This is a genomic window from Thioclava sp. F34-6 (assembly GCF_002213235.1).
GTDB classification, from domain to species: Bacteria; Pseudomonadota; Alphaproteobacteria; order Rhodobacterales; family Rhodobacteraceae; genus Thioclava; species Thioclava nitratireducens.
Genome location: NZ_NBOA01000003.1, coordinates 1 through 112,753, shown reverse-complemented (window position 1 = coordinate 112,753; position 112,753 = coordinate 1). Strand labels below are relative to the sequence as shown.

Here is a 112,753-nt window from a genome sequence, read left to right as displayed (position 1 = left end):
TCACCCGGCCCGAGGTGTGGCAATGGCGCGGGCCGACGTGAGAGCCGGTGACGCAAGCAGGCAGGAACAGCGCGGCATCATGCTGGATCCGCAGCCGCTCCAGCGCATCGTTGCTGTCCGAGAGCCACACGCGGCCGGTGCGTTCGAGAATGCCGAAATCGATCCGCCCGCCGCCCGAGGCGCAGCTTTCGAACTCCACATCTGGATGGGCCGCGCGCAGCCGGTCGAGCAGATTGTAGAGGCCCCGCGCCTGCGCTGCGTCGGGATACGGCAGCACGCGGTTATGGTCCCATTTGACGTAAGCGATTTCATAGGCCGAGAGCACCGCGTCGATCGCGGCAAAGAGGTGGTCGCGCACCGCCGGGTTCGCCATGTCGAGTACGCGCTGCTGACGACCCTCGATCTGATCGTCCGGGCCCAGCAGCCAGTCGGGATGGGCCCGCGCCAGATCGCTGTCGCGATTGACCATCTCGGGCTCGAACCAGAGGCCGAATTCCATCCCGAGGCTTTGGACATGATCGACCAGCGGCGTCAGCCCGTCGGGATATTTGCGCGGATCGACCGCCCAGTCGCCCAGTGAACTGGTGTCGTCGTCGCGCTTGCCGAACCAGCCGTCATCCAGCACGAAGCGTTCCGCACCAAGTGCGGCGGCGCGCGCTGCGATAGATTTCAGCTCGGCCAGATCGTGCTTGAAATAGACCGCTTCCCAGCAGTTGTAATGCACCGGGCGCGCCTTGGCCCAAGGGGCGTGTTTGCGCAGATGGCGCTGGAAGGCCACCGCGCAGCCATTCGAGCCCGCCTCCGAGAAAGCGGCATAAAGCGTCGCGGTCTCGAACCGCGTCGCCGGTTCCGGCTCGGAGCCGCTCGCATGACCGAACTGGATTTGCCTGCGTCCGTCAGGAAGCTCTTCGGCCACCGTCCGATGCCCGCCCGACCAGCCGTAATGGAAGCCGCGGGTTTCGCCTTGCGTCTTGGTGGCGCCGCGCGCAGGCAGGATCAACCCGGGGAAATGCTCGTGCCCGGTACGGCCCGTATGGTTGTCGCGCACGCGCTGGCCGGGGCGCCACGGGGTCGGCTCGATCTGGAATTCACCGATCCAGCGCCCCGAGACTTCAAGCATCTCGTCGGCCAGCTGCGGGCCGGGAAACACCGGGGCGGCGAGCCAATGAAGCGTAATCGGCTCATCGCTCTCCAGCTCTGCGCGCGCCGCGATCAGACCGGTGTCGGGGTCGAGCGTGAATTGCGCGCTATAGCGCAGCCCAAGCGCCGCATCGCGATAGGTAAGCCTCAGTTCGCGGCCGGTCTGCGTCTCGCTCTCGAACCGGAAGGCGGGGCGCAACGGCTGCCCCGCCCCGTCGCGCGCGATCAGGCCGGGCTCTCCGGGGAAGCTCTCGCTGGCCTCGGGGCAGATCGAGACCTCTGGTGCGCGATCGAGCATCCCGCCGGTGACATCCGGCACGCTCGCGACGGCCAAGCCCGCGAGGTCTTCCCCCTCGGGCAGCACCGCGCCCCAATAGACGATCTCGGGAAGCCTCTCGTTGTGACCCGCCAGAACGAGGCTTTGGCGGGTGTCCTGCAAATGCCATGTGCGGATCATTTCACCGCCCCGAGCGTCAGCCCTGCGATGAAGTGTTTCTGCATCAGGAAGAACATCGCCACGGGGGGCAGAGCGGCGAGGATCGAGCCTGCCGACACCAGTTGCCACGCCGCGACCCATTGGCCGTTGAGCGATTGCAGCCCCGCGGTGATCGGCTGGGTATCCGCCCCCGTGGTAAGCACCGTCGCCCAGAAATAATCGTTCCAGATGAAGGTGAAGATCAGCACCGACAGCGCCGCGATCGCGGGTCGCACCAGTGGCAGCACGATATGCCAGAAGATCTGCCATTCGCCCACGCCCTCTACCCGGGCAGCTTCGATCAGCTCTTTCGGGAGCGCCTTGATGAAGTTGCGCATGAAGAGCGTGCAGAACCCGGTCTGGAAGGCGACATGGAACAGTGCGAGCCCGGTGATCGTGTCATAGAGCCCCATCTTCACTGTCAGGTCGCGCACCGGCACCATCAGGATCTGGAAGGGCACGAAGTTCCCTGCCACGAAGATGAAGAAGATCAGCAGGTTGCCCTTGAACTTGTAGACGGCGAGCGCAAAGCCCGTCAGGCAGGACAGCGCCACCGCCCCGATCACCGTCGGGATCGTCACCTTGAAAGAGTTCAGCATGTAGCTGGCGAAGGGCGAATTCTTGAACACGTCGAGATAGTTCGAGAAGGCCAGATAGGACGGCACCCCGAAGTAGTTGCCCTGGGCGAGATCGCTCGACGGACGGATCGAGGTGACGGCGACGCCCAGAAGCGGCAGCAGCCAGAGCACCAGCATCACCGGCAGCAAGACCTGATAGGTCAGTCGGGCGGCGGGGCTCATGGATTGAATGGGTTTGGGAAACATCTCACAGCCCCCTTTCGTCGCGCCACATCTTCCAGATGAAGCCCGAAATGAAGATCATCATGATCGCGAACAGCACCACCGCGATCGCCGCGCCATAGCCCATGCGATAGCCGTATTCCGACAGCGCCTGCTCGTACATGTAGTAAGACAGCACCCGCGAGGATCCGAAGGGTCCGCCATCGGTCATGATCGACACGAGATCGAAGCTGCGCAGCGCCCCGATCACGGTGACGACCACTGCGATGAAAGTGGCCGGGCGCAATTGCGGCAGCACGACATACCAGAGCATTTTGATGCCCTTAGCCCCGTCGAGACGCGCCGCTTCGATCTGGTCGGGCGCGACCGCGTTCAAACCGGTCAGGTAGAGGATCATGCAGTAGGCGATCTGTGGCCACAGACCGGCGGCGATGATCCCGTAGGTCACCGTGTTGGGATTGGCGAGGATCGCGATCCCGGTCCCGTCGAGCCATTTCGTCAGCTCGAAGAACAGTCCGAAGCCCGGTGCGTAGAACCAAGAGAAGATCAGGCCGACCACGACCTGAGAGATCACGAAGGGAAAGAAGAACAGCGATTTGTAGATCCGGATGCCGCGCACGGTCTGGTTCAGGAAAAGCGCGATGAACAGCCCGAACGGGATCGCCAGCATATAGAGCACCAGCCAGATCACGTTGTTCTTGAGGCTGGTATAGAACGCGTCGTCATCGAGCAGTTCGAGATAGTTCGACAGACCGACCCACGTCTTCGCGCTCAGCCCGTCCCATTGAAAGAAAGAAATCCACATCGATTCCACGATCGGGATCAACACGTAGATCAGGAACATCAGCGCGCCGGGGGCGAGAAACAGCCAGGGCGCGAGCTTGCGGTTCAACCGGCGGCGGCGCGGTGCGGGCGTACCCGTCTCCGCGTGCGGCTCGGACATTGCGGGTGAGACGGTCATCGTCGCACTCCTCGGATCTGGAAAAACAGGAAGGGGCGGCGCCCTGTTACAGACGCCGCCCTCGGGGAGGATCAGTTCTTGTAGACGCGCTGACGCACCTTCTCGAGCCGGTCGAGGATCGCGTCGAGATGATCGGGATAGGCCATGAATTCCTGGAAGCCTTCCATGCCCGCCTTCGCCATCTGTGCCGGTGCGTCACGATCGAAGAACTGCGCGATACCGCCGTCGGCCGTGGACAGGATCTTGAAGCCCGCTTGCAGGAAGGGATCGTCGCCAACCGAGGAGTTCTTGTTGATCGGCAACTGACCGAGGGTCTCGTTCATCTTGGTCTGCACGTCGGCCTTCGCGACATAGGCGAGGAACTTCTTGGCGTCTTCCTTGTTCTTCGCGCCTGCCGGGATATGGATCGTATCGGTCGGCGCTTCTTCGGCACGCGGAATATCCGGGTTGATCGTCGGGAAGTCCATGAAGCCAAGCGTGTCATTGGTCATCCCGCCATCCTTGAAGGTGGCGACGGCGAAGTTGCCCATGACGTAATTCGCAGCCTTGCCCTGAACGATGTTCGACACAGCATCCTGCCAATCGATCGCGGCGACGTTCTTGGTGGTGTAGGGCAGAACCTTCTTCCACTCTGCGAAGACAGCTCTCACGCGGTCGTCCGTCCACGGGATTTCGCCGCTGGTGAGCTTCATGTGGAAGTCGTAGCCATTGGTGCGCAGGTCGAGATAGTCGAAGATCCCGGCCGCCGGCCACAGCGCCTTGGTGCCCGTGGTCAGGCAGTCGACGCCCATCTCCTTGAACTTCTTGCAGTTCGAGATGAACTCGTCCCAGGTCTTGGGCACGTCCACCCCGGCCTTCTTGTACAGGTCTTTGTTATAGTAGATGCCCCACTGGTAGTAGGTGTAGGGCACGCCCCATTGCTTGCCGTCGATGGTCATCGACTTGAGCGCCGAGCCGAGGCTGTCCTTGAGCCCGTTCTCCTCCCAGACATCGGACACATCGGTGAATTGGCCGGCATTGACGAAGGGCGCCATGCGGTTGCCCGCATACCAGTTCGCCAGATCGGGGCTGTCGGCGGTCAGGAAGTTGCGGATCGCGGTCTTGTAGCCCTCGTGATCGAAGGTGTTCACCTCGACTTTCACATCCGGGTTTTCGGCCTCGAAGCCTTTCACGAGCTGCTCGAAGGCGGCCTTCGGCGCCGGATCGGACGCATCGGTGAAAAGCTTGAGCACGCGCTGTTCGGCCATTGCCGGAATGGCGATCGACCCCATCAGCGCCACGAGCGCGGTGGTTTTCAGGATATTCATTCGGTTCTCCTCCCGTTTCAGTAGCCCACGGCCCAACGATTTTAGTTTCAAATAATGGAACCGTGTTTTACATATTGAAATGCTGCCGCGAATCTCTCATCCTGTCAACAGTCCTGAGGAGGAGCCCATGAACGACGCCACGCCAAAGCCGGAGAAATCGGACGGCACGGTCGGACGCACGCTGGCCGTGCTCGACCGCGTCGCGGAATTCGGCCGTCCCGTGCGCTTCGCCGAGCTGCTACCGGTCTGCGATCTGCCCAAGGCGACGCTGTATCGCTTCCTGCAAACGCTCACGAACCAGGGGATGCTGTCGCTCGACGAGGACCGTCAGACCTATACGCCGGGCTTGCGTCTCGTGCGCCTCGCCCATGCCGCCTGGGCGCAAAGCTCGCTCGCGCCGATCGCGGCACCCTATCTCGACCAACTGTCGAAGGAGACCGGCCAGACGCTGCACCTCGCTCAGCTCGATCAGGGCATGGTACTCTATGTCGACAAGCGAAACGCCTCGCGCCCGGTCGAGATGTTCTCGCAATCGGGCAAGGTCGGCCCCGCCTATTGCACCGGCGTGGGCAAGGCGATGCTCGCCTATCTCCCCGAGGACGCGCTGCAGAATGCGCTGACGCGGCAGAGCTTCCATCGCTTCACGGAACATACCCTGACCGACGTGACGAGCCTGCGCGCGGAGCTGGAGAACATCCGCAAACGCGGTTTTGCCTGGGATGACGAGGAGCATGAACCCGGCATCCGCTGCATCGCCGCCCCGATCCTGTCGCCTCAGGGCCGCGTCCTGGGCGCGCTCTCGATCACCTCGGCCCAGCCCGACGGTCAAAGACAACTCGAAACCTACGCCCCGCTGATCCTCGAGACGGCGGAGAAGATCGCGAAAGCGGCCAGCCACTGGCGCTTTCCGGAACAGAAACGCGCCGACTGAACCCCGGTGCGCAAAAACAGGGAGGAGACCCCGTGAGCGGAGTCGCATTGGAGAAGATCGTCAAACGGTTTGGCGATGCGGAGGTGATCCACGGCGTCGACCTGACGGTCGAACCGGGGGAATTCTGTGTCTTCGTCGGGCCGTCCGGTTGTGGCAAGTCAACGCTTTTGCGGATGATCGCGGGGTTGGAGGAGACCTCGGACGGTGCGATCCGCATTGGCGGCCGCGAAGTCACGAAAGCCGAACCCGCCGAACGCGGCATCGCGATGGTGTTTCAGACCTACGCGCTCTACCCGCATATGACGGTGGGCGAGAACATGGGCTTCGGGCTGAAGATGAACGGCCATCCCAAGTCTGAAATCTCCGAGAAAGTGCAGGAAGCCGCGCGTATCCTGAAACTGGAGCCGCTTCTGGACCGCAAGCCCGCCGCGCTTTCTGGCGGTCAGCGCCAGCGCGTGGCCATCGGCCGCGCGATCACCCGCGGCCCGGACGTTTTCCTCTTCGACGAGCCGCTGTCGAACCTCGACGCCGAGTTGCGCGTCGAGATGCGCGCTGAGATCGCGCGTCTGCACCGCGAGATCGGGGCGACGATGATCTACGTCACCCACGATCAGGTCGAGGCGATGACGATGGCCGACAAGATCGTCGTGCTGCGCGCGGGCAATATCGAACAGGTCGGAAGCCCGATGGAGCTTTACGACGACCCCGACAATCGCTTCGTCGCGGGCTTCATGGGTTCGCCTTCAATGAACTTCCTCGCCGCGACCGTGGTAGACGGTCAGCTCGACGTGCCCGCTCTGGGGCAGCGCATCGACAGTCCCGTCGCCTTGCCCGCGGATGGCACGAAACTGGAGATCGGCATCCGCCCCAACGCGCTCCGCCTGAGCGGCTCGGATGGCAATTTCACCATCGAGATGGCCGAGAACCTTGGCGGCGTGAGCTACGCGCACTTGGACGGCGTGACAGGCGAACGCGTCGTGGTCGAGACCGATCAGCGTCTCCACGGCGCGGTCGGTGGCAAGACCGGGATCAGCTTCGATCCGGCCTCGGTCTATGTGTTCGACACCAGCACGGGCGCACGGGTGCGCGGATGAGCCTTGCCGTCGGCCTCGTGGGGCTGGGAGCGATCGCCCGCGCCCAGCACCTTCCCGCGATTGCGGCGACGGACGGCGTGCATCTCGCCGCCATCGCGAGCCGCAATGCCACCCTGCCCGACCTGCCGAGCTATCCCGACCTGCGCGCGATGCTCGACGCCGAGCCCGAGATCGGCGCCGTCTCGCTCTGCACCCCGCCGCAGGGGCGGTTCGATCAGGCGATGGCGGTGCTGCGCGCGGGCCGTCACCTGATGCTCGAAAAGCCGCCGGGCATGACGCTGAGCGAGGTCGAGGCGCTGCGCGAGACCGCCGCCAAGGCGGGGCTGACGATCTTCGCCACATGGCATTCGCGCGAGGCGGCCGCAGTGGAGGCGGCACGCCAATGGCTCGCGGGGCGGGAGATTTCCGCCATCCATATCGACTGGCGCGAAGACGTGCGCAAATGGCATCCCGGGCAGGAGTGGATCTGGCAACCCGGCGGGCTCGGCGTCTTCGATCCCGGCATCAACGCGCTCTCGATCCTGACCCGCATTCTGCCCCGCCCCGTGCGGCTGACGGCGGCAGCGCTGAGCATCCCGCAGGGCCGCCAGACCCCGATCGCCGCCGATCTGGAAATGTGCGCGGGAGAGACCCCGATCACCGCCGCGTTCGACTGGCGGGAAACGGGTGACGAGCTGTGGCGCATCACCCTTCAGACCGACCGAGGCGCAGCAACGCTCGACAAGGGCGGCGCGGAGTTCAGCACCGATGGCGAGGTAATCGCCAGGGGCGAGAACCGCGAATACGCCAACCTATACGCCCGGATGCGCGATCTGGTGCGCGCCGGGCAGAGCGATCTCGACCTCGCGCCGATGCGCCTTGTCGCGGACGCCTTCATCAACGCACGTTTCGCGATCACCGAACCTTTCGACGCCTGATCGCGCCGACCAACCCCGAGGACCGATATGAAAATTACCGCCATCGAAACCTTCATCGTGCCGCCGCGCTGGTGTTTCGTGAAAATTTCCACCGACGAGGGCATCTCCGGCTGGGGCGAGCCGGTGCTGGAGGGCCGCGCGGCCTCTGTCGCTGCCTGCGTCGAGGAACTCTCGGACTACCTGATCGGGAAAGACCCCGGCCATATTCAGGACCACTGGACGGTCATGTATCGCGGCGGCTTCTATCGCGGCGGCGGCATCCACATGTCGGCCATCGCCGGGCTCGATCAGGCGCTGTGGGACATCAAGGGCAAGGCGCTAGGCGTGCCTGTCCATTCGCTTCTGGGCGGCCAGCAGCGCGACCGCATCCGGGTCTATAGCTGGATCGGCGGCGACCGTCCGGGCGACACGGCGCGGATGGCGCGCGAATGCGGCGACCGGGGTTTCACTGCGGTGAAGATGAACGGCACCGAGGAACTGCAATTCATCGATTCCCACGACAAGATCGACGCCGTGCTGGAACGCGTGCAGGCGATCCGCGAGGAAATGGGCCCCGATTTCGGCATCGGCGTCGACTTCCACGGCCGCGTCCACCGCCCGATGGCCAAGCAGCTCGCGAAAGAACTCGAGCCCTTTAACCTGATGTTCATCGAGGAACCGGTGCTGAGCGAAAACGCCGAGGCGCTGCGCGAGATCGCGAACCATTGCTCGACCCCGATCGCACTGGGTGAGCGGCTCTATACCCGCTGGGATTTCAAATCGATCCTGCAGGGCGGTTACGTCGATATCGTCCAGCCGGATCCCAGTCATTCCGGCGGCATCACCGAGACTTACCGCATCGCGGCGATGGCCGAGGCCCATGACGTGGCCTTGGCGCTGCACTGCCCGCTGGGGCCGATCGCACTGGCGGCGAACCTGCAGCTCGATGCGGTCTGCTACAACGCCTTCATTCAGGAGCAGTCGCTGGGCATCCATTACAACAAGGGTTCCGACCTGCTCGACTATCTGAGCAACCCGTCGGTCTTCGAATATGACGACGGCTTCGTCGCGATCCCGCAGGGGCCCGGCCTAGGCGTCGAGGTCAACGAGGAGAAAGTCCGTCAGGCGGCTGCGGAAGGTCACCGCTGGCGCAACCCGATCTGGCGCCATGCCGATGGCAGCTTCGCGGAGTGGTAATGATGAGAGAGATCAGCAAACTGAACGGAGGCTGGACCTTCGCGGAAGGCTTCGACACGGCCAAGGTCGCAGAGCCCCTACAGGGCGAGACGGTCACCCTGCCCCATAACGCCACCGACCTGCCGATGAGCTATTTCGACGAGCGCGACTTCCAGCGCCCCTTCACCTATCAGCGTGAGATCGCATGGAACGATGCGTGGGCGGGAAAGCTGGTCCGGCTGCGGTTCGATGCGGCGATGGCCGATGCGGTGGTCTATGTGAACGGCGCCGAAGTGCTGCGTCACCGCGACGGCTATACGCCCTTCACCGTAAATCTGACGGACCGCTTTGTAGGCGGCAAGGCGTTGGTGACGGTGCATATCGACGGTTCGGAAAACCCCGAGATCCCACCTTTCGGTGGCCGCATCGACTACCTCACTTATGCCGGGATTTATCGCGACGCCTGGTTGGAGGTGCTGCCCGAGGCCCATATCGCAAGCGTGAAGATCGAGACGCCCGACGTGCTCGCCGAGACCAAGCGCGTTCTGATCAAGCTCGACGCGCCGGGCCCGGTGGAGGCGGTTCTGTCGGACGCCGAGGGCCACGAGATCGCGCGCGGCCAAGGCACGGGCGAGATCACCTTGGAGGGTCTCAGCGGCATCACGCTCTGGTCGGTCGAGACGCCCGCGCTCTACACGCTGACGCTGACCTTGATCGAGAGCGGCGACCGCCTCACCCAGCGCTTCGGCTTCCGTCATGCGGAATTCACGCCCGAGGGCTTTTTCCTCAACGGCGAGCGCGTGGTTCTGCGCGGCCTCAACCGGCATCAGAGCTTCCCCTATTCGGGCTACGCTCAGGGCAAGCGCAGTCAGGAGCGCGACGCGGAAATCCTGCGCTACGATCTGGCCTGCAACATCGCGCGCACCTCGCATTACCCGCAAAGCCCCTATTTCCTCGACCGCTGCGACGAAATCGGCCTCATGGTCTTCGAGGAAATCCCCGGCTGGCAGCATATCGGCGGCGACATCTGGCAAGATGAATCGGTGCGCAATGTCGAGCGAATGATCCGGCGCGACTGGAACCACCCCTCGATCATCATCTGGGGCGTTCGGATCAACGAGAGCCCCGATGCGGAGGCGTTCTACAAACGCACCAATGCCCTCGCGCATGAGCTGGATGCGACGCGCCCCACCGGCGGCGTGCGCTGCATCACCGACAGCCAACTGCTCGAAGACGTCTACACGATGAACGATTTCATCCTGGGGGATTTCGAACTGCCCTTCTCGAACCGCCCGCGTACGAGCTTGCGCGATCAGCAGGAGGTGACGGGGCTTCCCACGCGCGTGCCCTATCTGGTGACCGAGTATAACGGGCACATGTATCCCACCAAGGCGGGCGACCCCGAGCATCGCCAGCACGAGCATGTGCTGCGCCATCTCGACGTGCTCAACGCCGCCCACGACCCCGATGCCGGGCTTGCGGGCTGCATCGGCTGGTGCATGTTCGACTACAACACGCACAAGGATTTCGGCGCGGGCGACCGGATCTGCCATCACGGTGTGATGTCGATCTTCCGCGAGCCGAAATTCGCGGCCTACGCCTATGCCAGCCAGCGCGATCCCGACGAGGCGATCGTAATGGAGCCGGTCACCGTCTGGTCGCGCGGCGAGCGAAATATCGGCGGGGTGATCCCGTTGATCGTGCTGACGAACTGCGACGAGGTGGAGTTGTCCTACGCCGACGTGGTCAAGCGCGTCGGGCCCGACCGCACACGCTTCCCGCATCTGCCCCATGCGCCAGTCGTCATCGATTACGACCATTTCACCCCCGACGAGGTGACCGCCTGGGGGGAGAGCTGGCATGCGGGCCGCCTGCGCGGCTACCTGAACGGGGAGTTGGTGATCGAGCGCGACTTCCCCGCCGACGCGATGTTCGAACGGCTGGAAGTGGCGCCCGATGTCACCGAAGCCGAGGCCGATCCGAGCGACGAGATCCGGGTGATGATCCGCGCTCGCGATCAGGCAGGCAACAAGCTGCATTTCCTAAACGAGCCGGTGTTCCTAGACGTCGAAGGTCCGGCGAAGCTGATCGGCCCCGATTGCGTGGCGCTCGCGGATGGCGCGACCGGCTGCTGGCTCCGCCTGACGGGTGAGCGCGGCAAGATCAGGGTGACCGCGCGGCTTCGTGACAAAATCGAGTCGGTGGAAATTGCGGCGCTGTGATTGGCAAGGGCGCAGGAGCGTATCGCTCGCGCCCTCTCCATCGCAGACTATCGATGAAGGTTGACCGCGCGACACAGGCGATGCGCGATCACCTGTCGCGGATTCTCGATCAGATCGACCGCATCCAGGACGATCACACCGAGCTTTTCGAGGTCGCACGACAGAGCTGAGTCCGGGACGGGGTGAATTATATCCAAGGCCCTGCCCGCCGAGTCCGCTTGCATCAGCGAGGCGGTCGGGACTCTTACAGGAGGCCTCGGCTCGCGGCGATGCTCGCAGCCTCTCGCAAGGTCTTCGCCCCGAGCCGGTCCGCAGCGCCCCTGAGCCGCGCCTTGACGCCCCCGACGGAGAGCTGCAATTCGTGGGCGACCTGCTTGTGGAGATAGCCCTTGGAATAGAGTTGGAGCGCTTCCATTTGCGCCTCGGTCGGCATCTCGGGCTCGTCCGAATGGATGCGCGAGAGAACCCTCTCGATCTCTTTCATTTCGGAAACCCGAAGCTCCCGGTCTGAGCGCGCAAAGATGCCAAGGCTCCGCTTCGGCATCTCCTGCGTCCCGTGGATCGACACGACACCTCCGAATTCGAATCCGAAAGACCGATAGTCGCGCATGAAGCTCGTGCCGACGAAGCTGTCTATTTCACCCCACCGCGCATAGCCCGAATTTTCCTGGCACCAGCGCAGCAGCGGGTCGGCCAGCGCCAACCCGGAAAACGTGTAATGATTGATCCATTCAGGTGGAAACAGGTTCAACTCGGCTTCGGGCGCGAAAAAGCCAGCCCGCAAGGCGACGTAGCAGCCTGCTGGAGCGAGATCGGCGAAAAGGCTCTGGTGATCACGAAGAATCATGCCGTTTCGAACTTCCATTCTGTCCGAGTGCTCAATAGTCACTACGGAAGTGCGGCTCGGTTGGACCAAGATAGTTCCGCAATGCGTTGGTCGAGGGATTCACTGAACATAATACAAGGGTAGCTGCATGATCGATGTGCGTACATTGCGCCGGAGATTGCAACTTATGAGTGCAATATCAGACTGGAAATTCGCCTTAGGGCTGCATGTGCGCTTTGCCAACCCTACACTCCTATACCAGACATATCCACAGGAATGGATCGATTTCTATACTGCGAACGGTCTCGTGTTCCGGGACCCGACGGTCAGATGGGCCATGACGCATACAGGCATTTGCGATTGGTCCGAACTCGCGGAGCAGGACGAGAGCAACGTGTTCGGTCAGGCGGCCGAGTTCGGACTGCGCTATGGGAAGGCCGTCGCTGTCGGCGACGAGACCCGGTCCGCCGGTTTCTTCGCCCATCCTTCGCGAAGGATCGAACAGGCCGAAGTCGAGGAAGCGCACGCACTCCTCAAGCAATTGCACGACATGACGAAGGGCGTGGAACTTATGCCTGCGGAAGAGTTGAAGCGCCTCCGGGCCGAACTGCACCCCTGAGGTCTTCGCGCGGCACGAAACGAGTTCGCCCGTGCCGCGCGATAGCTTAAGTTGATCCCGCCGGGCTCGATTAGCCCGTCACGATCCCGTCCGCCGGGCCGAAGCGCGGCTTGGCGAATTGTTCCTGATGCCACAGCGGGTAGATCAGGGGCGGGCGGCTGACCTCGTCGAGGCGGGCGAGATCTTCGGTGGAGAGCTTGACGTCGAGCGCGCGGAAGTTGCGCTCGAACTGCGCCACCGTGCTACCGCCGACCACCAGCGAGGCAACGCCGGGACGGGTGAGCAGCCATGCCAGCGCGATCTGCGCCGCTTCGACGCCATGCGCCTCGCCGAGCGCGTTCAGCACATCGACGATCTTCCAGAGCCGCTCCTGATCGCGGATCGGCGGTTCGGTCCAACCCTTCGCCTGACGGCTCCCCTCGGCCACCGGATTGTCGCGGGTGTGTTTGCCCGACAGCAGCCCCGCCGCAAGCGGGCTCCAGACGGTCGCGCCGACGCCCTGATCGACCGCGATCGGCAAAAGCTCGTATTCCGCCTCGCGCGCCTCGAGCGTGTAGTGGATCTGTTGCGTAACGAACCGCGCCCGACCGGGCTTGTCCGAGGCCATGAGCGATTTCATCACCTGCCAGCCGGTATAGTTCGAGCAGCCCGCATAGCGGATCTTGCCCTGATCGATCAGCGTCTGCAGGGCTTCGAGCGTTTCCTCGACCGGGGTTTGGCCGTCCCATTCGTGGATATGATAGATGTCGATGTGATCGGTGCGCAGACGTTTCAGGCTGCGCTCACATTCGCGGATCAGGTGCCAGCGGCTCGCGCCCTCGCCATTGGGGCCGTCATCGATCGGCATCCGAGCTTTCGACGAGATCAGCACCTTGTCACGGCGGCCTTCCAGCGCCTCGCCCACGATCTCTTCGGCGGTGCCGGTGGAATACATGTTCGCCGTGTCGATCAGGTTCACACCGTGGTCGATCACGCAATCGAACAGGTCGCGGGCCTCGGCCACGCCCTGACTGCCGACCATCGCGAAGGGACCTTCGCCGCCGAAGGTGAAAGTGCCCATCGCGAGGGCCGAAACCTTCAGCCCGCTCCGTCCCAGCGTATTATAGTGCATGTCCCTCTCCTACGCGCCCAAGGCAGCGCTTGTCTCTTCGATGAGGATGCAGGCGACGGTGCCGCCCGCGTCCTGAATTCCCTTGGATTTCTCGCCGAACGCGGCAGCCTTGCCGTGCTGGGCTTCCATCTCCTTGGTCGCCTCCAGCGCCTCTTTCGCAGCTTGGGCTGCTGCGTGTGATGCCTCGGCGGGCGATGCGCCCGCCTGCGCCTGCGCGGCAATGGTCTCGGCGACCGGGTGCAGCACGTCGAGTACGGTCTTGTCACCCAGCTGCGCCTTGCCGCGCTGCGCGATCCCGTCGCGGAAGGCAGCCCAGAAATCGGCCAGCGCGGCGGTGTCCATCACTTCCGCACCGTCGAGTGCCTTCGCTCCGCGCAGGAAACCCGTTGCCATCAGCGTCCCCATGGTCGAGGGCGCGGCTTTCGCGATCGCGGCGCCCGCGGTCTTCATCCCGTCTGCCAGCGTCTCGGGCGCCTTTTCCTCAAGGGCGGCCGCTGCGGCGGCGAAACCCTTCGCCATGGTCAGACCCAGATCGCTGTCGCCGACCTTGCCGTCGAGCTCGATCAGGGCCTGTTTCTCGGCGGCGAACCGGTCCCGATAGCGGTTGAACAGACCCGGCAGCGCACTTGCATTCATCGTCATGGCAGCCCTCACTTCGCGATATGTTTGAAGAACGGCGTCGTCGCGCTGCGTTCGATGAGCGGCTTCAGCTCGTCATCGAGATGCAGGACCGAGATCGAGGCGCCCGCCATCTCCATCGAGGTCGCGAATTCACCGATCCAGACCTGCGCGATGGTCACGTTGCGCTCTGCGAACAGCTGCGAGATGCGGCGGTAGAAGATGTAGAGTTCTTCCATCGGCGTCGCGCCCAGCCCGTTGACGATGATCGCCACCTCGTCGCCTGCCGCGTAATCCTGCTCGGCGAAGATGCGCTCCATCATTTCGTCCACGACGGCATCTGCGGGCTCGAGCGTCTTGCGGGTGATCCCCGGCTCGCCATGGATGCCCATGCCGATTTCCATCTCGTCTTCGCCGAGCGTGAAGCTGGGCTTGCCGACCTCGGGAACGATACAGGGCGTCAGCGCCACGCCCATTGTGCGGGTGCGCGCCTTCGCCTTCTCGGTCAGACGGACGACCTCGGAGAGCGGCTTCATCTCGGCGGCGGCGGCTCCCGCGACCTTGTAGAGGAAGACGATCCCGGCGACGCCGCGGCGCTTGTGTTCCTCGCCCGGCTTGGAGGAGGCCACATCGTCATTGCCGACCACGGTGGCGGTTTCGATATCGTCGACCTCGGCCAGTTCCCCGGCGAGGTCGAAGTTCATGATGTCGCCACTGTAATTGCCGTAGAGATAGAGAACCCCTGCCCCCTGATCGACATGCTTTGTCACTTCGAGGATCTGGTCCGAGCTGGGCGACTGGAACACGCCGCCGACACCCGCACCGTCGAGCATCCCGTCGCCGACATAGCCGAGGAACAGCGGCAGGTGGCCGGAGCCGCCCCCCGTCACGATCCCAACCTTGCCGGGGACCGGGTTCGCTGTCACGAAGCAATGCAGATCGTCCGCGACATGGGTCACTTCCGGATGGGCGGCGTAAATCCCCTCCAGCATCTCTTCGACGAAATCTTCGGGTTTGTTGAGAAACTTCTTCATCGGATCACTCTGCTTTGCGTTGCTTGGGTTTTTGCTTGCGGCGCACGAAGAAGGCCGCTGCGAGAAGGATGAACGCGCCCACGACAAGGCGCTGCCAGGTGCTGGGGATGCCCACCAGAACCAGCGTGTTGCTGACCACGGTGATCAGGAGAACACCGGCCACGGTGCCCAGCACCGAGCCCGTGCCGCCGGTGATCCGCGCCCCGCCGAGAACGACGGCGGCGATCACCTCGATCTCGGTGCCGACCAGATCGAACGGGTTGGCCATGCGGGTCGCGCTGACATGGATGATGCCTGCGAGACCTGCGAGCGCCCCCGCGAAGGCGAAGACGAAGACATGCACCACGCGCTGGCCATAGCCGAGCCGCGCCGCGACCTCCGGGTTGCCGCCGGTGGCAAAGATCGCCCGCCCCATCAGCGTGCGGTCGAACAGGAACCAGGCCAGCCCGACGACGACCGGGAAGATCAGGAAATAGGCGGGCAGATCGACGGTCACGCCATTGGCGCCCTGAAACTGGTAGAGCGCGGCCTTGCCGAAGGCGGTCATCTGCGGCGGAAGCTCCATCAGCCAAACCGTACCCACGAAGGCCAGCAGGATGCCGCGGAACAGGTATTGCGTGCCGATCGTGACGATCAACGAGGGCACGCGCAGCCCGTGAACCAGAAGGCCGTTCACCGCGCCCAGAAGCGCACCGGCCACAACTGCAATCGCGATGATCGCCGTCATCGGCAGATCGGGCGCCACGGTGATCACGAATTTCGTAAGCGAATACATTGTCAGCGCCGCGATCGCGGTGAAGGAGACGTCGATGCCCCCTGCCGCGAGAATGGCGAAGACACCGAGCGCGAAGAGCCCGGTCACCACGCTCGCGCGGCCCATATCGATGAGCGAGCCCGGCTGCAGAAAGTTGGGGTTGATGATCGACACCGCCACGCAGATCACGACGAGGATGGTCAGCGTCACCATCTCGGGGCGACGTCGCAGGGTCTCCCAAATCGTCAGTTTGTCCTCGGGACGTTTGGGCGTTGATCGGTCATTCATCTCTTGCACCATGGTCATCAGGCAGCCTCGTTCGCCGAGCCAAGCATCGATTGGTAAATACGGTTCTCGTTGGTGGTCGCGGCGTCGAGTTCATCGACGAGGCGACCGCGATTCATCACGAGGATCCGGTCGCAGTTCTGCAGCAGTTCCGGCAGGTCGTCGGAGACGATGATCAGCCCGATCCCGCGCTCCGCCATCGCCTGGATCGCGCGGTAGATCGTGTCCTTCGACCCGACATCGACGCCGACGGTCGGGCCATGAAGCACCAGCAATTTCGGCTCGATGCTGAGCCACCGGCCGATCAGCACGCGCTGCTGGTTGCCGCCCGAGAGCGCCGAGACCGGCAGGTCGATATTGCCGGTATTGAGGTTCATCGCCTCGGAAATCTTGCTCGCCGCCTCGCGCCCCTTGCGCTTGTCGACGACGCCCCCGCGCCCACGGAGCCGGTCGAGGATCAGCGTCACCTCGTTCTGGTAGATCGACTTCTGCAGGAACAGCCCTTCGGAGAGGCGGTCCTCGGGGACATAGCCGATGCCGCGTGCAATCGCGTCCGCGGGGGAGTCGAGATGCACCCGCGCGCCGGAAATCTCGATATGACCGGAGCTCAGCGATTGATGGCCGGCCAGCGCGAGCGCGACCTCGTTGCGACCGGAATCCGAAAGACCGGTGATGCCAAGCACCTCGCCAGCCTTCAGCGAGAAGGCGACATCCTCGAAGTCCGCGCCGGAGCTCGCCCCCTCGACGCGCAGCACCTCTTCGGCCCGCGGCGTGCCATTGCGGTAGCGCATCGTGTCCAGTTCGCGCCCGGTCATCAGATGCGAAAGCTCGGCGCGGGAATAGTCCGCGATCGGGCCCTGCGAGATACACTCGCCATCGCGGAAGATGATCGCTTGCCCGCCGATGCGGTAGCACTCCTCCAGTTTGTGGGTCACGAACAGCACCGCCACGTCGCGTTCGAGCAATTTGCCGACCAGTTCGATCAGCGCGTCGACCTCGTGCCGGGTGAGCGAAGTGGTCGGCTCGTCCATGATAACCAGCCGCGCGTCGGCGGCGATGGCCCGCGCGATGGCGACGCGCTGCCGGATCGCAAGCGGCAGATCCCCGACCATTGTGTTAAGGAGTTTCGCCGTCGGCTCCAGCCCGACATTACGGATTGCCTCGCGGGCCGTTTCGCGCAGACGGCGGCGGTTCAGCAGCCGCATCAGGCGCCCGTTGCCGCTCACCAGTTGGTCGCCAAGCGCGACATTTTCCACGACGGAGAGGTTCGGCAGCAGGGAGAGGTCCTGATAGACCGTCTCGATCCCCGCTTCGAGCGACTGGATCGGCGACAGCTCGCTATGCGCCTGCCCATCGAGCACGATCTCTCCCTCGCTGGGCGCATGGGCGCCCGAAATAATCTTGATGAAGGTGCTCTTGCCGCAGCCATTCTCGCCCAGCAGGTGATAGGCGACACCAGTGTCGATCGTTACGTCGACGCCGCGCAGCGCGTGAACACCGCCAAAGCGTTTGTGGATGCCGCGCAGCTCCAGAAAATGTCCGTCTGACATCTGATTGCTCCCCCTGAACACCGGTCTTTTCCGTCCCATGCGCCGCAGCTCCTCCAGCCTAGGCACGGGCGGTTCGAAAGCCGGCCGGGGCTGACCCCCGGCCGACCGATTTTTTCACGTCTTAGAAAAGGGTCTCTTTGTAGGTATCCTTGTCGACGAGAACCATGCCGTTACCCACGACGAGCACGCCGTCACCGGCACCGGGGCGCACGCTGACACTGTGGTAGCCGTCGACACCCAGATCCATGCCGTCGGTGATCTCTTCACCCGCGAGGATCTTGGTGGCCAGCGAGTTCATCGCCATACCGGCCTTCTGCGGATCCCAGAAACCGATCGCGGTGATCGCCCCGCTGTCGAGATAGGCCGCCGAGGGGTTCGGCAGACCGGTGCCCACAAGGCAGACCTTGCCGGCCAGACCGGCTTCTTCGATCGCGCGACCGACGCCGAGCACATCATTGCCCGCCGAAGTCTGGAAGCCCTTGATATCCGGGTGCTTGCGCAGGATTTCCTTGGCTTTCTCGTAGGTGCCCTGGGCGTCGTCGAAGCTTTCGTTGTTCGGATCGACGAGTTCCATATCCGGGTATTTCTTCGCGTTCTCCTCGCCCGCGCCGACCCATTGCATGTGGGTGCGGCTGCCCAGCGAGCCGACGAAGGTCGTCCACTTGCCCTTGCCGCCCATGCACTTGGCCAGACGCTCGTTCAGCGCCGCACCATATTCCGCGTTATCGAAGGCTTCGACATCGGCCATGGTGTTCTTCTGGTTGTCGGCCTCGTGGGTCACGACGACGATGCCGCGATCCATCGCGCGCTTGAGCACGCCTTCGAGGATCGCCGGATCCATCGGCACGACGGCCAGCGCATCGACGCCGCGCGCGACGAGATCCTGCACGATCTGCAGCTGCTGGGCGGAATCCGCCGTGGCGGGGCCGACCTGCTCGATCTTCATGTCGGGATGTTCCTGCGCGTATTTCTCGACACCGGTTTTCATCCGGTCGAACCACGGGATACCGCTGATCTTGACGACCGTGGTGATCGACTTGCCTTCCTGCGCTGCGACCCCTTGTGCGCCAGCCAGCATTGCCGCCGTGGTCGCGGCCAACAGGCCGATTTTCAGTCCTTTGAATGCCATGATGATCTCCTCCCTGGATTACATTCTTCGGCTCAGTGTTTCGGAGCGCGCGCCGCGCGCCCCAGCGAAAAGCGTGTGATGACCTGGTCGACCAGCTCGAAGCGGTTGACCGCGAGGAAGCACAGCAGCAGCGCGCCCCAGGCGAAATCCCGCACGAAATTCGAGAACCCGACGAAGTTCAGCAGGCTCGACAGAAGCTGCAGCGTGATCGCCGAAAGCACGACATTCACGATGCGCCCATAGCCGCCCTCGGGCCGCACCCCCGCCATCACCGCGACAAGGATCGCGATCAGCAGATAAGAGGTGCCGTAGTCCCATTTCACGTTGATGTTCCGCGCCGCGATGATGACCCCGGCCAGACCGGCCATCAGCCCCGAGAGCGCGTAGGTCGTGATCAGGATGCGGTCGCGATTGAAGCCGCTGAACAGCGCCGCCTTCGGGTTGGCGCCGGTCAGCATCAGCTTCATCCCGTAGGGCGTGAAGCGCAGCACCCCGCCCAGGATCAAAGCAGCGCCGAGGAAGATCAGGAAGCTCGCCGGCACTCCGAAGATCAGGCCATTGCCCAGATCGTAGAGCGCGGGCGGCGATCCGATCGTTACCGAGCGCCCTTCCGAGAACACGACCGCCGCGCCGGTGAAGGCCATCTGCGTGCCCAAGGTGCACAGGATCGGCGTGATCTCGAAACGCGAGATCAGAAATCCGTTCAGCGCACCGCCCAGCACGCCGATGATCAGACATCCCCCGGCGAAGGTGATAGTGAACAGCACGGGCGCTTCGTCGACCGGGAAGATCGACAGCGCAACAAGCCCCGAGGCCACGCCAGAGAGGTTCGCAAGCGCGATCCCCGACAGGTCGATCCCACCGTTGCCGGAGCACATCGCCAGCATCACGCCGATCGCGAGCAGCCCGATCTCGGGCACCTGGTTCGCCATCGATTGCAGATTGTAGATCGAAAGGTAATTGCCGCCTGATGCCGCCCCGCCGACTGCTAGAAGCAGCACGATGAGCACGGACAACACAAACAGGTTCCCATCCAGTTTCGACATCTCCTCCCCCGCGCCGTTTACTGAAGAATTATCTTATTTACTAAATTCGTACTATTATGTTTACTAAAGTCAACCCCGTTTGTTCACTAGCTGCTTCGAGCGCGAGCGAATAAAAAGACCGAACTTTCCGAAGGCCCGTTGTGCAGTGCGGGAGGTTCGCCCATAGATTGAAGGCCACATGAGCGACACGATGGAAATTGAGCCAAAAAAGCCGGTCACCCTGCGCGAAGTTGCCGGGCACGCGGGGGTTTCCGCTGCCACCGTTTCGCTGGTCCTGAACGACAAGGGCGACATCTCGGAGGCCACCCGCGCCCGCGTTTTGGAAGCGGTGGAGGCGTTGAACTACACCCCGCGCTCGAATCGGGCGCGGACCGAAGTCACCAACACGATCCGCTTTCTCAAGATCGCGCGCCACGGCCAGACGGTGAATCGCGACCACAACCACTTCATCTCGGACTATATCGACGGGATGTCTTTCGAGGCGCTTCGCCGCGACTACGCGCTGCAGGTCGTGAGCTACGAACAGGAATCGCTGCATCAATTGTTGTCGAGCCTGGATGGCTCGGAACCGCGCGGCATCGTCGTGCTCGGCACCGAACTTTCACGCGAAGATATCGAGACGATCATCGAGCGCGCGCCGCTACCGACCGTGCTCATCGACACCTACCACCCGTTCCTGAAGGCGAATTTCGTCGATATGGACAACGATCAACTCGTCTACGATGCGCTCTCGCATCTGGTTTCGCGCGGCTTTCGCAAGATCGGCTATGTCGGAAGTTACAGCGAGGTGATGAACTTCCGACTGCGTCAAACGGCTTTCCGGAACGCGGCCGCAGCGTTCGGATTGCAGAGCGAGGACGCGCAGGAACTTTCGGTGAAGTCGACACTGGACGGCGCCTATGAAGAAGCCTTGACCCAGTTGGGCGACCGGCCTCTCGCGGATGCTTATTTCTGTGCGAATGACATCATCGCCTTCGGCTTCGTAAGGGCCTTGCGCGAATTGGGCCACAGAGTGCCGGAAGATGTTTCGGTCGTGGGCTTCGACAACCTTCCGACCTCGAGCGTCTTCGATCCGCCCCTGACTTCGGTCGACGTTCCGAAAGCGCGCATCGGCGCGATGGCGATCCGCCTGCTCGACGACCTCATCGCGACGGACGAGCGAGACCAATCTCCGGTGAAGGTCCTGATGACGGGCGAACTGGTTGTGCGCGATAGCGTGGCGGATTTCAAACCACGGCGCTGAAACGCGAGAGCTTCTGAAGCTGCGACGTAACTTTCAGCTGCCCCCCACTATCTCGTCGAGCGCACGGCAGAGCCGTTCCGTCACCTGCGCAGTGCCGGACGTGCCGCCGAGGTCGCGGGGGCGGCTTTCGGGATCCGCCGTCACGAGTTCGATCGCGCGCATCATTTGCGCCCCCGTCTCGGTCTCTCCGAGGTGCTCCAACATCATCGCCGCGCTCCAGAAGGTGCCGATGGGATTTGCGATGCCCTTGCCGGTGATGTCGAAGGCGGAGCCGTGGATCGGCTCGAACATCGAGGGCGCAGCGCGCTCGGGGTTGAGGTTGGCCGTGGGCGCGATGCCGATAGAGCCGGCCAGCGCCGCAGCCAGATCCGAGAGGATGTCGGCGTGCAGGTTCGTGGCGACGATCGTGTCGAGCGAACGCGGATCGAGCGTCATGCGCACGGTCATCGCGTCGACCAGCATCCGGTCCCACGTCACGTCGGGAAACTCGGCCGCGATCTCGGCGGCGATTTCGTCCCAGAGCACGAGCCCGTAGCGCTGCGCGTTGGATTTCGTGACGACCGTCAGCCGTTTGCGCGGACGTGCCTGGGCCTGCGAGAAAGCCACGCGCATGATGCGTTCGACGCCCGTGCGGGTGAAGATGGCGGTCTCGGTGGCGACCTCATGCGGCTGGCCGCGATGGCTGCGCCCGCCCTGCCCCGCATATTCGCCCTCGGAATTCTCGCGCACGATAAGCCAGTCCAGGTCGTCCGGGCTGACACCCGCAAGCGGGCTCGACAGGCCGGGCAGGATCCGGGTGGGCCGCAGGTTCGCGTATTGATCGAGCCCCTGACAGATCGCGAGGCGCAGCCCCCAGAGCGTCAGGTGATCGGGCACGTCCGGCGCGCCGACCGCGCCGAAGAGGATCGCGTCATAGGCCCGCAGCGCGTCGACCCCGTCTGCGGGCATGAACGTGCCTTCGCGCTGATAGCGTTTCGAGCCCCAGTCGAAGCGGTCGATCTCCAGCCGGAATGCGTTGGTCTGGCGGCTCAGGTGATCGAGCGCCGTTAGCGCGGCGTCGACCACCTCCGGCCCGATCCCGTCGCCGGGGATGGCCGCGATACGATGCACCCGGGTCGTCATGGCCGCATCACGCCTTCAGCCACGCCTTGAAGGCGTCATCGTAGTCGGGATGCCAGCGCGACAGCGGCGGGCGGTTCTCGGTGATGTCGCCCGCCGCCCAGAGGATGCGCTTCACATCGGTCGCGCGGTCCACGTCGTTGTCGGGACACAGGATGTAGAAATCGCCGCGCTCGATCGAGTCGAAGAGGAATTCCACGACCTGTTCGGGCGTCCAGGCGCCAGCGGGTTTCTCGGTGCGCCCGCCCGCGGTCAGCGGCGTGTAGACGAAGCCCGGAATGAACAGCCGCGCCTCGACCTTGCAGTCCTCGCGGTTGCGCAATTCGTGCTGCAGCGCCTCGGTGAAGGCCTTCACGCCGGCTTTCGACACGTTATAGGCCGGATCGCCCGGGGGCGTGGTGATCCCCTGCTTGGAGCCGGTATTGACGATCAGGCCCGGCGTGCCCGACGCGATCATGCGCGGCGCGAAAATCTGGCTGCCACGAATGATCCCGCCCAGGTTCACCTCGAGGATGCGGTCCCAGTTGCCTTCCTCATCGAAGATCGAACTGCCGGGCTGCATCCCCGCGTTGTTCATCAGCAGGTTGACCGGACCGAAGCGCGCCCAGACCTCGTCGGCGAGCGCCATGAGCTGCGCGCGGTCCGAGACGTCGGTCGCCAGCGTCATCACGTCCGCCTCCGCGGCACCCGCGGCGATCAGAGCGTCGGAGGCGGCGTCGAGCGCAGCCCCCGGCAGATCGGCGATGCAAACGCGCATCCCAAGCCCGACGACGTGGCGGGCGGCAGCGAGGCCGATACCCGAGGCCCCTCCGGTGACGACTGCGACATTGCCTTTGGCGAGAGCGGGATGCATGGCATTTCTCCTTTCAGTTCGGTGTCCGAGATCGCTGCGCGCTTCAGGCAGTCGCGCCGGCGAAGACCTCGAAATCAGTGTCGATGATGGTCGGCGCAGACGGGCGTTCTGGCGAGGCCAGAACCTCCTCGATCGCCTTCTTGCCGATCAGGAAACGGTTCGAGCGGACGGTCGAGAGCGGCTGGGGCAGTTCCTTGCCGATATCGAGACCGTTGAAGCCGAAGATGGCGAATTGGTCGGGCAGGCTGATGCCTTCGGCAAGGCAGTGGAAGACGCCGCCCACCGCCATGTCGTCGTTGGAATAGACCGCGACGTCGACCTGCGGGGCCGAAGCACGCAGGCGCGCCGTCTGCTCTCGCCCCGTACCGACCGAGCTGGGCCCGTCATCGATCGCATGCGCCTCGATGGAGAGCCCCGCTTCGGACAGCGCCTCGCACAGCCCGTCATAGCGCAGCCGCGCGCGGCGGTCGGCCTCCCAGTCATGGCCGACATAGCCGAAATGGCGGTAGCCGCGTGAAATCAGGTGGCGACCGATGGCGTGGCCTGCACGGCGATGCGAGGTGCCCACCGCGATGTCGATCGGCGTGCTGTCGATATCCATCATCTCGACGACGCGGATATCACTCTGTTCTAGCATCTTGCGGGTCGCGTCGGTGTGGTCGAACCCGGCCAGCAGGATCGCGGCCGGTTTCCAGCTGAGGATGCCGCGCACCACAGCCTCTTCGCGGTCCACATTATAATCCGTGGTCGAGATCACCGGCTGCAGGTCACTTCCCTCGAGCCCGGCATGGACGCCCTGCAGGACTTCCGGGAAGACGATGTTGGAGAGCGACGGGATGACGACGCCGACGAGGAAGGAGTCGAGCGAGGCCAGCGAGCCAGCGATGCGGTTGGGGACGTAGCCCATCGCGCGGACCGTCTCCATGACCTTCTCGCGGGTAGCTTCGGCGACGAGTCCCTTGTTGCGCATGATGCGAGAGACCGTCGACTCGCTGACATTGGCACGGCGCGCGACCTCGCGCACCGTGATCTTGCTTTTGCGGTCGGGCAATCGCTGCTTGGTCCCCATGACGCTTTCCTCCAATTCCTTTCGGGCAAGCCCGAGTCAATTACCCAGAAATGCACCTAGCGGCAGCGTTTTCAAAGGCCATACATGCATGGCGCGAAAACATCGCGGGGACCGTGGCGATCATACCTCCACGTATTTGCGCCACGGATGCGCTTCCTTGAAGCCCAGAACCTCGCGCGCCTTGCGGTTCGAGATCGGTGCCTCGTCGGCACCCATTTCACGGGTGATCGGCGTGTTCGGGCAGTATTTCTTCAAGAACTCGGTGGTCGGCATGTCGGCGGTGATCGTGTCGTTGACCGCGTTGAACACCTGATAGCCCAGACCGTCCTTCTCGATGCACAGATGCACGATCTCACCCAGATCGCGCGCGTCAATATAGCTCCAGGCGTTGCGTTTGCGGCTCATCGGGTTCTCGAGGAACCCCTTGAACATGCCGTATTCATGGGGCTCGATCACGTTGCCGATGCGCAGCGCGTAAATATCGGCGCCGTAGCGGGCGGCGAAGGCGCGGGCGGTCTTCTCGTTGCAGACCTTGGAGAGCCCGTAGCTGTCCATCGGATCGCTGTCGTAATCTTCCTCGAGCGGGAAGGAGTGAAAATCCTTGTCGCCCTCGGCGAAGCACACGCCATAGGTCGTCTCGGACGAGGCGATGATCACCTTGCGCACGCCGAGCTTCATCGCCGCCTCGATCACGTTGTAGGTGCTCATGACGTTGGCCTGATAGGTCACGTTATCGGGCTCGATCAGCACGCGCGGGATCGCGGCGAAATGCACGACCGCATCGGGCGGCGACGGCGGCGCGCCCTTCTCGAACCCGCCGAAGTCGTGGTGGGTGGTCAGCGCGTTGAACACGGCGCCGCTGTCGGTCACGTCGGTGATCAGCGTGTTCACGCCCGGGACGTCGAGCGGCTTGAGGTCGACGTTGAGCACATCGTAGCCCTTGCTCAGCAGATGCGGCACCGCATGACGCCCTGCCTTGCCGGTTCCGCCTGTGAATACTACGCGCTTGGTCATTTCAATCTCCGTTTCGTTCATTCGCTTTTTGGTTCGGCGGGACGGCCTCAGCCGGTCGCCGCCAGCATCACGCTTTCCTGCGTGGCGTTCTCTCGGGTCAGTTCGCCGCTGATCTTCCCCTCCTTCAGCACGATCACACGGTCGCTGATCGCCAGAATCTCCGGTAGGTCCGACGAGACGACGATGATCGACATGCCCTCCTCGGCCATCTTGCCCAACAGCGTGTGCACCTCGGCCTTGGCGCCGATGTCGATCCCGCGCGTCGGCTCGTCGACGATCAGAATCTGCGGACGGCGCGCGGCCCATTTCGCCAAGACGACCTTCTGTTGGTTGCCGCCCGACAGGTTGAGCACCTTCTGCTCGGGCGACGGCGTCTTGATGCCCAGCGCGCGGATATAATCCGCACAGGCCGCCGTTTCCTTGCGACGGTTCACGAAGTCGAAGCTGCAATAGTCACTCAGATGCGTCAGGGAAAAGTTCTCGCGCACCGACATGCCGAGGACAAGCCCTCGCGATTGCCGATCCTCGGTCACAAATCCGAGCCCATGCTCTATCGCGTCCGAGGGCGAGGAAATCCGCGCCGGTTTGCCGTTGATCGAAATCTCGCCGCTATGGGGGCGGCTGCCGAAAATCATCTCCATCACTTCGGTCCGTCCGGCACCGACCAGACCGAAGAAGCCCAGCACTTCGCCGCGATGCAGGTCGAAATCGACATCGCGCACGAACACACCTTCGTCCTTCACGCGCTTTTCGGTGAGATTGCGCACCGCCATCAGAACCTCGTCGGTCGCGTGGGAGGTGTGATGGCCGAAAAGCTGGTCGAGCTCGCGATCCACCATCAGGCGCACCAGCAGGTCGCTCGTCATCTCGGAGACGGGCCGTGTATCGACGGTGCGACCGTCGCGCAGCACGGTGACGCGGTCGGCGATTTCGAAGATTTCCTCGAGCTTGTGCGAGATGAAGACGATACCGACACCCTGCTCGGCCAGTTTGCGCGACATGCGCAACAGCGTCGAGGCCTCGTGGTGGCTGAGCGACGCGGTCGGCTCGTCCATGATGATGAGTTTGGAATTGTAGGAGATGGCGCGGGCGATCTCGATCAGCTGTCTCTGGCCGATCGAAAGCGTGCCGACCATAGCTTCCGGGTCGATTTCCACGCCAAGCTCGTGCAGCACCGCTCGAGTGTCCGCATTCATCTTGGTGCGGTCGATCAGGCCGGTCGGCAGTAGCGGCTCACGCGCGAGAAAGACGTTCTCGGCGACGGTGAGGTTATTCACCACTGCGAGTTCCTGGTAAATGATCGAGATGCCGAGCGACCGCGCATGGACCGGGTTCTTGATCACGACGGGTTCGCCCTCGACGCGGATCTCCCCTCCCGGATCGGCGCGCAGCACGCCTGTCATGATCTTCATCAGGGTGCTCTTGCCGGCGCCGTTTTCCCCTGCCAGCACATGCACCTCGCCGGAGTTGAGATGCAGGTCGACGTGGTCCAGCGCCTTCACCCCGGGAAAGGTCTTGGAAATGCTGATCATTTCGAGAAACGGTTTCATCGCGGCCTCAGGCTGAAGAATGTCAGGCGGGGCCACGCTTGGCCCCGCCCAGGTGTCGTCGGAAATTACTTGGTGTAGCTGTCGAGGTTGTCGGCAGTCACGACGGTCACACCGGTGTCGATGTTCTGCGGATCGGTCTCTTCACCCTTGATCTGGGCCACGAGATGCTCGACCGCCAGCTTGCCCATCGTGATCGGGCGCTGGACCATGATGCCGTCGATGAAGCCTTCCTTCACGCCCTTGATCGTGTCGGGCAGATCGTCGAACGCAAAGACCTTCAGCTTGCCTTTCTTGTCCGCGAATTCCTGCTGCGCGAGAACCTTCGCGACGGCCGGGCCGCCGACCTGGCTGATGCCGAAGATACCGGCGAGGTTCGGGTTTGCGCGCAGGAGCGCCTCGGTCACCGAAACGGCGCGTGCGAGGTCGTCCTCGGTGCCTTCGGTCGCGACCAGCTTGATGTCGGGATAGTCGGCCAGCGCTTCCTTCACGCCGTCGATCCGCTCGTTCAGGTTGGACGCACCAAGCTGACCGGTGACGATCGCCACCTCACCCTTGCCGCCGAGCGCTTCGGCCATGGACTTGCCCATGGTGACGCCCGCCTGCTTGTTGATCGTGCCGATATACATGCTGCGCGCGCTATTGGCGCTGTCGCTGTCGAAGGTGACGACCTTGATACCCGCATCGGTGGCCTGCTTGATGATGCCCTCGACCGATTTCGGCTCGTTGACCGAGATCCCGATCCCGTCGACGTGACGCGCCATCAGATCCTCGATGATCTTGACCTGCGTCGAACCCTGCGTGTTCGCCGGCACCACCCACTGGTAGTTCACGCCCAGCTCTTTCGCTGCCTCGGCCCCGCCGGTGTTGCAGTCGTCGAAGAACGGAACGGCCACCTTCGGCACGAGCGCCACGGTGATGTCCTGAGCATAGGACGCAGCCGCCCCCATACCGGTTGCCAGGGCCAGAACCGCCGCGGCGGCTTTCATTGCAATACGCATCTTCTCTCCTCCTCCAGACCCGACCACGCGCGGCAGGCCTCTATTGTTGATGCAGTTTCGGTTTTGCGCCCCGCACCGGGGCCTTCTTCGTCCGGATCTCGCGCCGCTCTCTCCTCTTCGAGACGCGGTCCGGCTTCTTGATCTTGTTGCTTTCCGGACGACGCGGCTCAGCCGCGGCCGCCCATCCGATTGCGCAGCACGTCCAGACTGACCGCGATCAGGATCACGCCGCCAGTAATGGCCTGCTGGGCATAGGTATTGATGTTGAGCAGCACGACGCCGTTGGCGATCTCGCCGATCAGGGCGGCCCCGATGACCGCGCCCAGCACCGAGCCAATACCGCCCGCAAGGCTGGCCCCGCCGATTGCGGCGGCGGCGATCACCTCAAGCTCCGAACCGAAGCCGGACGCCGGTTCTGCCGACAGGTAGCGCGAAAAGGCGATAACGCCGGCCAGCGCAGAGATTGTCGAGGACAGGACGTAGACCGCGAGCTTGACGCGCTGGACCTTCACCCCGCTCAGACGTGCCGCGTTCTCGTTGCCGCCCGTGGCATAGACGTGCCGACCGAAGCGGGTCCGGGTCATGATGACCGTAAAGACGAGCGTCAGAACGAGCAGGATCACCACCGGCACCGGCACCGGGCCGACATAGCCCTGTCCCAGAAAGCTGAAGCTCTCGGGAGTGTCTGGGGTCAACGGCACGCCGTGGGTAATCATATACATCAAGCCGCGCCCGATGCTCAGCGTGCCGAGCGTGGCGATGAAGGGCGGTAGGCCGATCGCGGTGATCAGCAGCCCGTTGGTCAACCCGAAGGCAAGCCCGACACCGAGCCCCGCGGCCACCGCCGCATATTGCGAGTAGCCCGCATCGAAGCAGAGCGCCGTGATCAGACCGGCGAGCCCCATCGCAGAGCCCACCGACAGATCAATCCCGCCGGTGATGATGACCATCACCATGCCGATGCTCATGATGGCGGTCAGCGAGAACGCCCGCGACACCCCCATCAGGTTCGACACGGTCAGGAAATACGGTGTGAACAAGCTGATCAGCAGCCCCATCAGGATCAACGCGATCAGAACGTTGAATTCACGCATGTGACGCAGTTGAAGCAATTGATGCAGGACTCGCATGGATTTCCTTTCCGATGGCGTGACCGAATTTTCCGACAGTGCCAAAACGCCCCTCCCTTCTCCGCGTCCCCGACCTTCCGCACGCACATCCGGCGCCGAACGCTTCGGCGGGGGCTGGCGGGTCGGACGGGGGTTCGCCCGAAATGCTAGCGCTGCCATTCCTCCTGTGACAGCGCTGTCATATTGCGAACCGCAAAGCCGTCTTGTCAATCAGCAAATAACAAAAACTTGTGTCAGGACAGGTGTCGGAAGGACGCGCCCTCCCATGCGGAACGTAGTTTCCAACCCGGTCAAAGCTTTTCAAACAAGGCGCTTGAGACATTCCGGCTTGTCATCGAAGCAGGTCCATGATGATACTCACGAAAATGACAGCGCTGTCATGCCAAGTGAGACCAGAGCGCGTCAACCGCAACAAAGGAGCCCGCGAATGCATCACGAAAGACACGAATCACCTCGCTCCCTTGCGATGATCCATACCGTCTCCGGGTTGATCCCGGAGCTTGAAGGCCTGGCGCAGGCCCACCTGCCCGACTGGAAAGTTTTCAACATGCTCGACGAGAGCCTTCTGCGCCTGACGATCCGCGACGGATCGGTCAGTCCGATGACGGCGCGCCGCCTGACGGGCATGATCTGGTCGGCGGTCGATGCAGGGGCCGAGGCGGTTCTCGTGACCTGCTCCAGCCTCGGCGGCGCGGTCGAACGCATCGCACCGCTCTGCCCCGTGCCGCTGATGCGCATCGACGAGGGGATGGCACAGGAAGCGGTCGCAAAAGGCCGCCGCATCGGCGTGCTCGCGACGCTGCAATCGACATTGACGCCCACCGCCGAGCTGATCGAGCGCGTCAGCCGCGAGGCCGGGGCGGACAGCGCCATCACGAGCCAGGTCGTCGAGGGCGCCTTCGAGACGCTGCAATCGGGCGACCGCGAGGGGCACGATGCGCGGGTTGCCGAAGGCATCGCCCGGCTCGCGCGCGAAAACGACGTGGTGGTTCTGGCACAGGCCTCGATGGCGCGCGCGCTCCAACGGCTCGAGACGAGCGCGGATGATCCGCCGGTTCTGACCAGCCCGACCTTGGGCATCGCGCATGTCGCAAGACTTCTGGCGCGCTGATCGCGCCTGGACAAACGATACTCAAGAGGAGGAGATATACATGAAATACAGAACCTTAGGACGATCTGGACTCAAGGTTTCGGTGCTCACGATGGGCACGTTCACGTTCGGGGGCGCAGGGGCTTTCAAGGCCGTCGGCGCCCAAGGCGTCAGCGAAGCGCGCAAGCTGGTCGACACCTGCATCGACGCCGGCATCAACCTCTACGACACCGCGAACATGTACTCGACCGGTCTTTCGGAAGAGATCCTTGGCGAAGTGCTCGACGGTCGGCGCGACGACGTACTGATCTCCTCCAAGGCGCGGATGCGGATCGCCGATGGGCCGAATGACGAGGGCTTTTCGCGCTATCACCTGATCCGCGAATGCGAACGCTCGCTCAAGCGGCTGCGGACCGACCACATCGACATCTACCACATGCATGAATGGGACGGCGTGACCCCGATGGAGGAGATGGTCTCGGCGCTCGACACGCTCGTGCAACAGGGCAAGGTCCGCTACATCGCCTGCTCGAACTTCTCGGGCTGGCATATCATGAAGGCCCTCGGCGTCAGCGACCGGAGCCTGCGCGAGCGCTTCGTGGCGCAGCAGATCCACTACACGCTCGAGGCCCGCGAGGCGGAATACGAATTGCTGCCGATCTCGGTCGATCAGGGGCTGGGCGTACTGGTCTGGAGCCCGCTCGCCGCCGGTCTTCTGTCGGGCAAGCATCGCCGAGGCAAGGACACCCCGGAAGGCTCGCGGCAATTCGCGGGCTGGACCGAGCCGCCGATCCGCGACGAGGAGAAGCTGTGGAACATCGTCGATGCGCTGGTCGAGATCGGTGACGCGCATGGTGTCTCGGCGGCGCAGGTCGCGCTGGCGTGGCTGCTGACGCGTCCCGCGGTCAGCTCGCTCGTGATCGGCGGACGTAACGAACAGCAGTTCCGCGACAATTTCCGCGCAGTGGATCTGGAGTTGAACGAGGACGAGCTGAAGCGCCTGCACGAGGTCAGCAAGCTGCCTGTGATCTATCCCTATTGGCACCAGCAGCAATTCGCCTCGGACCGGTTCAGCCCGGGCGACTGGGCCCTTCATCGCGATTATATCGAAAGCTGATAAGGTGTGCGCCTTCGTCTCAGGCGAAGGCGCGCATCCAGTCCAGACCATCCTCTGTCCGGCCTGCCGGGCGATATTCGCAGCCCACGAACCCTTCATAGCCCAGTGCGTCAAGTTCGCGCAGAATGCGCGCGTCGTCGAGCTCGCCGGTTCCTGGCTCATGCCGATCCGGCACCGCGGCGATCTGAACATGCCCGATGATCGGCGCCATCTCCCGCAGCCCCATCAGCACGTCCCCGTGCAGAATCTGTCGGTGATAGATGTCGAATTGCAGCTTGAGATTGGGCAGCCCAAGCTCCGCGATCAGATCGGCAGCGAAGCTGAAATCATCCAGAAAATAGCCCGGCATGTCGCGCGAGTTGATCGGCTCGATCACCACATCGAGCCCCTGTGCCCCGGCCGCATCACAGACCCTCCGCAACGAGTCGCGATAGGCGGTCAGCGCGGTCACATCTTGGCGCGAGGCGAGCCCACTCATCACATGCACGCGCCCGACCCCGGTCGCCTCGGCATAGCGCAAAGTAGTGTCGATCGAGGCGCGGAATTCCTCGGCGCGATCCGGCAATGCGGCCAGCCCGCGATCGCCCGCCTCCCAGTTGCCGGGCGGCAGATTGAAGAGCGCCTGCGTCAGGCCGTGCGCCCGCAGTCGCTCCGCGATCGCCTCGGGCGGGTGGTCGTAGGGAAAGAGATATTCGACCGCATCGAACCCGGCCTTTTTCGCCGCGGCGAAGCGGTCGGGAAACTCGTGCTCGGTGAACATCATCGTCAGGTTGGCGGCAAATCTGGGCATCGCTCAGCCCTCGCTTGCGGGCGCTGCAGCAGGCAGCTCGAGCCCCGCGATATTCGCCAGCATCCGCGCGACAGAGGCATCGTCGTCGCGCCCCATCCCGGCCGCCGCCGTCATCACGAACATCTGCAGAGCCGTCCCGGCGATCGGTGTCGGGAATTTCAGGCCCCTCCCGATATCCGCCACGATCCCGAGATCCTTGGTGAAGATATCCACCGCGCTGCGCGGGCTGTAATCGCCCTCGAGCACGTGCGGCACGCGGTTCTCGAACATCCACGAATTGCCCGCTGACGCGGTGATCACCTCGTAGACTTTCTCCAGGTCCAGATCCATCGCCTTGGCGAAGGTGATCGCCTCACAGGCCGCCGCGATATGCACACCGGCGAGAAGTTGATTGACCACCTTGAAGGCCGCGCCCGTGCCTGCCTCCTCGCCAAGCTCGTAGACCTTGGCGGCGACACTATCGAGCGCCGGGCGAATGCGGGCAAAAGCCGCCGCCGGGCCCGAGCCCATGATCGTCAACTCACCGCTGGCGGCACGCTGAGCACCACCGCTGATCGGTGTATCGAGATAGGTCACGCCCGCCGCGGCGCAGCGCTTGGCGAAGACGCGCGCCAGATCGGGGGCCATCGTGGCGCAGGACATCACCACGCCGCCCTCGGACATGGTCGCGACGGCGCCGCCCGGTCCGAAAAGCACCTGGTCTGTCTGGTCGGCGTTGACGACCACGGCGATCACCAGTTCCGCATCTTGCGCCCCCGTCGCAGGGTCGGCCGCAACCGCGCCGCCAAGCGCCGCGAAACGCTCCATCGCATCGGCATTCACATCGACGCCCGTCACCGCGAACCCGTCTCGCAGCAAGCTCTCGGCCATGCCGAAGCCCATCGATCCCAGACCGATGACACAGACCTTCGTCTCTTGGGGTGACTTCATGCGGAATACCTCTCAATCGCCGATTTCTAGTCTCAACCTGCCCCCTTCCAGCGTCCGTCTTGCGCTTGCATTGCTGGAATGATAGCGTTGTCATTACATCGTTAGCCCGAGCTGCAACGGCTTTGCAAGGGCTATGTGAAATCGCCGCCCCGCGCCGTCGGGGCGATCGGCGATCTGTGGACCGAGGGAGGAATTTCCATGCTGATCGGAGCGGTCGCCGACGATATTACCGGCGCCACTGACCTGTGCCTGATGCTGTCACGCAGCGGGTTGAAGACGCGGCAGGTCATCGGCCTGCCGGGGCCGCAAATGGACCTGTCGGGCGCCGATGCGGTGGTGGTCGCGCTGAAGTCGCGCACCATTCCGGCAGGCGACGCGGTAGAACTGTCGCTGAAAGCGGCGAAAGCCCTGCGCGCGGCCGGGGCGCAACGCCTGATGTTCAAATATTGCTCGACCTTCGACTCCACCGACCACGGCAATATCGGGCCGGTCACCGAGGCCCTGATGGAGTTCAACGGCACGACCCTGACCATCGCCTGCCCCGCCTTCCCGGCGACCGGGCGCACGGTCTACAAGGGCCACCTTTTCGTGGGCGACCGTCTGCTGTCGGAAAGCCCGCTCAAGGACCACCCGCTCACCCCGATGCGCGACCCCGATCTGGTGCGGGTTCTGGGGCGGCAGACGACGCTGAAAGTCGGCCTGATCGACGTCACGACGATCAGGCAGGGAGAGGCCGCGCTGCGCAAGGCGTTTGAGGCCGCCCGCACGGCTGGCACCCGCGTCGTCGTCACCGACACGATCGACGAATCGGACTTGATGACGCTCGGCGCGGCCTGCGCGGAGATGCCGCTGATCACCGGCGGCTCGGGCATCGGTCTGGGCCTCGCCGCAGCGCTTCGCGACCAGAGCGACGCGCATAGCGCCTCGGATCGGATGCCAGCCCCGGAAGGCCGCAGCGCGATCCTCGCGGGCTCCTGCTCGGTCGCGACCCGCGGCCAGATCGCGGCCGCTCAGGCGGCAGGGCTGCCGAGTCTCGCGCTCGACGTGGAGGCGCTGACCGAAGGCCGACAGAGCGCGGATGAGATCGCCGACTGGGCCATCGCACAACCCGCCGACAGCACCCCCCTGATCTATTCCAGCGCAGATCCGGCGCAGCTCGGCAAGATCCAGTCCCGTCTGGGCCGAGACGCCTCCGGCGCACTGGTCGAAGACACGCTGGCCGCAATCGCCGACCGCCTGCGCGACGCCGGGTTTACCCGCATGCTGATCGCGGGCGGCGAAACGTCAGGCGCGGTGACGACGGCGCTCGGTGTGCGCCTGCTCGACATCGGCCCCGAGATCGACCCCGGCGTGCCGTGGACGATGAGCCTCTCCGGCCCGCGCCTCGCGCTCGCGCTCAAATCAGGCAATTTCGGCGCCGAGGATTTCTTCCTCAAGGCGTGGGACCTGCTGGAGCCGGAGGCCGAACATGTCTGACCAAACGCGCCTGCGCGACCAGATCTGCACCATCGGGCGCTCGCTCTTCGATCGCGGCCTTACCGCCGGGTCTTCCGGCAATATCTCGGCGCGGCTGCCCGATGGCGGCTGGTTGATGACGCCCACCAATGCCTCGCTCGGCACACTCGATCCGGCCCGGATCTCCCTTTTCGACCGGGACGGCAACTTCGTCTCGGGCGACAAGCCGACCAAAGAATCCTTCCTGCATTTCGCGATGTATGACGAGCGTCAGGAAGCGGGCGCGGTGATCCATCTGCACTCGACCCACTCGACGGCCGTCTCGATCCTGCGCGACATCGATCCCGAGGACGTGCTGCCGCCGCTCACGGCCTATCACGTGATGCGCGTGGGCAAGCTGCCGCTCGTGCCCTACTACGCGCCGGGCGATCCCGAACTGGCCGAGGCCGTGCGCTCGCTCGCCAGCGCGCATCATTCGGTGCTGCTCGCCAATCACGGCCCTGTCGTCGCGGGCACCAGCCTGTCGAACGCGCAATACGCCGCCGAAGAGCTGGAGGAGACCTCCAAACTGTTCCTCGCCCTGCAGGGCCACGCGATCCGCCCGCTGACCCCGGCGCAGGTCGCCGACCTGCGGGAGCGCTTCAATCTCTGATCCGAATTTCACGACCTATCGACCCAAGCGGAGTATCCAATGACTAAGACCCAGGAAACCATCGGCTTCATCGGCACCGGCCTGATGGGCCACGGCATGGCCAAGAACATCGTCGAGAAAGGCTATCCGCTGACCGTGATCGCCCACCGCAACCGCAAGCCGATCGAGGACCTGGTCTCGCGCGGGGCGACCGAGGCGACCTCCTATGAAGACCTCGCGTCGCGCTCCTCGATCATCTTCCTGTGCCTCACCGGCGCGCCGGAAGCCGCCGAGGCGGTCGCAAAGCTGACTCCGGGCCTGAAAGAGGGCAGCGTCATCGTGGACTGCTCGACCGGCGAGCCGACCGTGACGATGAAGCTCGCAGAGGACATGGAAGAGATCGGCGTCGCCTATGCCGACGCGCCGCTCAGCCGCACCCCGAAAGAGGCCTGGGAAGGCACGCTCGATTGCATGGTCGGCGCGGATGAAGAGCTGTTCGCGCGCATCGAGCCCGTGATCGACACCTGGGCGGGCAAGATCGTACGCGTCGGCAGCCTTGGCGACGGCCACCGCATGAAGCTGCTCAACAACTTCATCTCGCTGGGCTATGCCGCGCTTTATTCCGAAGCCCTCGCACTGTCGCGCAAGGTGGGCATTCCGATCGAGCAGTTCGACAAGGTGATCCGGGGCGGCCGGATGGATTGCGGCTTCTACCAGACCTTCATGGGCTACGCGCTCGAGGGCAACCGCGAGGCGCACAAGTTCACCCTCGCCAACGCCTACAAGGATTTGCGCTACGTCGAGTCGATGGCGAATGCCGCCACTGTCGCAACGCCGCTCGCCAGCACGGCCAAGAACGCCTTCGCGATGGCAATGGCCACCGGCGGCGACGGCCCTGAAGACTACGTGCCGCATCTCGCGGATTTCGTTGCACGCGCGAACGGGCTCGACTGAGCCCACGCACCTCCCGGAAGCGACGGCTCAGCCCGGCCGGATATGGTCGGGCTGAGCCAGCTCATCGGGACGGTCAACCGGGATAATCGCGCGTCATCTGCAGCGATCGGCTTCCGGCGGCATTGATCGGTTGGGCCTCGGCCCGCTCATTCGAATATCCGACCGGGAAAGATGCGCCTCGAGACCGATGTCGCGCAGGAGTGCAGGCGGGAGGTCTCGCGGGTCGGTGAAGCGGCGTCGTTTTCGGAGACGACACGCGAGACGCCAGAGCAGGTTCTTCATGGGACAGATGCTCTCTTGGGGGGCAATCTGACGCCCCTCAGCCAGAGCCATGTTCCGGCCGAAGGCATCACGGAAGCTTCAAGTTCGCCTGAGGGCGCCCTCAGTTGCGACCGGGCAGACGAAGCCGGCCGCTTGCGAGCAACACGCCGAGGATGGCGACGAACACACCCAGAATCTGTTGCCAGCCGGGCATCCGCCCGAAGGCGATCGCGACGAGAAGCGCGGCGACAGGGACGAGGTTGAAGAGGACCGAGGTCGCGGCCGGCCCACGCACCGAAATGCCGACCTGCCAGAACAGATAGGCCAGGACCGAGCCGCCCAGTGCCATGTAGAGAACCAGCAACTGGGTGACCGACCCAGACTGCACCAGTTCTTGCACCGGATTTCCGACGAACAGCGAGATCGCCACGAGCCCGAACGCTCCGAAGACCATTGTCCAGGTCGCGGTTTCCACCGCAGATGCCTCGCGAACCCAACTGCGGCATCCGATGGAGTAGAGCGACCAGCCGATGCTTCCGATCAGGATGAGAATGTCGCCGCCGGAGAACCGCGTTCCCGAGAACGCTCCGACCGTCATAGCGACGCCGACCAAGCTCACAATCATTCCGACGATCGCGGTCCCTTTCGGCAGGCGTCTTTGAGCCAGCGCATCGAGCAGATTGGTCGTCAGCGGCGTCGTGCCCATGATCAGGGCAGCGGTGACCGGGCTCGAACTTTGCATCCCCAGAAAGAGGGCGGCGTTGAAGCCCGCGACCCCGGCGACGCCGAGAACCGCGAAGGCGGGCCAGTTACGCTTGAGCACCTGAAAATTGATCCCGCGCGAAACCCCGAGCCAGATCACGATCGCAACCGCTGCGATCGCGAAGCGGCTCGCGGCAGCGGTCCAGGGAGAGAGATGTTCGAGGGCGACGCGGGTCGCCTCGAAATTGGTGCCCCAGAAGATTGCCGCCAGCGCGCTTAGGGAGAGCGCACTGCCGTCTGACATGGAGCGTTTCGCTGGAGGGAAGTCGATTGCGGACATGATGGCCTCATCCAGTGGGAAGACGCCGGCTGATTACGCTTTTCATTTTGGGAGGCGTATAGATAATACTGGCAATCAGTTTTCCAAAAATGGAAGCAAGTCTTGCGACTTAATTGGGATGACACGCGGATTTTCCTCGCTCTGGCGCGGACGGGCACCCTCTCCGGGGTCGCCCAGAGCCTTGGCCTTGGGGTCGCGACGGTGTCGCGCCGCGTCGATCGGCTGGAGCAAGCGCTCGGCGTGCCTCTCTTTCTGCGCCACCAGAGCGGCTACCGTCTGACCGATCAGGGCGAGGCGCTCTTGCCGCATGCAGAAGAAGCGGAGCAGGCGATACAGGGCTTTTCTCAAGGCGCGGGGGCGGAGGCCGAAGTGGCGGGCCTCGTGCGTCTGGCAAGCTTCGAGACCATCGTCGCGCCCATTATCGTGCCGGCGCTCGCGCCGTTGCTGGCAAGACATTCCGGGCTCGATGTGGAAATCCTTTTCAGTGCCGCAGTCGTCAATCTCCATCGTCGCGACGCCGACCTGGCGCTGCGGTTGTTGCGCCCAGAACATGGTCACCTTCTGGTGCGTCAAGTGGGCGTTCTGGGGGTGGGCCTTTACGGGCCGCCGAGCGGGGACCGACCCGAGCGCTTCGTGACCTTCCCCTTTCCCGAGGAGAGCGGGGTGAAGCTGCAGGTCGAGTGGGCCCGCGCCTTCGGGGCGGACCAAGCGCCGCGCCTGGCGGTCAACACCTTGGCGGGACAGATCGAGGCGGTGGCGCGCGGCGTGGGCGTGGGCGTGCTGCCGCACCTTCTGGCCCGCGCGGCAGGGCTCAGGCTCCTGGCGGATCGGCTCCCCGACGGATCTGCGATGGAGCATCCCATCTACATGGCAATCCACGCCGATCTCGCGGCATCGCGCAGGGTTCGGGCGGTGGCCGATACGCTCATCGAAGCCCTCGAGGCCCGTCGCGCCGAGCTGGCAGAACCGTGAGTGCTCATGCGATCCGGAAATCGCGGCAGATCAGCCAGAATGAAAAGCCCCGCGACACGGCGCGGGGCTTCTCGTGTCTCCTAGACTAGATGCGAGTGATCAACCGTAGACCAGTTTCGGCAGCCAGATGATGATCTCCGGGAAGAACATGCACAGCAGCAGCCCCACCACCTGAAGCGCGAGAAACGGCAGCGCCGAGCGGAAGATGTCGCCCATCGGAATTTCCGGCGGCGCCACCCCGCGCAGATAGAACAGCGCGTAGCCGAAGGGCGGCGAGAGGAAGCTCATCTGCATGTTCACGAGGTAGAGCACCCCGAACCACAGCACGAGATCGTCGGGATCGCTCAGCCCGAAGGCCTCGGCCCCAAGCGCCTTCACGATCGGCACGAAGATCGGCACACAGAGCAGCAGGATGCCGACCCAGTCGAGGAACATCCCGAGAATAATCAGCACGAGCTGCATGATGATCAGGATGCCCCACGGCCCGAGCCCGGTCGCCTCCAGCGCGTTCTGCACGAATTGCTGTCCGCCCTCGAGCACGTAGAGCCCGACGAAGATCGTCGCCCCGAACATGATCCAGATGACCATCGCCGAGGCCTTGAGCGTCGTGATCGCGGCCTCGCGGATCGTCTGCCAGTCGAGCTTGCGGTGGATGGCGGCCACGATGATCGCACCGAAAGTGCCGATACCCGCAGCTTCCACCGGGGTCGCGACGCCGGTGAAGATCACGCCCAGCACGATCACGATCAGCGAGATCGGCGCCGACATGTTGCTCATCAGGCGGACCTTCTCGCGGCCCGTGATACGTTCTTCCGGCGGGATCGGCGGGCCCATCTCGGGGTTGATCGCACAGCGGATCAGCACATAGGCCACATACATGCCCGACAGGAGAAGGCCGGGGATTACCGCACCGATGAACAACTCGCCCACCGATTGCTCGGCCACGACCGCGTAGATGATCGCAAGGATCGACGGCGGGATCAGGATCCCGAGCGTGCCGCCCGCCATGATAGACCCCATCGCGATCTTGGCATTGTATCCGCGATCGAGCATCGCCGGCAGCGCGATGATCCCCATCGTCACCACCGCAGCCCCGATCACACCCACCATCGCGGCAAGCACCGTCGAGGCAATGATGGTGGCCGCGGCCAGACCGCCGCGCACACCGCCCAGCACCTTGTAGATGACGTCGAACATCTCGTTGATGATCCCTGCCCTCTCCAGCATTGACGCCATGAAGATGAACAAGGGGATCGCCGAGAGCTGGTAGTTCGTCATCAGCGGGAAGATGCGGCTCGGCACGATGTTGAGCGCGCGTTCGTCGCCCAGCACGAACAGGAAGACACAGGCCAGACCGCCCGTGACGAAGGCCAGTGGAAGCCCTGCCATCAGCAGGACGACCAGCGAGCCGAACATGATGAGTGTCAGCCACTCAATTCCAATCTCAAGTCCCATGTATCAGCCCCTGCCCATCACGACCCGCAGATCCTGCGCGAATTTTGAAATGCCCTGCAGAACAAGCAGCAGAGCGCCGATCACCATGACCCATTTCATCGGCCACAGAGGCACCTCCCATTCGTTGAAGCTGATCTCGCCCCAGCGGACATTCGCATCGGTCCATTGTCCGAGATTCCAGTTCGCCAGCATCTCGCCGGTCGGAATTTCGCCGCGCGCCCATTGCGAGATGAGCCCGTTGCCCGTGGGCACGGCGATTGCATCCATCGCAAAGATCCACGACGTCACCAGAAGCGTGCCCGCGAAGATGAAGAAGAAGACCGAGGTCAGCAGATCGACCCACGCCTTGCGGGGTTTCGACAGCGGCGCGTAGAAGATGTCGACGCGCACATGGCTCTCGGTCAGCATCGCGTAGGCACCCGAGATCAGGTACTGCATCCCGAACATCAGATACATCGCCTCATGCGCCCAGTTCGTCGGGCTGTTGAAGACGTAGCGGCTGATGACCTCGAAGTAATAGACGAAGACCGCGATGATCGCCCAATAGCTGACGAACTCGCCCGCCTTGAGCGAAATCCGATCGATCCAGCCTGTCCAACCTTTCGAGACATGGCGGGAATCGTCTTTCATCTCCTCTTCCTCGAGCGCTTCGAGACGCCGCTCGACCTCGCTTTCCTCGTCATGCTCGGGCAGCGAGGCGTTGGCGCGCCGCACCAGCATCGGAAGCAGGAGCGCGTCAATGACGATCCCCGCAAGCAGCACCCAGAAAGCGTATTTCGAGATGCTGCGCCATTTTGCGAGCACGGCGGCGGCGGCGTCCTTCTTCGGGCGCGCCTCTGTGAGATCGGCCTGAGCCTGTTCGATCAGCGACTCGCCATCCGCGACCCGCTTCTCGGCGCGATCGACATTTCGCTGCGCGCGCTTCTGCGCAAAGCTGCCCTCTTCGGCGGCGGCCAGCTCCTCGCGCAGCTTCGGAAGATCGGCCTGCGCGGTGTCGACCCGCTCTTGTTCGCGGCTCAGAGAACGCTCGGCCATACGCACCACGTTCGACATGTCCGAAACCGTGCCGCGCGCGTTATGGCCCTGTGCATTCGCGTAAAGAATGGCGATGAAGACCGGAATGAAGAGAAAGCCCAGCAGGCTTTTCACATAGAAGCGATGCAGTCCCAGCATCCCCCCGGTCACGAGAATGAAATAGCCCAAGGAGAGCGAATAGCGCCGCTCCGTCTTGCGTGGCCGGTTGGCCAGAGACGCCGCAATGATCGGAAACAGGATCAACCCTGCCCAATAGGCCCAATGCGGTAGAGTGAAGTCGATATTGGGCATTGCCCACCCCCTGTTGTCGGGACATGCCCGGCCATCAGTTGAACCGGGCCCGCGCCAGAGGGCGGGCCCGTCAGACTGTCTTCGAGATCAAATCAGAGCTTCAGTTCCAGCCCGTCGACCAGATCGGGCATCACATAGCCGAGCGAGCCGGACATCATGTAATCGAGCTGCGTCTTGAAGATCCGCGCACTGTCCCTGTCGCGGTTCGCGTACTTGAACCAGATCGGGACGGCGACTTCGGTCATCAGCTCCACATCATCCTGGCTGAGGCGCGTGACCTCGGTCCCGTCGGCCTCGAACTTTGCCCAGGCTTCCTGGTCGGCCTTCTGGATCGCCGCGTGATGCATGTCGGAATAGACGTGGGTTTCCATTTCGACGAACTGCTTCATCTGCGGGCTGAGCTTGTTCCACGCATCCATGCCCACGGTGATGTCCATGATGTCGACCGGCTGGTAGAGCGACATCATGCCGGGCGGGCCCATCGAGATATAGCTGGTCACCTGACTGAAGCCGAGCGCGTAGTTCACCGCAGGGCCTACATAGTCCGCCACGTCGATCGTGCCCTTCTCCAGCGCGGGGAAGATTTCCGAGCCCGGAAGCACGGTGGTCTCCGCCCCGATTTCGCCGAAGACGTCGGCGACCATGCCGCCGGGAAGGCGCATCTTGCGACCGCGGAAGTCGTCGATCGACCGGATCGGCACCTTCGAGTGGATGATGTTCGGGCCGTGGTGGACGGGGCCCACGAAATACATGCCTTGCGCCGCATAAAGCTCGCGCGCCATTTCCAGCCCGCCGAGGCCGTAATAGAACACGTCGAATTCGTGCGGATTGCGCAGGCCGAGCGGATAGGACGTCAGGAACACGCCCGCCGGGATGATGCCCTGCACGTAGATTGTGAAGGGGTTGACCGCGTCGAGCACGCCGTTCTTCACCGCGTCGTAAAGCTGGAAGTCGCCCACGACGTCATTGGCGCCGAAAGGCTGGAAGGCCAGCTCGCCGCCGGTCTTTTCCTGAATAGTGGCGCACCAGTCCTTGAAGGTCTGAAGGCCGACGCCGCCCGGCCACGAGGTCTGGATCTTCCAGGTCGTGCCGTTGGCTTGGGCCGAGGCGATATGCGGCGCGGCAAGGCTGGCGGCGCCCGCCGCCGCAAGAGTGCGCAACGCATGTCTGCGAGTGGTCAGATGTTTCATGGTTCCTCCCCGTTTTGGTTGCGACCCCGACGGACGCGGGGCCGAATGAGAGGGAGGTCGAAAACACACGATGGCACTCCTCCAAGCACATCGCGACTTCGTGAGACGGCGTGATCGCCAAGGCTTCCAGCTTCTCCTCAAAAGCGGAAACCCACTCTCCTCCCCCTGTATAGGCGAGGTTTGCACGGGTTTTGTTTTTTCGCAAGTATTCACGAATTTGCGTGCGTTCGTGAAATATCCCTAAAATTCCAACGGGGGCGGCTCAGGGCCGAGCTGCAGCCCTTGCCCATTGCAATACAGGCAACGCTGCGGCGACTTCAGGTCGATGGAGAAACACTCCTGCCAGATACTTCCCTGCTGCGCGCGCTTTATCGCCTGTTCGCGAGGATGAATTCCCCGATCTTCTCGACCAGCAAATCGCGGTCGTGGTCGAGGGTCGCGACGTGGAACGAGTTCTCCAGCCAGACCAGTCCGACATCCGACGATCCGACATCGCGCAGGATCCGCAGCCCATTCTCGGGAGCGACGACATGATCGATGCGGGACTGGAAGACCAAGATCGGCTGGCGCAACTCCGGCAGCATCGCGCCCGTGGCACAGGTCAGCACGAAGCGTTCGCGCATCGTGGTGGACGGAATCCGGTCGTAACAGATTTCGCGCCGGTCGGGATGGCGGATATCCGAGCCGATGCCGCGCTGGAACGGCTCGGGTCGATCGCCGAAGAGGCTCGCAACCTGATCGGGGCGATAGAGCCCGGTCGAGCCGTTGATCGTCACGACGCGATCGACCTGATCAGGAAAGCGGATCGCGAGGTTGAGGGCGATGGTCCCGCCGAGAGACAGCCCCGCCACAACGATCCGGTCGCACTCCTGCCGCAGCGCCGCGAGCGCCGCCTCCACCGAGGCCAGCCAGTCCCGATATCCGGTCTGCGCCAGTTCCTCCGGTGTCGTGCCGTGACCGGCCAGCAGCGGCACGCGGACGCTCGCCCCGCTGAGCCGATGCAGGCCATGCGCGACATGAGCCACGCTTTGGGGCGTGCTCGTGAACCCGTGCAGCAACAGCACACCCGTGCGGGAGCCCTTGAGGTCAAAGGGCGCGGGGTCGGTATCGTAATCCATCGGGTCTCACACTGGCAGTCGGCATTTGCGGCGCCATAAGACGTCAGGTGTTCCGCGAGGTTCAAATAGGCTTGTGTGATCGGGTGATCGCGAAATTGGATCACCCCCGCCGCGGTGTCAGCCTAGGAAGATCGTACGGAAATCCTGCAGCAATTTCGTGTCGACCACCTTGCTCCAGGCCATCGCGATCGTCAGTTCCGGGCTCCAGCCCGGCACCGGGAGGATCTTCAGCGCGGCCGGCAGACTGTCGGCGGCGCTGATCGGGTAGAAGGTCAGGCCCCGCCCCTCCGCGACGCGCTGGAAGATCACCTGCACGTCCCACGCTTCGTCGACAACCACCGGATCGAGACCGCCCTGTGCGAAGGCCGTGTCGAGCAGGGCCCGGAACGAGCGCCAGTTTTCCCGCAGGCCCATCACGAAGGACCGCTCGCGCAGCGCCTCGAGCGACAGCGCCTCGACATCGCGCGGCACGACGACGCCGATCCGGGTGGACCAGATAGGCTCCTGCGCGACGGCCGGGTCTTGCACGCTGTCATGCGCCAGCAGGAAGCCGATATCGATCTCGCCCGATTTGAGATTCCGCATCATCGTGTCCGTCGACATCACGTGCATCTCGACCTGACAGCCCGGATAGCTCTGGTGGAACCGATCCAGCCCGGCGGAAATCTGCGACGACGAGGCCAGTGCGGAATAGCCCACGATGATATGCCCGCGCGCGCCGAGCGCGTTCTGCCGCGAGGCGCGGATCGTGCGCTCGAACGTGGCAAGGGTCAGGCGCGCATCCTCCAGAAAGATCCGTCCTGCCTCGGTGATCTCGAACACGGTCGCGCTGCGCCGGAAGATCGCAAAACCAAGATCGGTCTCGGTGTCCTGAATCGTCTTGCTGATCGCCGGCTGCGCGATGTTGAGCGCCTCGGCGGCGGCGCGGAAACCACCCGCATCCGCGACCGCGATCGTGTAGCGCAAGTGGCGAATGCCGATGCGCGTTGGGCCCATGAGTATCTCTCCCTGTCGTCCTCCCCGGAGCGATAACGAACCGCGATCACCCGATCAAGCTTTGCTATTTGAATAGGTAGTCCCCGTCAGGAATGCTCTGGCCGGCGCACAAGATCGCGGGGAGGTGACCGGTGCAGAGAGGATTCATTGATCGAGCGTTTCGGCGACTGTCTCACGGGCTGATGCTCGTGGGCGGGCTGGGCATCATCGTGATGATGGGCAACATCACGCTCGACGTGGTGCTGAAGGTATTCTGGAACGCCCCGATCCAGGGAACGGTCGAGATCTCGTCCTATTATTACATGGTCGCGATCGTCATGCTGCCGATGGCGCTGGTCGAATATGACGACGAGCAGATCAGCGTCGATCTGCTGTTCAACCATTTTCCCGACTGGCTCCAGCGGATCAGCCTGCTGATCACCTTCTTCGCGACCGCGGCGATCCTGTCGGTGATGACGTGGCGCACGGGTCTCGACGCGGTCCGCGCCTTCAAGGTCGGCGAAGTCGTGATGGGCAGCCGCGAGATCATCGTCTGGCCCGCCCGTTGCATGTTGCCGTTGGGTTTCGGGCTTGCGTCCGTGGCGGCACTCTTGCGCGCCGTGCTGCTTGTGCAAGGCAAACCCGTCACCAAACTGCATGATACGGAGTCCGCGGCATGAGCATGTTGACCATTGGGTGGATCGGCGTCGCGAGCCTGTTCGGACTTCTCGCGCTGCGGATGTCGATCGGCATCGCCTTGATGATCGTCTCCTTCATCGGCATCGCATCGATGCTGAACCTGACCGCCGCTTTCGGCATCGTGAGCGCCCTGCCCTTCAGCTTCATCGGGGATTGGTCGCTGACCGCGATCCCGATGTTCCTGCTGATGGGCTTCGTCGCCGCCAATACCGGGCTGACGAGTGGCGCCTTCGACCTGCTTAAGATGCTGCTGGCGCGGGTGCCGGGCGGTCTCGCCTCGGCCAGCGTCGGCGCCTGCGGACTGTTCGCGGCGGCGTCGGGCTCGAGCATCGCGACCACCGCCGCGATGTCGCGCATCGCCGTGCCCGAAATGCTGCGCGCGAAGTATCACCCGTCGCTCGCGACCGGCGTCGTGGCCGCTTCGGGCACGCTCGGCTCGCTGATCCCGCCGTCGATCCTGATGGTGCTCTACGGGATCTTCACCGAGCAGTCGATCGGCCAGCTGTTCATCGCGGGCGTCGTGCCGGGCCTGATATCCGCGCTGATCTACATGGGAATGATCACCGTGCGCTGCGCGGTGAACCCGAAACTCGCCCCGCGCACCGCCGAGCCGTTCGACATGCGCCGCTTCCTGAGCCTGCTGTGGTCGGTCTGGCCGTTCCCGGTCCTGATCATGGGCGTCCTTGGCGGCATATTCGGGGGCTTCTTCACACCGACCGAGGCGGGCGGAATGGGAGCGACTCTCGCCGTTCTGATCGCGCTGCTGCGCCGGAGCCTGACATGGGAGGCGATGCGCGCCGCGATCCGCCAGACCGTCGTCGCCACCTCCTCGATCTTTTTCCTGTCAATCGGGGCGATCATGTTCACCCGCTTCATGGGGCTGTCCGGCGTGCCGCGCTCGCTGACCAACGCGATGCTCGCCGTCTCCGACGACAAGGTGGTGATCATCCTGATGGTGGCGGGGCTGTTCGTGATCCTCGGCATGGTGATCGACTCGATCGGCCTGATGCTGCTGACTCTGCCGATCCTGCTGCCGGTGCTGGAAGCCGCCGACATCAACCTGATCTGGTTCGGCATCATCACGATCAAACTCCTGGAGATCGGCCTCGTGACGCCGCCTGTGGGGCTCAACCTCTATGTCCTGCACAGCGCGCTGTCGGGGAAGGTGAAGCTCGGCAACATCATCTCCGGTACGACCTGGTTCATCGCGATGGACCTGCTGACGCTCATCCTGCTGATCGCGTTTCCGGCGCTCAGCCTCTACCTGCCCGCGCTGATGGCCGGGTGAAACGACAACTCATTTACCGTTCCAAAGGGAGGAAACCTGTGAACATGACGTCGACGATGAAGACCGCGGCGATCGCCTTCGCGATGATGACCACCGCGACCGTGGCGAGCGCGGCAGACTACAACGCCAACCATTTCTTCGCCGAGCGCCACTCGATGGTGCGCGGCCCCTACGTGGAATTCGCCAAGAAGGTTGCGGAAGAGACCGATGGCGAGATCAATTTCACCGTGTTCTCCGCAGGCTCGCTGCTGCCGCCGGCCTCCTCGCTGCAGGGCGTGCGCGACGGGATCGCGCAGGTCACCTATCACGCCGGGACCTACACCCCCTCCGAGCTGCCGATCGACAATCTCATCGGCAACATGGCTTTCTACAACACCGACCCGCTGGTCATGGCTTTCGCCTCGACCGAGTTCGGCCTGACCAACCCCGCCCAGCTGGCGGAGTGGAAAGCCAATGGTGTGGTCTATGGCGGGGGCTATTCGACCTCGCAGTACTTCATGCAGTGCAACACCCCGGTCCGCACGCTGGCCGATATCAAGGGCAAGCGCCTGCGCATGGCGGGCGGCGCGTGGTCGCGCTTCGCGGAATTCGTAGGCGCCGTACCGGTCTCGATGCCGTCGAGCGAGATGTATACCGGGCTTGACGCCGGCTCGCTCGATTGTGCGGTCGCGGCGGCGGATGCGCTCGACAGCTTCAGCCTGAAGGATGTCGTCACCGACATGAACACGCTCGCGATCGGCAACTACTACGCCGGGTTCGAATGGGGCTACAACGTCGCCTTCTGGCAGTCGATCTCGCCCGAGAACCGCCGCGTGCTGTTCAATGAGATGGCCTATTACCTCGCAGAGCACCGCATCGCCTTCGACAAGGATGTCGAGAAGGCCGTGAACTCGGCGAAAGAGAACGGCATGGCCGTAGCCGAGCCGGATCAGGCCCTGAAAGATGCGCTGGCCGAATTCGTGGTCGCCGATGAAGCCACGCTGATCGCCAATGCCAAGGATCGCGGCGTGAAGGATCCCGAAGCGATCCTCACCGAGTTCAAGGCGCTCGTCGACAAGTGGGACGGGCTGCTCGCCAATGTGGACACGACCGATGTGGACGCGCTGGCCGCGCTTGCGCGCTCAGAGATCTACGACAAGCTCGACGAGACGACCTACGGCGTCTACTGAGACCGACTGGGATCGAGACCAAAAGAAAAGGCGGCTTTCGAGCCGCCTTTTCGCGTTCTTGTCCAGCAAGGTCGCGCGCCGCCATTGTCCCGCGTTTCCCTGGATCAACCGCGACCGGACGCCTCTGCCTCCCGCGCCTTCTCGATCAGGTCCGTGACCACCGGGTTCGGAAAGCGGCGCTGCAGCGTCACCGCGTAGAAATCCTCACCGATATCGAGATCGAACGGTGCGGTCACCAGCAACCCGTCGCGAAGCTCGTCGGCCAGAACGACGGCGGGCGTGATCGCAAGCCCCGCATCCTCGCGGGCCAGAAGGCGGATCATCGCCATGTCGTCAACCTCCGCCGCCACTTGCGGACGCAGCCCGAGCCGGGTGATCAGGCTGTCGAAGCCGGTTCGGATCGAACTGTCGGTCGGCAGAATCACGGGTTCCTCGCTCAGCATCTCCTCGAGCGTGGCATGCCGCAGCCGGTGCGGCGTGCCGTGCAGCAAGACCTTCTGTTCGGCGACGCGATGCGCGACGAAGCTCGAGAACACGTCGCGCGCCGGCGGCTCCGTCGTCAGCACCACGTCAAGCGCCATCGCCTGCAGCGCCTCGAACAGAACGCCCCCGTTGCCCGAACGCAGCACGATCTCCACATCCGTGCGCCCGATGAGCGGCGCGAGAAATCCGATCTGGAAATTGCGCGAAAGCGTGGAGAGCGCGCCGATCCTCACCGCCTGACGTCCCGCCGAGGCCTGTCGCAACGTGGCCGCAAGCTCTTCGCCCGCCTCGAAAATCCGCTCCGAATAGTCGAGCGTGATATGCCCGACCTCGGTCAGCACCAACTGCCGCCCGCGCCGCTCGAACAATTGGTGACCGATCCGTGCCTCAAATGTGCGGATCTGCGTCGAGAGTGCCGATTGCGAAACGTTCAGACGCTCCGCCGTGCGCGTCAGGTTCCCGTCCTTCGCGACTTCGTGGAAATAGCGCAGATGATGGTAGTTCAACTCTGACATCGTTCTATTAAACAGAACGAAAACCCACAAACAATGAATTTTTCTTCACACCAAGCCGCCGCTACCTCTCCCGGGAACGAACTGGAGGTTGCCATGTCTTATCTCTTGCTGCTGCCCGCTGCGCTTTTGATCGCGGTCGGCACTGATTTGCTTCTGAGGCCTGCGGAGCGGGCCGGAGCGCGACTGCGTGGGCCGGAGCTGGCCTCACTTCTGGGGCTGCTCGCGACGGTGAGCGCGGCGGTGACGCTTGCGCTGTCGGGGCCGACGACGAGCCCGCTCATAGGCATGGCGGGCATCGGTCTCTCTGCGCGCATCGACATCGTCAGCATCTCGCTGGCACTGACCGTCGGCTTCGTCGGCTGGGTGGTGCTGCGCTTTTCGCGGGTCGCGCTCGATGGCGAAGCGCGGCAAAGCTGGTTCATGGGCTGGATGAGCCTGACACTCGCCTGTGTGCTTGCGCTCGTGGTGGCAGGCAACCTGTTCCAGCTGGTGATCGCATGGATCGCGGTCGGCACCGGTCTGCACCGGTTGCTGCTGTTCTATCCAGAGCGCCCCGGCGCGCAACGCGCCGCGCGGAAGAAATCGCTCAGCGGGTTGGTCGCGAGCGGTGCCCTGCTGGTCGCGGTGAGCCTTCTCGCCTATGGCTTCGGGACCACCGACATCGCGCGCATCCTCGAGGCCGCGCGCAACGGGCAAGGGCCGCAGACGCTTTGGGTCGTGGCGGGGCTTCTGGGCGTCGCTGCGGTGTTCAAATCGGCGCTGATCCCGACCCATGGCTGGCTGACCGAGGTGATGGAGGCCCCAACCCCGGTCTCGGCACTGATGCATGCGGGCGTGGTCAATGCAGGGGGCTTCCTGCTGATCCGCTTTGCCGACGTGATGCTCGCCGCGCCCGGCGTCCTCGCAGTGCTGGCGCTGGTCGGCGGGCTCAGCGCACTCATCGCGGCGGCAGTGGCGACGACGCAATCGGCGGTGAAGACCTCGCTTGCATGGTCCACCTGCGCACAGATGAGCTTCATGGTGCTGCAATGCGGACTGGCGCTGTTTCCGCTGGCGCTGCTGCATATCGTGGCGCATTCGCTTTACAAGGCGCATGCCTTCCTGTCCTCGGGCAGCGCGGTCGCCGCGGTGGCGCAGCAGCGCCGGCCCGGCCCGGTCGCGGTGCCGGGCGCCGGAGCGGTGCTGCGCGCCTTCCTTCTTTCGCTCGCAATCTACGGCGGGGCGCTCGCGCTCTCCGGGCTCTGGCACGAACCGCCACAGGCGATCGCGTTGGGGGCGATCCTCGTCTTCGGCGTCGCCTACCTGATCGCTCAGGGGCTGGCGGAGGCCGCGCCGTGGCCGCTGTTCTGGCGCACGACGCTTATGTCTCTGGGCGCGACCCTTGGTTATTTCGCGCTGCATTGGGGGGCAAATGCGCTTTCGGCGGGCACCCTGCCGCCCCCGCCCCCGGCCGACCCGCTGATCTGGCTGGTGATGCTCCTGACGATCGCAGGCTTCGGCCTCGCGGCCTGGGCGCAGGCGACCTTCCCGCTTTGGGGCAGCCATCCGGCTGCGGCGGGGCTGCGGGTCCACCTCATGAACGGTCTCTATCTTAATGCGCTCACCGATCGGCTGATCGGGCAGACGCCCCTCAAGAAAGGTTAAGGCTATGAGTTTCCACAGCTATCAATTCCCCGGCGCGACCTTGCAACTCTTTGCCGCAGCCGAAAAGACGCTGGCTCAGATCCCGCCCGCCTTCGGGCTGGAGGCGACGGTGGCGGTGAACCCCTATCTCGGTCAGGCCGGAGAGAGCCGCCTTCAGGCCGCGACCCGGCTGGCGCGGGTGGCGGGCGCCCGGACGACCGCCCCGCGCGAGGCAATAGCCCAGTGGCTAGAGGCCGGGCGGCTCACGCAGCAGGATATTTCGGCCGCCGCGATCGAGGCGGGGCTCGACCCCGATCAGGTGCGAAAGGCGCTTCACGCCCCCTCGCCCGCGTATCGGCCCGATCCGACGCTGGCCGATCTGGCCGCGAAGGAGACCGGACAGGACTGGCCCGCGCTGATCGCGGACCGGGTCGGTCTCTGGGCCGGCGGGCATTTCGACAAGGGGCAAGCGCTCTGGCCTGCGCCGGAGGGCGCGGCCTTCAAGGCGTGGCGGGCGTTCGCGCTGCGCGACCTGACGCCGGGTCTGCACGGGCTGCGCGGCTTCTGCGCCTTCGCGGCGAGCCTGCCCACGGATGCGCGCGCCGCCTTCGCGGAACTGACGGGCCGGCTTGGTCTGAGCACCGAGGCCGCGCCACTCTACCTGCATCGGCTCGCGATGAGCCTTGGCGGCTGGGCGCAATATGCGCGCGGGCTTGGCTGGGCGGACGGGCTGAAAGGAGAGCGCAATGCGCTGGCGTTCGAGATGCTGGTGATCCGGCTCGCGTGGGAGGTGGCGCTGCTGGAGTGTTTCCGCGACCGGCTCTCCGCCCCGTGGACGCGGGCGCTGAAAGACCATGCCGCGCCGCTGAATCCGAGCCTCGATCTGCGCATCGATCTTGCACTGCAAGAGGCCGCGGACCGGGCCGAAGAACGGGCCTTGGCGGAAACGCTCGCAGCGGCGGACGAACGGACCGGCGCACAGGCACCCGACATCCAGGCGGTCTTTTGCATCGACGTGCGGTCCGAACCCTTCCGGCGGGCCTTGGAAGCCGCCGATCCCGGCGTGCAGACGCGCGGCTTCGCGGGCTTCTTCGGTCTGCCGATCGCCCATCGCGGGCTGGCCTCGGACCAGCGCGACGCGCGGGCGCCGGTGCTGTTGGAAACAGGGGTCGAGTCGCAAGTCGCGGTGAGCGACAAGGCCGATCAGGCCGCGCGGATCGCCCGGCGCGCCACTCGCGCTTGGGGCCGGTTCAAGCTGGCCGCGGTGTCGTCCTTCGCCTTCGTGGAAGCGGCCGGGCCGCTGTATCTGGGCAAGCTTTTCGGGTCGGCGATGGCGCAGGAAACGGCACCGACCCCCGAGCCCGTGCCCGCGCTTGACCTGCCCTCCGATGAGCGGATCGCGCTGGCGGGCCGGGTGCTGCAGGCGATGTCGCTCACCTCCGATTTCGCGCCGCTGGTCCTGATCGCGGGTCACGGCGCGCATGTCACCAACGCACCGCATGCGAGCGCGCTGCAATGCGGGGCCTGTGGCGGCCATGCGGGCGATGTGAACGCGCGGTTGCTCGCGGAACTGCTCAACGATCCGGTGGTGCGCAAGGGACTGTCCCGGAACGGCATCGCGATCCCGCCGGAGACGCGGTTCCTTGCCGGGCTGCATGATACAGTCAGCGACGAGCTACGGCTGTTCGAGGACGGGACGGCTGCGGTGCCACGGGCGCATCTGGTGCAGTTGCAAACAGCGCTCGCGAAGGCGGGCCAGATCGCCCGGACGGCGCGGGCGCAGACCCTCCCCCGCGCCGGGTCGGGGGCAGATCTGCCCCGGCGGGGCAAGGACTGGTCCGAGTTGCGGCCCGAATGGGGGCTGGCCGGTTGCCGCGCCTTCATCGTGGCCCCCAGGGCGCGGAGCAGGGGCTGCGATCTGGGTGGGCGAGCCTTCCTGCACGATTACGACTGGCGGCAGGATGCGGGCTTTTCCACGCTCGAGCTGATCCTGACCGCCCCTGCCGTCGTCACCAGCTGGATCGCGCTGCAATATAACGGCTCCGCCACCGCGCCCGAGGTGTTCGGGGCCGGCAACAAGCTGTTGCACAACGTGGTCGGCGGCATCGGTGTGTTCGAGGGCAATGGCGGCGATCTGCGGGTCGGGTTGCCGATGCAATCGATGCATGACGGCGAGCGGCTGCGGCATGATCCGCTGCGGCTCTCGGTGATCGTCGCGGCCCCGACCGAGGCGATCACCGAGGTGCTGGAGCGGCATCCGCAACTCAAGGCGCTCTTCGACAATGGTTGGTTGTCGCTGCAGGCGATAGACGATGCGGGCCGGATCGTGGCGCGCTATGAAAACGGTTCGTGGGTGGAGCGGGACCAACAGTCCCAGATCCGCGCCGCGTGACCGTAAACGCCGCTCGCAACATCGGGGGCTGCCCGCGCCGCAACTGCTGGGGCGCGGGCAGCCCAGAAGACTCTGCGGCTCTGCTAGATTGGCATTGGTGTTGGGGTCTCTGGGGTCTGGCCCAAGAACTCCGGCTTAGGGCAACACCGGGATCTGGCGAAGCTCCTCGAGTTCCTTCTCGGACATGTCCAACGCATCGCGGGTGACGTCGTGAAGCTCCTGCATTAGCGATTGAGCCTGCTCGATCTCCTCCTGCGTGATCGGACGAGAAGGATGGGCAAAGAAGCCAATGGAACGGTCCAGTTCCCCAAGTGCAATCACCTTCCCGTAACGCAATCCAAAACGCGAAGCGGCGCCGAACACGTCACTCTCATCGCCGTCGGAGAGGTCCGCCCAATCGCAAATACCCTGATTGGAAATCGCCCATCGGACGGTCGGGTCCACGAAAACGAGCTGTTTTTCGGTGTAGTAATCCACCCATTCTTTCGGGTACGTCACATAGCTCAGGGTCGGATTGGCAAAGCGAATGTGCAAACCCAAGGCGAATTTCCAATCGGTGATCCGATTAAGGCGCTGCAAGCGGTCTTCGATTACACGCAGCTGATCCAATCTTCGCCTCCTGACAAGTTCAGTTTATTTTGCGCCGATCCCTATGGCGTATTCTGAGCCGTTTTGCCGAAGCTTACGATTTGTGGATTCGGTAGGAAAGAGCGGACGCCGACAAGGCCCAACTGATCTGCCTCGGCGCACTCTTTCAGGTTTTTCTCAGCGGATTTTTCTCTGTCCGCTCAGCCAATCAAAGCAGAAACTTCGCCCTGGCTTCCCGCAGCGCGCGGGCCATTTCGAGATACCCGGCATTGCTGTTATTTCGATGCATCAACTCATAATGGTCCGCCCAGCGCTCAATCTGCGACCGCGGCACCTTGTCCGACCACGCGCCTTTGCGCAGTCGGATCGCCCCGTCATCCAAGTATTCGATTTCGATAGAAGGCTCCGTCATGAAAATCTCCGCCTGTTTGTAATTGGGGCCGGAGGGCTTGCGATCCGGCCCCGGGCGCACAGGAAAGTCTTTTTGAAAAATAAATTCTCTCGAATACCTATTTGCTATCAAAGGAAGACGGCAGCATTCACCTGAGGAATTCCGGACCTTCAGCTTCGATAACGGAGAGTTGATCGAACTTTCTGCATGGTGCCGCAGGCCTCGGGACCCAAACAACCCTACCGGCTCCGACCGATCGTCGAGCTCGCCAGGCTCTGCTCGGCGTGGTGCGTGCTTTTGGATTTCGCTGAGCGGCAAGGTTGCGTCCGCAGCGCCGCCGAAATGCATAAGGGGCAGGCTCCAGCCTGCCCCGTCGCAACCTGGATTTATGGTGCGATCATTCGGCGACGAGTTCGCCGCTTTCGATCTGCTCGCGCTCGATCGACTCGAAGAGCGCCTTGAAGTTGCCTTCGCCGAACCCATCGTCGCCCTTGCGCTGGATGAATTCGAAGAAAATCGGCCCGATTACCGTCTTCGAGAATATCTGCAACAGGATCTTGGTCTCGCCGCCGCCGAGGACGCCCTCGCCGTCGATCAGGATGCCGTGCTTCTTCATCCGATCGACCGGCTCCTCATGCCCGGTCACGCGGTCATGGCTGAGCTCGTAATAGGTTTCGGGAGGGGCAGGCATGAAGCGGATCCCGCGATCGGCAATCGCGTCGGTCGCCTCGTAGATGTCGCGCGCGCCCACGGCGATGTGCTGGATGCCCTCGCCCTTGTACTTCTTGAGATAGGAGACGATCTGGCCGGTTTCGCCGCGATCCTCGTTGATCGGGATGCGGATGCGCCCGCAGGGCGAGGTCAGCGCCCGGGAATAGAGGCCGGTATATTTTCCCTCGATGTCGAAGAACCGGATCTCGCGGAAATTGAAAAGATCGCCGTAGAAGTTGAACCACTTGTCCATGTTGCCCTTGAAGACATTGTGGGTCAGGTGGTCGAGATAATAGAAGCCCACGCCCTTCGGCTTCGACGTCTTCAGCCAGTCGAATTCCTCGTTATAGGGCGAGGTGTCGTAATATTGGTCGGTGAAATAGATCAGACTGCCGCCGATCCCCTTGATCGCAGGCCAGTCGACGGTCTTGTCCGTGCCCTCGTAGGGCTCCGCGCCGTTCTTCACCGCGTGATCGAAGGCGTGCCGCGCATCGACGACGCGCCATGCCATCGAGGGGGCGCAGGGCCCGTGCTCTTCCACGAAACGGGCCGCGAAGCTGTCGGGGTCAGCGTTGATGACATAGGTGATGTCGCCCTGCTGCCAAAGCTCGACCGGCTTCGATTTGTGGTTCGCTACATGCTCATAGCCCATCTTCGCGAAGAGGTCGCGCAGTTCCTGCGGATCCGGATGTGCGAATTCGACGAATTCGAACCCGTCCGTGCCAGCGGGATTCTCCTCGGTGATGGTGGATTGCGGGGCGTCGTGGGGGAACGGTCCCATGGGTTTCTCCTCCTGTTTGCGCTAAGAAGAGGGTAGCCTGGGACGAATGCTCGTTCCGCGCGAAGTAGCGCGTAGGGGCGCCAATTTTTGCGGAAATATTGCATCTAGGGGGAATTCGGCGCTAAATCTCCGCATGATCGACCATATCGACAAACGCCTGCTCGCGGAACTGCAGCAGAATGCCCAGCTAACCTCGCAGGACTTGAGCGAGCGGCTGAACCTGTCGCCAAGCCAAGTGGGGCGCAGGCGGCAGCGGCTCGAGGCCGAGGGGCTGATCCGCGGCTACGGCGCGCGGCTCGATGCGGCGCGGCTTGGGCTTGCCGTGCAAGCCTTCGTGCAGGTGCAGATGCAGCGACACGGGGCGGAACCGGCGCAGCAATTCTCGCGCCTCGTCTCCTTGCAGCCCGAGATCACCTCCGCTTGGACCCTGACGGGGGAGGCGGATTATCTGCTGCGCGTCTACTGCGCGGATCTGGCAGCACTGCATCGGCTGATCCACGACGTGCTGCTTGCCCATCCCACCGTCGCCCGGGTGCAGAGCCAGATCGTCATGCACCAGTTCAAACAGGACGCGCCGCTGCCGATCTGAGCGCAGAGCGCGTCGGGAGCGGTCTCATGAAAGTCATTTCATTGCACATGAAACACTGCCATCCTGCCCCGAGGAGGATTTGCACCGCATGAAGCTCGAGGAATTCTTTCCCTACCGTCTCGCGATCGCCGCCGAGGCCTTCTCGCGCAATCTCCAGGATGTCTATGCGCGCGAATACGGGCTTACGCGAGAGGAATGGAGGCTGATGTCGATCCTCGACGGGGTCGGCCGGATTTCATCGCTCGACATCGCGCGCCGCACCACGCTCGACAAGGTTCAGGTAAGCCGGGCAGCGGCGCGTCTCGAAGCGCGCGGGCTGATCCGGCGCTTCGTGCCCGACAGCGATCGGCGGCTGCGTGAGTATGAATGCACCGAGGCAGGCCGTGCGCTCTATGGCGAGGCCCGGCCCAAGGTGAACGCCCGGGCCCAGACGATGCTCTCCGCCCTGCCCGAGGAAGCGCGCGCCGGGCTCGAAGCCGGGGTGAATGCGCTGATCGACACGCTCGAGCTCGATATCCGTACCGAGCCCGAGCGGGACTAGCCGACCAGCCAGAGAGAGATCACCGGGAAGGCCACGATCAGCGAGATCCGCACGATATCTGCCACCCAGAACCACAGGATGCCGCGGAACATCGTGCCCAGCGTCACGTCCGGCAGAACCGAGCGCAGCACGAAGACATTCATGCCAACAGGCGGCGTGATCAGCGAGATCTCTGTCGCGACCACGACGATCACGGCGAACCAGATCAACGCATTGTCGGGATTGGCCAAAAGCCCTGAACCGAAATCGAGCTGGTAGATCACCGGGTAGAAGATCGGCACCGTCAGCAGGATCATCGACAGGCTCTCGAGCACCATGCCCAGCAGCATGTAGATCAGTACGATGATGATGATCACCTCGTAGCCGCCCAGCCCGAGATTGTAGACCAGTTCGGCCAGCGCGTCGGGCAGGCCCGCGAAGGTGACGAAATTGCCGAAGATCTCGGCTCCGATGACAATCGCGAAGATCATCGCGGAGGCGATTGCCGCATCGGTGAGCGCCCGCCAGAGCGCGCCGAGCCTCAGACCGCCGACCGCAGCCGCGATCAAGACGGCCGCAGCGGCGCCCATGCCGGCGGCCTCGATCGGAGTAAAGAACCCGCCATAGATGCCCACCATGATGAAGACAAACAGCCCGAGCGTCGCGAGCACGCCGACGATGTCCTGCCGCTTCATGGCAAGGGGCTCGCGCACTTCCGGGGCGAGTTTCGGGTTCAGCCGCACTGCGACCATGACCGACACGAGATACAGGCCTATACCGAGCACCCCGGGAACGATCCCCGCGATGAACAGCTTGCCGATGTCGCTCTCGGTCAGAAGACCGAAGATGATCATGATGACCGAGGGCGGGATCAGAATGCCCAGCGTGCCGCCCGCGGCGATGGCGCCGGTGGCGAGCGAGTCGTGATAGCCGAAGCGGCGCATCGATGGCATCGCCACCTTCGACATCGTGGCCGCGGTCGCGAGCGACGAACCGCAGACCGCGGAGAAGCCGCCGCAGCTGAGGATCGTGGCCATCGCGAGCCCGCCACGCATCCGCCCGAAGACCCGGTCGGCGCCCGTGAAGAGACCGCTGGCGATCCCCGATCCGGCCAGCACATTGCCCATGAAGATGAAGAGCGGCACGACCGAAAGCGAATAGTTCATCCCGGTCTCGAAGACGGCGCTGCCGACCATCGAGCCGGCCGCCTCGGCGCCGCGCATCCATGCGAACCCGGCCCCGCCGACAAGCGCCATCGCGAAGGCGATCGGCACGCGCAGGAAGACCAGCGCCAGAAGTATGGCGAATGCCACGAGAGATATCGTCATTCCGGCCTCCGAAGCACCGCGACAAGGGCGGAGACGGCGAAGCTGAGTACGCCGATCACACCGAAATACCAGAGTTTGATCCCGAGACCCGAGGTCGCGAGCTGCGTGTGGAACTGATCCTGTGCCAGGATCACCAGCCGCCATGCGAAATAGAGCATGACGAGCGCCGCGATCGCGCTCCCGATCCGCCCGAGCATACGCCGCAGCACCGGCGGCAGGATCGGCATCAGCAGGTCGACCTCGACATGGCCTCCCTTGCCCGTGGTGAGAGGCATCGCGACGAAGACGAGCGCGCCGAGAAGCACCTGGGTGATCTCGTAGGCGCCGGTCAGCGGGTTGTTGAACAGATACCTGCCGACCACGTCGAAACAGGTGACGAGGATCAACCCCGTCACCAGGCCCGCGGCGATTGCCTCGAGAACGAAGCGGCCGCGTACGATCATACGTCCACGCCCGTCATCTTGCGGAACTCGGCAAGCGCGGCGCGACCGTCATAGTCGCCGCCCAGGCTGTCGGCCCACTGCCCTTCGAGCACGCTGGCCTCTTGCTTGATCGCGTCGAGCACGCCCTGTGGCGCGGTCTCGGCGACCATACCCCCCTCTTTCGCTGCCTTCTTGCCGCGCTCGTCCGCGCCGTTCCACGCCTTGCCGACGCGGGTTGCGAAGGCGAGCCCGGAGAGCTTGTTGATCGCCTCCTGATCGGCCGGGGAAATCGCGTCCCACTTGCCGGAATTCATCACCAGGAACCAGGTGGTGTTGTAGATGCCGCCCGGGATCGTGGTGGTGTATTTCAGGTAATCCGCGAGGTTGAACGAGGCGATCGCGTCATAGGGGAAGGTCACGCCATCGACGACGCCGCGCGAGAGCTTTTCATAGACTTCGCCCGACGGGGTGAAGATCGTCTCGACGCCGAAATGGCTCATCAGATCGGCGATGTAGCCGCCCGGCACACGCATCTTCAGACCCTGCAGGTCTTCGATCTTGTTGATCGGACGCTTGTTGTTGTGGACCATCCCAGGGCCATGGTTGAACAGGCCCAGCAGATGGGTGCCGGCATGTTCCTTCTCGGCGCCGAGCTTCTCGGTATAGACGGTCCAGAAGGCTTCCGACATCGACACGGCATCATTGCCGAGGAAGCTGAACTGGCCAACGCGCGAATTCTTGAAGCGGTCATCCTGCGTGAAGCTGTGCAGACCGTAGGTGATGTCGGCCACGCCATCGCGCGCCATGTCGAAATGCGCTGGCGGCGAGCCCAGCGGCTTGGCAAGCACGCGGATGCGCACGCGGCCCTCGGTCGCTTTCTCGATGTCCTTCGCCCAGGGCTTGATCGCGTCCACCACGATCGGGTGGCGCGGCGGCAACCAGCTCGACAGGACGAGGTCCACGCCCTCGGCCCGTGCCGGGATCGCAGGCATCGCAAGGGTCGCCCCCACCGCGGCGGCGGAGCCCAGGAAAGCACGTTTCGTCAGTTTATGCGTCATTGTTTCCTCCCAAGAATGACGACGAACGCGGAGCTCCCGCGTTCGGTAAAGGCATCAGCTATCGGCGCGCATCTGCCCGGTTTTCGGGCTGGCATCGGGACGCCCGGCACGCGCGGCGAGCTCGAACGCCTCATCGAGCACGCGGCGGTCGCCGATATGGTTCATCAGGATCAGGATCAGCCGCGCGTTGAACGCGGCGCTTTCCGCCTCGTCCAGCCCTTCATGGGCAGCGATAAGCCGCTCGTAGAGCGCGTCGTGATCGGCAAGGTTCAGGTCGGTGATCAGGCTCATGCGCTGCCCTCCTCGATTGCAGCCAGTTGCGCGGCGATCTGCTCGGCCCCCGCTTTTTGCCAACGCGCCGCGACGACCTGATCGGGCCGGATCAGGTAGAGCGCCGAGGGCGCATCGCCGAGATAGCGGGCGCGCAGCTCCGGCGTCGGATCGAGCGTCATTCTGCGCAGCCCCGCGACCTCGGGCGCCTCGGCACCGAGGCCCAGAAGCGTGAAGCCGCCCGCAAGCCGGTCGAGCAGCCATTCGTTGCCAAGCGGAGCATCGGGTGCGACCGCGCCGGGACGGGTGCCACTCGGCAAGGCCGCATCATCGGGCGCCTGGTCCAGCGGGTAGCGGCACGGCAGGCTCAAGCGTCCCGAGTTCACCATCGGGCGGGCGAAATCCGCATGCTCAGACAGCGCCAGAACCGCATCGCGGAACCACCGCTCCGCCCCCGGGCGCGGCGACATGAACCGCGTGGTGCGGCTGGAATTGGCAATGTTCTCGTCAGAGCCGAAGGTCCGCTCGGCGTCGTAGCGGGCGAGCAGCGCGGGCGTGCTCTCTCCCTTCACGACCCGCGCCAGACGCCAGCCCAGCGCGTCGACATCCTGCAGCCCGCCATTGCCGCCACGCGCGCCGAAGGGCGAGACGACATGCGCGCTATCGCCCACGAAGATCACCCGGTCATGGACGAAGTTCTTCAGCCGACGGCACTGGAACGTGTAGATCGAGGTCCAGTCGAGCTTGAAATTCGAATGGCCCACCGCCTTCTCGATCCGCGGGATGATGCGCTCGGGTTTGCGCTCTTCCTCCGGATCGGTGTCCCAGCCCAGTTGCAGATCGATGCGGTAGATATTGTCAGGCTGTTTGTGCAGCAGTGCCGACTGGCCCTCGTGGAAATCCGGCTCGAACCAGAACCAGCGCTCCGACGGGAAATCGGCCTGCATCTCGATATCGGCGATCAGGAAGCGTTCCTCGAACAGAACGCCCTCGAATTCGAGCCCCATCATCTGCCGGATCGGCGAGCGCGCCCCGTCGCAGGCCAGTACATACTCACCTTCGAGCGTATATTCCCCATCCGGCGTCTCGATCGAGACCGTCGCGTGATCCGCCGCCTGCTCGAGCGAGGTGACCTTGTTCTTGAAGCGCAGGTCGACAAGCGGGTTCGCCTGCGCAGCGGCGACGAGATACTCCTCGACGTAATATTGCTGCAGGTTCACGAAGGCGGGCATCTTGTGGCCGTCCTCGGGCAGCAGATCAAAGTTGAACACTTCGCGCGCGCCATGGTGGGTGCGCCCGACCTTCCAGGTCACACCCTTCTGCACGCAGGCATCGCCCACGCCCAGCCGGTCGAGTATCTCGAGCGAGCGTTTCGACCAGCAGATCGCGCGGCTGCCCACCGACACCACGTTGTTGTCGTCGAGCACGACCGACGCCACGCCGTAATTCGCAAGCTCCAGCGCAGCGGCGAGACCGATCGGCCCGGCCCCAACGACGATGACCTTGTGACGCGGCTCCGGGGCGCTCAGCCCCTTCGGCGCAACATAGTCGAACGGCTTGTAATCATATGGCATCGGTTCCTCCTCCCCTGCCGGCGCGCCTCAGCCCTGAAGCGCGTCCCACATCTCGCGGTCGCGCTCTGCCGTCCAGACACGCGGGGTGTCGATGCCGCGGGCCTCGTCATAGGCGCGCGCCACGTTGAACGGCAGGCAATGTTCATAGATCGCGTAATCGGCGAATTTCGGATCGCAGGCTTCGCGCACCGCGTCCCACGCCTCTTTCAGGGTGCCGCCACGGGCAACGACGCGTTCCACCGGCTTGAAGGTGGAGCGGACGAAATCGGCGGTGTTCTCCAGCGCTTCGGTGACCATCTTCCCGCCCACCAGCGCATCGCCACGACCCGGCGCGATCGCGCGCGGCTCGAAGGCTGCGATATTGGCCAGCGTCTCGGGCCAGTCGCCGAAATGACCGTCACCGCAATAGCAGGCCGAGTGGTATTCCACGATATCGCCGGTGAACATCACCTCCTGATCGGGCACCCAGATCACTGCATCGCCTGCGGTATGGGCGCGGCCCAGATGCATGATGTCGACGCGGCGATTGCCGAGGTAAACCGTCATCTGGTCGCTGAAGGTCGTGGTCGGCCAGGTCAGACCGGGGATTTCCTCATGGCCCTGGAACAGGCGCGGGAAGCGGCCGAATTCGCTGTCCCAGTCCTCCTGCCCACGTTCTGCGACCTGCGCGCGGGTGGTGTCGGACATGATGATCTCGCGCGCGCCATAGGCGCTGGCGCCCAGCACGCGAACCGCGTGGTAGTGCGTCAGCACCAGGTGGCTGATCGGCTTGTCGGTCACCGAGCGGACGCATTCGATCACCTTGCGCGCAAGACGCGGGGTGGCCTGCGCCTCGACGATCATCACGCTGTCGTCGCCGATGATGACGCCGGTGTTCGGGTCACCCTCCGCGGTGAAGGCGTAGAGGCCCTCGCCCACTTCCGTGAAGCTGATCTTCTTCTCTTCCATGTCGCCTTGCGACGCGAATGCCTTGGCCATCAGATGCCTCCTTATTCTTTAGCCCAGTCGGGCAGAGCGCGCGCAGGGAGCACCTGCCCCGTGCAATCTCCGAACCCGATGCGGTATCCTTTGCCCTGCGCAGCACCGCGCAGGGTCAGCGTGTCGCCATCCTCGATGAAGCTGCGGGTCGTGCCATCGGGAAGCTCCAGCGGCTCCTTGCCCGACCAGCTCAGTTCGAGCAGCGAGCCCCGGCTGTCTTTTTCGGTGCCCGAGATCGTGCCCGAGCCCAACAGATCGCCCGCGCGCATCGGACAGCCCGAGGTCGTGTGATGGGCCAGCTGCTGCGCGGCGGAGTAGTAGAGCATCGAGGTATTGGTGCGCGAAATCACCGCCTCCTCGCCGCCCTCCGGGCGCAGCGCGACTTCCAGCTTGATATCGTAATTCATCGGCCCCGGCTCGCGCAGATAGGGCAGCAATTCGCGCTCACGCTCGGGCGTGTTGACGCGGAACGGCTCCAGCGCCGCTTTCGTCACGATCCAGGGGCTGATCGTCGTCGCCGTCGCCTTGGACTGGAACGGGCCGAGAGGCACGTATTCCCACGCCTGGATGTCGCGCGCTGACCAGTCATTGAGCAGCACGTAGCCGAAGATCATCTCATCGGCCTGACTGACCGAGATCATACCCTCGGAGGGCTGGCCGACGATGGCGCCGAATTCCAGTTCGATGTCAAAACGCGCCGAAGGGGCGAAACGCGGCAGCTCCTCGTTCGGGCCTTTGACCTGCCCGTTGGGACGGATGACCGGCGTGCCGGAAACGACTACCGACGAGGCGCGACCGTTATAGCCGATCGGGATCGACAGCCAGTTCGCGGGCAGCGCGTTTTCGGGGCCACGGAAGATCGTGCCGACATTGGTCGCGTGGTTCTTGCCGGCGTAGAAATCAGTGTATTCGGTCACGCGGAACGGCATCAGCATTTTCGCCCCGGCTTGCGACACCAGATGCGGCTCGACCGCGGACTTGTGCCCTTCGTCGGAGAGAAGCTCGGTCAATCGCGCGCGCAGCTTGGCCCAGGTCTTCGGGCCCGCCTCCATGACGCGGTTCCACGCGGGCTCGGCGAACAGATCTGCCGAAAGCCCGTGATCCACCTTGGCGACGTCGAGGATCATATCCCCGATGGCGACGCCCATCCGCGCCCCATTGCCGTCGTCGAAGACGCCGTAGGGCAGGTTCTGGATCGGGAAGTCGGTGTCGCCCTGAGCGGACGCCACCCAGCTGGTCTGGTCGGTCATTTGGTCCCCGGTTTTCCGTCGAATTTCTTCTCGATGCTGTCCCAGCAATCGATGTAATCGTCCTGCAACGGCGCCTCCTTCGCGGCGAATTCGGTGAGGTGCTGCGGGAAGCGCGTCTCGAACATGAACTGCATCGTGTTGCCTTGGAACGCGGGCTCCATCGGCTCGTTCGAGGCATGTTCGAAGGCGTTACGGTCAGGGCCGTGCGGCAGCATCATGTTGTGCAGGCTGGTCCCGCCCGGCATGAAGCCCTGCGGCTTGGCGTCGTAGATGCCGTAGATGTTGCCCATCAGTTCGGACATGATGTTCTTGTGATACCACGGCGGGCGGAACGTGTGCTCGGCCACCATCCAGCGCTCGCGGAACAGCACGAAATCGATGTTCGCAGTGCCTTCCTGACCCGAAGGCGCGGTGAGCACGGTGAAGATCGACGGATCGGGGTGATCGAACAGGATCGCGCCGACCGGGCTGTAGGTGCGCAGATCGTATTTATAGGCGCAATAATTGCCGTGCCACGCCACCACGTCGAGCGGGCTGTGGTCGATGAACGTCTCGTGGAACTGGCCGCACCACTTGATGACGACCCGGCTTTTCGCGTCGCGATCCTCGAAAGCCGCGACGGGGCATTTGAAGTCGCGCGGATTGGCGAGGCAGTTTGCACCGATCGGGCCACGGCCCGGAAGATCGAACTTCTGGCCGTAATTTTCGCAGACGAAGCCCCGCGCCGGCCCTTCGAGCACTTCGACCCGATAGACCAGACCGCGCGGCAGGATGGCGATCTCCTTGGGCTCGAGATCGATAATCCCGAGCTCCGTGCAGAAGCGCAGACGCCCTTCTTGCGGCACGACGAGCAACTCGCTGTCGGCCGAGAAGAAATACTCGTCCTCCATCGACTGCGTCACGAGATAGATATGGCTCGCCATGCCGACCTGCGTGTTCACGTCGCCCGCGGTGGTCATCGTGCGCATGCCGGTGACCCAGGTCAGCGGCTCATCGGAATGGGGCACCGGGTTCCAACGATACTGGCCGAGCGAGATCACGTCCGGATCGACATTCGGCGCGGATTTCCAATAGGGCACGTCGATCTTGGTGAAGCGACCGACATGCTTGACCGATGGCCGGATCCGATAGCACCAGGTCCGCTCGTTCTGGCCGCGCGGCGCGGTGAAGGCGGTTCCGGAAAGCTGCTCGGCATAAAGGCCGTATTCGCATTTCTGCGGGCTGTTCTGGCCCTGCGGCAGCGCACCCGGCAGCGCCTCGGTTTCGAAATCATTGCCGAAACCCGGCATGTAGCCTTCATGCGGCCCCGACGTGCCGGTTGCCCGCACCATGCCGCTCGGCAGAGCTTGCTCGGTCATGAGATCCTCCACTCCCTGTTCGCCGGCCTCTTGCAAAAATGCCGGCGTCGAACTCCGCCCAAGTTTCGTTTCATTCGCAACGAAGTCAAGGATTTTATTGCATTCGCAACGAAGAGCGAGGGAGACTTGGTAAAAAATCAATTATTTACTGATGGTTACACATCCAGATTTCCGGACGGCGCACGATTTTCGTTGCAATCGCAACGTATTTCGTGCTCATTCGTTGCAGTCGCAACAACTTGAAGCCGCATCGAATCCCATGACCGTTGAACAAAAAGTTCGTGAAACCGCTGATGAAGAGATCCCCCTCCCGGGGTTCGATCTCGAGCGTTTCCTGCCCTATTTGGTCGCGGAGCTCTCGGTGAAGCTGAGCCAGGAACTGGCGGCGGGCTATCGCGACGCCGGGCTGACAATGCCGCAATGGCGGGTGATGGTGCATCTTTCCCATGCGGGCCGGGTCTCGGTGCGCGATATAGAACGACGCACCTCGCTGGAGCGCCCAAAGGTCAGCCGCGCGGCGAGCCACCTCGAGGCGAAAGGTCTGGTCGAGAAACGGCCCGACGACGTGGACGCCCGGCTGGTCGCGCTGAGTCTGACCCGCGAGGGGCGACGTCTGATGGCGGAGCTGTTGCCGCGCGCGATCGCCTATCAGCGGCAGCTGGAGGCGGTGCTCGGATCCGATCTCGCCGGCTTGCAGCGCGCAATGGACAAACTGCTGGGGACGCCGATCGAATGACACGACTTCATGATTATTGGCGGTCTTCGGCAAGCTACCGTGTCCGTATCGCCCTCGCACTCGCCGGGATTGAATGGCAGGCCGCTCCGGTCGATCTGACGACCGGCGCACAGCGCGATCCCGACTATCTCGCCGTCAATCCGCAGGGGCTCGTGCCGACGCTTGAGATCGATGGCGACCGGTTTACCCAATCCCTTGCGATCGTCGAATATCTCAACGAGACCCGCGCGCTCGGCCTGCTGCCCGAAGCTCCGGCCGACCGCGCCCATGTCCGCGCCCTTGCCCAGGCTATCGCGGTCGATATCCATCCTGTCTGCAATCTGCGCGTCGCAAAACACGCCGTGGCGGCCTCGAACGGTGCGATCACGATGGAAAGCTGGATGCAGACCTTCATCGCCCCCGGCCTCGCCGCGGTCGAGCAAATGATATCGGGCGAGCGATTCTGCTGGCGCGACCAGCTGACGCTCGCGGATCTGTGCCTCGTGCCACAGATCTACAATGCGCGGCGCTGGGGGATCGACCTTGCGCCGATGCCGAATATCACGCGGATCGCCGCGCATCTCGAGACACTTCCGGCCTTCGCCGCCGCGCGACCGGCGCCCCCCGCGGCCTGACGCCGCGGGAGAGGCGGTCCCTGGTTTCAACGCCTACGTGACGGACGAGGAAATCGAGACGCAGCACAAGATGACGCGAAGCTGCGTCGGCGATGATCTGTGACCCGATCCCGAGACTTCCACGGCCCGTGGATCGAGCTTCTCAGCTTTGTCCAGAGTGACGGACTGTCCCCCTGGGAAATCATGCCCGCTCCCCCAAAACCGCGATCTCACGCCAAAATTCGGGCTTGAAGAGTACCAATACCGTGAGAATTTCCAGACGTCCGAGATACATCCCGAAGGTCAAAATTATCTTCACGGGATCGCTGAGAGAGGAGAAATTCCCAGCCGGACCGATGATTGGTCCGACCCCTGGTCCGACATTTGCCAAAGCCGTCAAAGCTCCGCTGGTCGCCGTCGCAAAGTCGAGACCGAAAAAGCCCAGAAGCGTGGTGAGCCCTAGGAACGTCGCCATATAGATAACGAAAAAGGCGATAACGCCCGCGAGGACGTCATTCTCGATCACGCGCCCTTCGTATTTTATGGAGACAACCCGACGCGGTAATCTAATCACTTTCATCTGTGCGCGCGCCGCCTTGGAAAATACGATCCAACGCATCGCCTTGGCGCCACCCGCGGTCGACCCGGTGCAGCCCCCTACTGCAGAGAGAATGAAAAAGGCAACAACCGCGAACGGCCCCCAGACAGTGTAGTCGGTCGTGGCGTAGCCTGTGGTCGTCACGACAGAGACGACGTTGAAAGCGACCATGCGAAGAGCGGTCAGCGGCGGCGTTCCACTTGTCCAGACGAGCCAAACCGTCAGCCCGATGATGACGACCCCCAAGGTGAGCAGCATGGCTTCGACCTGCTCGCTTCGGACCGTCCGCCGATAGATGCCGCGGATATACCATGCGAACGGAAAGGCCCCAAGCAGCATGAAGAGCGTCGCCGTCCATTGCAGGAATGGGCTGTCGAAATGGCCGAAGGACGCGTCATAGCCTGAATATCCACCGGTCGACAACGTGGTCATGGCGTGGGTCACCGCGTCGAAGAAGTTCATGCCACCAGTAAGGTAGGCAAGCGTACAAAGCCCGATGAGGGCTACATAAATCTGCAGCGTCACCGAGGCGAACTTCGCAGTGTTGCTCAGTTCTTTGTCCCCTTTGTCCGAGCTCTCGGTGCGGAAGAGCTGCATGCCGCCGACCTTCAGGATCGGCAACAAGGCGATGCCGGTGACGATGAACCCGACGCCACCGACAGCCTGAAGCAGCGCTCGCCACATGATGATGCCGCGCGGTGTGGTATCGAGACCGCTCATCACCGTAGAGCCCGTCGTCGTAATCCCCGACATCGCCTCGAACAGAGCATCCACGGGAGTGAGCGACCACATTGCGAGCGGAACGGCGCCGGCAATTGCGGCGGTAAGCCAAACCGACGACGTGAGCAGGAAAGCGTGAAGCCGCCCCAAACCGAGAAAGGACGAGCGGGAGGCGACGCTGATCGTCGCCCCCAAAGCGCCCACCAGTGCGCCGGAGAGCGCAAAAACCTTGGCTGTATCCGAAAAAAGAAGCGCATCGAGGCCCATCAAGGCGGCGAAGAAAACCAGTGTAAGACCGTTGATGAAAGATACGAAATTCATGATTGGTCCTAGCCGAGATACACCGTTCCGGCCGGATAGCCGATCCGTCGGGGCCGCCGTGTGGCAAGCAGGAAACCGAGGGTGAGAGGACCTACGCGGCCCACGAACATCACCGCCATAATGATATCGCGTCCGGCGCCATCAAAATCGCCAGTGATGCCACGCGACAAGCCGACGGTGCCGAAGGCAGAGGTGGTCTCGAAGGCAAGATCGAGAAAATCGCCTTCATGGCAGAGCAGCAGTGCGAAGAGCGCGCAAAGGATCAGCAGAACGCTGATAATCGAGAGGGCGAGAACTTTCATGACCTGATCGAGACCGAGCTCGCGCCCGAAGACCTGGATACTCGAACGCTGCCGGAAGAAGGCGACCGTGGCGAGCAGCAGGACGATGAAGGTCGTGACTTTTATGCCGCCGCCGGTCGACGTGCTGCCCGCGCCGATGACCATCAGCGTCATGAACATGAGCGAAGTGCCGTCTGTGAGATTGCCGATCTCGACAGTGTTGAAGCCCGCCGTTCTCGTTGTGGCTCCCTGGAACCAACTGGCCCAGAGCCGATCGGACCACGAGAGGCTCCCCAGCGTGCCCGGATTTGTCCATTCCATAATCCCGAATGCCAGTGCGGACCAAATGAGCAACGCTATCGTGCCGACAAGCATCAGCTTGGTGTGCAACGAAAAGCGATGCCAACGTCTTACCTGCCAGATATCGGAGGCGACCGTGAAGCCGAGGCCGCCAAGTATGTAGAGCGCTGGAATGGTAAGATTGATGATCGGGTTTCCAACCCATTTACTCAAACTGTCCGGGAAAAGCGCGAATCCAGCGTTGTTAAAAGCGGAGACCGAGTGGAAGAGCGCTTGCCAGAGACCCTCGCCCCACCCTGCCTCAGGCACGAAAACCGATGCGAGGAGCGCGGCGCCAACGAATTCGCAAATGAAAACGACCTTGACGATCATCCGGGTCAGTGCCAGCAAATCCGTCGCGGACGTCTGATTCAGGTCCTCTCTCAGATAGAGCCGATGGGTGAACCCCACTGGCAGCCCGAACATCGACAGGATCAGCACGGCAAAAGTCATCAGCCCGAGACCGCCGAGCTGGATCAGCAGCATCACCACGGCCTGACCAAACAGAGTGAAGGCGCTTCCAGTATCGACAACCGCCAGACCGGTCACGGTTACGGCGGACGTGGCAGTGAAGGCCGCATCAGACCACGTGATCGGGGTGGTCGTCGCAAAGGGCAGCTTCAGCGCAGCGCAGCCAAACACGATGAGTCCAGCATAAATGAGGATCAGGACAAGAGGTGGTGCGAGATGCGGAGCCTGACGCTTGGAATAAATGCGCGCCATCGGTCATTTACCGTCACGCAAGTCGTCTCCGAAATGCCGCAGATCGGACCGCTTGCCGAGCAGCAGAAGCTTGTCACCTTCACGCAGCGTGAGCTCGTCACTATCGCAAGACAGATACTGGTTCTCGCGCATGGCACCGAGGGCCCTGAGGTTGTATTTCTCGAGAATTGCGGCGCTGCCGACGACTTTGCCATCGAGCTTCGCCGGAACGTTCAGGTCGACCACGTGATAACCGTTCCCGAGGCTCACATAGTCCCGCACCAAGGGATTGTGGAGCATCTGCGCGATGTGCTGACCGACTTCCTGCTCTGGCAGGATGACACGATCCGCGCCCAACTTGGTAAGAATGCGGTGATGCGTACGATTGAGTGCCTTGACCCAGATCGTCTCGACACCGAGCATCTTGACGTTCATCGTGCAAAGCACATTGGCCTCGAGGTCTTCACCAATCGCAACGACAGCGACGTCGTAATTACCGACTCCCGCCTCACGCAACGCCGCCTCGTCCTTGCCATCGGCGATTATGGCCTCTGTCAGGGTTTCTGCGAGCCTCGTAACATTTCGCCCTTCGATGTCGATCCCCAGGACAGGATTGCCGAAGCGGGCGAGTTCGCTCGCCACAGTGCTTCCAAAGGTCCCAAGGCCGATTACGGCGAAGCTACGGGTTTTCAACGGTTCTGCCTTTCGGCTGTTGCGGATAACGGCAGCAAAACGCCATACCACCCCCGAATGCAAGCCTTCGGGCAAGGCCATCTCCCCCTGATGGAAGCCACTTCCGTGAGATAATGGCGAGCCATTGGATGAATGCGATGCTCCAGCAAGGAGGAGATAGCCGTCTCCGAATTCTTGGCGCGGAGAACGACGCCGCCGCCTCAGGAGCGCGCGCGAAATTCCTTTTCGTCAGGCCCGTCCTGCACCCTTTCGCGATGGAAGACATAGATTCCGGATGCCAGGATGATCCCGGTGCCGAGGAACGTGAGCGCGTCGGGAATGTCGCCGAACACCAGAAACCCGAGGACTGTCGCACCAACGATCTCGAGATACTGGAACGGGGCCAGCAGGCTCGCCTCGACGCGAGAGAACGCAAAAGTGATCATCAGGAAGGTCACTGTCGACAGCGCCCCGGCGGCGAGCACCGCATAGCCCGTCCAACCGGGCAAGAGAGGCAGGTCCGGAGCGAGCCCGCTGAGTTGGCGGAGTATCTCGATAAACAGCAGGAGACCCGCGGCGCAGAGCGAGGCGCCCAATTGGAAGCTCAGGGGGGATTGCCCGCCACGCGCCTTGCGCAGGACGATCATGTTGAGCGCATAGCACAGGGCGGCCAGCAGCGGCAGCAACGCGACCGGACCGAACACGGCAAAGTTCGGCCGGATCACGATCAGCGCGCCGACGAGCCCGACCCCAACGGCAGCGAAGCGACGCGGGCCCGGAACCTCCCCAAGGAACGGCCCGGCAAGCAAGGTGAGAAGCAGCGGCTCGACGAAGAAGATCGCGATCGCCGTGGCGATGGGCATGACCTCGAAAGCGGTGATGAGCGAATAGAGCACGGTCACGATCAGCCCGGCCGAGATGAGGGACGCCCCCGAGAGGATCGGACCCGCGAGGTGACGACGCATGACCCACGCAACCGGCAGGAAGAACGCGGCCTGTGCCAATGAGCGCAGCAAGGTGACCTCGAAAGGCGCAATGACCGTGGTGAGCGATTTCGAGATCGCGTCCCCCACCGGCAGGAGCGCCATTGCGAGCGCCATAGACGCCATTCCGATACGCTTGTGCTCGAAGGTGGCGGTGCTGGGAGTTGCGGATAATGCCATGATGCCTCCTCGGCGCCGTCCGAGGTATCGGTAGGCGCGCGCGACAGGTCCGGGCGTTCAGGACAAAAACGGGATCGGGGCGAGACGCCATCTCGCCCTTCGATCGTTGGTATTGCCGGGGCCTTGCCCGGTCAACCTTTTCCGGTGCGCCAACCACGCCGACCCGCAATACGCTAAAGCAAAATCGACGAAAGTTTCCCGGCTTTTTCCACATCACATGTGCCCGTCCATGGGCCGGACTCTCATCAGCATGTTCCAGTTGCTCGTTTCGACACCGTGGGTGTCGGCCCACGGAGGACGTATTTGCTGAGGAAGTCGGTAAGGGGCGAGCGCGCCGCCACAACCGTATCCGCGCCTTCCACGTCAAGGATGCCGAATTCGTGTCCTCGGGGCGCCAAGGCGTCTACGGCGGCTACCAGTCTTGGGTGGACCGCGCGGGGCGGTTCCGGTCGCTTGGCGACGGGCAGGTGGATTTCCGGCGGATCTTCTCGCAGATGGCGGCGCATGACTTCGACGGCTGGGCCGTGCTTGAATGGGAATGCGCGCTCAAGCATCCTGAGGACGGCGCGCGCGAAGGGGCGGAGTTCATCGCCCGCCACATCATCCGCGTGACCGATCACGCATTCGACGATTTCGCAGGGGCGGGCACCGACGAAGGTGCCAATCGGCGTATTCTCGGGCTGGAGGGCAAGACATGAGCGAGACGAACGGACATCGCAAACTGCGCCTCGGCATGGTCGGCGGCGGCGAGGGAGCCTTCATAGGGGGCGTTCACCGCATCGCGGCGCGGCTCGACGACCGGTTCGAGCTGGTCGCGGGGGCGCTTGCTTCCGAGGCCGCGCGCGCGCATCGCTCTGCTGCGGCGCTGGGGCTGGACCCCGCGCGCAGCTACGCGGATTTCGAAGTGATGGCGCGAGAAGAAGCGGCGCGGCCCGACGGGATCGAGGCGGTGTCGATCGTAACCCCCAACCATATGCATGCGCCCGTCGCGACCGCCTTCCTGCGCGCGGGCATCCACGTGATCTGCGACAAGCCCATGACGCGCACGCTCAAGGAAGCGGAGGCATTGGCGGAAGAGGTGCGCGCCTCAAACGCGCTCTTCGTGCTCACACATAACTACACCGGCTACGCGATGGTGCGACAGGCCCGCGCTATGGTGGAAGCCGGACAGCTTGGGCGCATCCGGGTCGTTCAGGTCGAATATCCGCAGGACTGGCTCACCGAACCGGTGGAAACGGATGGCACGAAACAGGCCGTCTGGCGGACAGATCCCGCGCGCGCCGGTGCAGCGGGTTCGCTCGGTGATATCGGCACCCACGCAATGAACCTCGCGAGCTTTGTCTCGGGTCTCGAGCCGCGCGAAGTCTGCGCCGAGCTCACCAGTTTCGTGGCCGGACGCGCGGTCGATGACGACGTGCAGATGTTGATCCGTTATGAGAGCGGGGCGAAGGGCATGCTCTGGGCCAGCCAGGTTTCTCCGGGCAACGAGAATGGGCTGAAACTGCGCGTCTATGGCGAGACGGCGGGGCTTGAATGGCTGCAAACCGCACCCGATAGTCTACGCGTCTCCCCCTTCGGAGAGCCCCCGTATCTGCTGTCCCGGGGCGGGCCGGGGCTCACGCCCGAGGTGGCCGAGACGGCGCGTGTTCCGGCTGGCCATCCGGAAGGGTTCCTCGAGGCTTTCGGCAATATCTATAGCGCCGCAGCTGACGCGATTCTGGCCCACGAGCGCGGCGAACCCAGACCGCTTGGGTTGCTGCCTGGCGTTGCTGATGGCTTGGCGGGAATGCGCTTCATCTCGGCGGCCTTGCGATCATCCCAGGCGGGAGGTGTTTGGACGGCGCTCTGAGGCAAGCCCGGGACAAGGCCATCCGCGTCGTGACGGCTGCGCTCTGCCTCGAGCTTCCCTCTCGCCACGACTGTCATCCGAAAAGAGGAGTCCACAGGTTCGTCGGAAGAGATCATCGAGGCCGTTCCCTCGCATAGAAGCGTTTTGCAGGGCAGCCTTCCTTGGCAACCCTCTCCAAACCAGGAAAGACCGAGAGCCTTACGGCGACGAGCGAAAAACGCCCTGAGAACTTCGGTTTCGCCACTACACCACGAAGCCATAACTTTAGCTTATGTCCATAATTATAATTTACAAATTTTTATTTATCACAACGCCTGCTATCACCATCATCTAAGATGTGAATTCACGTGCCCGGGCTCCATTCGAGTAAACTGCGGCACGTCAGACCTCGACCGGTCTGTTCGATCAACCCCGTGCTCAGCAGGAGGAAGCACAGATGGATGGAAACGAAGTGAACACAGGCGGCAAGTGCCCGGTGATGCATGGCGGAAATACCGAGCTTGGCTCGAACGTGATGAATTGGTGGCCGCAGGCGCTCAACCTCGACATCCTGCACCAGCATGACACCAAGACGGACCCGCTGGGGCGCAGCTTCGACTATGCCGAAGAGGTCGAGAAGCTCGACTATGAGGCGCTGAAAGCCGATCTGCATGCGCTGCTGACCGAAAGCCAGGAGTGGTGGCCGGCTGACTGGGGCCATTACGGCGGGCTGATGATCCGCCTCGCCTGGCACTCGGCGGGCTCCTATCGTCTCGCCGATGGCCGCGGCGGCGCGGGCACCGGCAATATCCGCTTCGCACCGCTCAACTCCTGGCCCGACAATGCGAGCCTCGACAAGGCCCGTCGCCTGCTCTGGCCGCTCAAGAAGAAATACGGCAACCGGCTCAGCTGGGCGGACCTGATCATCCTCGCTGGCACCGTCGCTTATGAAAGCATGGGGCTCAAGACTTTCGGCTTCGGCTTTGGTCGCGAGGACATCTGGCATCCCGAGAAGGACACCTACTGGGGCGCCGAGAAGGAATGGCTCGCGCCGTCGGACGAACGCTACGCCAATGTCGACAAGCCCGACACGATGGAAAACCCGCTCGCCGCCGTGCAAATGGGCCTGATCTACGTGAATCCCGAGGGCGTCAACGGCCAGCCCGACCCGATGAAGACCGCGGCGCAAGTCCGTGAGACCTTCGCGCGCATGGCGATGAATGACGAGGAAACCGCCGCGCTGACGGCGGGCGGCCACACCGTCGGCAAATGCCACGGCAATGGCGACGCGTCGGCCCTCGGCGCGGAGCCGGAAGCGGCCGATGTCGATCAGCAGGGCCTCGGCTGGTTCAACCCGAACCTCAAAGGGCAAGCGAGCAACGCGATCACCGGCGGGCCGGAAGGCGCGTGGACGACGAACCCGCTCGAATTCGACATGGGCTATTTCGAGATGCTCTTCGGTCACGAATGGGAAGTCACCCAGAGCCCCGCTGGCGCGAAACAGTGGAAGCCGGTGGACATCGCCGAAGAAGATATGCCGCGGGACCCGTCGGACCCGACCAAGCGCCGGATGCCGATGATGACCGACGCCGACATGGCGATGAAGGTCGACCCGATCTACAACGAGATCTGCCAGAAATTCATGGCCGACCCGGAGTATTTCAAGGACACCTTCGCCCGCGCCTGGTTCAAGCTGACCCACCGCGACATGGGCCCGAAGGTTCGCTACAAGGGTCCGTGGGTGCCGTCGGAAGATCTGATCTGGCAGGACCCGGTCCCCGCCGGTTCGACCGATTGGGACGTCGAGGCTGTGAAGGCGAAGATCGCGACCTCGGATCTGTCGGTGGCCGAACTGGTCGCGACCGCATGGGACAGCGCACGCACCTATCGCGGCTCGGACATGCGGGGCGGCGCCAATGGCGCGCGCATCCGTCTGGCTCCGCAGAAAGACTGGGAAGGCAACGAGCCTGCGCGTCTGCAGAAGGTGCTCTCGGTGCTCGAACCGATCGCGGCGGAAGCAGGTGCCTCGGTGGCCGACGTGATCGTGCTCGCGGGCAATGTCGGCGTCGAGAAGGCGATCAAGGCGGCTGGTCACGACATCGCGGTGCCCTTCGCACCGGGTCGCGGCGACGCGACCGACGAGATGACCGATGCCGACAGCTTCGACGTGCTCGAACCGCTCGCCGACGGCTTCCGCAACTGGCTCAAGCAGGACTACGTCGTCTCGCCCGAGGAGATGCTTCTGGATCGTGCCCAGCTGATGGGGCTGACCGCGCCTGAAATGACCGTCCTGATCGGCGGCATGCGGGCGATCGGCACCAACCATGGCGGCACCAAGCACGGCGTCTTTACCGACCGCGAGGGCCAGCTGACGACCGACTTCTTCGTCAATCTGACCGATATGGGCTATAGCTGGCATCCGGTGGGCGACGGGTCCTACGAGATCCGCGACCGCAAGACCGGCGCGGTGAAATGGACCGCAAGTCGCGTCGATCTGGTCTTCGGCTCGAACGCGATCCTGCGCGCCTATGCCGAGGTCTACGCTCAGGACGACGCGAGCGAAAAGTTCGTGGAAGACTTCGTAGCCGCCTGGACGAAGGTGATGAACGCCGATCGCTTCGATCTGGCCTGATCGCCTGGCTTGAGAAAATTCGCGCCCCTCGCAGGACTGCCTGCGGGGGGCGTTTTGTTTGGGGGATCAGCGAGACTCCGGTCCCAGCTCAGACCGACGCCCGGGGCGATCCGCCCGGGCAGCGCCCGACCTCCCCCCCGGGAGGGCGCTTCTGCAGCGGCACCGCGCGCTCAACAGTTGGTCGGATGTGGCCCAATAAAGCGCAGACCACCCATCTAGTGCTAGCGCCCACCCGAGGTCGGGCGCCGCCTCATCTCAAATTCGCTCACGTTGCCCGGGCCGCTCACGCGGCTGATCCGGGCGGGGCACTGTTGCGCCTTACAGCGCCGCCGTCGTCACATAGCGCAGGGCGCGGGCCACCTGTTCGGGCGTGCGCGCGACCGCATTGGCCGCAGCATCGACCTCCTTGAGCGCATGGTCATGCTCGGGCGGCTGAAGCACGATGATCGGTTTGCCGAGCGCCGCCGCATAACCCGCATCGAAGGCCGCATTCCACTGCTTGTATTTCTCGCCGAAACAGACGACGAGCACGTCGCAGCGCTCTATCCCGGTGCGGATCCGGATCGCGTTGAGCGACGCGCCCTTGCGGTCATGCCAGAACTTGTCCTCTTCGGCGCCGAAGATCTCGACCCCGCAATCATCCGAAGCGCCGTGATCGGTGACAGGCCCCGACCAGTCGATATCCAACCCCTTGCAGGCCGACTTCACCGCTTCGCGCCAATCGGTATGAATTTCGCCCGCCAGATAGACATTCAGTTTCATCGCATCCTCTTTTCGCTGCCGCGTGGGCCCTGCTTCGAGCCGCTTCGCATTCGGCCGGAATCTTCGGGGATCGGGACCAGCTTGGCAACCTACGCGGTTTTTCGGAATCGCATTGGGGAGGCAGGATATCGGAGTTTTCGGGCTGTTAGACTATCCGGTCCGGCGCGTCTGTTTGGATGCGCCATTTGCATTATTCTCTGCAGATATCTACGCCATCAAATAGACCAGCCGAGATTGGACCGCGGTAATGACAGCTTTGCTTATCCTCGTGATCATTGCCACAGGCTGCATTGGATATATCTTCTGGTTCAAGCGACAGAAGCGCGCCCATCTACTGAATACCGCGCTTCCGGAGCCTCAGCGTGTCATCGTGCAGCAGCAGGTCCCTTTGATCCGGAAACTACCGCCCGACCTGCGAGATCGCCTCGAAGGCAAGATCAGTCTGTTGTTGGACCAAGTCGACTTCATCGGCTGCGATGGCTTGGACGTGACCGATGAAATGCGGCTTTCCATCGCCGCCCAGGCCTGTCTGCTCATCGTGAATTCACCGAGCTGGTATGACCACCTTCGCACTATTCTGATCTATCCCGGAGCCTTCAAGTCCCGGCAGGCTCAGCGCAACGGTTATGTTTTGACGGAACGCGAGACGATCCGAACCGGGGAGAGCTGGGCGCGCGGTCCGGTCGTTCTGTCTTGGACGCACGCCCAGAGGGGGGCCTTCAACGATCACGATGGCCATAACGTCGTATTTCATGAATTTGCCCACCAGCTCGACGATCTTTCGGGACGCACTGATGGAATTCCGGCGCTCGAAAAAGACCAAAGCTTTTCTGGCTGGGTGACGGTATTCGCAGAGGCATACAAGCACCATGTTCAGCAAGTGAGCCATGGGCGCCGGACCGTGATCGACGCTTATGGCGCCGAGGGGCCGGAAGAGTTTTTCGCCGTTCTGGTCGAGGTATTCTTCGAGCGACCGGTGGAGCTCAAACACGCCGAACCCGCGCTCTACGACCAGCTGACGACATACTTTCGTCTTGATCCCACGACCTGGGCCTGATGGCCCGGCGCACATTTATGAAACGCCCCCACCAATCCCGTAGGTTGGAAGGAGCTTGTGGCGAGGGCTTTGGGGTCATGCTGCCGCGAGCGCTTTTTTCGGGTCGAAGAAGGGTCGCTCAACCACGGTGGCGAGGGTCGGACCGGATGGCAGAACCACTTCGACCTTCGTGCCGATCTGCGCGTGGCTCACACCGACCATCGCCAGCGCGATATTGCGCTCCAACCGGGGCGAGTAGATGGCGGACGTCACCTTGCCGATCTCCTCGCCATTCTGGTTGATCTGCCAGAAGGTCGTGTTCGGCCCCGCCAGAGGCTCCGCGTCGATGACAAGGCCCACTTGCATCCGCGTCACACCCTCGTCGCGGATGGCTCGCAACGCTGCCTTGCCGATGAATTCGGCCTCCATATCGAGATTCACAAGTCGGTCGAGACCGAGCTCGTAAGGATTGGTGTTGATGTCAGCATCAGCATGGTAGGAGAGCATGCCTCCCTCGATGCGCCGAATGGACGAGGTGTGACCCGGCTTCAGCCCGAACTTCACGCCCGTCGCCATGATCCGTTCCCAAAGAGCATCCCCCTTGGAACCGTCGCGGAGATAAAGCTCATAGCCCAGCTCGCTAGACCATCCGGTCCGGGAGACCACCAACGGGATTCCATCGAGCTCCAACTCACGCAGCCAGTAGTATTTGAGGCTCAGGATTTCGTCGCCGAAGAGCGCCTGCATGATCTGGCCGGACTTCGGTCCCTGAAGCTGCAGCGGCGACACGTCGGGTTCGCAGATCCGCACGTCGAGGCCGGAATGCACGGCAACGCCCTGCGCCCAGAGCAGGATGTCGCTATCGGCAAGCGAGATCCAGAAGTGGTTTTCGGCCAGCCGCAGCAAGATCGGGTCGTTAAGGATACCGCCCTGTGCATTGGTAATCAGGATGTACTTGCACTGTCCGACAGCCATCTTGGACAGGTCGCGCGGCGTGAGCATCTGAACGAAGCGCGCCGCATCGGGACCCGTGATCTCGACCTGCCGCTCGACGGCCACGTCGCACAGGATGGCATCGTTGACCAGATTCCAGAAGTTCTGCTCGGGGTCGCCGAAGTCGCGCGGGATATACATATGATTGTAGACGGAAAACCCCTTCGCGCCCCACCGGACGGTGGCGTCGAAATAGGGGGATTTGCGGATCTGGGTGCCGAAGCCGAACTCGTCTGCCTTCATCGTTTTGCGCCTTTGCTGAAGCCCGATCTGTCGATCCGGGACGCGGTGGTAGATGACTCGGATTTAAGCGACGAAATCGGCGCGCAGCGGTCCAAATGACGGGCGTTTTCAGGACCGTTCGGACTGAAATCGCAGCCCATTTCAGGCCGTTCGGTCGGCCGGAACCGGCCCCGCCATTTTTGCTATGTTCGGGCGGGACGCTTTGACCACGCGAGTGGCGATGTAGGTCATGTAACGATCGACGCCGAGTTCGGCATCCATCATGTCCTGCATCAGCACCTGGAATGCCGTGAGGCTCCTGCAAACAGCTTTCATCACGTAGTCCATTCCGCCGCCCGTCGCGATGCATTCGGTAATCTCGTCGTGGCGATACAACCACGCTTCGAACCTTTCGAAATCGGCCTTGCGATGATGGGTCAGGGAGACCGTGACGACCACTTGCGTAAAGTCGACGACCCGCTCAAGCGCGATATCGGCGTGATAGCCCCTGATATACCCCGCCGCCTTCAGCCGATCGAGCCGTGCCCAGCAAGGCGTCGCCGAGATATTCACGATTTCGGACAGGCGTGTCTTGCTCAACTGCCCATGGCGCTGAACGGCACTCAGGATACGGATATCGGTGGCGTCGAGGCCCAGCTTCTTCACCGTGTCGTCACTTTCCTTCTCGGGGGTCGAAAGGGAAATTCGGCATCCGTCTCCCTCGGCAAAGAATTTCTAGAAGATCTTGGCCAATTGTCAGTCCAGTTTGCGACCCGAACTTTACCAAGGACGACGTCTTTCGGGTCGGTTGATGTCCTGTAGCAGGCCCCGAGGAGCTGCGCCGCAGTGGTTGGTGCCTTTGTAAAGTTCTGGTATGGCCGTTCGGGCATTCCTCACGCCGCCATGAAAACCTATGATCGCATCCAGTTGGACGCGTTTCCCCACCAATATGCATGAAGGTTTTTCGATGGCCATCAAACCGATGTTGCACCCACGCAATCAACACCGGGAGGGGTATGACTTCGAACGGCTGATCGTGCGGTCACCTGAACTGGAGGCCTTCACGACAAGAAATCCCCGCGGCCGGATGACGATCGATTTTTCGGACGTGGACGCGGTCCGCACGCTCAACCAGGCGCTCTTGCTCACGCATTACGATATTGAGTTCTGGGAGATCCCCGCCACTTACCTCTGCCCCCCGATCCCCGGGCGGGTCGACTACATCCATTACCTGGCGGATCTTCTTGCCGAGAGTAATGGCCGAAAGATCCCGCACGGACCCGACATCAAGGCTCTGGACATAGGGACAGGTGCTAGCCTCGTATATCCGCTGATCGGTCAGCATGAATATGGCTGGGATTTCACCGGAGTCGACATCGATCCTGTCTCAATCAAATCGGCGCGCCAGATCTGCAAGCGAAACGGCCTGAGCATAAGGCTCAGGCGCCAGCACAATCCGGAAGATATCTTCAAAGGGGTCATCGAGCCCGATGACATCTTCCACGTCACCCTGTGCAATCCGCCGTTTCACGCGTCACTTGAACAGGCAGACAAGGGCAGCCGGCGGAAGTGGCGGAACCTTGGCAAAGGGCACTCGAAAAAACTCAATTTCGGTGGCCAGAACGCAGATCTTTGGTGCCCCGGTGGCGAGATCGGCTTCATCGCCAGAATGATCGAGCAGAGCCTCGATTTCGCCGATCAATGTCTATGGTTTACCTCCCTGGTCTCCAAGAAAGACAACCTGCGGCCACTCTCCAGACTGCTGAGGAATGCGAAGGTTGCCGAATTCAAGGTCGTCGAAATGGGACAGGGGCAGAAGACAAGCCGGTTTGTTGCCTGGACCTATTACCCTGAATCGCAGAGAACCCTGTAAGTGGACCGGGTTCGTCAATAGGGATTGTCTGTATCTTCCGGTCTTCCGTGCGCTCGCCGAGCACTGTGAGAGGCCGCGGCATGTCCGCCTTCTTGATAATGGCTCCCGATCGCGGCACGGGCTGCGCCTCGCACTGACTTGTGATTGACGCAGACAATTGCCGTCAGACCAACGACCTGTTTGAGGTCACCTAACGGAAATGAGGCGCGACGAGCTGTTCGCCAGTTTAATTGGACCAAGCATCTTAAATTGACCAAGCATCCGCGCCCTGCGAAAAAGCCCGCCCTCGCAGCTCATCGGAAAAACGGAAGCGGAATAGGCGGGGCTTGGACACGCTTTCGCGAGATTTCTTTCCCGTCCTCGTCGCCGCTACACCTTCCTCTAACGCGCCTAGCCGCAGGACAGGCTCCGTGCCGAGCGCCTTGGAGAGTCGCTTCGATAACGCGCAGCTCGGCGATCCGACCTCGTTTAGCAGTGGAAAGAAGACATGTTTTCAGGACTGATGGCAGCCATAGCGGGCTTCATAACCCATGCAATCAGCTCCATGGGCTATGCCGGGATTGCTGCTTTGATGGCGATTGAATCCGCCTGCATCCCACTCCCATCTGAAGTGATCATGCCCTTCTCGGGCTATCTCGCGTCCACCGGTCAGTTCTCGCTGCTCCTTGTCGCCACCGTCGGTGCGATCGGCTGCAATATCGGCTCGACGATCGCCTATCTCGCCGGTGCCTATGGCGGTCGCAAGGCCGTGGAACGCTGGGGGCGATACATCTTGCTCAGCCCCTCGGATCTGGACCGGGCCGATCGATGGTTCTCCCGTTTCGGCAGCGCTGCAGTCTTTATCTCGAGGCTCTTGCCGCTGGTGCGAACCTTCATCTCCCTCCCGGCCGGCATCGCACGAATGCCGTTCTGGAAGTTCCAGATCTACACCTTCATGGGCTCGTGGCCCTGGTGCCTCGTCCTTGCCTATGTCGGCCTCAAGCTCGGCGAAGAGTGGGACAAAAGCCCGGCCCTGCGCAACACGATGCACGCCCTTAACGGTGTGGTGCTGGTTGCGATCCTGGTAGGCCTCGGCTTCTACGTCCGGCGCTTCTTGAAAAGTCGGAAGGCCTAACTGCGGGCGAAAGCCGGGCAGCCACGAAGGCTCGACCACCAAAGACATCGACGGTGTTCTCTGTTGTGACGCCTGCCGAAAGAAAAGCGCCGCTCAAGACATGGGTCGAGCTTTTGTCGCTCAGACCATTTTGGGGCTCAGATAAGGTTCGCAGGGACTTGTTCGGGCCGGCACCCTCGAATTTCATAGGCCGCGCTGCACTTCTGCAAACACTTCGGCCAGCACCGACACGGCCAGCAGCCTTAGGTCGCGCGCGGATTGGATCACCCCGATCGGCCCGCGAACCCGCGCGCGGGACGCCGCCTCGACACCACGGGCCTGCAAGCCTTTCTGTCGGCGATTTTGCGTGCGCATGCTTCCCTGCGCTCCGATATAGAACGCGGGGGTTGCGAGCGCTTCATGAAGTATATCCAGTTCCCAATCGTGATCGTGAAACAGAAGGATCACGGCGGTGTGGGCGTCGATGACAACATCTGGAGGGATCGCGCTTCGGTCCAATTTTCGCACCGTGCAACCAGCGCCTTCAGCATTGGCAAACGTGTCGTCTTCGGGCGTCAAAAGAAGATGCGGCGCGCCGGTGGCGCGCACCAGATCGGCGAAGAAGACCGCCTCGGCGCCAGCCCCAAAAATGACGAAGCGAGGCTCCGGGAGGAAGGCGATACGCAGATCAACCGTCTCGTCGGGAGACTCGTCCTCGGGCGTGAAACGCAAGCCACCCGACGCGCTCAACCCTAAGACCGTCTCCTCGCGCCGCGTGCGCCGGTTTGCCAACTCGGTCAACAAGGCGCGGTCCGGCGCGGGGATCACCGTGACCTCGAGCGCGCCTCCGCAGGGCAGTTTCAGATCGAAAAAGGGCGAGCCCGCGCCATAGCGCAGCTTGCGCACCTTCCCGTCGGCCAGCGCCGCGAGCGCATGATCGACCACATCTTCTTCGATACAGCCGGAGCTGAGCGCCCCGAAGCGCCGACCGTCCGGCAAGATCGCCATCGCGGTGCCGAGATTGCGATAGGCCGGGCCTTCGATGCCGGAGATAACCGCGATCGCTCCCGGCACATCGGATCGCGCCAGTTCGAACCAGGGATCTTGCGCGGCGGGATGGGGCACGCCAGGTTCCTCAGTCGTTCGACCCGGCCAGCGCGCGATGCGCGACCTCAACAAAGAACTGCACGCCGAGCGGCAGGATCGCATCGTTGAAATCGTAATGCGGGCTGTGAAGGTTGCGCCCGCCTTCGGCCGATCCGTTGCCGATCCAGCCATAGGCGCCGGGCACCTTCTCCAGAAGGAACGCGAAATCCTCGCTCGCCATGCTGGGTGCGTAATCGACCTGCACCGCATCGCGGCCCACGATGGCCTCGGCCGCGCGGCGCGCCGTTTCGGCGGCCCCCGCGTCGTTGATCGTGGCAGGGTAGCGGCGCTGATAGGTCAACTCGGCCTTGGCGTGAAACGCCTCGGCGATCATCTCGGCGCGGCGCGTCATCTCGACCTGAACGAAATCGCGCGTCGCGGGGCGCAGGGTGCGCACGGTGCCGCGCAGGATCACTTCGTCGGGGATCACATTGAGCGTGTGGCCAGCATGGATTTGCGTCACGGAAATCACCGTCGCATCGGTCGGATCCACCGCGCGGCTCACAATCGTCTGCCACGCCAACTGCAACTGCGCGGCCAGCGTGATCGGGTCGATCCCCTCATGCGGCATCGCGCCATGCGACCCCTTGCCCATCACCTTCAGTTCGAACGTGTCGAACGCGGCCATGACGGGGCCCGCGCGCATCGCGATCTTGCCTGCCTCCAGCCCCGGCCAGTTATGCAGCGCAAAGGTGCTGTCGAGCGGGAACTGATCGAGCAACCCATCCTCGATCATCACCCGCGCACCGCCTTCGTTTTCCTCGGCGGGCTGGAAGATGAACACCACTGTGCCTGGCCCCGGCGGATTGGCCGCCATCGCCTGCGCCGCCCCGAGCAGCATCGTGGTGTGACCGTCATGGCCACAGGCATGCATCTTGCCGGGGATCTCGGAGGCATAGTCCGCCCCGGTCAGTTCGGAGATCGGCAGCGCGTCGATATCGGCGCGCAGGCCGACCGTCGGCCCTTCGCCATGACGCAGAACGCCGATCACTCCGGTCCCGGCGAGCCCCTCGTGGACCTCGAGCCCGAACCTGCGCAACTCAGCTGCGATGAAGGCAGCGGTCTCGTGTTCTTCGAAGGCCAGTTCGGGGCGGCGATGCAGCGCGTGCCGCCATTCGACCAACTGGTCTTCCATCGCCTTGATCGCCGGGGTGATGTTCATCGCGCGTCCTTTCAACCAAAGAGCCAGCAGATCCCAAGCCCGAGGCCAAGACCGACCAGAAGCCAAGCCACGCGGTCGATCAGCGGAATATGCCCCACCGCCGCAGTCGCCACCGCACCCGTCGGGGCGGCGCCTGCGCTATCCGAACTTATATCCTCCGCCTCGCCGGTCACGACCCGCGAGAAGGCATTGAAGAAATCCTCGGCATTCTTGCGCGCGACGCCCTGGATCAATCGCCCGCCGACCGCGGCCAGTTTGCCGCCAACCTCGACATCGGCGACATAGGACAAGCGCGTGCCCTCGCCTTCGGGCGCGAGCTTGATTTCCGCGCCGCCCTTGGCGAAGCCCGCAGGGCCACCCTGCCCGCGCCCGGTGATCCGGTATGAGACGGGCGGGACAAGATCGCTCAGCTCCACCTTGCCGCGAAAGCTGGCCGAAACCGGGCCCACCCGCGCCACGACCGTAGCGGTGAATTCGGCCTCACCCGTCTGCTCCATCGCCTCGCAGCCCGGGATCGCGCGGCGCAGCACCTCGGGATCGTTGAGCCCACGCCAGACGGTTTCGGGATCGGCCGGGATCAGGTGATCGCCTTCGAACCGCATCACCCGGCCTCCGCATGGATCGCGTTATAGGCGCGGTAGAGCGCCTGCGTGCCCTCTTCGCCGAAACCGTCATCCACCAGTTTGCCATACAGGCTGCGCGCCAGAGACAGGCCCGGCAGATCGAGGCCCAGTCTTTCGGCTTCGCTCAGCGCGATCGACATGTCCTTGACGAAATGATGGACGAAGAAGCCGGGCGCGAAATCCTCATCGACCATCTTCGGTCCGAGCCCGTTGAGCAGGAAGCTCGACGCGGCCCCGGTTCCGATGACCTTGAGAACCTGCATCGGTTCCAGACCGGCGGCGCGCGCATAGCTGATGCTTTCCGCGACCGCGAGCATGGTCGAGGCGATGGCGATCTGGTTGGCCATCTTGGTGTGCTGGCCAGCCCCCGCCTTGCCCATCAGCGCGATATTTCCGCCCATCAACTCCAGCACCGGCAGAACCCGCTCGAACGCCCGCTGGTCGCCGCCCAGCATGATCGCGAGCTTGCCCGCTTTCGCGCCGACATCGCCGCCGGACACCGGGGCGTCGAGCGCGGAGATATTGCGTGCAAGAGCCGCCTGCGCGATCTTCGCAGCCAGAGCCGGGCTCGAGGTGGTCATATCGATCAGCACCGAGCCCGGGCGCGCCTTGGCGATGATCCCACCCTCACCGAGATAGACCTGTTCGACATCGGCGGGGTAGCCCACGATGGTGATCGTGATGTCGCTGGCCTCGGCCACGGCGCCGGGGCTGTCGCACCATGTCGCCCCCTTCGCGACGAGGGCATCGCCCTTGGCGCGGGTGCGGTTGTAGATGTTGAGCGGATGCCCCGCGGCGAGGATATGCCCCGCCATGTGCTGGCCCATGATTCCGAGTCCGATGAAGCCGACGCTGAGTTTCTCTTCTGTCACGGCTGGGTCCTTTTCGTTGAGCTGGGCGCGGCCTCCCGCAGGAGCGCGCGAATGGATTGGGGGGTCAGCGGAAGACGCTCGATCGTCACGCCGCGCGGTGCGAGCGCGTCGCTCACGGCATTGGCGATCACGCCGATCGCACCCATCACGCCGCCTTCGGCCATGCCCTTGATCCCGGCGGGCGTGCGGCGGTTCGGCGTATGGTGGTGCAGGATTTCGAACTCCGGCAGTTCGTTCGGGGAGGCCACGAGGTAATCGGCGAGCGTCGCGGAAAGGTTCTGCCCCGTGCCGTCATAAACGACCTGTTCCAGCAGCGCGCCGCTCAGCCCCATCGCGATCGCCCCTTGCTGCTGGCCGCGCACGACGATCGGGTTGAGGACGGTGCCGGCGTCCTCCGCGACGAGATAGCGGTCGATCGAAATCGCCCCGGTCTGCGGATCGACCTCGACCTCGCAGGCATGGGTCGAATTGGAATAGGTCATCGCGGGCGGGTCGTAGCTATGCGAGAAGTCGAGCCCCGGCGCGATCCCCTCGGGCAGCGCCAGCGGGTCGAGATAGGCGCGTCGCGCGACATCCGGCAACGCAAGCCCCGTCTCCTGCCAGTCGTCGCCAATCATCCGTTCGATCTGGCCCGCCCGCATGCGCAGCCCGCCAGCATCGTTGAGATCGAGCATCGAAGCCGCAATCGCGAGCACCCGCTCGCGCGCCTTGAGAGCACAGAGATAGAGCGTTCCGCCCCCGGCCGTCGCGCCGCGTCCACCGCGGCTGCCCATGCCATAGGGCGCGATATCGGTATTGCCCATATGGACCGTGACATCTTCCGAGCGCACGCCGAGCCCTTCGGCAACCGCCTGCGAAAGCGGGCTCTCGTAACCCTGCCCCGTGCCCATCAGCCCGACGGAGGCGTTGACCGCCCCGCTCGGCTCGATACGCACCCAGGCCGATTCATGCCCCGATCCGGGGATGCCGGCGGCTTTGTAGAATTCCGATCCGTAAGTCGTGCTTTCGATTACCGTGCAAAGCCCGAGCCCGAGAAACCGCCCCTCGGCGAGCGCCTTCTCTTGCCGTTCGCGGAACGCGGCGACATCGATCGCTTCCACGGCGATCTCGAGCGTTTCCCGCGGGCTGACATCCTCGAGGATTTCGCCCGTGGGCATCTTGTAGGGCAAATCCTCCGGGCCGAGCGCGTTGATGCGGCGCAGCTCGACCGGGTCGAGGTCCAGCTCGCGGGCGATGGCATCGATCGTGCCCTCCATCACCCAGCTTGTGATCGCCATCGGCGCGCGCATCGGGCCAGCACCGCATTTGTTCGTCAGTGCGACGCGGACCTCATAGGCATAGTCCTGAATCCGGTAAGGCCCGGTCATGATAAGCGCGATGACGCGGGCCATGTAATTGGCCGGGTAGAAGCAGTAGCCGCCGAAATCCTCGTCGATCTCGAGCTCGAGACCGAGGATCCGTCCGGTTTCGCTGACCGAAGCGCGGGTGCGGCACTCGTATTCCCGCGCATGCGCGGCGGCCATCAGGTTCTCCATCCGGTCCTCGCGCCACCGAACCGGGCGTCGCAGGTGACGAGACAGAGCCGCGACCGTGAGTTCCTCGCGATAGAGCGCGATCTTCTGACCGAACGCGCCGCCCACATCGGGGCTAATGACCGTGACCTGGCTTTCCGACAGGCCCAGCCGCGCAGCAAGCTGGCTGCGCAACGGGTGCGGGACCTGATTGCCGATATGCATGTTCAGATGCGCGCGCCCTTCATCCCAATCGGCGACGCAGCCGCGCGTCTCCAGCGGAACATGGGTGTGGCGATGAAGCGCGAAACGGGCCTCGACCACGCGATGCGCCTCAGCCCGGCGCGCGGCGGGATCGCCGACATTCAGGCTTTGATGCGAGACCAGATTGCTCGAAAGGCTGTCATCGACCAGCGCCGCATCGGGGGCGAGAGCTTCCGCGATCGAGGTTACGGCCGGAAGCTGTTCATAGTCGACAGTAACGCACTCGGCCGCATCCTCGGCGAGGTAGCGATCCGTCGCGACCACGCAGACCACCGGATCGCCGTGGAAACGGACCTTGTCGATCGGCAGCGTCGTCATTTCGGTTGGCTGCAACCCTTCGATCGGCGGCGCGAGACGCAGCCGCGTCGTCATCGGATCGAGATCACGCCCGGTGAAGACACCTACGACCCCGGGCATCTCGGAGGCTTCTGCGCTGTCGATCCCCAGAATGCGCGCATGAGCGTGGGGCGAGCGCACGAAGCTCACATGCAGCGCGCCGGGAAAGGCGAGATCGTCGAGATAGCGCCCGCGGCCCGTGACAAGGCGCCGATCCTCCTTGCGCGGCAGGGCGCGACCGATCTCTGTGAAATCACCGCTCATGCCGCCTCTCCACGCATCCTGGCCGCAGCCTTCAGCACGGCGGCGACGATATTTTGATAGCCCGTGCAGCGGCACAGATTGCCAGACAGGACGTCGCGCACCTCCTCTGCGGTCGGATCCGGGTTCTCGCGCAGATAATGCTCGAAGGTCACCACGATGCCGGGCGTGCAGAAACCGCATTGCAGCCCGTGCTCCTCGTGCAGCGCCTGCTGAAGCGCCGAGAGGGCATCAGGCCGCCCCATGGCCTCGACCGTCGTGACCTCGTGGCCCTCCATCTGGGCGGCGAAAGTCAGGCAGGCACGGGCCGGGCGCCCGTCGATCAGGATCGTGCAGGCACCGCAGACGCCGTGCTCGCAGCCGACATGGGTGCCGGTCAGAGCAAGATCCTCGCGCAGCACATCCGACAGGAGCTTGCGCGCAGGCACCCGAACTTCGTGGGTCTCGCCATTCACGCTCAGCGAAAGCGTCAGAGGGTCATGTGTCGGAGCGGTCATGCACCCTTCTCCCGGTTCAACGCGGACTGGAACGCGCGAATGACGAGCGTTTCGGCAAGCTCCCGGCGATAGACCGCGGGCACCTGCTCGCTGTCTTCGGGCGCAATCGCCGCGGCACTCGCGGCTGCGAGGTCGCGGATGGTGTTCTCGTCGGCAGGCCTACCCTGAGCGCGCGCCTCGATCTCGGGCAGGCGCAGCGGAACGGTATCGACGCCCCCGAGCCCGAGCCGCAAAGCAATGATCTTCCCCTCTGCGTCGCGCGCAAAACTGAGCGCGACGCTGACCAACGCGAAATCGCCGTGACGTCGGGAAAAGGCCTCGAAGGCCCACAGATCGCCGACGGGCAGCGGAAAGCGCAGCGCGGTGATCAGTTCGCCATCGCGCAGATCGACCGTCATGATCGATTGCAGGAAATCGGAAGCGGGAACTTCGCGCGCGCCTGTGGTTCCCGAAATCACCAGCGTCGCCCCCAGCGTCACCGCGATCAAAGGCAACTGGGCGGCGGGGTCCGCATGGGCGAGGCTGCCGCCGATCGTGCCGCGCTGGCGGATCGCATAATGCCCGATCGAGGCGGCAGCGGCACCGAGAAGCGGCAGGCTCCGCTGCACTTCCGGCGCATTGGCAAGCCGGTGATGGCGCGTCAGCGCACCGATCTCCAGCATGTTCTCCTTCACCCGGACGCGGTCCAGCTCGATCAGATCGTTGAGATCGACGAGATGGCTCGGACGCGCCAGTCGCATGTTCAGCATCGGCCCGAGGCTTTGTCCTCCGGCAATCGGTTTCGCTGCGGGTCCATGCGCGCGCAATAGTGCCAACGCCTCAGCGAGGTTCGCGGGCCGATGGTAGGTGAAAGGGGCCGGTTTCATCGCTTCAAACTGCGTTCCAGACCAGCGACTGACCGGTTTCGCGATCGAAGACATGCAGGCGGTTGAGATCCACTGCGAGGGTGATGTCCTCGCCGAACGCATGGCGCAGATCCTTGCCGACGCGGAAGAACAGCTCCTCGCCGCCGAAATCCATACCCAGATACTGATCCGAGCCAACCGGAAGCACCGAAGTCACTGTGCCGCTGAGGGCATTGTATCCCGGCTCGGCGGTGCCTTCCGCGACATCCTCGGCCCGGATACCCAGCCGCACCGCGCGGCCCTCCTGCCCTTTCAGGCGCGCCGCCTGATCGGCCGGCAACACAAGACGCAGCCCATCCCGGACGAAGGCCATCTCGCCATCCGGACCGGCCTCGAGCACGCCGTCGAAGTAGTTGATAGGCGGGCTGCCGAGGAACGACGCCACGAAAGTGTTCGCCGGGCGCTCGTAAATGTCGTCAGGCGTGCCGATCTGCTGCACGACCCCGTCATTCATCACCACGATACGATCCGCGAGCGTGAGCGCCTCGGCCTGATCGTGGGTCACGTAGACGAAGGTCGTCTCCATCGCGCGGTGAAGTTCCTTGATCTCCGCCCGCATCGAGATGCGCAGCGCCGCATCGAGGTTCGAGAGCGGTTCATCCATCAGGAAGACCGACGGATCACGGACCATCGCGCGGCCCAGCGCCACACGCTGGCGCTGGCCGCCCGAAAGCTGCGACGGACGCCGGTCGAGCAGGTGCGAAATCTCGAGCTTCTTCGCCGCATCGCGAACGCGCTCGTCGATCTCTTCCTTGGACGCGTTGCGCATCTTCAGCCCGAAGCCGATATTGTCGTAGACGGTCTTGTGCGGATAGAGCGCGTAGCTCTGGAACACCATCGCGACGTCGCGCTTGTGCGGGGGCACGTAGTTCACGACCTGCTCGTCGAAGATCAGATCGCCGTCCGAGACCTCCTCGAGCCCTGCAATCATGTTGAGGGTCGTGGATTTGCCGCAGCCCGACGGGCCGAGCAGGACGATGAACTCGCGATCCTCGATATCGAGGTTGAGATCGCGCACGGCATGGAAGCCGTTGGCGTATTTCTTGTTGACGTTGGTGAAGCGGATCCGGGCCAAGACTTTGTCCTTTCTAACCTTTGACAGCCCCGGCGGTCAGACCGGAAACGATGTAGCGTTCGAAGACGATGGCGACGATCACCGGCGGCACGACCGCCAGGACGCCCGCGGCGTTGAGGAAGGAGAAGCTCACTGTGAAATCTGAGGTGAACGAGGCCAGCAGGATCGGCAGCGTTTGCGACGCAGAGGTCTGCGTGAACATCAGCGCGAGCAGGAACTCGTTCCAGCTGGTGAGGAAGGTAAAGAGCACCACGGCGACGAGCGAGGGCATCGAAAGCGGCAGGAACACCTTGATCAGCGCCTGGAACCGCGAACAGCCATCGACCCGCGCGGCTTTGTCCAACTCGTCTGGAAGGCCCTCGAAATACTGGATGAGGATGAAGACCGTGAAGGGCACCGTGATCGCGAGATAGGTGATCACCAGCGATCCAAGCGTATCGAGCATCCCGAGCTTCCGGATCACCAGAAAGAACGGCACGACCAGCGCGATATCAGGGATCACCCGCGTGATCAGGATGAAGTAGACCGACGCGTTGCGCCCCCAGAACCGGATCTTCGCGATGGCATAGGCGGCGGGAACACCAACGAGCAGGTTCAGGATCACCACCAAGGTCGCGACGATCAGGCTGTTGGCCATCGACGGCAAAAGGTTCTCGGCGGTCGAGGGGATGAAATCGCCCGCGGCCGGATCGGTGCCGGAGCGCGTGTCGTAGGTGACGGGCTCATCGTTTCCGGCGGTGAAGATCGCCTCGAAATTGCGCAAGGTGGGTTCTTCGGGAATCCAGTGCGGCGGTATCGAGACGATCTCCGTCTCGGTCTGGAAGGCCGAAGAGACAAGCCAGGACACGGGCGCGAGCACGTAGGCCGCCACGACGATCGCGGAGGCAAAGATCACCAGGCGCTGGACGATGCGCCCGATTTTCTGGCGGCGGCGGTAGTCGATCGTGTCGACAGGCGGGGTGATAGGCATATCGCTCATGTCAGATCTTGCGCCCCAGCGTTCGTATGAAGAGGTAGGAGAGTGCGAAAGTCGCGATTGCGAGGAGGTAGGACATCGCAGCACCGCTCCCGAAGGACAGGTTGCGGAAGGTCTCGACATAGATGTGCCAGGAGAGCACATGCGATGCGCTGCCGGGCCCGCCCTCGGTCAGGATGAAGAACAGGTCGAAATGGCGGATGGCCATCATCGTCTCGTAGATCATCACCAGCATGAAGCCGGGCTTCATCGCAGGCAGGGTGACATGCACGAAGCGCTGCCAGACCGTCGCCCCGTCGACGCGCGCTGCCGCATAGAGATCGGACGGGATCGACTTGAGCGAGACCAGCAGAAGGATCGTCGCCAGCGGCACTTCCTTCCACACGAACGCATTGGCGATCAGGAACAGCGTTTTGTCCTGATCCCCCAGCCAGACCATGTATTTGTCGATGAAATCGAGCTGGTAGAGCAGGCCGTTCAGCGCGCCATAGCTGGAATCGTAGATCCATTTCCACATCAGCGCATTCGCGACATAGGGGATCGCCCAGGGCACCAGCAGGATCGTGGAGAGGATACGGCGACCGCGGAATTCCTGGTTCAGCAGCAGCGAGACAAGCAGGGCGATGAAGGCAATCGCGGTGACCGAAACGAGCGAGAAACTCACCGTGCGCCAGACCGCGCCCCAGAAAGCTTCGTCGCCCAAGAGATCGGTATAGTTCTTCAGCCCGACGAAGGGGGTCCGGTTCGGACGCGTCAGCTTCATGCTGAAGAAGCTGATGTAAAGCGAATAGGCGATCGGGAAGACCGCGACCGCGCCCAGCACGGCCATAACCGGAGCAAGAAACAGCATCGCGCTGCGCTCCTCGTATCCCACCCGCCATCTCGGGCGTGTCGCCCGTGTCATTGCATTCGCCACGTCATGCTCTCCCGTTGCCCTGCCCGCTCGTCGGCGGGCCTTTCAAAAAGGCCCGCCACGCTTGTTCAGTAGCTGTCTTTCAGCTCGTTCCAGAGATCGGCGGATTTCTGGACCGCGCCGGCGGCGTCGACATTGCCGAGGATCGCCGATTGCCAGGCCGAACCATTGGTGTCGTTCCACTCGCCGAACCACGGGGTGACCGTGTCCTTCTTGCGTGCGAGCGCCTGCTGAGCCTGGATCATGTCGACATCGCCGTAGGAGTCGTAGGCCGCGCGGATCTCGGGATCCTCGAACAGCGGCTTGACGCCGAACCCGGCCCCGATATCGAGGAACAGGAGCTTCTGGAACGTGTAGGCGCCGTCCGCCTTGCCGCCGAACCATTCGATCAGCTTCGCGGCATTCTCGGCGCGGGCCTTGTCCTGCGCAGCTTGCGCCGACATGCCGTGGAAACGCATCCAACCGACCGTCGCGTGAGAGCCGTTGGCGCCCTGCGGCATCATCGCCTGCTTCACGTGGCCGGCGATCTGCGACTGTTCAGGGTCGTTGAGCATCCGCAGACGGTATTTCGCAACCATCGCGAAAGCATGGTTGCCCGCTGCGAAGGCTTTCAGACCGGCCAACTCGCCGGTCTCGACACAGGCGGGCGAGACGATCTTGTGCTTGTTGACCGCATCGACGACCCAGCTCAGCGCCTCGACGGCCCCTTCTTTCGGGTCTTGCATCACGGCCATACCGTTGTCGTCGACCAGACGCCCGCCATGCGAATAGACCAGCGTCGAGATGAACTCGATCAGCCAGCTTTCCTGCGCCATTGCCAGCATCATCGGGTAGTCGGCAATGCCCTTCTCTTTCATCACGAGCGACTGCTCGACCAGTTCATCCCAGCTCGACGGCGGAGCGTCGAACCCAGCTTCCTTGAGCTTCGCCTCGTCATAGAGAAACGCCATGTAATCGGTGTAATAGGTCAGGCCATATTGGCGACCGCCGTAGGTCATCGAGTCGGTGCAGAAGTCCTCGGCCTCGGCATTGTATTTCATCAGGCTGTCGAACTCGTCGACCGGGGCGATCCAGCCGGCTTCGGCCCATTCGGGGAGCCAGGAATCCGAGACCCACATGGCGTCGAGAGGAGCGCCGCCGACGAATTTCGCGACCATGCCCTCGCGGTATTGGGCCCAGGGCGAATTGCCGTAATTGACGGGAATCCCGGTTTCCTTGGTGAAGGCGCTGAGGTGGCTCTGCACGGTGTCAACCGCGGCCGACCACGTATGCATCGTCAGCGCGGCCGTTTCGGCTTTTGCCGGACGAACCAGACCCGGCGCCATGAGCGCGCCGGCGCCAGCTGCCGAGTAACGGAGGAAATCCCGGCGCCCGAGACGGCGCGTCTTATCCTTGAGCATCATTCGATTCCTTATGCGTGGCCGCCTCAGCCGAGCCCGATCAAGGCCCGATCCACAGCAAGCCGTCCCTGTTGGTCTTGTTTGTGAGGAATGACGCTATTGGCGATTTATTTATTCGTCAACTGACGACAAACGAAAAGTTGAAGATTTCCTTTCCGCAACGGAAATCGCACAAGTTTTCAGCACCTGCGGAGCCCTCCGCAGACGAAAATGCGGCAAAAATGGAGCTGATTGCAGCGCTCAGCGGCCGCTGCACACCTCGACCATGTCCTCGAATCCCGCGAGGAACACACGAACATGCATCGAAACCACCTGATCTTCGGTGAGTGACAGGCTGCTTTGATAGATATGACGCCGAATCGCATAGTGAGAGATCGCGCCGTGCAGCGTCCACGCCATTTCGCGGAGCAATGCGGGATCTTCCGGCAGTTCCACGCCGCGCTCATGGGCCACCTCACGCATCACCGTCTCCAGCAACTGCATGACGATCGCTGCGATGTAGTCAGGCGCCATATTCGCCTCAGCCAGGGAGGCATAAAGGAACAATCGCAACCACTTGCGCGTCAATGTGGACTGAAGATAGTCGCGATAGAACGCATCGAGGCGCTTGGAAACGGGCTGCGATCGATCCTGAAGCTCCACGAACCAGACGGCCTTGAAGGCGCCAAGAATCTCTCGGTTATAGACCTCTTTGAGCAGGTCTTCCTTGGTCGGAAAGAAGCGATAGAGAAGGCGCTGGGAGATACCGCATTTCTCCGCCAGCTGACGCGTTTGCCCCGCCAGCCCATTCTCGGCGAAGAATTCAGTAGCGACGTCCAGAATCTGAGCACGGCGCTCGTTGAACGGCATCCGCACAGTCCCCTGCGGCGAACCGGGCTTGCTTCCGGCGCCGTTCGTTTTGGACGAACCTTCAGTCATTTTCGGCTTGGTCTGCACGTTTTCCCCTTGGCACCCCTTGTTGTTCATTCTGGCGCCGGACGCAATGACTTGAGCCTTTTACATTAGCCCATTCCGCAGGAAGGCAAAGTCTGTTTTCGTCACTTGACGACTTATATGTTGCGAAAGCCCAGGATTTGGTCGTAGCTTCGGCCCGTCAGGTCGCGCCAGCGCCTGCGATTTTCTGCCATTCATGCCGGAGCCCAACATGATCTACGAACAACGCACCTATCGCATCACGCCCGGGAAAGCGCCCGAGTTCCTGAAGCTTTATGAGGCCGAGGGCCTGCACATCATCACCCAATACGCGAAGCTGGCTGGATGCTGGATTAGCGACAGCGGCGTGCTGAACGCTGTCACTTTCCTCTGGGCCTATGAGGATTACGGTCACCGCAGCGCACAACGGGCCAAGCTGGGCGCGGACCCGGAATGGCAAGGTTTCGTGCCCAAGATCCTCCCCTATCTCGTGCATCAGGAAAGCATCTTCCTGCAGCCCGCAGCATTCTCGCCACTCGATTGAGACAGGCGTAGGCAGCGCGCACAGGCTTGGCCATCCACTGCGCCGCCTACGTTCTACGACGGATATCCGGCTGACACGTTCACGATACGCGTTTTCCCGACCATGATTTCCGTCGGGTGATGCGTATGTCCGAAATACCACTCGGCCGGCTGACCCTTGCGAATGACATCGGTGAGATTGCTCGCGTAGCACCAAGGGAGCGGAGCTCCTGGGGGGGAAGCGCGGCCGGGTGCGTGGCACGATGAGTGACGACAAACGTCGCGCCATCGAAGAGCGCCGCCAGCTGCGCGCGCAGCCATTCGCTATGGTCGTGGTGTTGCGCAATTGTGTCGGCTGGCCGCGCCTTGCGTTGCGGTAGTTGCTTCGCGCGCCGCGGATGTAGCGAAAGTCATTCATCACCCAATCCGTTTTGGAAGATTTCTCCAAAACGCTGTCGGGTCCGCGCGCGAAATCGCTCCACAGAATGCCGCGTAGGTAGAGCTTGTTTTCTACGGTGACCTCCCGCTTCTGAGCGAAATTTACCCCAGCGTCGCGCGCGCTCTTTTCGAGATCACCCTGAAGAACACGGCACCCGAGGAACCCATCAACAATTTCAGCCGGGCCACGCATCCGCACCGTGCGAAAAAAGCCAGATCTGGCTGATGCGAAAAAACGAAAGTCGGTATCTTAGTTGGCATCCGCGGTGCGAACTGACACGTGCCATGAGTTGGCTTTAGAGGTTCATCAGAGCGGATGGACCGGGGACCAGGTCGTCTGGCGATCAGCGAAAAAAGAGCAAAGAACTCCGACCTTCGCTCTGGCAAGGCAAGATAAATGCGTGCGAAATTCCATCTGGTGCGTATCGAAGGTATGTGGTTCCTGCCATCATAGCAGCGGACCTCACGACCAAGGATCGCATGATGACAGCGCCACAAATCACCTTGTTTGCGATTCTGGCCGGAACCCTCGCGCTGTTCTTGTGGGGGAGGCTTCGCCACGACCTGGTTGCCTTGGCTTCGCTGATGGCCTGCGTCTTGACCGGGTTGGTTCCGGCCGATGCGGCGTTTGCAGGATTTGGTCATCCTGCCGTGATCACGGTGGCCTGCGTTCTGATACTAAGTCAGGGGTTACAAAATACCGGGGCGGTAGACTGGCTTGCGGGGGCAATTCTACCTTCCGAGGCAAAGCGTCTGACCAGCATGACGGCGCTCATAGCCCTTTCGGCTGTTCTTTCTGGCTTCATGAACAACGTCGGAGCGCTGGCGCTTCTCATGCCGGTCGCGATCCGGCTCGCCGGGCGGCTGGACCTGACACCCGGGCAGATGCTGATGCCCCTGGCCTTTGGCACGATCCTTGGCGGCATGACCACGCTGGTCGGCACACCGCCCAACCTGATCGTCTCGGGTTTTCGCGCCGAAGCCGGATTGGGGCAGTTCGGTATGTTCGACTATGCCCCCGTAGGTGTGGCGGTCGCCGTCGTCGGCGTGGCGTTCATCGCGCTTCTCGGATGGCGCATCGTGCCTGCGCGCAAACCGATGAGCACGGCAGGTTTCGACACCGGCAGCTATCTGACCGAGGTTCGGGTGCCCGAAAAAAGTAAGGCCGTGGGACTGACCCTGCGCAAGTTCGAACGCGGGATTGAAAAAAGCGGCGCGCAGATCATCGGGCTAATCCGCAACGACGTGCGGATGACCGCGCCACATGGCGGACGGCGCATACAGGCGGACGACGTTCTGATTCTGGAGGCCGAAGCTCAAGAGCTGGGCGAAGTATTGTCGGCCTTCGGCATCACGCTTGAAGAGGAGGAGAGCGGGTCGGCGCGAGCGGAAAGGAAAGCCGGAGAGACGACGTCACAGACCGAAAACGATGAAGCCGAGAGCAACACGTCCGCCGAGGACACCGCTGCAGCGACGAAGCCTTCGGACCGCGACGAGGATATCGTGTTGCGCGAATTCGCGGTGCTTCCGGGCTCTACGATCGTCGGGCAGTCCGCGACAGACCTGCGGCTGCGGACGCGCTACGGCCTCAATCTTCTGGCCGTCTCACGGGAAGGACGCCCCCCGCGGACGCGGCTGCGGACGCTGAAGCTGAAGCCCGGCGATCTGCTGATGATGCAGGGGCCCGCCGAGATCATGGCCGATTTCATGAACGAGACCGGCTGCGCGCCTCTGGGAGAGCGGGAATTGCATCTTCCCAACGCGCGAATGGCGATCATCGCCAGCGCGCTCTTGCTTGGTTCTATCGGCATTGCCACCTTCGGCCTGCTGCCGGCATCGGTGGCCTTTACGTTGGGGGTTCTGGGCTCGATGCTCCTGCGAACCGTGCCGCCCGGGCAGGTCTACAAAGCCATCGACTGGCCAGTCATCGTCCTGCTGGGATCGCTTATCCCGGTGGCCGGCGCGATGCAGACCACTGGCGCGGCAGATGTTCTGGCGCGTTTTCTGGTCGAGACGATCGCGCGCGGTAACGCCATCGCGGCTCTGGCGGCAATCCTGGTCACCACGATGTTCCTATCCGACTTGATGAACAATGCGGCCACGGCAGCGGTGCTGAGCCCAGTTGCCCTGGGCATCGCCGCTTCGCTCGACGTGAACCCCGACAGTTTCCTGATGGCGGTGGCGATCGGGGCATCTTGTGCTTTCCTCACGCCGATCGGGCATCAGAACAACACTCTCATCCTCGGGTCGGGCGGCTTTCGCTTCGGCGACTATTGGAAGCTTGGACTGCCGCTCGAGATGATCGTCGTTGCCGTAAGCTTGCCGCTGCTACTGATCGTCTGGCCACTTTAGACGCTCGCGAGGGCGCGCGCTGACCAGCAGCCGTTTTATCGGATACTAGAAAGCGAGCACCCTATTTCGCGGCAAGTCTTCAAAGCCATCCCCAACGGGCGAAGCCAAGCTCCAAGCGCCACGGACCGGGCTCTGATCGCGGATCATCTCGCGGATTTGCGCCGATCTCGACACGACTGCCGCATTTGTTGCCGAGCGCCCCGTGAGGTCCCGGACCGCCTCCGCCGTCTTGACCGTGACTGACGCGACACGCACCGAAAATAGATAAATATTAAATTCGCAAGGGAACCTCTCATGTGCGACAGCGTTAGCCAACGTATTCTGTATGCCAGATGCTCTTCCGCTATGGCGTGTTGTCCTTGTGTCTTGGCAAAGCGCACCTCTTCCTCAGGCACCAAGGTGAAGCGATGCGCAATGACGCAATCAAGGTGCTCGTCGTCGAGGACGAGGCCATCATAAGGATGGATCTCGTCCTCGGGCTCGAAGAACTGGGCTACGATGTGATCGAGGCGAACTCCGCTGATGCTGCACTCAACCTGCTAGAAGCACGGCATGAAATTGACCTGCTAATTACCGATATCGATATGCCAGGCAAAATGGACGGAGTGGGACTCGCGCATGAGGTGCGGCGCAGGTTTTCCGCGTGCCAGATCATCATCATGTCGGGGCATTCAGCGCCCGAAACATTAGACCTGCCCAAGCGCAGTGCTTTTGTGTCAAAACCGATCAGCCCCGGCGAACTCGCCGCGGCCGTCACCTGACGAAAGACTCTCAATATCCTCTATTGCGCCTGAGACGGCATCCGCAGTTTGAAGGTCGTGTCGGCTGAAGCGGTGGACTCGACGGTCAACTCTCCATCGTGGGCCCGCGCGATTTCGGCCGCGATGTAAAGACCGAGCCCCAATCCCTGCAGGCTGCTCTGCTTTCCGGGTCGCGAAAAGTGCTGGAACAGCGAAGCCCGAACCGCATCTGGGATCGGCGCGCCTCGGTTATTGACCGAGAGGAACAATTCGCCGCTTCTTTCAAAGCCCCGCACCTGGATCGGCTGGCTCCGGTCGCCATGCGTCACTGCATTGCCCAACAGGTTCGACAGCAATTGCCCGAGGCACTGCGGATCCGCGACGATCGGATTTGGCAGGTCGATATCGCTCTCGAGCGGAACGGTCGTTCGGCGCTGGTTGTCGAACCCGTTCCGCTTGCGGGTCTTCAATTTCACGATGGCCGCTCTGCTCGTCGGATCGCTCTATCCGGTTCTCGTATTAGAATTCTGACGGCAGAAAACCTATCGCTAAGAAAGCGAAGCGGCAGGAGTTTCCTCCCGCCGCTTTGCCTCCCGACAAGTCGTGAGGCGAGCATCGTTAAGTTCTTGTGAAACCTCACATCGCTCAGCCCTCTTGCCAGGAACTCCGGTCCCTATTTTCAGGGAAGACTATTCCTGAACACCGCCCGACAGGGCGCTGCGCTCGTCCGATATCTTTTCTTCGGACAAACTCCGGAAGAAGTGGTGCCAAGCAAGGGCTGCATGGCCCTTGGAATGCGCGTGGTCCTTCGTCTGGGACTTCTTGCCCGTAGGCATTTTTTCGACAGCCATATTTCGGCCCTCCCTTTAATCCCCGAGAGATACTCGGGAAATTTCTGTGGATGACCGAAATATCCGGTCAGCGTCGCGGCTTCTTCCCGCGCGGAGCCTCTGCCGCGGCACTTTCGTCCGCATCCCGCTTCATGCGCGCCGCGCGCAAGGTCGCGGTCAGCTCCGCTCTTTTCTCGGCGTCATCGTCACGGATGAGGCGCACTGCAGCATCCGTCTTGTCCTGAGCCGTCGTGGCTTTCTTGGGCAGATCACGGAAAAAGCCGTCCACATTGTAATTGCGGGGCATATGCCCTCCTTGGTTGCGAAATCCGGCCCACCGGGCCGGATATGGAACCTTTGCGTTCAGCCGAGCGCCAGATCGCAGGCGGACTCACGCCCGTCGCGTCCGGTTTCGATCTCGTAGGTGACGGCCTGTCCGTCATCGAGCTGCGAGAGGCCCGCGCGCTCGAGGGCCGAAATGTGGACGAAAATGTCACGCCCACCGGTCTTCGCTTCGATAAAGCCGAAGCCTTTGGTCTGGTTGAACCACTTCACGGTGCCATTGGCCATCGTGATGTCTCCTCAAATATTGCGGTCCGCGGAATGCGACAGCCCGGCTCAGTCAATTCAAAAAGGCAGACTGAAGCCAAGTAGGGAGACAGGTTGCAGAAGGGAATAACGTAGCTCGATCTGTCTACGCCAGTTTGGCCCATATAGCAAAGGAAATGCGCGGCGCTCCATCGCGCTACCCGGCCTCGCCCTGACGAAAGCCGATTAATATCGGGCACAATCAATCTGTTGTGCGAAAACGCGGGCGCGCACTGCAATTTCCTCGCAATCGCGGCGCCGATCGCTTATCTGTGAACTTGCATATCTTAATTCTCGGACCCTGTTCCTTCCGGCTCAGCGACGATCTTGAGCTTTGTCGGGCCGCGCGTTTTTGAAGGCGGCATAAGGAAAAGGAGCCTCACCCGGCCCATAGCGCCGTGACGCCGTTCGAGCAGACCAGCCTCTCAGCAACCATGCCTCGCGGGCTCTGGTCGATAGCACATATTCCACCCCTTGCGGGTTCGCCGCGAGCTTCGCACATCGAAAGTGCCGGATCGTGAACCGCGCGCGTTGACGCTGACGCGTCACGATCCGAACGGAAAGACATCTGGCGCGCAATACCGCGCGTCGACCCAATTCACCGCATGGCGCAGGCCTCGCCCGCACCGTGCCTCCGTGATCGCGCGACCAGTCAGACTGGTCCCTTCACGCACTCTTGGAAAGATACGAAACATGATCGAAATTTACTGGGGCAAACCCATCTCTCTCGTCGTGTCGCCCGAAGGCGACGTTAAGAACTTCAGCACCATCGAACAGGTGCATTACTGGCTTCGCAAGAAGTGGCCCGTCGCCGACTCCGCGCAAGACCATGCGATCGGACGCATCGAGGCCGCGATGGACTGCCTGGGTTCCGTGGGCGATGCCCGCAGCGCCTTCCTCGGTGCCGCGGGCACCGCCGGCTTCGTGCCATGTGAACCAGCGGCTCGTGCCCTTGCGGCCTGACCGGTTCGCCCCTGCGGCACCCCTTCCGTCACGGGGCCCGCCGCGCGAAGCGCCAAGGCTGCAGACTCTGCGATCGAAACTTTTCGACGGCCTATTCGCTTCACCGCAAGCTGACCCTGCCGATCGTGTATAAAGGGGATAATGTCTGGAGCAAGGGCACGGGCGCCTACTCCCTGGTGATACCGTCCGGGCCTCCGGCCGACGAAGTAAGCGCGCAGGTCGAGGCCTTTCTCGATTTCGAGCAAGGCCGCCCGCCCTCACCCCGGAACGCGCATCTGGGTTGAGAGTCGCATTTCTCATCTCATTTCTCGGTTGCACCTTGTATCGCCACCCGCCCGCCCCATCTATAGGGAGCTTCGTTATTCCGACCGCACCCTGTCTCCTTCATCGGCCTCAGTTTGCTTTTCGATCTGACCGGCCGACCTGCCGCATCCTGCGGGCAGATTTCCAAACAAGGAGACAACACGATGGCCAATGGCACCGTGAAATGGTTCAACCCCGGCAAAGGCTTCGGCTTTATCCAACCCGAGAACGGTCGCAAGGACGTGTTCCTGCACATCAGCGCGCTCGAACGGGCGGGCCTTTCCCAGATCGACGACGGTCAGAAAGTGACCTTCGAGATCGAAACCGGCCGCGATGGTCGGGAATCCGCCAAGGATCTCGAACTCGCCTGATAAAACCGTTCGCGGACCGGTGTCTTCCGGTCCGCGAACGCGCCCATGGGGCGAGAGTCTTCTCTGCTCGAATACCTTTGCGCAGTCCAGGTTCGAAACATCTGTAGAACCACCCATCCGGCATTGCGGATCAGGATGTGCGGGCGGGTTCAAAATTCACCTGTCTACGCGGAGAACGATCATGGGCTATTCCCCTCAAAAGAAACAACTCGACCTCAAGGATTTCCTGAGCCAGCCCGCCAAGAAAGGCTTCCGGAAAGGCGTCGGTTTTCGTCGTGCGCCGACAAATCCGACCCCTGTCAAAGCCGGCGCAAAACAGGCTGTGACGAAATAAAGAGCTGCGCCGAATTAATTGATTTCCCGCTCCCCGAGTGAACCTGCCTGATGGCCGCTCCCGAAGAGACGGGGCTGATCAGTCGACGTTCAGCACGAGCCATTTTCCTGAATGCTTATTGAGACGTCTTAATCCTGGCTTTGGGTCAAGGCTCCCTCATCGGTGGCAGCCTCCTCGCTCTCCGCGTTTGCCGTAGGTTCGCAGCCGTTTGGCCACACACTGCTCAGCACACGGCATTTCCACATTGACGTGGATCACGGACCTAAGACCTCTTCTCGTGGCATCCAACGACAAGTGAACCCATTTCCGCACGCGCTCTGTACTTACGATGCATCGCTCGCCGAACAGGAAACCTGGATGCCCGATGATCCATACAAAGTCCTTGGTCTGACCAAGGCCGCCACAGCTGACGAAATCAAGAAGGCGTATCGCAAACTTGTGCGGGCAAGCCATCCTGATTTGCACCCGGATGACGCAGGAGCCGAAGCGCGGTTCAAGGCGATATCGGCCGCCTACGACATCCTGAAAGATCCCGAAACGCGGGCGCGCTACGACGCCGGAGAAATCGATGGCCTCGGTGCAGAACGTCCGCAGCGCCAGTATTACCGTGATTTCTCGGGCTCATCCGACAACAGCTATCATCGACAGCGCGGGTTTGGTCCGGATGTCGATCCGGCAGATATCTTCGCTGACATATTGCGCAATCGCGGACGGTCTGGCGCTGGCGACTTCGGCGACCGTGGTTTTTCCGCGCGCGGCGCCGACGCGCGCTATTCGCTCAACGTGCCGTTTCTGGATGCTGCGCGCGGAGCGGAAACCCACATCACGCTGCCCGATGGACAAAGCCTGACAGTCAAGATCCCACGGGGCACTGAAGACGGCCAGACACTTCGGTTGCGCGGCAAGGGGGCGCCTGGCTATGGCGGTGCTCCTGCGGGGGATGCGTTGATCACCGTCCTGGTGGGGGCTCATCCGGTTTTCGACCGAGACGGCGATGATATCCTGGTAACGCTCCCCATCACTATCGAAGAGGCCGTTCTCGGCGGCAAAGTCACCACACCGACCATTGACGGCCCCGTTGGGCTCACGATCCCAGCGGGTGCGAATTCGGGCCAGGTCTTACGTTTGCGAGGACGTGGCATCGCCAACGCGAAGCGCAAAACCAAGGGTGATCAGCGGGTTGAGCTGAAGATCGTGACACCACCCAGCATTGACGAGGATCTGCGCAATTTCCTCACCGAGTGGCGCAAGACACATCGCTTCGATCCGCGTGTTGATTTGATGAAGAGGGCCAGCGCATGACGGACAGGTTTTCCGAAGAGGACGTGATTTCCAACGTCACCCGGCTCACAAGAAGCCAGCTCTTGAACTTTATCGAAGGCGAACTCGTTCGGCCGGCAAAGGGCGAAACTGGTTTTATTTTTCGCCGCGTCGACATCGCGCGGTTGGAGTTACTGTGCGATCTTTCCCATGATCTTGACCTCGACGAAACGGCGTTGGCGATCGTGATGTCGCTCCTTGACCAGCTGTATGCCGCACGACAGGACCTCGTAGCCATTGCACGCGCGATAGACACCCTGCCCTCAGAATTGCAAACGCGTGTCATTGCGGCATTGAAGCAGCCGTAAGCCCAACTCGCCTCTCCTCGTTTGGGAAACAAGCTAACTTCAAAACGGGGACGTTTCAGGAGAGCATGTCACCCTATTTGAAAGCTGGTATTTGAGAGGATGCTCGGCAGACCAAAAAACGAGCAGGAACGCATCTGCGAGAACTGACGCCAGATGCTGAGGCGAAAAGCTAGCTATAAGACAGACCATTGCTGGCTTTCTCGAACGGCTGAATTGCGGGCCGGCGCGACCAGCGTCGGGTCCGGCTTGAAAAGCCAGCACGCGGGACCCACCATAGGGAGACCCCCCCCCCCGCCCGAGCACACGGTCTGCACGCTTGACCGCCTGACCTAACGAAGACTTTTCATGCGCAGCACCCCAGACCGTATCCGCCAAGCCGTGAGTTTCGAAATCATCGGCATCCTCATCGTGACGCCGCTCTTTGCCTGGGTGTTCGATCAGCCCATGGAAGAGATGGGCGTACTGGTCGTTCTCGGGGCGACCGCGGCCACCGGCTGGAACTACCTTTTCAACCTGGCTTTCGATCACATCCTGCTCTGGCGTCGCGGCGATGTCCGCAAGACGATACCGCTCCGGATCGTTCACGCGGTGCTTTTCGAGGCGACGCTGCTCGCGCTGCTTCTTCCGATATTCGCATGGTGGCTCGAGACCTCCCTGCTGACCATTCTCATGATGGAAGCGTCTTTTGCAGGCTTCTATCTCCTCTACGCCTTCGTCTTCACTTGGGGATACGATACGATCTTTCCCCCGCAAGAACGCGAACGGATCGCATGACGATGGAAGACAAAGCCACGGGAGGGACCGCAGCCTTCCATGCGCTGCACCACAGATCGTATTCGCCGAGCCGTGTGTTTCGAAATCATCGGCATCCTCACTGTGACGCCGACCTTCGCCCGGATGTTCGGCCACCCAATGAAAAATATGGGCCGGGATGCCAGACGTCATCCCGGTCGAGGCTAGCTACCTCGGCTGGCAACAGTCACTGGAGAACCTTGCCCGGCTCGTCGAACCGGAGATCAAGCAGTAGCCCGAGTTGTAAAGCTTGACCGTCGCAAGCAGAGGCACTCCGCGACCGAGTCTCGTTGATCGCGCTAAGGCGTGCGCTCTTATCGATGCCGCATGCACCGAAACGGTCATATCGGTCGAGAGTGAGCGCGCTACTACGCCTTTTATTCGTCAGGGTGGAACAGATGCGTCTGGGCGGGGTCGAAAGCCAGATCGATCCGCTCGCCCCGTTCGAATTGCTTGTCCTCACTGAAGGCAGCGATCAGGCTCTTGCCGTCCTGCATCGACAAATCGACGACCGTTTCACTTCCCAGCCGTTCGACCAGAGAAACCTGACCGTGCAGGATGCCCTGATCAGGGGCGCAGGCGGTGACGTATTGCGGGCGCAGGCCCAGCAGGGCCGTGTCGCCGGGGGCGAAGGTGCGGCCGCGGACGGGCACGACGATCGGGTCCATGGAGTGCCGCGCGACCTTGGCGTTTTCGCTGTCGGCCGCCACGATTTCGACATCGAGGAAATTCATCGACGGCGCACCGAGGAAACCTGCGACGAAGCGGTTGGCCGGGTTGTGATAGAGCTCCATCGGCGAGCCCGCCTGCATCACCAGCCCGTCGCGCAGCACCACGATCTTGTCTGCCAGCGTCATCGCCTCGACCTGATCATGGGTGACGTAGATCATCGTCGCGCCGAGTTGCTTGTGGAGCTTGCCGATCTCCATGCGCATGTCCATCCGGAGCGCCGCGTCGAGGTTCGAGAGCGGTTCGTCGAAGAGGAAGACCGAGGGGTTGCGAGTGATCGCGCGCCCGATCGCGACGCGCTGGCGCTGGCCGCCCGAGAGCTGGCTGGGGCGCCGATCGAGCAGGTGCTCCATCTGCAGGATTTCCGCGGCGCGCTGCACTTTCTCCGCTTTCTCGGCTTTCGACGCGCCCGAGATGGTGAGGCCGAAGGCCATGTTGTCGCGCACGCTCATATGCGGGAAGATCGCGTAGCTCTGGAACACCATCGCGACGCCGCGTTCGCGGGGCTGCACATCGTTGACGCGCTTACCACCGATCTCCAGCGTGCCGCCCGAGATGTCCTCGAGCCCTGCAATCATCCGCAGCAGCGTGGATTTCCCACAGCCCGAGGGCCCGACGAAGACGCAGAACTCGCCATCGGCGATATCGATATCGACGCCGCGGATGACCTCATGGGCGCCATAGCTCTTGCGCAGGCCGCGCAGCTTGATGTCTGCCATGTCACTTCCCTCCCTGCTCGGCATCCGCATCGATGTGCAGATAACCCTCCGCGTCCACGAGAACGGGTTGCGGATCCCGGATCTGGCCGACGAAATGGTCGCGGCCATTGTCGTCGAACCCCATGATCACCAGACCCTCAGCGGTCTTGAGGATGCGTGCGGCATAACGTCGGCACGGGTTCGCGCCATCGAGAAAGCCCGGCGCGATCCGCCACGGCCCACGCGGGTCGTCTGCAATCAGGTAGTGGTTGCCGGTCACCGGGGTCATGCCCGTATCAGCGATGCGTGCCCGGCTCCAATGCTGCGCAGCCGTGCAGAACAGGCAATACCAGCGCCCGTTCACCTCGAAGACCTGTGGCACTTCCAGCTGGCCGAATCCACCCACGAAGACCGGCGGCTGCAGGTCCCAGTGGACCAGGTCGGGCGAGGTCGCAAAACCGATGGCCCCCGCCGCATTCGCCTCTTCGATCCCGGGGGCGCGGGCGGTGAAATACATCAGCCAGCCGTCGCCTGTGGGATCGCGCATTACCCAAGGATCGCGCATCGCCCGGTCGTGCCAGTGACCGACCATGTGTTCGGCCTCGTAACGCGCGGCGTTGGGGCCGGTCAGGTCGAGGCAGAGCCCGTCACCCACGCGGTCCCAGTTGTGCATATCGTGCGAGGTCGCATGACCGATGCGCTGATAGAGCCCTTTTTCGGACTGCCGACCGCCCGTGTAGAACAGATGCCACAGCCCGTCATCGTCGCGCACCACCGACCCGGTCCAGGTGACCAGATCGTCCCAGGCCGGGGCCGGTGCGGGCGCGAGCGACGTTCCCAGATGCTGCCAGCTTATCAGGTCGTCGGAAATCGCGTGGCCCTGGCTGACATTGAAATGGCGCAGTTCCGGATCGCCGAGCGACTTGTCGGCCTTGAGAAACCAGGCATGCCAGCGTTCGCCGTCATGGGCATACCAGCTGTCCCAGACCCATTGCTTATCGAGTGCGAGAACCATGTCGGATTATCCTTTCACGCCGGTGGAGGCGATAGAGGCGATGAACGCCTTTTGAAGCACGAGATAGAAGGCGAGAACCGGCACCGTGATCAGCGTCAGGTAAGCCATGATCTCCCCCCAGGCGGGGTTGAGTTGGAAGAAATACTGCAGGCCGACCATCACCGGGCGATACTGCTCCTGCTGGACCACGATCAGCGGCCAGAGATACTGGTTATACATGATCAGGAATTTCAGGATCGCGGCGGTCGCGATGACAGGCCCCGAGAGCGGGATCACCACGCGGCGATAGATCTGGAACCAGCTCGCGCCCTCGACGCGGGCCGCTTCGATCAGCTCGCCGGGCAGACCTTTGAAATACTGCACGAAGAGAAAGATCGTCAGCCCGTCTGCGATCCACGGGATGATCTGCACGCGGTAGCTGTCGAGCCAGCCCCAGCTGAGCCCGTCGAGCCCCAGCCAGGGCAGTTTCGACACTTCCAGCAGTAGCGGGATCGCGATGGTCTCGAAAGGCACGATGAAGGTGGCGAGAATGATCGAGAGCATCACGTCGCGCCCACGCCATTGCAGGAAGACGAAGGAGAACCCGGCGAGCGAACAGATCACCAGCGACAGCAGCACGGTCGTCCCGGTCACGAAGATCGAGTTGAAGACGAATAGCCCCACCGGGGCGCGCTCGAAGGCGCCGGAATAATTGTCGAGGCTGAGTTGGCCCACCGGCAGGAAAGCCCGCAGGCTCGACGTGTCACGCAGCAGCTCGTCGCTAGGCTTGAAGCTGGACATCACCATGAACAGCAGCGGCAGAACGAAGATCAGCGCGATCAGGATCAGCACGAGATAGCGCACGCCCAGCCGCAGATTGCGGTTATCGGAACCAATGACACTCATTTCAGCGCTCCCTCGTCAGCCAGCGTTGGATCATCGAGATCATCAGGACGATCAGGAACAGGATCACCGAGATCGCCGAGCCGCCTGCGATGTTCTGCATGCCGTAGCCGCGTTGCACGGCCTGGAAGACGAGCGTCTGGGTGGAGTCGAGCGGCCCGCCCTTCGTCATGACGTCTATCTGCGCGAAGATCGCGAAGGCCTGCATGGTGATGACGATCAGCACCAGCACAGCGGTGTGGCGTAGACCCGGCCAGGTGACATAACGGAAGGTCTGCCATTTCGAAGCCCCTTCGATCGCGGCGGCCTCGTAAAGCGTGGGCGGGATCGTCTGCAGTCCGGAGAGCCAGATCACCATGTGAAAGCCCACCGCCTGCCAGATCGACATCGTGATGATCGCTCCAAGCGCGGTATGTGGATTGCCCAACCAGTCGACGGGTTGGAAATGCCCGAAGCTCAGGAGGGAAAGCATGTTGTTCAAAAGCCCGTTCTGCCCCGAATAGATGAAGCGCCAGAGCAGCGAGACGACGACGATCGAGACCACCACGGGCATGAAATAGATCGTGCGGAAGATCGTGATCCCGCGCAGTTTCTGGTTGATAAGGAGCGCGAGACCGAGTGCGATCGCGGCCTGGACCGGTGCGACTATCAGCACGAAGATGCAGGTATTGAGCAGCGCCTTCCAGAAGACGACGTCGCTCGCGATCACCACATGCGCCGTATTGCCCGAGACCCAGCGGAACCATTCCTGCATGCCGTGATATTGCGGCGTGTCCGGATTGCGCGTGATCGAACGCAAGCGAGGGAATTCGGCCTGACCCTCGGCATCCGTAACGGTCTTTCCGGCGGCATCGGTCTTGGCCTGCAGATCGACCACTGCGATATCGAGCATCTGTCGGTAGTTCTCGAGACCGACGAAGCGTGTCGCATTGGGCGAGATCAGCCGCTGGTTGGTCAGCGAAAAGCCGACGCCCAGGAAGAACGGCGTGATGATGAAGGCAAGGATCAGCACGATGCCCGGCAGGGCAAAGGCCCATCCCGCCCTATTGGCGGAAGTCAGTGACGAGCGCATGGCGCGGTCTCCCGGTCTGAATGTGGAGGTGGGGGCGCGGCAGTCGCGCGCCCCCGCGACACAGCGGCTCAGTTCTTCTTGTAGCCGTCGTTGCGCTTGATATCGGCGTTGATCTGGTCGGTGGCGGAATCGAGCGTATCGATCACGTCAGCCCCGTCTGCGATATCTGCTGCAGCCTTCTGGAAGACCTTTGACTCGACGACATAGCCGGGCGTGACCGGGCGCTTCTCGGCTTGCGCCTCGGACAGGCCATAGAACACGGCGAGAGGGCCACCGGACTTGTAATTCTTGGTCATTTCCGCCGCCGACTTGGTTGCCGGGATCAGGCCAATGGCATCCGAGAATTCCGCCAGATACTTGTCCTGCGTCGCGAATTTGATGAACTCCGCCGCACCCTCCGGGTGCTTGGAGGTCGCCGAGATGCCAAACTGCCAGGATGCAGCGCCGATCTTGGGGCCGTGGCCGAAGTCCGGCGCGGGCAGAAACTCCACATCGTCGACCTTGTCCATCGTCTTGACCGCGTTCCAGTTGCCATTCCAGGAGAAGGCGTATTTGCCATCGATGAAGCCGGTCTCATGAGCGGCCGGATCCTGGCTGGTGCCCGGCGCCAGCTTGTCGGTGAACAGCGATTGCCACCAGTTGCCCCAAGCGATCGCGGCGTCGCCGTTGAGCACGCCCTCGGCAGTGTCGTAGTTTTCACGGTTCACGAGACCGCCGCCGAAGCTCTGCAGGAAGGGAAGGAAGGCATAGGGATACCATTCGCTCTTGTCCGACATACCGAGGTCGATCGCGTAGTCGAACTTGCCGCTCTTCTTCGCGGCCTCGAGCGCGTTCATGAACTCGTCCTTGGTCCAGGGCTTGTCGAGCGTGGGGGTGCGCAGGCCCAGCTCTTTCATCGTGGATTTGCGTGCATAGAGCGCGACCGCCGCGTCCCACAGCCCGATCGAGTAGAGCTTGCCGTCAAAGACGCCCTTTGTGCCGGGCAGGAAGTCCTTGAAATGATCCTCCGGAATCGGCAGCGGCTGGAGATAGCCTGACCACGCCCAGTTCGGCATGATCGGTCCGTCCATGTCGAGAATGTCGGGCAGATTGCCCGCCAGCGCGGCAGCCGTCACCGAGTCATTGTAGCTGTTTTGCGGGAAGCTCTGCAGGTTCACCTTGTAGTCGGACTGGCTGCTGTTGAAGTCGTCGATGATCTGGTTGACGATTTTGCCTTCCACCTTATTGCCCGCGCCGTGATACCACATCGTCAGATCGGTGGTCGCGAAGGCAGCACTGCAGAACCCGGTGGCGGCGATGACCGCCCCGGCCGTCACGTTCAATAGTTTCATGTCATCCTCCCTTGGATGTCTGGCGATCTGGTTCGAGGTCGATCACGGAGGAGCGCCAGAAAACGCCTCCCTCCACGCGCACGGGCTCGTGCGGGGGGGAGACCTTCTCCGAGATCATGGAAAGCAGAAGCTTCGCCGCGCGCCGCCCCATCTCTGCATAGGGCAGTTCGACAGTGCTCAGCGGCGGATAGAGCGTTTCGGCGATCGCGCGGTAATTATCGAAGCCGGCGACCGAGATTTCCTCTGGCACGAGGATGCCGCGCGTGCGCAGCAGCCCGTAGAGCCGCATCGCCATCTCATCATTGCCGCAGCAGATGACGGTCGGGCGCCGAAGGAGCGCGAGAAACCGATCGAGTGCTTCGCTCAAACGCTGATGCGCGAAGGCGTCGCCGTTGTGATAGCCGATTTCGACCAGCTCCGGCTCATAGCCGATGCCCGCAGCCTCGAGCGCGGCACGGTAACCCGCCACGCGCAGGGGCACCGCATCCATCGCCGGATCCAGCGTCAGGAAACCGATCCGCCTGTGGCCATGTGCGATCAGTCGTTCGACAAGGCTGCGTTGGCAGGCCTCATCATCAGGCAGGATCGCGGGCGTCGCTTCGGCGTCATAGCAATTGGCGAGAACGAGCGGGCAGTTGGGCGGCGTCGGCTCGAAAGCCACTTTCTTGTGGTAGTCCGCGACATAGATCAGTCCTTCGACCCGGTGCTGCTGAAAGGTCCGCAGCAGGGAGGGCACCTTCTCGACCTGCCCCGCCGTATCGGCGATCATCAGCGTCAGGTCGCGCTCGGCCACGATCTGTTGGATGCCCTGCAGGATGAAGAGGTCGGGCAACCCCTTCGGATCGACCAGCTCCGCGGTGCGCGAAATCGCTCCCGTCACGACGCCGATCAGACCTGACCTGTTCGAGCGCATCATGCGCGCTGCACTCGAAGGGACATATTTCAGCTCGCGAATGGCGGCTTCCACCTTGTCACGGGTCTTCCTCCCGACCGGGGCATCCCCGTTCACGACGCGTGAGACCGTCTTCGGCGAAACGCCGGCCAGCTTTGCTACATCATAAATCGTCGACAAGACGGCCTCCTCCCCCGCAGAAATCAGCGCCGCGAGCCCCAAAAGACATCGATGTCATAGCGAGAAATGACATCGATGTCAAACGAAGTCTCAGGGGATCGATGAGGACACACTCCTTGGACACTGGAGGCGCGATCTGCAACTTCAGTGCTTTTGCCGAGCCTCCTGCTCCACCACTCGGCGCATACATCCCTTCCTCACCCGCCATTCCACCGCGACGGCAAAGCCACAGAAGAAAGACGATCCGCCCTCGGACCGTCCGAAAGACGCCTTTTCCTCCGACACTGCAACTCAGGCGGTCTGCGGTTAACGGCGAAAATGGCCCTTCCGGCGCTTTTGCGGGCGCTTGAACCTCCCGATGGGACGTGCCTTTCTGGCACGTCCCAAGACGAGGCCAGACGATGTCCACTGCTACACCCGCCACCCGCGCGCTCGACAAGGCCAAAACGGCCTATACGGTGCGCGAATACCATTACGACCCCTCAGCCGACCGCATTGGCATGGCGGCGGCAGAGGCGCTCGGGGTCGCGCCGGGGCTGGTGCTGAAAACGCTGATGGTCGAGGTGGATGGCAAGCCAGCGGCCTGCGTGGTGCCGTCCGACCGGACCTTGTCGATGAAGCGGATAGCGGCGGCCTTTGGCGGCAAGTCGGCGGCGATGATGCCGCCCGACAGGGCCGAGCGGTTGACCGGGTTCCATACCGGTGGGATCAGCCCCTTTGGCCAGAAAAAGCGCGTGCCTGTGGTCTTCGAGGCAGACACCGCGGGGCTTGGCGAGGTGGTCATCAACGGCGGCAAGCGGGGGATGATGGTGGTGATCGACGTGGACGCGGCCATCTCAGCGACGGGGGCTGCGGCTAAACCGCTCTGTGCGGACTAGCGGTCAGGGTCGGGCCTGGCAGAACCCGATCGCCGAGCCCAGCGCAAAAGCTGGGCTTCGTTTCGCGCCAACGCGGCCTCGGGGTTAAACCCCAATCCAGCCGGTCGATAGCGCCTGTTAAGATCCCTCGAAATAAGCGGGAGTGCCCCGGGCTTCCACGGATTCCGCGATCCGACGCAGGCCATGGATGTAGGCGGCATCGCGCATCGAGAGTTCCATCTCATTGTGTAACGTCCAGATCGATTGCGTCTCGGTTTCCATCGTCGTTTTAAGGTGATCCCGGACGCGCGAGCTGTCCCAATAAAAACCCGATCTGTTCTGAACCCATTCCAAATGCGAAACCGTAACGCCGCCGGAATTCGCGAGGATATCGGGCACGACGATATGTCCCGCTTCCGTCAGCTTCTTGTCGGCCTCGGGAGACACCGGTCCGTTCGCCATTTCCAAAATGATGCGGGCTTTGATCCTGTCGCAATTCTCAAGCGTAATCTGCCGTTCCAATGCGGCAGGCACCAGCACCTCGCAATCAAGCTCCAGGAGTTCGGCGTTTGAAATCTCTTTGGTCTTGCCTTGACCCTTTGCGCCTTTCACGCCCCCTGTCTGATGCTTGTGCTGCATGACGGCCAGCGGCTCCAAACCGCCCGGGTCATAAATACCGCCTCCGGAATCCGAAATGGCGACGATTTTATACCCATCCGCGTGCAGCAGCTTGGCGCAGTGGAAGCCGACATTCCCAAACCCCTGGATCGCCACTGTGGCCGTATTCGGGTCGAGAGCGAGCGCGGATTCCAGATAGCGCAGGGCATAATATCCGCCGCGTGCCGTCGCATCGACCCGCCCGTTCGTGCCCCCGAAAGCGAGAGGTTTGCCGGTAATCGCGCTCGGAGAGGCTTGCCCTGAAATCCAGCTATATTGGTCGGCCATCCACGCGATGACGATCCCGTTCGTATAGTGTCGGCCAACAGACGTTTGAGCTTGGCGTTTTCGTCTTCGAGCGCCTTCAGCTTGGCCGCCTCGGAGAGCTCCATGCCACCATACTTGGCCTTGAACTTGTAAAAGGTCGCCGGGCTGAGGCCATGCCTCCGGCACACATCAGCTGTCGGCATGCCTGCCTCCTGCTCCTTGATCATCCCGATAATCTGCGCCTCGGTGAAACGGCTTTTTCGCATTCGTCTGCTCCTTCAGAGTTTGATCTGATCCCCGGAAACTGGACCGTTTGAAGCTGGAGTTTTCCGCTACGCTTCCTTGGCTGGAAGAGGAGTGGAGTCGCATGAAGGCGAGCAAATTTTCGGACGCGCGAGACAGGCGTTCATTTTGAAGCAAGGCGAGGAAGGCACGCCGGTCGCGGAGATCTGTCGGAAGGCAGGGATCAGCCAGGCGACCTACTTCAGTTGGAAGAAGAAATACGCGGGCCTTCTGCCTGACGAGATGCGACGACTGAAGCAGCTCGAGGATGAGAACGCCAGGTTGAAGAAGATCGTCGCGGACCTGACGCTGGATCGGGAGATGTTGCAAGACGTCATCCGCCGAAAGCTCTGAAGCCTGATCGCAAGCG

General features: G+C 62.9%; 106 protein-coding genes and 4 pseudogenes (1 of these 110 cut by a window edge). 40 read left to right on the top strand and 70 right to left on the bottom strand.

Annotated elements, in window-relative coordinates:
- The 4 genes from B6V72_RS06680 to B6V72_RS06665 all read right to left on the bottom strand — a co-directional run.
- Window positions 1-1,597, bottom strand: partial view of an alpha-galactosidase gene (locus B6V72_RS06680; protein ID WP_088735168.1) — the 5' portion only. 476 nt of this gene lie to the left of the window's left edge; the window shows 1,597 of its 2,073 coding nt (coding positions 1-1,597); the start codon lies at window positions 1,595-1,597; its stop codon lies off the left edge, out of view.
- Window positions 1,594-2,439: a carbohydrate ABC transporter permease gene (locus B6V72_RS06675; protein WP_075776397.1), complete on the bottom strand. Its 846-nt coding sequence runs from the start codon at window positions 2,437-2,439 to the stop codon at window positions 1,594-1,596. The genes B6V72_RS06680 and B6V72_RS06675 overlap by 4 nt, the downstream gene beginning before the upstream one ends.
- 1 nt (window position 2,440) lies before the next feature.
- Window positions 2,441-3,358 (bottom strand): sugar ABC transporter permease, encoded by a 918-nt coding sequence (locus B6V72_RS06670; protein ID WP_075776448.1) that lies wholly within the window; start codon window positions 3,356-3,358, stop codon window positions 2,441-2,443.
- A gap of 89 nt (window positions 3,359-3,447) precedes the next feature.
- Window positions 3,448-4,683: an extracellular solute-binding protein gene (locus B6V72_RS06665; protein WP_088719216.1), complete on the bottom strand. Its 1,236-nt coding sequence runs from the start codon at window positions 4,681-4,683 to the stop codon at window positions 3,448-3,450.
- A 127-nt stretch (window positions 4,684-4,810) separates the two neighbouring features.
- Here B6V72_RS06665 and B6V72_RS06660 point away from each other — a divergent pair, with 127 nt between their 5' ends.
- The 5 genes from B6V72_RS06660 to B6V72_RS06640 are packed head-to-tail and all read left to right on the top strand — an operon-like array spanning window position 4,811 to window position 11,002.
- Window positions 4,811-5,614, top strand: coding sequence for an IclR family transcriptional regulator (locus B6V72_RS06660; RefSeq protein ID WP_088724575.1), 804 nt, complete (start codon window positions 4,811-4,813; stop codon window positions 5,612-5,614).
- 32 nt (window positions 5,615-5,646) lie between these two features.
- Window positions 5,647-6,708, top strand: a complete 1,062-nt coding sequence (gene ugpC, locus B6V72_RS06655; RefSeq protein ID WP_088735167.1) for a sn-glycerol-3-phosphate ABC transporter ATP-binding protein UgpC — start codon at window positions 5,647-5,649, stop codon at window positions 6,706-6,708.
- Complete coding sequence (locus B6V72_RS06650) at window positions 6,705-7,625, top strand: Gfo/Idh/MocA family oxidoreductase (protein ID WP_088735166.1); 921 nt, start codon at window positions 6,705-6,707, stop codon at window positions 7,623-7,625. Before ugpC (B6V72_RS06655) ends, B6V72_RS06650 begins: the two co-directional genes overlap by 4 nt.
- 27 nt (window positions 7,626-7,652) lie before the next feature.
- Window positions 7,653-8,801 (top strand): galactonate dehydratase, encoded by a 1,149-nt coding sequence (gene dgoD, locus B6V72_RS06645; RefSeq protein WP_075776402.1) that lies wholly within the window; start codon window positions 7,653-7,655, stop codon window positions 8,799-8,801.
- Window positions 8,801-11,002, top strand: a complete 2,202-nt coding sequence (locus tag B6V72_RS06640) for a glycoside hydrolase family 2 TIM barrel-domain containing protein (RefSeq protein ID WP_240497690.1) — start codon at window positions 8,801-8,803, stop codon at window positions 11,000-11,002. Before dgoD ends, B6V72_RS06640 begins: the two co-directional genes overlap by 1 nt.
- A 244-nt stretch (window positions 11,003-11,246) precedes the next feature.
- Here the strand turns inward: B6V72_RS06640 and B6V72_RS06635 are convergent, their stop codons facing one another.
- Window positions 11,247-11,849 (bottom strand): autoinducer binding domain-containing protein, encoded by a 603-nt coding sequence (locus tag B6V72_RS06635; protein WP_157771559.1) that lies wholly within the window; start codon window positions 11,847-11,849, stop codon window positions 11,247-11,249.
- 127 nt (window positions 11,850-11,976) lie between these two features.
- Between B6V72_RS06635 and B6V72_RS06630 the strand changes: the two genes are divergently transcribed.
- A complete protein-coding gene (locus tag B6V72_RS06630) occupies window positions 11,977-12,447 on the top strand; it encodes an autoinducer binding domain-containing protein (RefSeq protein ID WP_088735165.1) in 471 nt (156 codons plus the stop codon).
- A gap of 70 nt (window positions 12,448-12,517) precedes the next feature.
- Here B6V72_RS06630 and B6V72_RS06625 read toward each other — a convergent pair whose 3' ends face one another.
- The 7 genes from B6V72_RS06625 to B6V72_RS06595 form a co-directional block, all read right to left on the bottom strand.
- On the bottom strand, window positions 12,518-13,558 hold the full coding sequence (locus B6V72_RS06625; RefSeq protein ID WP_088735164.1) for an aldo/keto reductase: 1,041 nt from the start codon (window positions 13,556-13,558) through the stop codon (window positions 12,518-12,520).
- 9 nt (window positions 13,559-13,567) lie between these two features.
- On the bottom strand, window positions 13,568-14,200 hold the full coding sequence (locus tag B6V72_RS06620) for a dihydroxyacetone kinase subunit L (protein ID WP_199224625.1): 633 nt from the start codon (window positions 14,198-14,200) through the stop codon (window positions 13,568-13,570).
- Between the two features lie 8 nt (window positions 14,201-14,208).
- A complete protein-coding gene (locus B6V72_RS06615) occupies window positions 14,209-15,210 on the bottom strand; it encodes a dihydroxyacetone kinase subunit DhaK (RefSeq protein ID WP_075776406.1) in 1,002 nt (333 codons plus the stop codon).
- A gap of 4 nt (window positions 15,211-15,214) precedes the next feature.
- Window positions 15,215-16,270, bottom strand: a complete 1,056-nt coding sequence (locus B6V72_RS06610) for an ABC transporter permease (protein ID WP_206185774.1) — start codon at window positions 16,268-16,270, stop codon at window positions 15,215-15,217.
- Window positions 16,270-17,799, bottom strand: coding sequence for a sugar ABC transporter ATP-binding protein (locus B6V72_RS06605; protein WP_088735163.1), 1,530 nt, complete (start codon window positions 17,797-17,799; stop codon window positions 16,270-16,272). The genes B6V72_RS06610 and B6V72_RS06605 overlap by 1 nt, the downstream gene beginning before the upstream one ends.
- Before the next feature lie 121 nt (window positions 17,800-17,920).
- Window positions 17,921-18,928, bottom strand: coding sequence for a substrate-binding domain-containing protein (locus B6V72_RS06600; protein ID WP_075776408.1), 1,008 nt, complete (start codon window positions 18,926-18,928; stop codon window positions 17,921-17,923).
- A gap of 32 nt (window positions 18,929-18,960) precedes the next feature.
- Window positions 18,961-19,974, bottom strand: a complete 1,014-nt coding sequence (locus tag B6V72_RS06595) for an ABC transporter permease (protein ID WP_075776409.1) — start codon at window positions 19,972-19,974, stop codon at window positions 18,961-18,963.
- 190 nt (window positions 19,975-20,164) lie between these two features.
- Here B6V72_RS06595 and B6V72_RS06590 point away from each other — a divergent pair, with 190 nt between their 5' ends.
- Window positions 20,165-21,217, top strand: coding sequence for a LacI family DNA-binding transcriptional regulator (locus tag B6V72_RS06590; protein WP_075776452.1), 1,053 nt, complete (start codon window positions 20,165-20,167; stop codon window positions 21,215-21,217).
- A 33-nt stretch (window positions 21,218-21,250) separates the two neighbouring features.
- Here the strand turns inward: B6V72_RS06590 and B6V72_RS06585 are convergent, their stop codons facing one another.
- The 7 genes from B6V72_RS06585 to B6V72_RS06555 form a co-directional block, all read right to left on the bottom strand.
- Window positions 21,251-22,339, bottom strand: a complete 1,089-nt coding sequence (locus B6V72_RS06585) for a tartrate dehydrogenase (RefSeq protein ID WP_088735162.1) — start codon at window positions 22,337-22,339, stop codon at window positions 21,251-21,253.
- 7 nt (window positions 22,340-22,346) lie between these two features.
- Complete coding sequence (locus B6V72_RS06580) at window positions 22,347-23,189, bottom strand: SDR family NAD(P)-dependent oxidoreductase (protein WP_088735161.1); 843 nt, start codon at window positions 23,187-23,189, stop codon at window positions 22,347-22,349.
- A gap of 43 nt (window positions 23,190-23,232) precedes the next feature.
- Window positions 23,233-24,258: a LacI family DNA-binding transcriptional regulator gene (locus tag B6V72_RS06575; protein ID WP_088724567.1), complete on the bottom strand. Its 1,026-nt coding sequence runs from the start codon at window positions 24,256-24,258 to the stop codon at window positions 23,233-23,235.
- Window positions 24,259-24,378: 120 nt separating this feature from the next.
- Window positions 24,379-25,272 carry an NAD(P)-dependent oxidoreductase gene (locus B6V72_RS06570; RefSeq protein WP_075776453.1) on the bottom strand — a complete coding sequence of 298 codons (894 nt, stop codon included), beginning with the start codon at window positions 25,270-25,272 and terminating at the stop codon, window positions 24,379-24,381.
- A gap of 47 nt (window positions 25,273-25,319) precedes the next feature.
- Window positions 25,320-26,822: a sugar ABC transporter ATP-binding protein gene (locus tag B6V72_RS06565; protein WP_088735160.1), complete on the bottom strand. Its 1,503-nt coding sequence runs from the start codon at window positions 26,820-26,822 to the stop codon at window positions 25,320-25,322.
- A 65-nt stretch (window positions 26,823-26,887) separates the two neighbouring features.
- The gene (locus tag B6V72_RS06560) at window positions 26,888-27,820 is read right to left on the bottom strand and encodes a sugar-binding protein (RefSeq protein WP_077701127.1); all 933 of its coding nucleotides are present in this window, start codon (window positions 27,818-27,820) and stop codon (window positions 26,888-26,890) included.
- 167 nt (window positions 27,821-27,987) lie between these two features.
- Entirely contained in the window at window positions 27,988-28,950 is a 963-nt protein-coding gene (locus B6V72_RS06555; RefSeq protein ID WP_088722052.1) for an ABC transporter permease, read from the bottom strand.
- Between the two features lie 427 nt (window positions 28,951-29,377).
- On the opposite strand from B6V72_RS06555, the gene B6V72_RS06550 reads away from it, so the two are divergent.
- A complete protein-coding gene (locus tag B6V72_RS06550) occupies window positions 29,378-30,061 on the top strand; it encodes an aspartate/glutamate racemase family protein (protein WP_088735159.1) in 684 nt (227 codons plus the stop codon).
- A gap of 40 nt (window positions 30,062-30,101) precedes the next feature.
- Window positions 30,102-31,157 carry an aldo/keto reductase gene (locus B6V72_RS06545; protein ID WP_088735158.1) on the top strand — a complete coding sequence of 352 codons (1,056 nt, stop codon included), beginning with the start codon at window positions 30,102-30,104 and terminating at the stop codon, window positions 31,155-31,157.
- Between the two features lie 19 nt (window positions 31,158-31,176).
- Here the strand turns inward: B6V72_RS06545 and otnI are convergent, their stop codons facing one another.
- Together otnI and ltnD are read right to left on the bottom strand one after the other, a co-directional pair.
- Window positions 31,177-31,947 (bottom strand): 2-oxo-tetronate isomerase, encoded by a 771-nt coding sequence (gene otnI / locus B6V72_RS06540; RefSeq protein WP_088735157.1) that lies wholly within the window; start codon window positions 31,945-31,947, stop codon window positions 31,177-31,179.
- A gap of 3 nt (window positions 31,948-31,950) precedes the next feature.
- Window positions 31,951-32,877, bottom strand: a complete 927-nt coding sequence (ltnD, locus tag B6V72_RS06535; RefSeq protein ID WP_088735156.1) for an L-threonate dehydrogenase — start codon at window positions 32,875-32,877, stop codon at window positions 31,951-31,953.
- A gap of 198 nt (window positions 32,878-33,075) precedes the next feature.
- Between ltnD and otnK the strand changes: the two genes are divergently transcribed.
- From otnK to B6V72_RS06520, 3 genes are read left to right on the top strand one after another with little or no spacing between them, the layout of a single operon-like run.
- Window positions 33,076-34,353 (top strand): 3-oxo-tetronate kinase, encoded by a 1,278-nt coding sequence (gene otnK, locus B6V72_RS06530; RefSeq protein WP_088735155.1) that lies wholly within the window; start codon window positions 33,076-33,078, stop codon window positions 34,351-34,353.
- A complete protein-coding gene (gene otnC, locus B6V72_RS06525; protein ID WP_088735154.1) occupies window positions 34,346-34,984 on the top strand; it encodes a 3-oxo-tetronate 4-phosphate decarboxylase in 639 nt (212 codons plus the stop codon). Before otnK ends, otnC begins: the two co-directional genes overlap by 8 nt.
- 39 nt (window positions 34,985-35,023) lie before the next feature.
- On the top strand, window positions 35,024-35,917 hold the full coding sequence (locus B6V72_RS06520) for an NAD(P)-dependent oxidoreductase (protein ID WP_088735153.1): 894 nt from the start codon (window positions 35,024-35,026) through the stop codon (window positions 35,915-35,917).
- Window positions 35,918-36,299: 382 nt separating this feature from the next.
- On the opposite strand, the gene B6V72_RS06515 is transcribed toward B6V72_RS06520, so the two are convergent.
- Window positions 36,300-37,220: a DMT family transporter gene (locus B6V72_RS06515; RefSeq protein WP_240497689.1), complete on the bottom strand. Its 921-nt coding sequence runs from the start codon at window positions 37,218-37,220 to the stop codon at window positions 36,300-36,302.
- Between the two features lie 102 nt (window positions 37,221-37,322).
- Between B6V72_RS06515 and B6V72_RS06510 the strand changes: the two genes are divergently transcribed.
- Window positions 37,323-38,192: a LysR family transcriptional regulator gene (locus tag B6V72_RS06510; RefSeq protein ID WP_088735151.1), complete on the top strand. Its 870-nt coding sequence runs from the start codon at window positions 37,323-37,325 to the stop codon at window positions 38,190-38,192.
- A gap of 99 nt (window positions 38,193-38,291) precedes the next feature.
- Here the strand turns inward: B6V72_RS06510 and B6V72_RS06505 are convergent, their stop codons facing one another.
- The 5 genes from B6V72_RS06505 to B6V72_RS06485 all read right to left on the bottom strand — a co-directional run bounded on the left by B6V72_RS06505 (window position 38,292) and on the right by B6V72_RS06485 (window position 44,277).
- The gene (locus B6V72_RS06505; RefSeq protein WP_088735150.1) at window positions 38,292-39,647 is read right to left on the bottom strand and encodes a TRAP transporter large permease subunit; all 1,356 of its coding nucleotides are present in this window, start codon (window positions 39,645-39,647) and stop codon (window positions 38,292-38,294) included.
- 3 nt (window positions 39,648-39,650) lie between these two features.
- Window positions 39,651-40,973 (bottom strand): TRAP transporter small permease subunit, encoded by a 1,323-nt coding sequence (locus B6V72_RS06500; protein ID WP_088735149.1) that lies wholly within the window; start codon window positions 40,971-40,973, stop codon window positions 39,651-39,653.
- A gap of 92 nt (window positions 40,974-41,065) precedes the next feature.
- Entirely contained in the window at window positions 41,066-42,163 is a 1,098-nt protein-coding gene (dctP, locus tag B6V72_RS06495; RefSeq protein WP_088735148.1) for a TRAP transporter substrate-binding protein DctP, read from the bottom strand.
- A 368-nt stretch (window positions 42,164-42,531) separates the two neighbouring features.
- Window positions 42,532-43,281 carry an alpha/beta fold hydrolase gene (locus B6V72_RS06490; protein ID WP_088735147.1) on the bottom strand — a complete coding sequence of 250 codons (750 nt, stop codon included), beginning with the start codon at window positions 43,279-43,281 and terminating at the stop codon, window positions 42,532-42,534.
- 117 nt (window positions 43,282-43,398) lie between these two features.
- Window positions 43,399-44,277 carry a LysR substrate-binding domain-containing protein gene (locus B6V72_RS06485; protein ID WP_088722063.1) on the bottom strand — a complete coding sequence of 293 codons (879 nt, stop codon included), beginning with the start codon at window positions 44,275-44,277 and terminating at the stop codon, window positions 43,399-43,401.
- 131 nt (window positions 44,278-44,408) lie between these two features.
- Between B6V72_RS06485 and B6V72_RS06480 the strand changes: the two genes are divergently transcribed.
- From B6V72_RS06480 to B6V72_RS06470, 3 genes are read left to right on the top strand one after another with little or no spacing between them, the layout of a single operon-like run.
- On the top strand, window positions 44,409-44,936 hold the full coding sequence (locus tag B6V72_RS06480; protein WP_146696178.1) for a TRAP transporter small permease: 528 nt from the start codon (window positions 44,409-44,411) through the stop codon (window positions 44,934-44,936).
- Complete coding sequence (locus tag B6V72_RS06475; protein ID WP_088724552.1) at window positions 44,933-46,243, top strand: TRAP transporter large permease; 1,311 nt, start codon at window positions 44,933-44,935, stop codon at window positions 46,241-46,243. The genes B6V72_RS06480 and B6V72_RS06475 overlap by 4 nt, the downstream gene beginning before the upstream one ends.
- Before the next feature lie 44 nt (window positions 46,244-46,287).
- Entirely contained in the window at window positions 46,288-47,412 is a 1,125-nt protein-coding gene (locus B6V72_RS06470) for a C4-dicarboxylate TRAP transporter substrate-binding protein (protein WP_077701126.1), read from the top strand.
- 104 nt (window positions 47,413-47,516) lie between these two features.
- Here B6V72_RS06470 and B6V72_RS06465 read toward each other — a convergent pair whose 3' ends face one another.
- Window positions 47,517-48,410: a LysR family transcriptional regulator gene (locus B6V72_RS06465; protein ID WP_088719241.1), complete on the bottom strand. Its 894-nt coding sequence runs from the start codon at window positions 48,408-48,410 to the stop codon at window positions 47,517-47,519.
- Window positions 48,411-48,503: 93 nt separating this feature from the next.
- Here B6V72_RS06465 and B6V72_RS06460 point away from each other — a divergent pair, with 93 nt between their 5' ends.
- A complete protein-coding gene (locus B6V72_RS06460) occupies window positions 48,504-50,054 on the top strand; it encodes a proton-conducting transporter membrane subunit (RefSeq protein WP_088735145.1) in 1,551 nt (516 codons plus the stop codon).
- 4 nt (window positions 50,055-50,058) lie between these two features.
- A complete protein-coding gene (locus B6V72_RS06455; RefSeq protein ID WP_088735144.1) occupies window positions 50,059-52,425 on the top strand; it encodes a DUF2309 domain-containing protein in 2,367 nt (788 codons plus the stop codon).
- 135 nt (window positions 52,426-52,560) lie between these two features.
- Here the strand turns inward: B6V72_RS06455 and B6V72_RS06450 are convergent, their stop codons facing one another.
- From B6V72_RS06450 to hppD, 3 genes are all read right to left on the bottom strand, one after another.
- Window positions 52,561-53,034, bottom strand: coding sequence for an autoinducer binding domain-containing protein (locus tag B6V72_RS06450; protein ID WP_088719244.1), 474 nt, complete (start codon window positions 53,032-53,034; stop codon window positions 52,561-52,563).
- A gap of 187 nt (window positions 53,035-53,221) precedes the next feature.
- Window positions 53,222-53,752, bottom strand: coding sequence for a hypothetical protein (locus B6V72_RS18960; protein ID WP_146696177.1), 531 nt, complete (start codon window positions 53,750-53,752; stop codon window positions 53,222-53,224).
- Between the two features lie 49 nt (window positions 53,753-53,801).
- On the bottom strand, window positions 53,802-54,896 hold the full coding sequence (gene hppD / locus B6V72_RS06440) for a 4-hydroxyphenylpyruvate dioxygenase (protein ID WP_088735143.1): 1,095 nt from the start codon (window positions 54,894-54,896) through the stop codon (window positions 53,802-53,804).
- Window positions 54,897-55,029: 133 nt separating this feature from the next.
- Here hppD and B6V72_RS06435 point away from each other — a divergent pair, with 133 nt between their 5' ends.
- Both B6V72_RS06435 and B6V72_RS06430 read left to right on the top strand, forming a co-directional pair.
- On the top strand, window positions 55,030-55,485 hold the full coding sequence (locus B6V72_RS06435) for an Lrp/AsnC family transcriptional regulator (RefSeq protein WP_075777564.1): 456 nt from the start codon (window positions 55,030-55,032) through the stop codon (window positions 55,483-55,485).
- Between the two features lie 88 nt (window positions 55,486-55,573).
- Window positions 55,574-56,026, top strand: coding sequence for a MarR family transcriptional regulator (locus tag B6V72_RS06430; protein ID WP_075777563.1), 453 nt, complete (start codon window positions 55,574-55,576; stop codon window positions 56,024-56,026).
- Here B6V72_RS06430 and B6V72_RS06425 read toward each other — a convergent pair.
- The 8 genes from B6V72_RS06425 to hmgA are packed head-to-tail and all read right to left on the bottom strand — an operon-like array spanning window position 56,023 to window position 64,243.
- Complete coding sequence (locus tag B6V72_RS06425) at window positions 56,023-57,333, bottom strand: TRAP transporter large permease (protein ID WP_075777562.1); 1,311 nt, start codon at window positions 57,331-57,333, stop codon at window positions 56,023-56,025. The two genes, B6V72_RS06430 and B6V72_RS06425, sit on opposite strands and share 4 nt — an antisense overlap.
- Entirely contained in the window at window positions 57,330-57,776 is a 447-nt protein-coding gene (locus tag B6V72_RS06420) for a TRAP transporter small permease (protein WP_088735142.1), read from the bottom strand. The genes B6V72_RS06425 and B6V72_RS06420 overlap by 4 nt, the downstream gene beginning before the upstream one ends.
- A complete protein-coding gene (locus tag B6V72_RS06415) occupies window positions 57,773-58,813 on the bottom strand; it encodes a TRAP transporter substrate-binding protein (protein WP_075777560.1) in 1,041 nt (346 codons plus the stop codon). Before B6V72_RS06415 ends, B6V72_RS06420 begins: the two co-directional genes overlap by 4 nt.
- Window positions 58,814-58,867: 54 nt before the next feature.
- Window positions 58,868-59,104 carry a DUF2783 domain-containing protein gene (locus B6V72_RS06410; RefSeq protein WP_088735141.1) on the bottom strand — a complete coding sequence of 79 codons (237 nt, stop codon included), beginning with the start codon at window positions 59,102-59,104 and terminating at the stop codon, window positions 58,868-58,870.
- Window positions 59,101-60,657, bottom strand: a complete 1,557-nt coding sequence (locus tag B6V72_RS06405) for an FAD-dependent oxidoreductase (protein WP_088735140.1) — start codon at window positions 60,655-60,657, stop codon at window positions 59,101-59,103. Before B6V72_RS06405 ends, B6V72_RS06410 begins: the two co-directional genes overlap by 4 nt.
- Window positions 60,658-60,684: 27 nt before the next feature.
- Window positions 60,685-61,635 (bottom strand): MBL fold metallo-hydrolase, encoded by a 951-nt coding sequence (locus B6V72_RS06400; RefSeq protein WP_088719248.1) that lies wholly within the window; start codon window positions 61,633-61,635, stop codon window positions 60,685-60,687.
- An 11-nt stretch (window positions 61,636-61,646) separates the two neighbouring features.
- The gene (gene fahA, locus B6V72_RS06395; RefSeq protein ID WP_088735139.1) at window positions 61,647-62,885 is read right to left on the bottom strand and encodes a fumarylacetoacetase; all 1,239 of its coding nucleotides are present in this window, start codon (window positions 62,883-62,885) and stop codon (window positions 61,647-61,649) included.
- On the bottom strand, window positions 62,882-64,243 hold the full coding sequence (hmgA, locus tag B6V72_RS06390) for a homogentisate 1,2-dioxygenase (protein WP_088719250.1): 1,362 nt from the start codon (window positions 64,241-64,243) through the stop codon (window positions 62,882-62,884). The genes fahA and hmgA overlap by 4 nt, the downstream gene beginning before the upstream one ends.
- A gap of 259 nt (window positions 64,244-64,502) precedes the next feature.
- Between hmgA and B6V72_RS06385 the strand changes: the two genes are divergently transcribed.
- Window positions 64,503-64,979: a MarR family winged helix-turn-helix transcriptional regulator gene (locus B6V72_RS06385; RefSeq protein WP_075777554.1), complete on the top strand. Its 477-nt coding sequence runs from the start codon at window positions 64,503-64,505 to the stop codon at window positions 64,977-64,979.
- Complete coding sequence (gene maiA / locus B6V72_RS06380) at window positions 64,976-65,593, top strand: maleylacetoacetate isomerase (RefSeq protein WP_088735138.1); 618 nt, start codon at window positions 64,976-64,978, stop codon at window positions 65,591-65,593. Before B6V72_RS06385 ends, maiA begins: the two co-directional genes overlap by 4 nt.
- Before the next feature lie 181 nt (window positions 65,594-65,774).
- Here maiA and B6V72_RS06375 read toward each other — a convergent pair whose 3' ends face one another.
- The 4 genes from B6V72_RS06375 to B6V72_RS06360 all read right to left on the bottom strand — a co-directional run bounded on the left by B6V72_RS06375 (window position 65,775) and on the right by B6V72_RS06360 (window position 70,368).
- Entirely contained in the window at window positions 65,775-67,211 is a 1,437-nt protein-coding gene (locus B6V72_RS06375; protein WP_088735137.1) for a TrkH family potassium uptake protein, read from the bottom strand.
- Between the two features lie 8 nt (window positions 67,212-67,219).
- Window positions 67,220-68,554 carry a TrkH family potassium uptake protein gene (locus tag B6V72_RS06370; protein WP_088735136.1) on the bottom strand — a complete coding sequence of 445 codons (1,335 nt, stop codon included), beginning with the start codon at window positions 68,552-68,554 and terminating at the stop codon, window positions 67,220-67,222.
- Between the two features lie 3 nt (window positions 68,555-68,557).
- The gene (locus tag B6V72_RS06365; RefSeq protein WP_088719253.1) at window positions 68,558-69,307 is read right to left on the bottom strand and encodes a TrkA family potassium uptake protein; all 750 of its coding nucleotides are present in this window, start codon (window positions 69,305-69,307) and stop codon (window positions 68,558-68,560) included.
- A gap of 119 nt (window positions 69,308-69,426) precedes the next feature.
- Entirely contained in the window at window positions 69,427-70,368 is a 942-nt protein-coding gene (locus B6V72_RS06360; protein WP_233243006.1) for a DMT family transporter, read from the bottom strand.
- Between the two features lie 290 nt (window positions 70,369-70,658).
- Here B6V72_RS06360 and B6V72_RS19360 point away from each other — a divergent pair.
- From B6V72_RS19360 to katG, 3 genes and pseudogenes are all read left to right on the top strand, one after another.
- Window positions 70,659-71,066, top strand: a pseudogene (locus B6V72_RS19360) (TIM barrel protein); the annotation flags it as partial.
- Complete coding sequence (locus B6V72_RS06350) at window positions 71,063-72,217, top strand: Gfo/Idh/MocA family oxidoreductase (protein ID WP_088735135.1); 1,155 nt, start codon at window positions 71,063-71,065, stop codon at window positions 72,215-72,217. The pseudogene B6V72_RS19360 and the gene B6V72_RS06350, both read left to right, overlap by 4 nt.
- A gap of 436 nt (window positions 72,218-72,653) precedes the next feature.
- The gene (gene katG, locus B6V72_RS06345; RefSeq protein ID WP_088735134.1) at window positions 72,654-74,828 is read left to right on the top strand and encodes a catalase/peroxidase HPI; all 2,175 of its coding nucleotides are present in this window, start codon (window positions 72,654-72,656) and stop codon (window positions 74,826-74,828) included.
- A gap of 318 nt (window positions 74,829-75,146) precedes the next feature.
- Here katG and B6V72_RS06340 read toward each other — a convergent pair whose 3' ends face one another.
- Window positions 75,147-75,590 carry a YtoQ family protein gene (locus B6V72_RS06340; RefSeq protein WP_088724539.1) on the bottom strand — a complete coding sequence of 148 codons (444 nt, stop codon included), beginning with the start codon at window positions 75,588-75,590 and terminating at the stop codon, window positions 75,147-75,149.
- Window positions 75,591-75,837: 247 nt separating this feature from the next.
- Between B6V72_RS06340 and B6V72_RS06335 the strand changes: the two genes are divergently transcribed.
- On the top strand, window positions 75,838-76,647 hold the full coding sequence (locus B6V72_RS06335; RefSeq protein WP_088735133.1) for a M90 family metallopeptidase: 810 nt from the start codon (window positions 75,838-75,840) through the stop codon (window positions 76,645-76,647).
- Window positions 76,648-76,722: 75 nt separating this feature from the next.
- On the opposite strand, the gene B6V72_RS06330 is transcribed toward B6V72_RS06335, so the two are convergent.
- Both B6V72_RS06330 and B6V72_RS06325 read right to left on the bottom strand, forming a co-directional pair.
- A complete protein-coding gene (locus B6V72_RS06330; RefSeq protein WP_088735132.1) occupies window positions 76,723-77,862 on the bottom strand; it encodes a glycine cleavage T C-terminal barrel domain-containing protein in 1,140 nt (379 codons plus the stop codon).
- Between the two features lie 141 nt (window positions 77,863-78,003).
- Complete coding sequence (locus B6V72_RS06325; protein WP_088735131.1) at window positions 78,004-78,507, bottom strand: Lrp/AsnC family transcriptional regulator; 504 nt, start codon at window positions 78,505-78,507, stop codon at window positions 78,004-78,006.
- Window positions 78,508-78,808: 301 nt separating this feature from the next.
- Here B6V72_RS06325 and rlmF point away from each other — a divergent pair, with 301 nt between their 5' ends.
- Window positions 78,809-79,714: a 23S rRNA (adenine(1618)-N(6))-methyltransferase RlmF gene (rlmF, locus tag B6V72_RS06320; RefSeq protein ID WP_088735352.1), complete on the top strand. Its 906-nt coding sequence runs from the start codon at window positions 78,809-78,811 to the stop codon at window positions 79,712-79,714.
- 487 nt (window positions 79,715-80,201) lie between these two features.
- On the top strand, window positions 80,202-80,828 hold the full coding sequence (locus B6V72_RS06315; protein ID WP_075777142.1) for a DedA family protein: 627 nt from the start codon (window positions 80,202-80,204) through the stop codon (window positions 80,826-80,828).
- A gap of 183 nt (window positions 80,829-81,011) precedes the next feature.
- On the opposite strand, the gene B6V72_RS18955 is transcribed toward B6V72_RS06315, so the two are convergent.
- From B6V72_RS18955 to B6V72_RS06250, 12 genes are all read right to left on the bottom strand, one after another.
- Window positions 81,012-82,016 (bottom strand): XdhC family protein, encoded by a 1,005-nt coding sequence (locus tag B6V72_RS18955; RefSeq protein WP_276206168.1) that lies wholly within the window; start codon window positions 82,014-82,016, stop codon window positions 81,012-81,014.
- Window positions 81,943-83,115, bottom strand: a complete 1,173-nt coding sequence (locus tag B6V72_RS06300) for a M20 aminoacylase family protein (protein WP_088735129.1) — start codon at window positions 83,113-83,115, stop codon at window positions 81,943-81,945. Before B6V72_RS06300 ends, B6V72_RS18955 begins: the two co-directional genes overlap by 74 nt.
- Before the next feature lie 11 nt (window positions 83,116-83,126).
- Window positions 83,127-83,717, bottom strand: a complete 591-nt coding sequence (locus tag B6V72_RS06295; protein ID WP_088735128.1) for a carbon monoxide dehydrogenase subunit G — start codon at window positions 83,715-83,717, stop codon at window positions 83,127-83,129.
- Window positions 83,717-84,610: an NAD(P)-dependent oxidoreductase gene (locus B6V72_RS06290; RefSeq protein ID WP_088727166.1), complete on the bottom strand. Its 894-nt coding sequence runs from the start codon at window positions 84,608-84,610 to the stop codon at window positions 83,717-83,719. Before B6V72_RS06290 ends, B6V72_RS06295 begins: the two co-directional genes overlap by 1 nt.
- On the bottom strand, window positions 84,607-86,985 hold the full coding sequence (locus B6V72_RS06285) for a xanthine dehydrogenase family protein molybdopterin-binding subunit (protein ID WP_088735127.1): 2,379 nt from the start codon (window positions 86,983-86,985) through the stop codon (window positions 84,607-84,609). The genes B6V72_RS06290 and B6V72_RS06285 overlap by 4 nt, the downstream gene beginning before the upstream one ends.
- On the bottom strand, window positions 86,982-87,479 hold the full coding sequence (locus B6V72_RS06280; RefSeq protein WP_088735126.1) for a (2Fe-2S)-binding protein: 498 nt from the start codon (window positions 87,477-87,479) through the stop codon (window positions 86,982-86,984). The genes B6V72_RS06285 and B6V72_RS06280 overlap by 4 nt, the downstream gene beginning before the upstream one ends.
- On the bottom strand, window positions 87,476-88,345 hold the full coding sequence (locus B6V72_RS06275; protein WP_088735125.1) for an FAD binding domain-containing protein: 870 nt from the start codon (window positions 88,343-88,345) through the stop codon (window positions 87,476-87,478). Before B6V72_RS06275 ends, B6V72_RS06280 begins: the two co-directional genes overlap by 4 nt.
- A gap of 4 nt (window positions 88,346-88,349) precedes the next feature.
- Window positions 88,350-89,459 carry a sn-glycerol-3-phosphate ABC transporter ATP-binding protein UgpC gene (gene ugpC, locus B6V72_RS06270; protein ID WP_088735124.1) on the bottom strand — a complete coding sequence of 370 codons (1,110 nt, stop codon included), beginning with the start codon at window positions 89,457-89,459 and terminating at the stop codon, window positions 88,350-88,352.
- A gap of 13 nt (window positions 89,460-89,472) precedes the next feature.
- Window positions 89,473-90,438 (bottom strand): carbohydrate ABC transporter permease, encoded by a 966-nt coding sequence (locus B6V72_RS06265; RefSeq protein ID WP_206184188.1) that lies wholly within the window; start codon window positions 90,436-90,438, stop codon window positions 89,473-89,475.
- A gap of 1 nt (window position 90,439) precedes the next feature.
- Window positions 90,440-91,285 (bottom strand): sugar ABC transporter permease, encoded by an 846-nt coding sequence (locus B6V72_RS06260; protein ID WP_206185773.1) that lies wholly within the window; start codon window positions 91,283-91,285, stop codon window positions 90,440-90,442.
- A 131-nt stretch (window positions 91,286-91,416) separates the two neighbouring features.
- Window positions 91,417-92,751, bottom strand: coding sequence for an extracellular solute-binding protein (locus tag B6V72_RS06255; RefSeq protein ID WP_206184190.1), 1,335 nt, complete (start codon window positions 92,749-92,751; stop codon window positions 91,417-91,419).
- A 237-nt stretch (window positions 92,752-92,988) separates the two neighbouring features.
- On the bottom strand, window positions 92,989-93,714 hold the full coding sequence (locus B6V72_RS06250) for a TetR/AcrR family transcriptional regulator (RefSeq protein ID WP_075777133.1): 726 nt from the start codon (window positions 93,712-93,714) through the stop codon (window positions 92,989-92,991).
- Between the two features lie 178 nt (window positions 93,715-93,892).
- Between B6V72_RS06250 and B6V72_RS06245 the strand changes: the two genes are divergently transcribed.
- From B6V72_RS06245 to B6V72_RS06235, 3 genes are all read left to right on the top strand, one after another.
- Window positions 93,893-94,204, top strand: coding sequence for an NIPSNAP family protein (locus B6V72_RS06245; protein ID WP_075777132.1), 312 nt, complete (start codon window positions 93,893-93,895; stop codon window positions 94,202-94,204).
- An 899-nt stretch (window positions 94,205-95,103) separates the two neighbouring features.
- Window positions 95,104-96,972, top strand: a complete 1,869-nt coding sequence (locus tag B6V72_RS06240) for an SLC13 family permease (protein ID WP_088735122.1) — start codon at window positions 95,104-95,106, stop codon at window positions 96,970-96,972.
- Window positions 96,973-97,379: 407 nt separating this feature from the next.
- Complete coding sequence (locus tag B6V72_RS06235) at window positions 97,380-97,733, top strand: response regulator (RefSeq protein ID WP_088722197.1); 354 nt, start codon at window positions 97,380-97,382, stop codon at window positions 97,731-97,733.
- A 20-nt stretch (window positions 97,734-97,753) separates the two neighbouring features.
- On the opposite strand, the gene B6V72_RS06230 is transcribed toward B6V72_RS06235, so the two are convergent.
- Entirely contained in the window at window positions 97,754-98,188 is a 435-nt protein-coding gene (locus B6V72_RS06230) for an ATP-binding protein (protein ID WP_276206167.1), read from the bottom strand.
- On the opposite strand from B6V72_RS06230, the pseudogene B6V72_RS19355 reads away from it, so the two are divergent.
- Window positions 98,139-98,243: pseudogene (locus B6V72_RS19355) on the top strand (LysE family translocator); the annotation flags it as partial. The gene B6V72_RS06230 and the pseudogene B6V72_RS19355 overlap by 50 nt on opposite strands.
- 158 nt (window positions 98,244-98,401) lie before the next feature.
- On the opposite strand, the gene B6V72_RS19140 reads toward B6V72_RS19355, so the two are convergent.
- From B6V72_RS19140 to B6V72_RS06215, 3 genes are all read right to left on the bottom strand, one after another.
- Window positions 98,402-98,563, bottom strand: a complete 162-nt coding sequence (locus B6V72_RS19140) for a hypothetical protein (RefSeq protein WP_168173018.1) — start codon at window positions 98,561-98,563, stop codon at window positions 98,402-98,404.
- A 67-nt stretch (window positions 98,564-98,630) separates the two neighbouring features.
- Entirely contained in the window at window positions 98,631-98,849 is a 219-nt protein-coding gene (locus B6V72_RS06220) for a hypothetical protein (protein WP_088735120.1), read from the bottom strand.
- Window positions 98,850-98,905: 56 nt separating this feature from the next.
- On the bottom strand, window positions 98,906-99,112 hold the full coding sequence (locus B6V72_RS06215) for a cold-shock protein (protein ID WP_075777127.1): 207 nt from the start codon (window positions 99,110-99,112) through the stop codon (window positions 98,906-98,908).
- A 711-nt stretch (window positions 99,113-99,823) separates the two neighbouring features.
- Between B6V72_RS06215 and B6V72_RS06210 the strand changes: the two genes are divergently transcribed.
- From B6V72_RS06210 to B6V72_RS06190, 6 genes are all read left to right on the top strand, one after another.
- On the top strand, window positions 99,824-100,093 hold the full coding sequence (locus tag B6V72_RS06210; RefSeq protein WP_088727174.1) for a DUF982 domain-containing protein: 270 nt from the start codon (window positions 99,824-99,826) through the stop codon (window positions 100,091-100,093).
- A gap of 467 nt (window positions 100,094-100,560) precedes the next feature.
- A complete protein-coding gene (locus B6V72_RS06205) occupies window positions 100,561-100,767 on the top strand; it encodes a cold-shock protein (protein WP_075777126.1) in 207 nt (68 codons plus the stop codon).
- 181 nt (window positions 100,768-100,948) lie between these two features.
- A complete protein-coding gene (locus tag B6V72_RS19135; RefSeq protein ID WP_157771556.1) occupies window positions 100,949-101,101 on the top strand; it encodes a hypothetical protein in 153 nt (50 codons plus the stop codon).
- 357 nt (window positions 101,102-101,458) lie between these two features.
- A complete protein-coding gene (locus B6V72_RS06200; protein ID WP_088735119.1) occupies window positions 101,459-102,403 on the top strand; it encodes a DnaJ C-terminal domain-containing protein in 945 nt (314 codons plus the stop codon).
- A complete protein-coding gene (locus B6V72_RS06195; protein ID WP_088735118.1) occupies window positions 102,400-102,729 on the top strand; it encodes a chaperone modulator CbpM in 330 nt (109 codons plus the stop codon). Before B6V72_RS06200 ends, B6V72_RS06195 begins: the two co-directional genes overlap by 4 nt.
- Before the next feature lie 345 nt (window positions 102,730-103,074).
- The gene (locus B6V72_RS06190; protein WP_088735117.1) at window positions 103,075-103,503 is read left to right on the top strand and encodes a PACE efflux transporter; all 429 of its coding nucleotides are present in this window, start codon (window positions 103,075-103,077) and stop codon (window positions 103,501-103,503) included.
- Between the two features lie 395 nt (window positions 103,504-103,898).
- Here B6V72_RS06190 and ugpC (B6V72_RS06180) read toward each other — a convergent pair whose 3' ends face one another.
- From ugpC (B6V72_RS06180) to B6V72_RS06155, 6 genes are all read right to left on the bottom strand, one after another.
- Window positions 103,899-104,969 carry a sn-glycerol-3-phosphate ABC transporter ATP-binding protein UgpC gene (gene ugpC / locus B6V72_RS06180; RefSeq protein WP_088735116.1) on the bottom strand — a complete coding sequence of 357 codons (1,071 nt, stop codon included), beginning with the start codon at window positions 104,967-104,969 and terminating at the stop codon, window positions 103,899-103,901.
- A 1-nt stretch (window position 104,970) separates the two neighbouring features.
- A complete protein-coding gene (locus B6V72_RS06175; RefSeq protein ID WP_088735115.1) occupies window positions 104,971-105,963 on the bottom strand; it encodes a levansucrase in 993 nt (330 codons plus the stop codon).
- 6 nt (window positions 105,964-105,969) lie between these two features.
- On the bottom strand, window positions 105,970-106,848 hold the full coding sequence (locus tag B6V72_RS06170) for a carbohydrate ABC transporter permease (protein WP_088735114.1): 879 nt from the start codon (window positions 106,846-106,848) through the stop codon (window positions 105,970-105,972).
- Window position 106,849: 1 nt separating this feature from the next.
- Window positions 106,850-107,917, bottom strand: coding sequence for a sugar ABC transporter permease (locus B6V72_RS06165; protein ID WP_088735113.1), 1,068 nt, complete (start codon window positions 107,915-107,917; stop codon window positions 106,850-106,852).
- Window positions 107,918-107,985: 68 nt separating this feature from the next.
- Complete coding sequence (locus B6V72_RS06160; protein WP_088735112.1) at window positions 107,986-109,248, bottom strand: sugar ABC transporter substrate-binding protein; 1,263 nt, start codon at window positions 109,246-109,248, stop codon at window positions 107,986-107,988.
- A 1-nt stretch (window position 109,249) separates the two neighbouring features.
- Complete coding sequence (locus B6V72_RS06155; RefSeq protein WP_088735111.1) at window positions 109,250-110,320, bottom strand: LacI family DNA-binding transcriptional regulator; 1,071 nt, start codon at window positions 110,318-110,320, stop codon at window positions 109,250-109,252.
- Between the two features lie 401 nt (window positions 110,321-110,721).
- Here B6V72_RS06155 and B6V72_RS06150 point away from each other — a divergent pair, with 401 nt between their 5' ends.
- Complete coding sequence (locus B6V72_RS06150) at window positions 110,722-111,198, top strand: aminoacyl-tRNA deacylase (RefSeq protein ID WP_088735110.1); 477 nt, start codon at window positions 110,722-110,724, stop codon at window positions 111,196-111,198.
- Between the two features lie 117 nt (window positions 111,199-111,315).
- Here the strand turns inward: B6V72_RS06150 and B6V72_RS06145 are convergent, their stop codons facing one another.
- Both B6V72_RS06145 and B6V72_RS06140 read right to left on the bottom strand, forming a co-directional pair.
- Window positions 111,316-112,122 (bottom strand): glutamate dehydrogenase, encoded by an 807-nt coding sequence (locus B6V72_RS06145; protein WP_088735109.1) that lies wholly within the window; start codon window positions 112,120-112,122, stop codon window positions 111,316-111,318.
- Between the two features lie 23 nt (window positions 112,123-112,145).
- Window positions 112,146-112,367: pseudogene (locus tag B6V72_RS06140) on the bottom strand (transposase); the annotation flags it as partial.
- Between the two features lie 101 nt (window positions 112,368-112,468).
- On the opposite strand from B6V72_RS06140, the pseudogene B6V72_RS06135 reads away from it, so the two are divergent.
- Window positions 112,469-112,753: pseudogene (locus tag B6V72_RS06135) on the top strand (transposase); the annotation flags it as partial.

What these genes read in the sequence shown, in the direction of transcription:
- B6V72_RS06675 (WP_075776397.1), bottom strand. Translation starts at nt 2,439, where the DNA reads ATGTTTCCCAAACCCATTCAATCCATGAGCCCCGCCGCCCGACTGACC.
- B6V72_RS06670 (WP_075776448.1), bottom strand. Translation starts at nt 3,358, where the DNA reads ATGTCCGAGCCGCACGCGGAGACGGGTACGCCCGCACCGCGCCGCCGC.
- B6V72_RS06665 (WP_088719216.1), bottom strand. Translation starts at nt 4,683, where the DNA reads ATGAATATCCTGAAAACCACCGCGCTCGTGGCGCTGATGGGGTCGATC.
- B6V72_RS06660 (WP_088724575.1), top strand. Translation starts at nt 4,811, where the DNA reads ATGAACGACGCCACGCCAAAGCCGGAGAAATCGGACGGCACGGTCGGA.
- B6V72_RS06650 (WP_088735166.1), top strand. Translation starts at nt 6,705, where the DNA reads ATGAGCCTTGCCGTCGGCCTCGTGGGGCTGGGAGCGATCGCCCGCGCC.
- dgoD (WP_075776402.1), top strand. Translation starts at nt 7,653, where the DNA reads ATGAAAATTACCGCCATCGAAACCTTCATCGTGCCGCCGCGCTGGTGT.
- B6V72_RS06640 (WP_240497690.1), top strand. Translation starts at nt 8,801, where the DNA reads ATGATGAGAGAGATCAGCAAACTGAACGGAGGCTGGACCTTCGCGGAA.
- B6V72_RS06635 (WP_157771559.1), bottom strand. Translation starts at nt 11,849, where the DNA reads ATGATTCTTCGTGATCACCAGAGCCTTTTCGCCGATCTCGCTCCAGCA.
- B6V72_RS06630 (WP_088735165.1), top strand. Translation starts at nt 11,977, where the DNA reads ATGATCGATGTGCGTACATTGCGCCGGAGATTGCAACTTATGAGTGCA.
- B6V72_RS06625 (WP_088735164.1), bottom strand. Translation starts at nt 13,558, where the DNA reads ATGCACTATAATACGCTGGGACGGAGCGGGCTGAAGGTTTCGGCCCTC.
- B6V72_RS06620 (WP_199224625.1), bottom strand. Translation starts at nt 14,200, where the DNA reads ATGACGATGAATGCAAGTGCGCTGCCGGGTCTGTTCAACCGCTATCGG.
- B6V72_RS06615 (WP_075776406.1), bottom strand. Translation starts at nt 15,210, where the DNA reads ATGAAGAAGTTTCTCAACAAACCCGAAGATTTCGTCGAAGAGATGCTG.
- B6V72_RS06610 (WP_206185774.1), bottom strand. Translation starts at nt 16,270, where the DNA reads ATGACCATGGTGCAAGAGATGAATGACCGATCAACGCCCAAACGTCCC.
- B6V72_RS06605 (WP_088735163.1), bottom strand. Translation starts at nt 17,799, where the DNA reads ATGTCAGACGGACATTTTCTGGAGCTGCGCGGCATCCACAAACGCTTT.
- B6V72_RS06600 (WP_075776408.1), bottom strand. Translation starts at nt 18,928, where the DNA reads ATGGCATTCAAAGGACTGAAAATCGGCCTGTTGGCCGCGACCACGGCG.
- B6V72_RS06595 (WP_075776409.1), bottom strand. Translation starts at nt 19,974, where the DNA reads ATGTCGAAACTGGATGGGAACCTGTTTGTGTTGTCCGTGCTCATCGTG.
- B6V72_RS06590 (WP_075776452.1), top strand. Translation starts at nt 20,165, where the DNA reads ATGGAAATTGAGCCAAAAAAGCCGGTCACCCTGCGCGAAGTTGCCGGG.
- B6V72_RS06585 (WP_088735162.1), bottom strand. Translation starts at nt 22,339, where the DNA reads ATGACGACCCGGGTGCATCGTATCGCGGCCATCCCCGGCGACGGGATC.
- B6V72_RS06580 (WP_088735161.1), bottom strand. Translation starts at nt 23,189, where the DNA reads ATGCATCCCGCTCTCGCCAAAGGCAATGTCGCAGTCGTCACCGGAGGG.
- B6V72_RS06575 (WP_088724567.1), bottom strand. Translation starts at nt 24,258, where the DNA reads ATGGGGACCAAGCAGCGATTGCCCGACCGCAAAAGCAAGATCACGGTG.
- B6V72_RS06570 (WP_075776453.1), bottom strand. Translation starts at nt 25,272, where the DNA reads ATGACCAAGCGCGTAGTATTCACAGGCGGAACCGGCAAGGCAGGGCGT.
- B6V72_RS06565 (WP_088735160.1), bottom strand. Translation starts at nt 26,822, where the DNA reads ATGAAACCGTTTCTCGAAATGATCAGCATTTCCAAGACCTTTCCCGGG.
- B6V72_RS06560 (WP_077701127.1), bottom strand. Translation starts at nt 27,820, where the DNA reads ATGCGTATTGCAATGAAAGCCGCCGCGGCGGTTCTGGCCCTGGCAACC.
- B6V72_RS06555 (WP_088722052.1), bottom strand. Translation starts at nt 28,950, where the DNA reads ATGCGAGTCCTGCATCAATTGCTTCAACTGCGTCACATGCGTGAATTC.
- B6V72_RS06550 (WP_088735159.1), top strand. Translation starts at nt 29,378, where the DNA reads ATGCATCACGAAAGACACGAATCACCTCGCTCCCTTGCGATGATCCAT.
- B6V72_RS06545 (WP_088735158.1), top strand. Translation starts at nt 30,102, where the DNA reads ATGAAATACAGAACCTTAGGACGATCTGGACTCAAGGTTTCGGTGCTC.
- otnI (WP_088735157.1), bottom strand. Translation starts at nt 31,947, where the DNA reads ATGCCCAGATTTGCCGCCAACCTGACGATGATGTTCACCGAGCACGAG.
- ltnD (WP_088735156.1), bottom strand. Translation starts at nt 32,877, where the DNA reads ATGAAGTCACCCCAAGAGACGAAGGTCTGTGTCATCGGTCTGGGATCG.
- otnK (WP_088735155.1), top strand. Translation starts at nt 33,076, where the DNA reads ATGCTGATCGGAGCGGTCGCCGACGATATTACCGGCGCCACTGACCTG.
- otnC (WP_088735154.1), top strand. Translation starts at nt 34,346, where the DNA reads ATGTCTGACCAAACGCGCCTGCGCGACCAGATCTGCACCATCGGGCGC.
- B6V72_RS06520 (WP_088735153.1), top strand. Translation starts at nt 35,024, where the DNA reads ATGACTAAGACCCAGGAAACCATCGGCTTCATCGGCACCGGCCTGATG.
- B6V72_RS06515 (WP_240497689.1), bottom strand. Translation starts at nt 37,220, where the DNA reads ATGTCCGCAATCGACTTCCCTCCAGCGAAACGCTCCATGTCAGACGGC.
- B6V72_RS06505 (WP_088735150.1), bottom strand. Translation starts at nt 39,647, where the DNA reads ATGGGACTTGAGATTGGAATTGAGTGGCTGACACTCATCATGTTCGGC.
- B6V72_RS06500 (WP_088735149.1), bottom strand. Translation starts at nt 40,973, where the DNA reads ATGCCCAATATCGACTTCACTCTACCGCATTGGGCCTATTGGGCAGGG.
- dctP (WP_088735148.1), bottom strand. Translation starts at nt 42,163, where the DNA reads ATGAAACATCTGACCACTCGCAGACATGCGTTGCGCACTCTTGCGGCG.
- B6V72_RS06490 (WP_088735147.1), bottom strand. Translation starts at nt 43,281, where the DNA reads ATGGATTACGATACCGACCCCGCGCCCTTTGACCTCAAGGGCTCCCGC.
- B6V72_RS06485 (WP_088722063.1), bottom strand. Translation starts at nt 44,277, where the DNA reads ATGGGCCCAACGCGCATCGGCATTCGCCACTTGCGCTACACGATCGCG.
- B6V72_RS06475 (WP_088724552.1), top strand. Translation starts at nt 44,933, where the DNA reads ATGAGCATGTTGACCATTGGGTGGATCGGCGTCGCGAGCCTGTTCGGA.
- B6V72_RS06470 (WP_077701126.1), top strand. Translation starts at nt 46,288, where the DNA reads ATGACGTCGACGATGAAGACCGCGGCGATCGCCTTCGCGATGATGACC.
- B6V72_RS06465 (WP_088719241.1), bottom strand. Translation starts at nt 48,410, where the DNA reads ATGTCAGAGTTGAACTACCATCATCTGCGCTATTTCCACGAAGTCGCG.
- B6V72_RS06460 (WP_088735145.1), top strand. Translation starts at nt 48,504, where the DNA reads ATGTCTTATCTCTTGCTGCTGCCCGCTGCGCTTTTGATCGCGGTCGGC.
- B6V72_RS06455 (WP_088735144.1), top strand. Translation starts at nt 50,059, where the DNA reads ATGAGTTTCCACAGCTATCAATTCCCCGGCGCGACCTTGCAACTCTTT.
- B6V72_RS18960 (WP_146696177.1), bottom strand. Translation starts at nt 53,752, where the DNA reads ATGCATTTCGGCGGCGCTGCGGACGCAACCTTGCCGCTCAGCGAAATC.
- hppD (WP_088735143.1), bottom strand. Translation starts at nt 54,896, where the DNA reads ATGGGACCGTTCCCCCACGACGCCCCGCAATCCACCATCACCGAGGAG.
- B6V72_RS06435 (WP_075777564.1), top strand. Translation starts at nt 55,030, where the DNA reads ATGATCGACCATATCGACAAACGCCTGCTCGCGGAACTGCAGCAGAAT.
- B6V72_RS06430 (WP_075777563.1), top strand. Translation starts at nt 55,574, where the DNA reads ATGAAGCTCGAGGAATTCTTTCCCTACCGTCTCGCGATCGCCGCCGAG.
- B6V72_RS06425 (WP_075777562.1), bottom strand. Translation starts at nt 57,333, where the DNA reads ATGACGATATCTCTCGTGGCATTCGCCATACTTCTGGCGCTGGTCTTC.
- B6V72_RS06420 (WP_088735142.1), bottom strand. Translation starts at nt 57,776, where the DNA reads ATGATCGTACGCGGCCGCTTCGTTCTCGAGGCAATCGCCGCGGGCCTG.
- B6V72_RS06415 (WP_075777560.1), bottom strand. Translation starts at nt 58,813, where the DNA reads ATGACGCATAAACTGACGAAACGTGCTTTCCTGGGCTCCGCCGCCGCG.
- B6V72_RS06410 (WP_088735141.1), bottom strand. Translation starts at nt 59,104, where the DNA reads ATGAGCCTGATCACCGACCTGAACCTTGCCGATCACGACGCGCTCTAC.
- B6V72_RS06405 (WP_088735140.1), bottom strand. Translation starts at nt 60,657, where the DNA reads ATGCCATATGATTACAAGCCGTTCGACTATGTTGCGCCGAAGGGGCTG.
- B6V72_RS06400 (WP_088719248.1), bottom strand. Translation starts at nt 61,635, where the DNA reads ATGGCCAAGGCATTCGCGTCGCAAGGCGACATGGAAGAGAAGAAGATC.
- fahA (WP_088735139.1), bottom strand. Translation starts at nt 62,885, where the DNA reads ATGACCGACCAGACCAGCTGGGTGGCGTCCGCTCAGGGCGACACCGAC.
- hmgA (WP_088719250.1), bottom strand. Translation starts at nt 64,243, where the DNA reads ATGACCGAGCAAGCTCTGCCGAGCGGCATGGTGCGGGCAACCGGCACG.
- B6V72_RS06385 (WP_075777554.1), top strand. Translation starts at nt 64,503, where the DNA reads ATGACCGTTGAACAAAAAGTTCGTGAAACCGCTGATGAAGAGATCCCC.
- maiA (WP_088735138.1), top strand. Translation starts at nt 64,976, where the DNA reads ATGACACGACTTCATGATTATTGGCGGTCTTCGGCAAGCTACCGTGTC.
- B6V72_RS06375 (WP_088735137.1), bottom strand. Translation starts at nt 67,211, where the DNA reads ATGAATTTCGTATCTTTCATCAACGGTCTTACACTGGTTTTCTTCGCC.
- B6V72_RS06370 (WP_088735136.1), bottom strand. Translation starts at nt 68,554, where the DNA reads ATGGCGCGCATTTATTCCAAGCGTCAGGCTCCGCATCTCGCACCACCT.
- B6V72_RS06365 (WP_088719253.1), bottom strand. Translation starts at nt 69,307, where the DNA reads ATGGCCTTGCCCGAAGGCTTGCATTCGGGGGTGGTATGGCGTTTTGCT.
- B6V72_RS06360 (WP_233243006.1), bottom strand. Translation starts at nt 70,368, where the DNA reads ATGGCATTATCCGCAACTCCCAGCACCGCCACCTTCGAGCACAAGCGT.
- B6V72_RS06350 (WP_088735135.1), top strand. Translation starts at nt 71,063, where the DNA reads ATGAGCGAGACGAACGGACATCGCAAACTGCGCCTCGGCATGGTCGGC.
- katG (WP_088735134.1), top strand. Translation starts at nt 72,654, where the DNA reads ATGGATGGAAACGAAGTGAACACAGGCGGCAAGTGCCCGGTGATGCAT.
- B6V72_RS06340 (WP_088724539.1), bottom strand. Translation starts at nt 75,590, where the DNA reads ATGAAACTGAATGTCTATCTGGCGGGCGAAATTCATACCGATTGGCGC.
- B6V72_RS06335 (WP_088735133.1), top strand. Translation starts at nt 75,838, where the DNA reads ATGACAGCTTTGCTTATCCTCGTGATCATTGCCACAGGCTGCATTGGA.
- B6V72_RS06330 (WP_088735132.1), bottom strand. Translation starts at nt 77,862, where the DNA reads ATGAAGGCAGACGAGTTCGGCTTCGGCACCCAGATCCGCAAATCCCCC.
- rlmF (WP_088735352.1), top strand. Translation starts at nt 78,809, where the DNA reads ATGGCCATCAAACCGATGTTGCACCCACGCAATCAACACCGGGAGGGG.
- B6V72_RS06315 (WP_075777142.1), top strand. Translation starts at nt 80,202, where the DNA reads ATGTTTTCAGGACTGATGGCAGCCATAGCGGGCTTCATAACCCATGCA.
- B6V72_RS18955 (WP_276206168.1), bottom strand. Translation starts at nt 82,016, where the DNA reads ATGCGATCCTGCCGCTCGGCGTGCAGTTCTTTGTTGAGGTCGCGCATC.
- B6V72_RS06300 (WP_088735129.1), bottom strand. Translation starts at nt 83,115, where the DNA reads ATGAACATCACCCCGGCGATCAAGGCGATGGAAGACCAGTTGGTCGAA.
- B6V72_RS06295 (WP_088735128.1), bottom strand. Translation starts at nt 83,717, where the DNA reads ATGCGGTTCGAAGGCGATCACCTGATCCCGGCCGATCCCGAAACCGTC.
- B6V72_RS06285 (WP_088735127.1), bottom strand. Translation starts at nt 86,985, where the DNA reads ATGAGCGGTGATTTCACAGAGATCGGTCGCGCCCTGCCGCGCAAGGAG.
- B6V72_RS06280 (WP_088735126.1), bottom strand. Translation starts at nt 87,479, where the DNA reads ATGACCGCTCCGACACATGACCCTCTGACGCTTTCGCTGAGCGTGAAT.
- B6V72_RS06275 (WP_088735125.1), bottom strand. Translation starts at nt 88,345, where the DNA reads ATGAAACCGGCCCCTTTCACCTACCATCGGCCCGCGAACCTCGCTGAG.
- B6V72_RS06265 (WP_206184188.1), bottom strand. Translation starts at nt 90,438, where the DNA reads ATGAGCGATATGCCTATCACCCCGCCTGTCGACACGATCGACTACCGC.
- B6V72_RS06260 (WP_206185773.1), bottom strand. Translation starts at nt 91,285, where the DNA reads ATGCTGTTTCTTGCTCCGGTTATGGCCGTGCTGGGCGCGGTCGCGGTC.
- B6V72_RS06255 (WP_206184190.1), bottom strand. Translation starts at nt 92,751, where the DNA reads ATGATGCTCAAGGATAAGACGCGCCGTCTCGGGCGCCGGGATTTCCTC.
- B6V72_RS06250 (WP_075777133.1), bottom strand. Translation starts at nt 93,714, where the DNA reads ATGAACAACAAGGGGTGCCAAGGGGAAAACGTGCAGACCAAGCCGAAA.
- B6V72_RS06245 (WP_075777132.1), top strand. Translation starts at nt 93,893, where the DNA reads ATGATCTACGAACAACGCACCTATCGCATCACGCCCGGGAAAGCGCCC.
- B6V72_RS06240 (WP_088735122.1), top strand. Translation starts at nt 95,104, where the DNA reads ATGACAGCGCCACAAATCACCTTGTTTGCGATTCTGGCCGGAACCCTC.
- B6V72_RS06235 (WP_088722197.1), top strand. Translation starts at nt 97,380, where the DNA reads ATGCGCAATGACGCAATCAAGGTGCTCGTCGTCGAGGACGAGGCCATC.
- B6V72_RS19140 (WP_168173018.1), bottom strand. Translation starts at nt 98,563, where the DNA reads ATGGCTGTCGAAAAAATGCCTACGGGCAAGAAGTCCCAGACGAAGGAC.
- B6V72_RS06220 (WP_088735120.1), bottom strand. Translation starts at nt 98,849, where the DNA reads ATGCCCCGCAATTACAATGTGGACGGCTTTTTCCGTGATCTGCCCAAG.
- B6V72_RS06215 (WP_075777127.1), bottom strand. Translation starts at nt 99,112, where the DNA reads ATGGCCAATGGCACCGTGAAGTGGTTCAACCAGACCAAAGGCTTCGGC.
- B6V72_RS06210 (WP_088727174.1), top strand. Translation starts at nt 99,824, where the DNA reads ATGATCGAAATTTACTGGGGCAAACCCATCTCTCTCGTCGTGTCGCCC.
- B6V72_RS06205 (WP_075777126.1), top strand. Translation starts at nt 100,561, where the DNA reads ATGGCCAATGGCACCGTGAAATGGTTCAACCCCGGCAAAGGCTTCGGC.
- B6V72_RS19135 (WP_157771556.1), top strand. Translation starts at nt 100,949, where the DNA reads ATGGGCTATTCCCCTCAAAAGAAACAACTCGACCTCAAGGATTTCCTG.
- B6V72_RS06200 (WP_088735119.1), top strand. Translation starts at nt 101,459, where the DNA reads ATGCCCGATGATCCATACAAAGTCCTTGGTCTGACCAAGGCCGCCACA.
- B6V72_RS06195 (WP_088735118.1), top strand. Translation starts at nt 102,400, where the DNA reads ATGACGGACAGGTTTTCCGAAGAGGACGTGATTTCCAACGTCACCCGG.
- B6V72_RS06190 (WP_088735117.1), top strand. Translation starts at nt 103,075, where the DNA reads ATGCGCAGCACCCCAGACCGTATCCGCCAAGCCGTGAGTTTCGAAATC.
- ugpC (WP_088735116.1), bottom strand. Translation starts at nt 104,969, where the DNA reads ATGGCAGACATCAAGCTGCGCGGCCTGCGCAAGAGCTATGGCGCCCAT.
- B6V72_RS06175 (WP_088735115.1), bottom strand. Translation starts at nt 105,963, where the DNA reads ATGGTTCTCGCACTCGATAAGCAATGGGTCTGGGACAGCTGGTATGCC.
- B6V72_RS06170 (WP_088735114.1), bottom strand. Translation starts at nt 106,848, where the DNA reads ATGAGTGTCATTGGTTCCGATAACCGCAATCTGCGGCTGGGCGTGCGC.
- B6V72_RS06165 (WP_088735113.1), bottom strand. Translation starts at nt 107,917, where the DNA reads ATGCGCTCGTCACTGACTTCCGCCAATAGGGCGGGATGGGCCTTTGCC.
- B6V72_RS06160 (WP_088735112.1), bottom strand. Translation starts at nt 109,248, where the DNA reads ATGAAACTATTGAACGTGACGGCCGGGGCGGTCATCGCCGCCACCGGG.
- B6V72_RS06150 (WP_088735110.1), top strand. Translation starts at nt 110,722, where the DNA reads ATGTCCACTGCTACACCCGCCACCCGCGCGCTCGACAAGGCCAAAACG.
- B6V72_RS06145 (WP_088735109.1), bottom strand. Translation starts at nt 112,122, where the DNA reads ATGGCCGACCAATATAGCTGGATTTCAGGGCAAGCCTCTCCGAGCGCG.